We start from the raw sequence: 87,770 nt of genomic DNA on the forward strand, positions 1-87,770 counted from the left end.
GTTATCTTATGCTATACGAGGATTTGGAGACATTATTTCAAACAGCTCCGAAAGAAGATAGAGGCGGATGGAAATATATAATCCAAGAACAAAATGATACATATAAAATTGTTGATGAAATACTGAAAAATCAAATGAGTGTCGAATTGTATTTTAATGAATACGATGAGGTGAAAATCACTTTATATAAAGATGGAATTCCCATTACGACTATACAAAGAATTGTGATTTCAAAAGTTGAATTAGACGAAGATGAAGAAGGTATTCAATTTGTTTTAGAGCGCATGCCTAGTCGAATGATTCGGTTGCAATTAAAGCCATATTTAGCATTAGAAATGGGGCCGTACTGGGAAGTATGTGATGATTGTGAATGAACATAAAAAAGCATCCAATAACATGGATGCTTTTTTATGTTTTTTGAAGTTGTTTAAACGCAATGATTGGAAGTATAACAATACTTACCCATCCGATGATAGGATATAGAATGTGAAGTAAGTCACTGTAACCGATGTAACTAAAGCAATAACTAATTAGTAAAATGAAGAAAATAATATTGTTATTTTTCCACCCGGTAATAGATTGCATCTGTTTTGTCATTCCGAACACATTACCAACTAAAGTTGTGAAAACTTCACCGAAAATAATGAGAACGAAGAAGAAGTGAAAAGTTGCATTAAATCTTCTTATGACTTCAGCCATTGGGATGTTATATTGATAAAATTGATCAACTGATAAGATTGCTAAATGGCTGCATAATAAAATTAAAGAAAGTCCAGCACCACCTAAAATCCCACCCCAAAAAATGGCTTTTCGATCCTTTACTTCACTGGCTAATGGGACGAGAACACTTTGGGCGAGAGAAAGATTTAAGGCGACATATGTAATAGGGCTAGTAATCCATTTCATATTCCAACTCTCTGCAGGAATAGTGTTATTAATGGAAGGTGTACCGTGAAAAAAGGTTGTAATAGCAAGTCCGATAATAAAAATCATCATAATAGGTACGACAAGTGTATTTACTTCAAAAACACCTTGTAATCCGCGGCTACTTATAATGAGACAAGCGATAACTGTAATGAGAATACCGAGTTGTCTTGGTAAGCGAAGTTGCTCTTCAAATACTGCACCAGCCCCTGATAACATAACGCTCGTTACGCCGAATAAAACGAGTAATAATAATGTGTTTACAACATTCCCAAATACATCCCCAAATAAATATTTGTTAAATTCTTGCGCTGAAAATGCCCCGATTTGTGATGAAAGTAACATCATCTTTGTGCCGAGCCAAATAAAAAAAAATCCACTTACACATATGCCAATTGTCCCGTATAATCCATTCACTGTGAAAAATTCAACAATTTCTCGTCCAGTAGCAAATCCAGCTCCAACGACAGTTCCGATATAAGTAGCAGCTACTTTCTTTGCTACTTGCCATTGTTGATTGTCCATGTTATCCCTCTTTCTACTATGATGAGCTTGATGTACTATTATGCATATGTATGAGCTTGGACAATTAGACGTATGAAGTGTTTGAAAAAATACATGAATTAAATGATATTAGGGAAGTATTAAAGGTGTTAAAACTTTGTTACATATAAGCCGATTGTTCGAAAGGAAAGGGAATGTATGGTAAAATGTAATTAGGTTATTAAAAGATAAACATTACAAAATGATAAGAGGAGTGGATTGTATGAGTACGAAAACAAATGTTGTTGAAGTATTAAACAAGCAGGTAGCAAACTGGAATGTGTTATATGTGAAACTACATAATTATCACTGGTATGTGACAGGGCCACACTTCTTTACATTACATGAGAAATTTGAAGAGTTTTATAATGAAGCTGGAACGTATATTGATGAGTTAGCAGAACGTATTTTAGCTTTAGAAGGTAAACCGTTAGCGACAATGAAAGAATATCTTGCAACATCTAGTGTCAGCGAAGGGACAAGCAAAGAATCTGCAGAAGAAATGGTGCAAACATTAGTGAATGATTATTCTGCACTTATTCAAGAATTAAAAGAAGGTATGGAAGTTGCGGGTGAAGCTGGCGATGAAACATCAGCTGACATGCTGTTAGCAATTCATACAACATTAGAACAACATGTATGGATGCTAAGTGCATTCTTAAAATAACGATAAAAAATATAAAACCCATTGAAAAATTATTTCAATGGTTTTTTTTATGATTTTTCAGTTTTCTTTTATGCTATAATATAGTAAAAAGGAGGCGATGCGATGTTTCGCTTTTTCAGAACTGGAAAAGAAGAGCGGGAAATTACGAAAGATGAATTAGAACAAGCGATGGCTCAGTTTTTAGAAACGAATGCTAATATCGTTTATACAGTATTAGTAAATGAAGATTATACAGTAAATTATGATTTGTTAAAACCGTATTTACCTGCATTTCCAACAAATGATTTTCTCATAACGAAGGAAACGCTTGAGGTATTTGAACATACAGCAGAAAATTTAAACCTAGTGAAAGAAATTGATGTCGTACAAAAGGCAGTAGATCAATACGTAACAGAAAAAGAAATGTTCCCAATTGTTGAAGGTAGCGAAGATCGCCTCATATGCGGAATGAAACTAGGACCTTACTTAAATCGTAGCTTAAAAAGAGACTTATATATTTCAGAAAAACATTATTTAGTTTCAAGTAAACCAGATAGAAAAAAACAAAAGAGCGGGTAGACGTAATGAAAACAACAATACATATATTGTTGTCTTTTTTTGTTTGTTAAAATATTGATTTTTCAGTTTATTCTTATTTATACTAAATATATTGGAAAGGGAAGAGTAACTATTAAGCAACATTCTGAGAATAAGGTATTGTTAGCGTGGGCTATACAAAATGGTATAAAGATTTGAAAAATAAATATTATAATAGGTTTCGGGGGAATTGGTATATGAAAAATAGTATGACTTACATTCAATTATTAAATGAAACGTTACGCTGTTATGCAAATAAAGGAAGTTTTGAAGCGTACAATTATATAATGGAAAATGCTACAGGTGTAATAGGGAATGAGGCGCAAATATATAATTTTAAGTATGCGCTCGCAAGTGCATCGGGACTTGAAAAAGAAGCATTACATTTAATGAGAGAGGCCATTATAGAAAAGGGGTTCTGGTATGGAAATGAGTATTTAATTTCGGACGATGATTTAAAATCACTACATAAATTTGAAGAATTTCATACAATGGTTCAATTATGTAAAGAAAGAGAAGAATTAGCACATAAATCGGAAAGACCAGACGTGAAATATATATACAGCAAGAAAGAGGGAAATCTACTACTTACATTACACGGTGACCAAGAAAATATTCAAATAGTAGAGCCATATTGGAAATCAGTTTTGACACAAGATTACACGTTAGCTTTACCACAGTCTTCACAAATTCAGTTTTCAGATGGATTTGTTTGGGATGATCTTGAGAGAGGGAAAGGGGAATTAAAAGAGCATTACAATAAGTTTATAGAAAATCATACAGTAGAAAATGCAATCATTGGTGGTTTTTCTGCAGGGGCAAGAGTAGCTTTATATACGATTTTACAAAAAGATATAGATGTGGATGGTTTTATTTTTATGGCACCATGGCTTCCTGAGATTGAAGAATGGGATGAGTTGCTAAGAGTGCTGCAGGATAAACATATAAAAGGATATATAGTATGCGGGGATCAAGATGAAGATTGTTTCGAGTCCACGCAGCAATTTGTACGATTATTAAAAGATAAGAATATAAAACATAAGTATAAAGTTGTGCCTAACTTAGATCATGATTATCCTATTAACTTTGATGAACTATTAAAAGAAGCTATTGAATATATAGGAAATAAAAACAATAAGTAGTAAGAAAAAGAGATGCATCGTATGTGATGCATCTCTTTTTAGAGTTATAAATTAAAAGCATTTGCTAGTAGGCGATAAGACTTTAATTTATGTTCAAATTGATGGGTAATCGTGACAATCATAAATTCGTCAGTATTGTATGCTTTGCTTAAATTTATTATTTTTTCTTTTACAGAAGACGGATCACCAACAATCATACGTTGACGATTTTCTTTTATACGGAATAAATCATAAGCACTGTATGAATAATTTTGAGCAGTTTCGATAGAAGGTGTACCAGTAGTTCGTTTTCCTTGCTCTAATAATAAGATTGATAAATCCAAACTAGAAGCAATTTTTTCCGCTTCTTCATTTGTTTCTCCGCATATAACAAAAATAGAAACGATTGACTTTGGTTTATCTCCTAAAAATGAAGGCTGATATTGTTCTTGGTAAGCCCTCATAACTTCAGGGCCTCCGAAGCCATTAATAAATTGTGCAAATGCGAAAGAAGCTCCGTTGTTTGCAGCAATTTTAGCGCTCTCTCCGCTAGAACCGAGCATCCACATTTCAGGAGATGTTGGGATAACTGGAGTGGCTTTTAAGTTTGCATAGTGATGGTTTTCTGGTACTTGATCATGTATGTACATTGCAACGTCTGCAATTTGTTCTGGATATTGATCAAGTGAGACCATTTTCCCTTCTTGAAGTGCGCGAGTTGCTATTGGCATACCACCAGGAGCTCTACCAACACCGAGATCGATTCGATTTGGATACAGTGCTTCTAAAACGCGGAAATTCTCAGCGACTTTATATGGGCTATAATGCGGTAACATAACACCACCTGAACCGACTCTAATACGGTCCGTTTTCGCGGCAATATGAGAAATAAGTATTTCTGGACTTGAACCAGCTAAGCTTACGGAATTATGATGTTCGGATACCCAAAAACGTGTGAATCCGAGTTTTTCAACTTCTTGTGCAAGCGTAACTGTATGTGAAAAAGCTTGGGCTGCTGTGCTACCATCTGAAATAGGTGATTGGTCTAATACACTTAACTTGATCATAGAATATACCTCTCAATCTTAATGTACATCCTATTATATATTTACTTATGAAAAATGCGTAGTGAAATGCTCAAAATGAAAAGCGGATAATTCTATTTCCGTTTTTAACGAGAAAATCCGCGTTCATAATGATTCATTTCGACCAGATTTAAAATATATTCATAGTTGTCAATTTCACATTTTAGCTGTTCACGTTCTTTTTCAGATAGTGTCATATTGCTAAGTTTTTTACATAAGTTTTGTTTCTTTAATTCTAAATGCTTTTTTGTAGCGTGGTAATCATAAGTATGTTTCATTTTTTAGTCACTCCTTCGTTGCGGTTGTTATATTATACGAGGCATAAAGAAATATGAAATCTGTCTCTTATGTACTTTTAGTGAATATTCAAATTGCAATAGTGTTATGTTTATGGGGATCTATGAATAAAATGCACTAAACCACTAACGTCTATTTGATGAAGTAAGGGGTGGAATTGTGCAGAAAGATATAATGTATAACACTGAAATGGATGAAGCGTTAAAAGTTATAGATAAAGGATTGAGGAAGACGATAAGTCCAAAACAAATTATTGTAGTGGGAGCTGGTATGGCTGGATTAGTTTCAGCATCTTTATTAAAGGCTGCAGGACATGATGTGAAAATTTTTGAAGCAAACAACCGGGTAGGTGGCCGTATAGAGACAGTTAGAATGGAAGATACCGGATTATATTTAGATGTCGGAGCAATGAGAATTCCGTATACACATACATTAACGATGGCATATATAAGAAAGTTTGGGCTACAGGTGAGTCCTTTTATTAATAGGAATGAGACGGATATTATCTATGTAAATGGACGGAAAACGACGTTGAAACAATATGAAAAGGATCCGAGTATTTTAAGGTATCCCGTGGAAATGAACGAAGTGGGAAAAACGTCTGAAGAACTATTGTTACTAGCAGTACAGCCGATAATAAATTTTATTAAAAGAAATCCAGAGAAAAATTGGGATGTTGTAGTGAAGGATTTTGGGAGATATTCCACAGGACAATTTTTGAAGTATCATCCTTATCAGTATAATACTTACTTTTCGCCAGTAACAATTGAGATGATCGGTGTTCTATTAGATCTAGAAGGTTTTTTAGAACGGTCGTTTGTAGAGACTTTACGCTTTCTATACATTATGCAAGAGGAGAGCGGATTTTGTGAAATTGTGGGCGGGAATGATAGATTACCAAAGTCATTTTTACCGCAATTAGAAGAAAATATTATATATAATCAAAAATTAATGAAGTTACATCAACACGATAATGGTGTGACAGCTTTCTATCGGAACGAGGAAACTTTTGAATATAGTAGTATTACAGGAGATTTAGTTATTGTTACTATCCCGTTTTCGACAATGCGTTTTGTAGAAGTAGATCCGTTTGATTCTATATCTCATGAAAAATGGAAAGCAATTCGTGAATTGCATTACATGCCTGCGACGAAAATAGGAATTCAATTTAAAAGCCGATTTTGGGAAGAACAAGGACAATTAGGTGGCAGAATTATAACAGATTTGCCAATTCGTTATGCCTATTATCCAAGTTATGGAATTGGAGAAAAAGGACCTGCTATGATGTTAGGTAGCTATACATGGTCTTATGACGCATTGTTATGGGATGGTTTATCAAAAGGCGATCGTATTTATTACGCCTTACACAACTTAGCAACAATATTAGGTGGTCAAGTGTATGATGAGTTCATATCTGGAATATCAAAAAGCTGGACATTGGATCCGTATGCGCTTGGAGGATTTGCGCTTTTTCAAGCAGGTCAAGAATCTGAGCTACAACCAGTGATTGTCAAACCAGAGGGGAGAATATTCTTCGCTGGAGATCATACAACGCTATATCACGGATGGATTCAAGGTGCGATTGAATCTGGAATTCGTGTAGCGATGGAAGTGAATGAGTAAAATGTGTTTAATTCAGAAAATTCTTTACTATATAACTTGAGATGGATATTATTATATATAAAAGAATTATAGGGAGTGTTTACAGTGAATCCGTTATTATTCGATTTTCCTTCTGAATTTTATACTGACAGGCTTTTTATTCGAATGCCGAAACCAGGAGATGGTAAAGTTGTATATGATGCAATTCAAGCTTCAATACAAGAACTAAAACCTTGGATGGTTTTTGCACAAAAAGAGCAAACAGAGGAAGAAATAGAAGAGAGTATTAGAAAATCGCATATTCAATTTTTGCAACGTGAGGATTTAAGATTACTAGTATTTTCGAAAGAAACAGGTGAATTTATTGCTTCAGCCGGATTACATCGTATTAATTGGGATATACCTCAATTTGAAATCGGATATTGGATTGATACAAGGTTTAGCGGAAAAGGCTATATGGTAGAGGCTGCGAAAGGTATAACGGATTACGCTTTTTCTGAATTGAAAGCAAACCGTGTAGAAATTCGTTGTGATTCTTTAAATAAGAAGAGTAGAGCGATACCTGAGAAATTAGGCTTTAAGTTAGAAGGTACGTTAGAAAGTGCGAGTGTTGCGGTAGATGGAAATGGATTAAGGGATATGTGTGTATTTGCAATGACGAGAAATACATATAAAAAAGAAGAGCTGTAAAGAAACAGCTCTTCTTTTTGTGTATTATGGTACAGGATGTCCATTAGAGCTTTCGAAAATTGTAAACCATTGTTGACGATCTAAGTTAACGTTTGTAGCAAGAGCGGCCGTTTTTACGCGATCTAATTTACCAGAGCCAACGATTGGCATCATATTAGCTGGATGAGCAAGTAACCAAGCATACATAACCGTATCGATACTAGAAACACCTAGCTCAGTAGCAACTTTTTGCATAGTTTCGCGTACACGTACGGCACGTTCGGATTGACCAGTAAAAATTTCCCCACCAGCAAGAGGTGACCAAATCATTGGATTGATTCGTTTTTCTTGGCATAAATCAATTGTCCCTTTTTCAAAATGCTCAAGCTGCAATGCAGAAACTTCAATTTGGTTCGTAATAAGCGGGAAATCTAAGTACGAACTTAACATATTAAATTGTGAAGGTAAGAAGTTAGATACACCGAAGTGACGAACTTTTCCTTCTTGTTTTAATTGTGAAAATGCCTTTGCCACTTCATTTGGATCCATAAAAGGATCGGGACGATGAATAAGTAATACGTCAATATAATCTGTATGTAAATTTTTTAGTGATGCTTCTGCACTTTGAATAATGTGCTCTGCACTAGTATTGTAGTGAGCAACATATCGCTCTGGAAATTTCGGTGATGGGGGAGCGATTCCACACTTTGTAATAATTTGCATGTTGTCTCGTAAGGAAGGCTTTAATTGTAAAGCTTCTCCAAACAATCCTTCACACGTATATCCGCCGTAAATGTCAGCGTGATCAAAAGTAGTAATTCCCATATCCATACAATCTTCAATGAAAGAAAGTAATTCTTGTTTCGTCATATTCCATTCTGCTAAACGCCAAAATCCTTGAATAATACGAGAGAATTCTAGCGTTTCATTCATTTGAACTCGTTCCATTATAAGTACCCCCTTGATGAATAATTATTATTTTGAAAAGGCTTTCTTACTACGTATTATTATATAGTTTTGGGGGTGTACATACAATAAATATGTTTTGCTATAAAAACGATTTTTTCTATCATGCCTTTCGAGAGGACTCCCACCTCTAAACGTAAATGAAGGTGGTGAGGTGAATCGAAAGAAATATTTTATTTTCAAGCAAAAACAGAAACGTATGTTCCGTTTTTGCTGTAATATCCTTAACAGGAGGTGAATAAAATGACAAAGGAAAATCCATCAAACTATAAAACTCTTCAAATTTGGATTAAAAAAGGGCATCGTATGTATTCTTATTTTCAAGAATGTTGTCATAACGCTAAGAACATGTACAACACCACAAACTTTTATATACGCCAGGTGTACACTGGATTAACGCAAGAAAAAGAGTTGCAGCCTTTGCAAAAAGAAGTTCTGGATCATATTCATAAAAATATTGGTAAGATGAATGACACACAACGTCTTGCCTATCAGAAGAAATTGGAAAAAGAGAAATTAAAGCCTAAAGAAGAACAGAAAGAGATTACATGTAATTTGTTTTCAGAACCTAATTTTGAAAAACCTTATGTAGATTACAACTTTCTAGATGCACTATTTAAGGCTATGATTCAAAATGATTATCGAGCTTTGCCTACGCAATGTAGCCAGTCAATCATGAAAGGTTTGTTCCAAAATTGGAAATCTTTTTTTGCTAGTTTAAAAGACTATAAAAAGAATCCAAACAAATATGCTGGACCGCCTAGAATTCCAAAGTATATTCGTTCTTCTGAAAAAGAGATTCTGTATACAAACCAAGATTGCATCATTAAAAACGATAGATTTTTAAAGTTTCCAAAGACGAAATTGCAATTAAATATTGGGAAACTAGGTTTCACTGAGGGTAAACTGAAACAAGTTCGTGTGATTCCAAAATACAATGAATATGTAGTGGAATTGGTAATTGATGTTCCTTCTGAACAACAAATGATTGAAGAGAATGCTCGTTATATGAGTATTGATTTAGGGATTGATAACCTTGCAACCATCGTAACAAACACAGGTATGAAACCTGTCCTTGTTAAGGGCAAACATGTCAAAAGCATAAATCAATATTACAACAAAATGAAGAGTCATTTTACAAGCGTTCTTAGAAATGGAAAACAAACGAATGAAGGGCCTTTTACTTCTAAAAGGATAGAAAAACTTCATCAAAAACGTTACTTGAAAATAAAAGACGTCTTCCATAAAGTTAGTCACCATATCGTAAAACTAGCTCAAGAAGAAGTTTGTAAAATTGTTATTGGTCAAAACAAAAGTTGGAAACAAGAAACGAATATGGGAAAAAGAAATAACCAAACGTTTTGTCATATCCCACATAGTTTATTGATTCAAATGATTACATACAAAGCAAATGCTGTAGGCATTCAAGTTGTTGTAACTGAAGAATCATATACATCGAAAGCAAGTTTTCTGGATAACGACTTCATTCCAACGTATGGAGAAAATGACCAAAATACAACTTTTTCAGGAAAACGAATAGAGCGCGGCATATATCGTTCAGCAAATAAAACTTTAATTAATGCAGATGTAAATGCTGCGGCTAACATTTTACGAAAGGTAATCCCAAATGCATGGACAAATGGGATAGAGGGGTTAGGCGTGAAACAGCTCGCTAATGTGTTAACTCCCCTGACGTTAATCGTCCGTTAGGTCGAAACGTTAGAAACCCCCACTTCAAGATTTGCTAAGTGGGGGAGTGTTCATATGCTATAATGTAGAAACATATAGCTAGAAGGAGATGTACGAAATGATTCCAGTAACAATATTAACTGGTTTTCTTGGATCAGGGAAAACGACTTTATTAAATCGTATTTTATCAGAAAATCACGGTAAGAAATTAGCGGTGATTGTAAATGAAATAGGGCAAATTGGCATTGATAATCAGTTGATTATGAATGTAGAAGAAGAAATTATGGAAATGACAAATGGCTGTTTATGCTGTACTGTACGTGAAGATTTACTCGTTGCTTTAAAACAGTTACTGGACGTAAAAGCGGAAGGGAAAATGGATTTTGATGGTTTAGTAATTGAAACGACTGGCCTTGCAAATCCAGGGCCGATTATTCAAACATTCTTTTTAGATCCAGTCATTCAATCTGCATACCAAATTAATGGTGTTGTAACGGTGGTAGATAGTTATCATATACATAAACATTTTGAAAAAGGATTAGAAGCAAAAGAGCAAATTGCGTTTGCTGATGTCGTTTTAGTAAATAAATTAGACTTAATTGAAGAGAGTGAGAAAGAAAATCTCTTGCATGAAATTCAAGGAATTAACCCGACTGCAAAGTTAATTGAGGCGACTAACTGTGAGGTAGATATACCATTTTTATTACAAATCCAAACGTTTAAAACGAAAGATACGTTGCAAATTTACCCTCATAAAGAACATAACCACTTAGAAGGTGTGAAATCATTTGTATTACGTGAAGAACGTCCGCTGGATTTACAAAAGCTTAATGAGTGGATGGCAGCTGTCGTTCAAGAGCTAGGAGAATATTTATATCGTTACAAAGGAATTTTATCGATAGACGGAGTAGATAAACGTATCGTTTTCCAAGGTGTACATACGTTATTTGCCGCTTCGTACGATAGAGAGTGGCAAGAGGGCGAAAAGCGTATAAGTGAAGTAGTTTTCATCGGAAGAGATATTAATAAAGAGTGGTTCCAAGAACATTTTGAAGAGTGTGTGAAATAAGTCTGCGTAAATTGCAGGCTTATTTTTTATGAGCATTCTATTAGATTACAAAACAGAATTAAATAAGGGAAAGAAACTAAAAATTGATACATGTATAATAAAAAGCCTGTTTTCACAGGCTTGTATTTTCGTCTATTAGTAACTCCATTACAACACCTACAACTGGACCTTCATCATCAATATCACCATTTAATCGGAAACCAAATGATTCATAAAGTCCCATTGCAAGTTTGTTGTCTGGATGTAAACTTAAGTAAATTATTTTGCATTCAAATTTTTCTTGTAAGAATTGAATGAGTAAGTGAAGGAAACGTTTTGCGTATCCTTTCCCTTGATATTGTTGGTCAATCATAAAGCGATCGAGCCATACGCTTTTATGTTTTATTGAATACCATCCATACATTGCATAACCTACAAGTGTTTCTCCATCATATAAACCTACTGACGTTCCGTTTCCTTCATATAATGATTCTGCTAAAGAAAACGCATTACTTTCAATAAATTGTTGCTGATCTTTTGCGACGTCTAAGGCAACTACTGAACGCCAATTTTTTGCTGTTACTTCACAAATGTGAAGATTCATAATTCCAACTCACCTTCTAAATTAATATAGCTTTAAAGCTAATATGGATAATTTTACTTGTTATTTTGGTCAAGTCAAGGATAAATACATAAAAAGGCAGCTGAATACTAGATTCAGCTGCCTAGAAAATATAATGGATTAGTTTGTTGCTTCTTTCAATGTGTTTACGTTTTCTTCCATTAAAGTGAAGTAATCTTTATTATTTTTTGCATCATCTTCAGAAACAGTAGCTAAGTGATTTAAGCGTAAAACTTTTGTACCAGTTTCTTTTTGAATAACAGATGCTACTTTTGGAGTAGAGAAAGTTTCGAATAAAATATATTTTAGATTATGTTCTTTTACTGTTTTTGTAATATCAGCAAGCTGTTTTTGAGATGGTTCATCAGAAGCTGAAATTCCAGCGATAGGAATTTGTTTTAGGCCGTATCGTTGTTCCCAGTAACCATAGGCAGCATGAGAAACTAAAATTTCTTTCGTTTTTGCGTTCGCTACAGCTGCCTTAAATTGATCGTCTAAATCAGTAAATTTAGTTTGAAGTGCTGCGAAGTTTTTTTCGAATTCTTGTTTATGTTCAGGTTGTAATTCTACAAGTGCATTTTTAATTTTTTCTGCCTGTTTCATTGCTAGAGTAGGGTCTAACCAAATATGCGGGTCTTTATCGTGATGGTGTTCATCTTCTTTATGGCCATCTCCATGATCATGATGCTCTTCTTCAGTAGAAGCACGAAGCTCAATACCTTGAGATGCATTTACAATTTTAACATTTTCTTTTTGTAATGTTTTTTCCATTTTTTCAGCAAATGGTTCTAATTCAGCGCCGTTATAAACGAATAAATCGGCTTTTGCAACTTGTACTGTTTGTTTTTGACTTGGTTCAAATGTATGTGAATCTGCACCAGGTGGGTAAATTGCTTCAACATTTACATAGTCGCCACCGATTTTCTTTGCGAAATCAGCAAGTGGGAAAATTGTTGTATAAACTGTTAGCTTTCCATCTTTCTTGGCATTACTTTCTTTTTTATTTGAGCAGCCAGCGAAAATTAAGGTAAAAATAAGTAAGAATGAAAATATAGTCAATCTTTTAGGCATGAAGTTCTCCTCTTTTCTTTTTTACGGATATATTTTCCCCAATTATAGAAGAAAAATATCATTTTAATACAAAACGGAATAATTACGTTTTAGTTTGCGAACTTAGTATAATACATCTTTAATAAAGTTGCAATAAATAATAATCATTCCGATTTGTTTTTGTTATAAAGTTGTCAAATATAAGTGTATTATTTTTGCAAATGCATGCATATGTGACAACGCTGTTTTCATATATTGAAAAGGAGGTTAAAGAGGGGGATGAGCGCTTGGGTTACTTAATGGAAGCTATTTTATTAATATTAGCGGTAGTATTGCCATTATCTTTCGTATTAATTTTTTTAAGAAGATTAATAAGTAATTTAGGGGACGCTACAACAATAACGAAATTACAAGAGAGAGATGAGAAAAAAGAGTGAGTAAAACACTATGCGTACGCATAGTGTTTTACTTGTGGTAAAATAAGAGCAGGAAACTCCTAAAGGTTGTATTTTACTGAAGGAGAGAAAAGTAAAATAAGAGGTATATGCATATATGAATAAGCGAACAGCGTTAATACTTGGTGCAAGTGGTTTAGTTGGACAAGAGATAACGCGTCTATTACTTGAATCAGATTACTACGATTCGGTTACTATTTTTGTAAGAGAGCCAATGCAATTGCAACATGAGAAGTTACAGCAGAAACAAGTTGATTTTTCGGTATTAGAGGAATATAAAGAGTTCTTTGCTGTGGATGATGTTTTTAGTTGCTTAGGAACAACAATAAAAAAAGCAAAAACAAAAGCAAATTTTAAAAAAGTAGATTATGAATATACGTTACGAGCTGCTTGTTTAGCTGAAAAACAAGGGGTGCAAAATTTCCTTGTTGTGTCTTCTATGGGAGCGAATCCTAAATCATTTTTCTTTTATTCACAAGTGAAAGGAAAAATGGAAGAAGAATTGCAAAAGTTAGTGATCGGTGGTATTCACATTTTTAGACCATCATTATTAGTAGGAAACCGACAAGAATTTCGTTTCGGCGAACGAATGGCTGAAAAGTTATCTCGTATTATTCCTTTTATTTTTAAAGGGGCTTTCAAAAAGTATAAACCAATTTCAGCTAAAGATGTGGCGAAAGGGATGTATATAACCGCGCTGCGAGAAGAATCGGGTATCCATACTTATAATTCAAATGAAATTACAACGATAGAATAAATAAAACCGAGAAGAATGACTTCTCGGTTTTATTTATTCGTATGAATTTTTCCTGGTGCTCGCTTATATTGGTGAGGTTCTTGCAATTCAAAGCCAAGTTCATTGGCCGCTATTCTTGGGAAGTACGGATTGCGAAGTAATTCACGTCCGATGAAAATTAAATCTGCTTCGTTATTATTTAAAATTTGCTCTGCTTGTGACCCAGTCGTAATCAATCCGACTGCACCAGTTGCAATCTTAGTATGCTCTTTAATATGTTTGGCGTATTGTACTTGGTAACCAGGATACACATCAATATGTGCTGGTACAACTGCACCAGAACTACAATCGATTAAATCTATTCCCTGTTCTTTCATCCACTTTGTATACTGAACATAATCTTGAACTGTAAGCCCGTCAGGATGATAATCATTTGCTGAAATACGAACGAATATTGGTCCGTCCCAAACTTCATTTACAGAGTCGATGATTTCGCGTAAGAAACGATATCGGTTTTCAGGTGAGCCGCCGTATTCATCCGTTCGTTTATTAGTAAGTGGTGATAGGAATTCATTAATAAGGTAACCGTGAGCACCATGTAGTTCGATAACATCAAATCCGGCTTGTTTTGAACGTAACGCGGCCTTCTGAAAAGCTAATATAGTCTCTTTGATTTGCTGTATATTCATTTCTACTGGTATTTTCATCGTATCATTAAAAGGAATTGCAGAAGGAGCGAAAGCATTCGTATCTAATTCAGCTTTTCTTCCGGCGTGAGCGAGTTGAATGGCAACTTTCGCACCGTTATCATGTATAAAAGTAGTCGTTTTATGTAAGCCTTCAATTAGGTTGTCATCCCAAATGCCTAAGTCTTTGTTAGAAATTCGTCCTTCAGCTAACACCGCAGTTGCTTCAACCATAACTAAACCTACTTGGCCAGCAGCGCGAGTTCCATAATGAATGAGATGAAAATTCGTAACGCTACCATCCTCATTCCCCGATGAATACATACACATAGGTGACATAACGATACGATTTTTTAGTGTAACGTTCTTAATTGTATAAGGTGAAAAAAGCTTGGAATTCATCAAATAGCCTCCTTGATTGAATTTTCTTATATTTTACCATTCTCTTTTTTGTTTCTCTAATAAAACGCTTATACGAAAAATTTTGTTTATTCGTGTTACAATGACTAATATGAACCGAATTGGAGGATGACATATGTACCAGGCTTATTATGAAAGCGAAGTAGGTTTGCTTGAAATTACAGCGAATCAAGAAGGAATTACGTCTGTTATATTTGTTGATGAACGACAAGAAGAAAATAAAAATGAAATGATAGAACAATGTATAAATGAGTTAGATGAATATTTTAAAGGGAAAAGAAAAGAGTTTACGGTTTCGCTGTCTGCTGAGGGGACAGCATTTCAAAAAAATGTATGGGATGCACTTTATACTATTCCATACGGCGTAAGTGCTTCATATTTGGATATTGCAGAGAAGGTTGGAAATACAAAAGCTGTACGGGCAATAGGAGGGGCAAATAGTCGGAATCCAATTTCAATAATCGTTCCATGTCATCGTGTAATAGGAAAGAGTGGAAAGCTTGTTGGATATGCCGGTGGTTTATGGAGGAAAGAGTGGTTATTAAAACACGAAGGTATTTTGAAATGACGAATGGATGGGAAGAGGGATTGTTTTGAAATGTATAAATTGTGGGCAACCTTGCGAGGAGGAACAGTTAAATTGTGCAAGTTGTCAGCGAAACTTGGATAATGAACAAGATGAAGGTAGCTCGTTAATAGATAAAGAACTAGAAGTATATGTAGGGAGACAATATCCGTATTACAAAAGGAAATGGGAGCTTGAGAATAAGCGGATTGCTAGGTGGAGCTGGAATGGTTGGGCTACTATTTTCAATATAGGCTGGCTAGGATATCGTAAGTATTATGTACCAGCTGCTTTATTTATGTTGTTATTAATAGCGTGTGATGCATTTTCGTATTATATGGGATTTAATGTAGCATTGCCAATCGTTAATATGGTGCCTCTTACGTTTTTATTACTCATTTTTATTCTGTTTGGAATGGGGATTTTTTCAAATGGATTATACTATCAATTTGCGGAAAGACGTATATACCGAATAAAAGCAAGAGAAATAAAAGATAAATCAGTTGAAAACTATCTCATTCATGATAGTGGCGGAACGAGCAAAATGGGAGCGACAATTGTTACTATTTTAGCAGTTGCTAGCATATTTTTTAGTCATTTCTTTTTTCCGACTGATCGAGACGTTATTCAAAAGGTTCGTACAAGCTCGCTTTATGAATATCCTTTCTTTTCAATAGGTGAATCTTTCGAAAATTATTTTCAAAATTCAGGTTGGATATATTATCGTGGAACGGAAGGGTTAGAATTAGTAGAATTCCAAGGATATAACGCCGAGGTGCCAGGGCAAAAGGTGGCGATTCAATTTGTTGTCGATTATAAATTGGGTGAAGTGGAACCATACTCACTTACGGTTAATGGTGAATCTAAAACTGAAGAAGAGTTTTTGAAGATGATGGGCGAAATATTTAAGGTTCAAAATCCATTTGATATAGAGGATGGATTACAAGTAAATGCTATTCAAAAAAGCGGTTGGAAGGAAATTTCTAACCGCTTTTTTTATGTTTGTCAAAATAAATATTTAAAATAATCAGAATCTTTTGTATAATAAAATATATTATATAGGATTTAACTTATACATATAGATTGGGGGAAGGAAGAATGAAGAGAAAGACAACAACAATTGCTGCACTTGCATTAACGACGAGTGTATTGGTTGCAGGATGTGGGAATGGTGAGAAGGCTTCGACAACGAAGAAAGAATCGAATAAGGGAATGGCAGATAAACAAGTTTTAAATTTACTAGAAACAGCTGAAATTCCTTCAATGGATACATCTAAATCAACGGATTCTGTATCTTTCCGTGTATTTGTAAATGCAATGGAAGGTTTATATCGTCTAGATAAAGATAATAAACCAACACCAGGCATGGCAAAAGATGTGAAGATTAGTGAAGATAAAAAGACATATACATTTGAATTGCGTGATGCGAAATGGTCAAATGGTGATCCAGTTCGAGCACAAGATTTTGTATATGCATGGCAACGTACATTAGATAAAGCAACAGCGGCAGAATATGCATTCATTTTATTTGATGTGAAAAATGCACAGAAAGTAAATAAAGGAGAATTACCATCAGATCAATTGGGTGTTAAAGCGAAGGATGATAAAACGTTGGTAGTAGAATTAGAGCAACCAGCACCTTATTTTCTTGAGCTTACATCATTCCCTACATTTTTCCCATTAAATGAAAAATATGTGAAAGAGCAAGGAGATAAATACGGATTAGAAGCAGATAAATTAGTATATAATGGGCCATTTACAATGAGTCAATGGAAACATGAACAAAATTATCAATTGAAGAAAAACCCTAATTATTGGGATAAAGATACTGTAAAGTTAGACGAAATTAATGTAAGTATTGTGAAGGAAACAAGCACGGGAGTAAATTTATATGATAGTGATCAAGCAGATCGAGTTATTTTAACTTCTGAATTTGTTGATAAATATAAAAAGAATAAGCCAGATGAATTTAAAACGAAGTTAGATCCACGTATGTATTTCTTGCGTTTTAACCAAAAAAATGCAACATTTAAAAACCAAAAAGTACGTGAAGCAATTGATCTAGCATATGATAAAAAAGGAATTGCTGATGTTATTTTAAATGATGGTTCATTGCCAGCATATTTCTTAGTACCTGAAAAATTCACGACAGGTCCGGATGGAAAAGATTTCCGTACTGTAAATAAAAATTTCCGTGATAGTAAAGATAATGCAGAGAAAGCAAAAAAATTATGGGAAGAAGCTAAGAAAGAGCTTGGTCAAGATACAATTACGGTTGAATTACTAAACGATGATAACGGTAGCCGTAAAAAAGTGGGCGACTTTATTAAGGAAGAACTAGAGAAAAACTTGCCTGGTATTAAAGTGAATTTGAAACAGCAACCATACAAGCAGAAGCTAGATTTAGAAAAGAAATTCCAATATGAATTCTCATTATCTGCATGGAGCCCTGATTATCCGGATCCAATGACTTATATTGATATGTTTGTTACTGGAAGCTCATTTAATGAAATGGATTATTCTAATCCGAAGTATGATGATTTAGTAGCGAAATCAAAAGGAGAGCTATTAAAAGATGATAAAGCACGCTGGAATGCACTTGCGGAAGCTGAAAAAATCTTAATTGGTCAAGACGCAGCAATTTCTCCTACGTACCAACAAAGTACAGCTTATTTAGAGAAGCCATTTGTAAAAGGTATTGCTAATCATACGTTTGGTGGGGACTTCAGTTATAAATGGGCATATATTACAAAAAAATAGTATAATAAAAGATGAGTGAATTTTCGCTCATCTTTTATTTGTATAAGGAGGAATTATAGTTGTTAAGGGGAATCAATCATATTTGTTTTTCGGTATCTAATTTAGAAAACTCTATTATGTTTTATGAAAAAGTATTAGAAGGAGAATTATTAGTTAAAGGAAGCAAATTAGCTTATTTTAACATATGTGGAGTATGGATAGCGCTTAATGAAGAGGCGCATATTCCGAGAAATGAGATTCATCAATCCTATACGCACATAGCATTTTCTATTGAACGAGAAGACTTTGAATGTTTAATACAGCGATTAGAAGAAAATGATGTTCATATTTTACAAGGAAGAGAACGTGATATCAGAGATTGTGAATCTATATACTTTGTTGATCCTGACGGTCATAAATTTGAGTTTCACTCAGGGACACTGCAAGACCGTTTAAATTATTATAGAGATGAGAAACCTCATATGACATTTTATTCCGCATTAACGGGCAGTAAGCCCCCGATTGGTGAGGGCTAATAATCAGTGGGGGATGAACACCCCCCCCTCCCCGCTGATTAAAGTTTCATTTTACTAGGGAGGGATAGTATTTGCATGCACTTGTAATTGGTGGAACAGGAATGCTAAAGAAAGTTTCTATGTGGCTTTGTGAGAAAGGATTTTATGTTTCTATTATCGGGCGAGATGAAGTGAAATTAGAAAATGTTAAGCGAATGAGTTCTGCACCAGAAAATATTACATGCCTTTCGTTAGATTATCATAATGATGAAGATGTAAAGCTAGCTATTAAAAGTACAATTGAGAAAAATGGTCCGATCACATTAGTTGTTGCATGGGTACACACAAGTGCAAAGCATGCACTATCAAATATTTGTAAAGAAGTAGATTTGTCGTCTAAAACATATAGTTTATTTCATATTTTAGGTAGTAAAGCATCACGTATGCCTGCACAAAAAATAGGGAGTACGCGATGTAGTTATCGTAGAATTATTCTAGGTTTTATTTTAGAAGATACATATGGAAGATGGCTTACTCATGAAGAGATAGCTGATGGAGTTATAAAAGGGATTGAAAGTAAACGAGCGGAGTGGATTGTAGGGAGAATTGAACCGTGGGAATTACGACCAAAATGGTGAGGGGGAGTAAGAAATGAAAACAACTATATATGTAACAAGGCATGGTGAAACAGAGTGGAATGTAGCGAAACGAATGCAAGGACGGAAAAATTCTGCTTTAACTGAAAATGGTATAGTTCAGGCGAAACAATTAGGGAATCGAATGAAAGATTTACCAATCCATGCGATCTATAGTAGTCCGAGCGAAAGAACACTTCATACGGCAGAGTTAATAAAGGGGGAACGTGATATACCCATTATAGCGGATGAGCATTTCTATGAAATCAACATGGGTATATGGGAAGGACAAACAATCGCGGATATAGAAAAGCAATTTCCAGAAGAAGTACATCTATTTTGGAATGAGCCACATCTTTTTCAGTCAACATCAGGAGAAAATTTTGAGGCGGTTTATGAAAGAGTAATTGAAGGGATAAGGCTTCTTTTAGAAAAGCATAAAGGACAAAATATATTGATTGTTTCTCATGCGGCAGCAGCAAAATTACTTGTAGGGTATTTTGCGGGAATTGAAATAGAAAATGTATGGAATGATCCATTTATGCATAGTGCCAGTTTGAGCATAATAGAATTTGAAGATGGTAAAGGTAAAGTGAAACAATTTGCAGACATAAGTCACTTTCAATGAATGTAAAAAAGGCCGCTTGGCGGCCTTTTTTGGTGGCATAAAAACTAGCAGTTACGTTTTTTATACCAGAAGTGATCGAATTTCTTATTTTTGCAAGATGGGAATTTATGTCCGCCTTTGCAATCGTCCCATTTGTGTCCGCCATCGTGACAGTCTTTACCATGATCCCATGAATCATCGCAAGAGTGACCGTGTCTGTTAGGGAAGAATTCGCATTTTTTACAGAAACTTCGTTTTGTCCAGAAAAATTTCTTTTCAAAGCGTATGCATTTTGTAACGAAAGTGCAATGTTTTCTGCGAGTACGTTTTGTAACTAAAACGCATTCTTTTCTACGTGTCACTTTCGTAACAAACGTCCATTTTTGAACACGTACACGAGTACATTTCGTAACAAATGTCCATTTTTTTACATGCGTACATTTTGTAACGAAAGTACAATGTTTCACGCGAGTACATCTTGTTCTTGGACATTTACGCCCTGTAGTACATTTACAGTCTGTAGTACATTTATGATGAGAGAATTTATCATCATCGCATTCAAAAGTACTTGGATCTTGGTGTAAGAAATCCTCCATCCCAGCACTTTTGATTTCTTCAACAGCTTTTCTAATATCACGTTTCATAGAAATCCTCCTTATCATGTATTAAGTTGAAAAGGTATTCTTTTTCCTTAACATGATATGAGAGATGAAGTCTTTCTGAACAGGACAAGAGTGTAATTTTCTATAAATAGATGATAGCGGATGTATGGACAAGACAAGGCGCATACATTGAAGGAAGAGAACTGAGAAGGGATGAGAAAACATGCTGCCTTCATATGATTTTTTTGTTCATCCAATGTACTTAGTGGAATTGAAAAAAGACATTTGGTCAGATAGTCCAGTGCCAGCAAAATTAACTTATGGAAAAAAGAAGTATGACATTGATATCGTATACCGTGGGGCTCATATTCGTGAATTTGAGAAAAAGTCTTATCATGTTATGTTTTATAAACCAAAAAAATTTCAAGGCGCGAAAGAGTTTCATTTGAATTCTGAGTTTATGGATCCGTCTCTCATACGAAATAAATTATCGCTAGACTTTTTTCATGACATTGGTGTACTTTCACCAAAGTCACAACATGTATTTATAAAAATTAATGGTCAAATTCAAGGTGTATATTTACAGTTGGAATCGGTTGATGAAAACTTTTTGAAAAATAGAGGATTACCGAGTGGTTCTATTTATTATGCGATAGATGATGATGCAAATTTTTCATTAATGAGTGAGCGAGATAAAGATGTTAAGACAGAGCTCTTTGCGGGTTATGAATTTAAATATTCGAATAAAAATAGTGAAGAACAACTGAGTGAATTTGTATTTCAAGCGAATACTTTGACGAGGGAAGCCTATGAAAAAGAGATTGGGAAGTTTCTACATGTCGATAAATATTTACGATGGTTAGCAGGAGTTATTTTTACGCAAAACTTTGATGGTTTCGTTCATAACTATGCACTATATCATAATGATGAAACAAATTTATTTGAAGTTATACCGTGGGATTATGATGCGACTTGGGGGCGAGATGTACAAGGGAGATCACTTAATCATGAATATATTCGTATTCAAGGGTATAACACGTTAAGTGCAAGATTGTTAGACATACCTGTATTTAGAAAGCAGTATCGAAGTATTTTAGAAGAAATATTAGAAGACCAATTTACAGTTTCGTTTATGAGACCGAAAGTAGAAGGGTTGTGTGAATTGATTCGTCCATATTTACTACAAGATCCATATATGAAAGAAAAATTAGAAACATTTGATCAAGAGGCTGATATGATTTATGAATATATAAATAAAAGAAGAAAGTATATACAAGACCACTTACATGAATTGGATTAATTTTGAAAGAGATTGAAACGTTATCAATCTCTTTTTTTTGTATAATAAAGATGTATCAATAAAAATGAAATAATATCTTTGATAGAGAATGGGGATGCGGATATATGACGATTAAATGGATTGATTGGGTAAAACAAATACAATCTATAGCTCAAGCGGGTTTAACGTATTCTAAGGATGTGTATGATATTGAGCGTTTCCAGCAATTACGAGATATTTCTATTTCAATGATGTCACATTACACGAAAACAGATTGGGAAGTCGTAGAGAAATTATTTGCAAGTGAGACAGGCTATCAAACACCTAAAGTTGATATAAGAGCAGTTGTTTTTCAAAATGAAAAGCTATTATTCGTGAAAGAAAAAAGTGATGGGAAATGGGCATTGCCAGGTGGATGGGCTGATGTCGGTTATACGCCAACCGAAGTTGCAGCGAAAGAAGTTTTAGAAGAGACAGGATATGAAGTAGATCGTTTTAAGTTATTATCTATATTTGATAAAGAAAAACATCAACCATCTCCATCGGCGACGCATGTATATAAGATTTTCATTGGATGCGAGATTATTGGTGGAGAAAAGAAAACTAGCATCGAAACAGAAGAGGTGGAGTTTTTTTGTGAAAATGAATTGCCTAATTTATCAATTGCTAGAAATACAGAAGACCAAATTAAAGAGATGTTTGCCTACATGAAAGACCCGCAGAAAGAGAAATTAATAGATTGATCCTGCTTGAATTGTACATATTGTTAAAATGAAGATATTGGCAGATTGCAGCCTTTATGTAATAATGGGATGGTATGTGAAGAAAAAAGGAGATAAAAAAGAACATGTTAGCAAACATAATAGATCAGTTATTGCAATTTTTTGCAAGCTTAGGGTACTTTGGAGTAGCTCTTGCTTTAATGATTGAAGTAATCCCAAGTGAAATTGTACTTTCTTATGCTGGGTTTTTAGTAGCGGATGGTAAAATTAGTTTTGTTGGTGCAGTTATCGCCGGAACTATTGGTGGTACTTTAGCGCAAATCTTTTTATACTGGCTTGGATACTACGGAGGGCGTCCGGTTGTAGAGAAATATGGGAAATATCTACTTATTAATAAACACCATTTAGACATAGCGGAAGGTTGGTTTAAGCGTTATGGAGCAGGCGTAATATTTTCTGCGCGCTTTATCCCAGTAGTACGTCATGCGATCTCTATTCCAGCAGGACTAGCTAAGATGCCATTAAAACTATTTACACTTTATACGGTTGTAGCGATCATTCCATGGTCAATTCTATTTATATACTTAGGTGAAAAACTTGGTGGGAATTGGCGACAAATTAAAGAGTATGCATCTGATTACACACATTACATAATTATAGGAGCGGTTCTTTTTATTGCTCTATACTTCGGTTTAAAATATTTGAAAAAGAAAAAAACAACACGCTAAAGTCAATGATAGTTCATTGGCTTTTTTTGTTTGTTTCGGTTCTAAAGAAAAGGAGTTGTCCATAATGTGTAATAATAAAGCGTAGCGGAGGAATGTGATGAAAGGGTCACCGTTTATACGTGGAACGATATTTTTAACGATGGCAACGATGATATCAAAAATGTTAGGGTTTATATATGTTATACCATTTACAGCGATGGTCGGTACGAGTGGTTACGTTCTATACACATATGCATATCGCCCTTATACCATCATGCTCAGCATAGCAACGATGGGATTACCGCTAGCTGTTTCAAAGATGGTATCAAAATATGATCAACTGAATGACTATCATACGGTTAAGAGAGTATTGAAAAGTGGAATTGTGTTTATGTTTATAATGGGAGTAATTTCGTGTTTTGCTTTATATATGCTAGCTCCACATTTAGCTAAACTTGTAATCGATGGAAATGATCAAACGGGAAATAGTGTAGTAGCGGTCACAAATAATATTCAAATTGTAAGTTTTGCGTTGATACTTGTACCGGTAATGAGTTTATTAAGGGGCTTCTTTCAAGGGTTCCAGTCGATGGGACCTTCTGCATTAAGTGTCGTTGTAGAGCAATTTTTTCGAGTCTTAACTATTCTAATAGGAAGCTTTGTCGTTTTATATGTTTTAAAAGCTTCTGTCTCGCTAGCGGTTGGTATTTCAACGTTTGGGGCATTTATGGGTGCTATAGGTGGATTAACCGTTCTAAGTGCGTATTATATAAGAAGGAGAAGGCACTTAAAGAAAAAAGAGATCGAAAGTATACCACAAACAACAAAATCTTTTTTCTCATTGTATAAGGAGCTCTTTACATATTCTATTCCCTTTGTTGTGGTGGGCTTAGCAATTCCGTTGTATCAGACGATTGATACATTTACAATTAATAAGCTACTTATACAAATAGGGTATATGCAAGGAGAAGCGGAAAAAATTAATGCGATAATTGGTCTTGTTCAAATGGTTGTGCTCATCCCGGTATCCGTTGCGACAGCTTTTAGTATGTCTCTTGTACCAGAGATGACAAAAGCTTACACAGCAGGAAATACGAAACTATTGTACAAACATTTTACGAGAACAAATGTATTAGTAGTAGCGATTACGGTACCGGCGGCAATTGGAATGATGGTGTTAGCCAAGCCTGTATATACTCTTTTATTCGGTGCTGGAAATGATCCAGAGATGGGGAGAATCATTTTACAGTATTATGCTCCTGCTTGCATACTATTTTCTCTTTTTACAGTAACGGCTGCTATGCTACAAGGAATCAATCAACAGCAGAAGACGGTACTAGGATTAGTGATTGGAATTATTGTGAAGATAGTTTTAAATATTGTATTGCTTCCGTATTTCGATTATGTAAGTTTTATCATTTCAACATACGCGGGCTATACGATTTCAGTCGGGTTTAACTTGTGGATGCTTTCTAAATATGTTATAAAGGCAACATAAGCTTTTAAGGCAGAGAGCACTCTGTCTTTTTCTATGTTTATCTCGCTATTTTCCGCGCAGTAAGATCCCGACTTCAAAATTCAGCGAAAGCAAATAAGTTAGGTCGGGGTCGGGCAGCTCGTAAAAGCCCAATTGATGAGGGCTGATAATCAGTGGGGGATGAAGCCCCCACTGATTAAAGTTTCACTTTATAATTTTTTTCTTATAAAAACGTTTTCAAAATAATTTTTCTATTGAAATTTAAACGTATGTTTCATATGCTGAGAATGGCGGTTTAAAAACTGTTATTTAAGAGAGGTAGATTCCTACATGTAAAAAGAATCGGGGTGATAGTATGTTAAATATATATTTAACAGACCGAAACGGAAAACTACAAGAGATTGAGGAAATGCAAAAGGGGTGCTGGATTAATGTACTTCATCCAACAGAAGAAGAAATTCAATATCTAGTACAAACTTTAAATGTAGACTTAGATTTCATTAAAGACCCTTTGGATGATGAAGAACGCTCTCGTATTGAAAAGGAAGACAATAATACTTTAATTATCGTGGATATTCCGACAGTTAGACATGACGAAGAAGGAAATTCGATTTATGACACGATCCCAATAGGTATGATTGTGATGCCGGATTGTTTTGTTACAATCTGCTTAGAAGAAAATCCAATTTTTGAACGTTTTATTAATCAACGTATTAAAGAATTTTATACGTTTAAGAAGACACGCTTTGCACTTCAGCTCTTATATACGATTTCTACTTATTATTTAAGATACTTAAAGCAAATAAATCGAAAAACAATTGATTTAGAGCATCAATTAAATCAGTCAATGAAAAATAAAGAGATTTTCACATTATTGGGCCTTGAGAAAAGTTTAGTATACTTTACAACGTCATTAAAGGCTAATAAAATTGTAATTCAAAAGTTAATGCGTAATAGTACATTTTTAAAAATGTATGAAGACGATCAAGATTTATTAGAAGATGTATTAATTGAAAATAAACAGGCTATTGAAATGGCGGAAATATATAGTCACATTTTAAGCGGAATGATGAATACTTTTAGCTCCGTTATATCAAATAATTTAAATAGTGTTATGAAATTGTTAACGTCAATTACGATCATTTTATCTTTACCGACGATGGTTTCTAGTTTCTTTGGAATGAACGTAAAGGTTCCGTTTGAAGGGGAAGCCCATGGTTTTGTAATTGTACTCATCATATGTGTAACACTATCTTTCACGTTAGCTTTTGTTTTTTGGAAGAAACGTTACTTTTAACGATAAGAAAGCTGCTCTAGCATAGTTATATAACTACGCTAGAGCAGCTTTTTTGCTATGAAATCTCAAATTTTGAATAGAATATAACTTGTACAATGTAATGTATATAAAGGGTATGTATGCCATATAATCCTTGTCCAATTAATGAAATGGGGTTAAAATTACATATTGTTAATGAAAAGTTGGAGGAAATACATCATGGAATTGTTTCAATTACCGAAAGCATTCCTGCAAATGAATACAATTTTTATCTCCATATTGATCGAAGCACTTCCGTTTGTGCTAATTGGTGTATTTATTTCAGGATTCATTCAAATGTTCGTGACAGAAGATATGGTGGCTAAATGGATGCCGAAGAACCGATTTCTGTCTGTTTTATTAGCTACTTTTTTAGGCATGTTGTTTCCAGGTTGTGAATGTGGAATTGTTCCGATTGTAAGACGATTAATCGGAAAAGGGGTTCCGCCATATGCGGGTATTGCATTTATGTTAACTGGGCCAATCATTAATCCAGTTGTTTTATTTGCAACATACGTTGCCTTTGGGAGTAGTATGCACATGGTATGGTATCGTTCTATTGTAGCGATTATCGTAGCAATTATCGTTGGAATTATATTATCCTTTATGTTTAAAGAACATCAATTAAGAGATAATCACTTCCCAGAAGTGAATAATAAGCGTCCGTTACGTAAAAAAATGTGGGATGTATGTACACACGCTGTTGAGGAATTTTTCTCGATGGGAAAATATTTAGTACTAGGTGCGTTAATTGCAGCAGCGGTACAAACGTTTGTACAAACTTCAACACTTCTTGCTATTGGACAAGGTCCGTTTTCTTCATCAGCTGTTATGATGGGACTTGCTTATATATTATCACTTTGTTCAGAGGCAGATGCATTTATCGCTTCTTCGTTCCAAAGTACGTTTTCAACAGCTTCACTTGTCGCGTTCCTCGTTTACGGACCGATGGTGGATATTAAAAATATGTTTATGATGCTTGCGACATTTAAAACGAAATTTGTAATTGTTGTTACAGTTACAGTTACTCTTGTTGTTTATGCAAGCTCACTACTCATTTATGCGATGGGGTGGTAGGTTATGTTTCGAGCATATATATTATTAGGTTTTACAATATTAATTGCGCAGCTTCATATTTCCGGTAACATTACGAAGTATATCAATATGAAGTATGCCTATTTATCAACAACAGCAGCAATTATTTTAGGTTTCTTAACGATTGTACAAATTATCGTCGTTTTCCAAAAAGAGCACCAAAAGGAAAAAGAGAAAAATGATTGTAGTTGTGACCATAGCCATTGTGGGCATGATCATTCAAAAGATGAGAATACATGGTGGAAAAAAGCATTTTCGTACTCATTGTTTTGTTTTCCAATTATCTCAGGGTTATTTTTCCCAATTGCGACGTTAGATTCGGATATTGTTAAAGCGAAAGGATTTCACTTTCCTGTTGCACAAGCAGAAAGTAAGGATCCATTTATGACAAGACAATTCCTAAGACCTGATACGAGCATTTATTACGGGAAAGAAGGATACCGCGGTGTAATGGAAAAAGGGAAGAAAGAGTTTGTTACGAAGGATAATATTAATTTGAAAGACGAAGACTTCCTAAAGGGTATGGAAACAATTTATAATTATCCTGGCGAGTTTACTGGGAAAAAATTATCTTTTAAAGGGTTTGTTTTTAGAGATGATTCTTCTAAAAAAGAACAATACTTCTTATTCCGTTTCGGTATTATACATTGCGTAGCAGATTCTGGTGTGTATGGTATGTTAGTGAAAAAACCAGAAGGTGTAGAGTGGAATAATGATGACTGGATTCAAGTAGAAGGAGAGATAACTACTGAGTTTTATCAGCCGTTTCATGCGAATATTCCTGTATTAGAAGTAACAAAATGGAATAAAGTTGAACAGCCGAAAGAACAATATGTATTTAGAGGAGCCGATTGATAAAATCGGTTCTTTTTTGTGGACTAAAAGTTCTGAATGTTGTTAATATTAAACGTGTAGTTCATTTAGTATAGTGATTATTGAAGTATTAGGGATAAATCATTAAAGGGGTGATAACAATGACAGAAGTAAAGGGGAAAACAGCCAATGAGTCAAGGGTGTTCAAAACGAGCCGAGTCTTCCCAACAGATTTAAATGATCATAACACGCTATTTGGTGGGAAGATATTAGCGGAGATGGATATGGTTGCTTCTATTTCAGCATCCAGACATTCGAGAAAGGAATGTGTCACAGCATCTATGGACTGGGTCGATTTCTTACATCCTGTTCGTTCTTCAGATTGTGTAAGTTATGAATCTTTCGTAATTTGGACGGGAAGAACTTCGATGGAAGTGTTTGTGAAGGTAGTGGCTGAAGATTTAATTTCAGGTGAGAAGCGTATAGCGGCAACGTCATTCGTTACTTTTGTGGCACTTAGTAAGGAAAATAATCCAGTTCCTGTACCGCGTGTTATCCCTGAAACAGAAGAAGAGAAAGAATTACATCGTATTGCTGTGTTACGTGCAGAACAGCGTCATATACCTAAGGCAGAGAGTAAGAAAGTAGCTACATTGTTAACCTTTTGAGATGAATGTTTAGCCATTTAAGTTACAATAGCAGGCGGAAATGGTTTTAAAATGAAAAGCGGACACCTAAAAATAGGTGTCCGCTTTTATAGTTTTTTCATCCACATATCATATGACAGTAGCTACTTAGCAGAAGCAAGCAGCACCGACGATGATTAAGAGGATAAATAATACGACTAATAGCGCAAATCCATTACCATGTGCGAAGCCCATTGTTATTTCCTCCTTTTATTTTAAGATACAACATACAATATGCAAATGAGCTATTGTTTGATATGGACATATATCATGCAATGACATATTTTCTTGAATGATAATGTAATAAAAAAGGGAAGATATAGAAATAACAGTAAGTGGAGAAAGGAATTTATCCATGAAGCACTTTTTCGCTATAATCCTTTGTTTAATAGGTGTATTCATTTGGATGAACATCGATGTGGAAATGGGGAAGGAAATGGCTAGTGAATATGAATTAGGACAAGTTCGATTAGGTGAATTTCAACTATATACGAACGGTGAAGAGTTATATAGAAAATTATTTGAGGATATAAACGAAGCAGAAAAGTATATATATATCCATTTTTATATTGTAGGAAAAGATGAAATAAGCCAAGAGTTTTTACAGTTATTAGAGAAAAAAGCATCTAGTGGAGTAGAAGTGAAATTGTCAGTCGATCGGATAGGTGGATATAAGCTGAAGAAAAAGGTAATTAGTCGATTAAAGGAAAACGGTGTGAAGTTTACATTTAGTAAAAAACCGAAACTGAAAAATGTTTTCTATTCTTTGCATCAACGAAATCATAGACGTATTGTTACAATAGATGGAAAGGTATCATACGTCGGTGGTTTTAATATCGGGAAGGAGTACCTTGGACAAGATCCGAAGTTTGGGCCATGGCGTGATTATCACGTGCGCATCCATGGTGAGGGTGCAGCGGATATGGAAAGAAAGTTCGCCGAAGATTGGAAAGAAGATACAGGAGAAAAAATGCCTATACATGAAAGTATACCGACATTAGGGAATGTAAAATATCAATATTTATTTTCAAATGGAAAAGGCTTATGGGAAAAGTATGGGGCACTTTTAAAAAAGGCTAAAAAGTCTTTAATTATTGCTACACCATATTTTGTACCAAGTAAAGAAATGGTGAAAGAGTTAAAAGCTGCATTAAATCGTGGTGTTAATGTGAAAATTCTCGTGCCATTTAAAAGTGATGCCATATTGTTAAAACAAGCTGCCTATCCATATTTGAAAGATATGTTACATGCTGGAGCGGAGATTTATCAATATCGAAATGGATTTTTTCATGGGAAAGTAACAATCATTGATGGAGAAATTGTTGATATTGGGACAGCGAATTTTGATAATAGAAGTTTTTATTTAAATTGTGAGTCTAACTGTATCATATATGATAAAACAGTTGTTGATGAAGTATGGAGTCGATTAAAGGTAGACTTTCATAAATCAAAACGATTTTCTGAAGAAGATTTTGAGAAAATTAGTAGATGGGATTGGTTTTTAGCAAGAATAGCGAATGTTTTAGCATCATATTTATAACATATAGACCCTAGAGAAGGGAGTCACTTTCATGGATTGTATGAAAGAATTAATGAGATATAGTTATATGCTAATATACAAGGTTGGAGAGTATGCTGGAAAGGTCAGAGACGAAGAATTAAAAAATCTATTACAGCACCATTTACCATATATGTTACAAGCATATAATGAACAAGTAAATTTTCAAGAAGGAGAGAATGTGCAGCATATAACCTGTGAAACAACGGAGTTTGGTTTGCGTGAAATGGAAAAGGAAACAGTTAGTAAATATACAGGGGATATTCATATTGCAACATGTTATATTGCGCACTTAAAACGATTAGCTCTAAAGTTTGCTCAAGTTGCAGTGGAAGTTGCTAATCCGGAGTTCCGCTCATTTTTGGAAAATTGTTTCCTGAAAATGAACCGTTACGCTTATAGTGTGTGGCAATATGTTATGAAGAAGGAATATAAGATTACACATCTATATGAAAATGAAAATGAAAAGTTTGCATGAGAAACTAAGGCGGAATGGTATGCGCCTTAGTTTTTTTATGTCCATTTAGAGAAAAAAACTAGTTTTATTGTGTATCGATTGGAAATGAAATATATAAATTTAAATTAGGTTTTGTTATCAGAAAATTTACAAAAATTTACCGTATATTTACTGTTTTTCAATCTCTCCTTTAAAAATAGAGAGTAATATGAGGTTGTACATATTCTATCACAGGGAGGAAACGCAAATGAACAAATGGGTTAAATCATTAACTGCTATGGCACTTGCAAGTTCTTTATTAATGGTAGGTTGTAGTAAAGGTGAGGACAAGAAGAAAGAAGACGACACAACAACACAACAAGAGGACAAAAAGGATAAAGAAACAAGCGGAACCGAGAAGTCTACTGATTCTAAAGAGAAGAAATAAAGTAATAATAAAGCTTCCTCTCATATATGAGGAAGCTTTTTTGTTGTAAATTGATTGATAATATTGAAAAATAGAAAGAGAATGAAAGAGGGGGAAAACAAATGAAAGTATGTATATTGGGAGCAACAGGACGAGTAGGTTCAAACATAATTAATTTAGCATTAAAGGATTCAGCTGAAGTGACTGCATTAGCGCGTGATTTAAATAGAATAGAAATACAACATGAAAGGTTACGAGTGATAGAAGGTAATGTACTGAACGAAAATGATATAAAAAAAGCGATAGAAGGAAGCGATATAGTAATTAGTGCACTTGGAACGGATCGAAATGGAACATTAGCGAAGAGTATGCCACAAATTATTAACCAAATGGAAGAAGAAGGGATTCATAAGATCATAACAATAGGAACAGCTGGTATTTTACAAGCAAGAACGGATCTAAATTTATATCGTTTTCAATCAACGGAATCAAAAAGGAAAACGACAACAGCAGCAGAAGATCATTTGGCTGCATATAAGGTACTAAGTAATAGTAATAATTTATGTTGGACAGTTGTTTGTCCGACACATTTAATAGACGGTGAGGCGACAGAGGTATATCGAACTGAAAAAGATATATTGCCAGAAGGTGGATCAAAAATTACAGTGGGTGATACAGCACACTTTGCATGGGATCTATGTAAGAAAAACATATATGAAAATAGTCGAGTAGGTATTGCATATTAAAAAACCATCCCGAAGTCGGGATGGTTAAAAGATGATATAACACAAGAAGATGACAATCATAATGATTTGGAGAATTGCTTTCGCTACTGTACTGCTTAAAAAACCAACTACAGTAGCGACTCCAACTAGAAAGGCATCTTTTGGCGCTTTTTTATGCACTAGTTCTGTTATAAATACTGACAAGAACGGTATGATAATAAGTCCGAATGGTGGGAAGAAGAACGATCCGACAATGATAGAAATCATTCCGACACGTTCGCCCCATTTAGAACTACCGTATTTTTTTAAGAAATATCCATTTGCAATAAAATCAGCAACGAAAATGAAAAGAGTGAAAATGCCTTGAATAATCCAAAAAGAAGTTGTTAATTCTCCTCCATTTATACCGAAATGGTAAATTAAATATCCAGCCCAGACAGCTAGTATGCCAGGGATAATGGGATAAATAAAGGCGAGAAATGAAACAACGAAACAGGCAATGATACAAATTGTTAATAAAACAGTCACTTTATAGCTCCTTTTTAATATCTAGTTTATGTACAGCAACTTTTTTGACTTGATGTCCATCAAGTTCTAATACTTTAAATTGAAAACCAGCATATTCAATGGAATAACCAGCTTCAATATTTAAGTCAACTGCTTGAGAGAGAAGCCATCCTCCAATTGTATCTAAATCACTATCATCAATATGTAGGCCAAACATATCATTTACTTCAGAAATGAGCACCTTTCCATCTAAAACAGTAAGCTTAGGTGTACGCTTTTCAATCATAGGTGATTCATCCGCATCGAATTCATCTTGAATTTCTCCAATGATTTCTTCAAGAATATCTTCCATCGTTAAAAGTCCGGCAGTGCCACCATATTCATCCATAACGATTGCCATCTGAACGCGATTTTTTTGAAGATGGACTAACGTTTTACGAATTGGAACTGTTTCAAATACTGTTAAAACAGGATGTATATAAGATTCAAGTGGTTTATAAATACCTTTCGTTTGATCATGGAATACTTCTTTCGTATTGATCATCCCGATGATATCATCTTTATCTTTTTCAATGATTGGATAGCGTGTATATTTTTCAGTTGCGACGATATCCATATTTTCTTCTAACGTATTTTCAGTAGATAAGCAAATCATTTCGGTACGAGGAACCATAATTTCTTTCGCAACTCGATCATCAAATTCAAAAATGTTATTTACATATTTATATTCGGTTTGGTTTATTTCACCGCTTTTAAAACTTTCACCTAAAATGAGTCGCAATTCCTCTTCAGAATGAGCAAGTTCATTTTCTTTGGCAGGTTCTAATCCGAGTAGTTTTGTGAAAAATATAGCTGCACTATTGAGTAACCAAATAAATGGATACATAATTTTATCAAATAAAATAAGTGGTTTTGCAAATTTGAGTGTGATTGCTTCTGCTTTTTGAATTGCGAAAGACTTTGGAACTAACTCACCTAATACAACGTGGAAAAATGTAATAACACTAAAAGCAATAACAAAAGATAAAGTGTTAGCCATTGTTCCAGTAATATTAATTTTTTCAAAGAGCGGTCGTAGTATATGTTCCACAGTCGGTTCACCAAGCCAACCAAGCCCTAAAGAAGTGATCGTAATCCCGAGCTGACAAGCTGATAAATAAACATCTAAATTAGATAGGACGCTTCTTGCAGCTAAAGCTTGTTTATTACCTTCATTTGCAAGTTGGTCAATTCGACTTTTTCGTACTTTTACAACAGCGAATTCTGATGCAACGAAAAAGCCAGAAATAAGAATAAGTACAAAGATGAGAAAAATATTTAATATGTCCAAGTGTGTTCTCCATTCCAAGGTTTGGAATAAAGATGTCACCTCCTGCAATTATGTTATACTTTTATAATAAATCTAAATGAAAAGAATAGTCAAAGGAAAAGGGCAAATATTGGTATGTTTCTGTAATAGTTTTTGAATTTGCTGTTATTTTGTCCGCTATACAAAAGGAATAACCCCCTACTTTTAGATTATAGAGGGTTATTTCAATTAAGGTTTTGGAACGCTTCTCGTTAAAGTGTATGACTGTTGTTTGGAGTAGTTTGTGGTCCATAGTGTTTGAAGGAAAGAAAGTATGCTATATGGGATATAGAGTAGTAATAAGCCGATTGTAACAATTATGGGTGAATTTCCGCCAAATTGAACGATAAATTGTAACAGTCCACTTGCATGAAAAACGCATTCCATAAAAACGAATGAAAGAATGATGGAACCTAAAATTGATTTATGGTTCGAAGTAAGCGCCAAAAACAATGTATCCACAAGAAAAGAATCATGTTTTATTTCATATTCATTTGTGTTTTTCAAGAAAGGAATCCATTTTTTTACTGCTTGCATAACGATAATCATGGAAGTACTACATACGATGATAAAAGATGAGTAGTAAGGAAGGTTTATAAATTGTGCGACGTATAGAAGTAGTAATAAGACTGAACATTGTAATACTACAGTGCAAAAAGAGTAAGGTATCCAATTCAATACAGTAGTCAACTTTTTAAACGAGTTAGGTACTTTGAAAAATAATTGGCCGATACCCAAACTTATGAAAAATCCGATCGCAAGGGTAAAAGTAAAACGAACAATCGATATAAAATATATTTCCCATATGTAAGGGAATAATGGTGTTGAATGATTAGAAGTATGTATCATTTGATTTGCTGAGAAAAAGATAGATTCATGCATCCAATCAACCTTTGGAATTGATATAGAAGAAAGCTGTGCGAAGTTTTGAAAAATGCTAATAAATCCATTTTGATAAGAGTAATTGTGTGTAATAAAAAGAGCTGGAATAGGACTTATGGCAAAAATAACAATAACACCAATTATAAATTTACATATATGTGAGCGTAATAAGGACATATAAACCACCTACTCTTGTAATATTCAGAAAATTCTTATTCTTATTTTAGCCGTTTTTGGAGCAAGTTACAATATATTTTTCTTCATGTATTGGCATATGGATAATTTAAAATTGTATTTAGAAATCTATTTTATGTGTGGAATATAAAGCAGAAACTGGTATGTAACAGTACAAATACAAAAAGCGTGAACAGTTTTGTATTTTCAAGCTTTTTGTATGGAATGAAGAGAATGTAGGGAAATGTCGAAAGGATTAAATAGATTTTTAAAATTGGAAAGTGATACCATAAAATTAAACGATGTTTAAATCGTTGTTTAACTGATAAATTCTAGAGGGGGAGATAAATTGGGGGGGAATGAAAACGTATCAACGAAAGAAAAGATTTTAAATACAACATTGGAATTAATTAAAAAAGAAGGTTTTGAAAAGATAACGATAAGAAAAATTGCAGCATTGTCAGATGTAAATATAGCGCTAGTAAATTACCATTTTGGTTCAAAAGAAAAGTTAATTAGTGAGGCGATTAGAGTTTTATTAATTAGCTTTCAAGGCACTTTTTCTATTTTAGATAATATTACAGTGCCAGCAAAAGAAAGATTAAAAATATTTTTATTGGATTATGTACTAGTAATTCGGCAATATCCGGAGTTAGTTAGGAAGATTATTGCAATGGGAACTACGGTATTTATATCTCAATACGAATATGGGGATTTTTTGAAGAGGCTAGGGTTCAGTAAAGTGAAGAATATTTTGAGCGAGATAACAAATGAAACGGATCAGGAAATTTTAATGATGATGACGGTGCAAATATTTGGATCCGTTTTTCTTCCTACATTAATGATGCCAATTCTCGAATCAGGGGCAGATATAAAAGTACCATCTGTAGAAAAACAGATTGATTTCCTATTTGAACGCTATTTTTATAAAAATTGAGATAGTGGGTGATAGAGGTGGCTAGTTTCTTTAGAAAGCATTGGTGTGATATAGGGTTAGTTGTTGCTATTGTTGTCGTTGTTTGTTTAGTCGCGAATTTGGGAGAAATGAGTGAAATAAAAGTACTGTTAGGGTTAAGTTTTGTGGCCATTTTAGTGCATCAATTTGAAGAGTATCGTTGGCCAGGTTATTTTGCTGGTCTGTTTAATGTAGTTATATTTAAAAGTGATATACCAGATCGCTATCCATTAAATACGCAATCTGCTATGGTAATAAATATTTTGATTGCGTATGTTTTTTATTTACTCCCGGTTTTCTTTCAAAATATAATATGGCTTGGGTTGGCACCTATTTTAATGGGATTTTTTCAATTCATATGGCATGGTATTTTTGCGAATATAAAAGCTAAAACAATATATAATCCGGGATTAGGTGCGGTTGTATTACTACATGTTCCAATTGGTTATGTATATATGAGATATATTCTTTTACACAATCTGGCTACAAATTTGGATTGGTTATTTGGGGGGATCTACTTTCTAATAGCTACCTATTTTTTAATTATAAAAGGAAATATGTTAATGAAAAGTAAGGAGACAAATCATTACTTTTCTAAAAAACAATTAGGTCCGTACAATGATACATTGAAGTGATTCAGAATTCAAAAGGAGGGTTTTGGATGCTGAAGAAAGTGCAAGTGAAGGATTCATGAATAAATTATGACAAGAAAATGAATAATTTTCAGAAAAATAAAATAAATCATTTATTTTTTTCTGAAAATATAATATAGTTATGGCACAGAAAGTATTTTAACATAAGGAGGCTTTTTATGAGGATTAAAGGGAATTACGTGCCGAAAAGGGAAGTTTTACTGTGCTCAAGTTCGATTACGATAGGGGAAGCGTTAGAGCATTTAAATAAAACGGGGTATCGTTGTGTACCAGTTTTAGATGAAAAAAAAGAGAAATTTTTAGGAAATATATATAAAGTAGATATTTTAGAATATAAAGGATCACTTGACGAGAGTGTAATGCAATTATTAAACGATAAAGAAGGGTTTGTGAGAGAAGATTCTTCTTTCTTTAAAGTATTTTTTACAATAAAAAAACTGCCTTATTTATCAGTAGTTGACGAAAAAGGGGTTTTCCTTGGAATTTTAACGCATAAAAAAGTTTTTGAGTTATTAGAGGATGCATGGGGCGTTCACTCTAGTAAATACTCTGTCATGATTGGAACGCAAGACTATAATGGAGCAATCCAAAAGTTATCGACAGTTTTAAAGAAATACACTGGTATTCAAAGTTTGATGACTTTTGATAATGATGCCTTATTAGTTCGTAGAATTATGTTTACATTAGGAGAAGAGTTTAACGACGGTGAATTAGAGACATTATTGAAAGATTTAGAAGATCACGGATTTAGAGTTGTATATGTGGAAGAGATGAAAAATCCACGTGAAGTTGAAACGATAGAGTAACATAACAAAAGCCATCTAATTATCTTAGATGGCTTTTGTTATGTTACGTGTATAAAGTTATTTTAAAATAACGACAGGGTAATAGGTGAGATTATAACAATATTTGTGTAAGAGAATAAAAAATGTAGATAATTTCGATTTTCAAAAAAATCAATTTGAAAATATGTTTTTATTTTGCAACTAAATATGTTACTATATGTGTGATAAAAACAAAGAGGTCTGACAACTATACTCCACGTAATAACACTCTAATGATTTAAAAATTCAAAAAACTCAAAATTCAAAAATAACAATTGTATTAATGATTAGAGTAAAAATAAGGGGAATGGAGAAATTATGGAGAAAGACACTGCTTTGTAAGGGGCATATTTTATCATCTTGAGCAGAGAGGAGGATGCATAGCATATTGTAAAATATAGAGATAAACAATGAAAAAGTGCTATGCAAATGAAGAGCATGAAGGGACGTTTAAGGCCAGGTGATACGGTAGCAATTGGTTTAATGCTATTTGCATTATTTTTAGGAGCAGGAAATTTAATTTTCCCGCCAGTTTTAGGTCAACAAGCAGGAGAGAATGTTTGGATTGCTACAATAGGATTCCTTGTAACGGGAGTCGGATTACCCCTACTAGCTGTAACAGCTGTCGCGTTTGTAGAGGGGGACTTGAAAGCGCTATCTTCTAGAGTCCACCCTATATTTGCGTTTATTTTCCCATTGATTAGTTATTTAGCAATTGGACCATTTTTCGCGATTCCGCGTACTGGAGCTGTTTCGTTTGAAATGGGTATGAAGCCGTTTTTATCAGACGCAATGGTTTCAGAGTGGTACATGCTATTTCTTTTCACGATAGTTTTCTTCGGAATAACGTGGTATTTATCATTAAATCCATCTAAATTAGTGGATTGGTTTGGGAAGTTTCTTACTCCATTATTAGTATTAATTGTTGCTGTTATTGTCGGAAAGGCAATTATTGATCCAATTGGAGAGCCGGCTGCGCCGTTAGCTGCTTACCAAGAGAATGCTTTCTTTGGTGGATTTATTCAAGGGTATTTAACGATGGATGCAATTAGTGCTCTCGTATTTGGAATTGTCGTTGTACAAGTTATTCGCTCTAAAGGGATAAAAGAGAGTAGCCAAATTGCAAAAATAACAGTAGTATCAGGTATTATTGCTGTACTTGGTTTAACGTTAATCTATTTATCACTTGCTTATCTTGGTTCAACAAGTACATCACTTGGTGTCTCAGAAAACGGTGGTCTTATTTTAACGAATGTTGTAAATGAGCTATATGGGACGAGTGGTAAAATTTTATTAGGGCTTGTTATTATACTCGCTTGTTTAACCACTTCTGTTGGGTTAACATCTGCGTGTGCGGGTTTCTTTACAAACTTATTCCCAAAACTTTCGCATAAAACGATTGTAACAATGGTATGTGTATTTAGTTTAATTGTATCTAACCTAGGTTTAACACAATTAATCGCAGTAACATTACCTGTGTTAATGATCATTTATCCAGTTGCAATTGTATTAATTGTACTTTCGTATTTCCATAAGTGGATTGGGAAGCGTAATACAATTTATATTGGAGCTATTTTAGGTGCATTGTTAATTAGTTTCTTTAACGGTTTAGAAAGTGCGAAAATTAAAATTGACGCGATTTCTAATGTACTACAAATGTTACCGTTATATAACGAAGGAATTGGATGGTTAATTCCATCATGTATTGGTGGGATTCTCGGTTTCTTCTTCTATAAATCAAATGAATCAAGTGAATTACAAAAGAAAGGTGCTTAGGCGCCTTTCTTTTTTTGAAGGGGATTTTTGTATTTTGTCTAAGTAATAATTGGGAGGAATGATAAAATGGCTAATTTTGAAGATTTTTTAAACTTGGATTTGCGAATTGGAACTGTAATACATGCAGAGGAATTTAAAGAAGCGAGAGTTCCAGCGATTAAACTAGCAATTGATTTTGGGGAAATTGGAATAAAGCAGTCAAGTGCTCAAATTACGAAAAGGTATAGTCTAGAAGATATAGTCGGTCAACAAATTGTTGCTGTTGTAAACTTTCCACCGAAGCGTGTAGCTGGATTCAAATCAGAAGTGCTTGTGCTTGGCGGCGTTCCTGAAGCTGGTGATGTTGTGTTACTTCAGCCTGATATGGAATTGCCAAATGGAACAAAAATTAGCTAGGGTGAAGGTAGGGGCTAATATGGATATCGGACGAGAATATTTACAATGTGCGATTTCGAACTTTAAAGCAACAAAGAAGCAAGGGGAACGGGCACTTTCTCAATTATCATATGAACAAATACAATGGTCTTCTCATGAAGAAACAAATAGTATAGCGATTATTATAAAGCATCTGCACGGTAATATGCGTTCTAGATGGACGGATTTTTTAACGTCTGATGGTGAAAAAACCGATCGTAATCGAGATGGTGAATTTGAGGGATGCTATCATTCAAAAGAAGAAGCCCTTATAGCTTGGCAAGAAGGATGGAAATGTGTTTTTAATACGATGAATACTTTAGCGCCGGAGCACTTAATGAAGACGGTATACATTCGCGGTGAAGCACATACTGTCATGCAATCAATTGAAAGGCAAATTTCTCATTATGCATTGCATATTGGTCAGATTATTTACATTGGGAAGATGTTAAAAGAAAATGAGTGGGAATGTTTAAGTATTCCGAGAGGTCAGTCTGCACGATATGTAGAGAAAAAACGTTCAATATAATAATAAGAAAGAAACCGATAAAAAATGGGAAATAAGAAAATCAGCCAAATAATAGATGGTTCTGTAATCATAAGAATGCTGCCAAAAATAAGTCCATACATAATAAGAAAGAAATTGAAAAGTGTATTCACAGGGATAAATCGTGAGATGAACACTTGCTGTCGTTTAAAACAATCACTGTGAAATAAATAAAAGCGGAAGTACCATGTGGCGGTAATAAGATCTTTCTTTCTCACAATTCTTTTTTTGCATGTATGACAGATAAATGGTGGTTGCATTTCATTACGCTCCATTTTTTATTTTTATAATAATGTGAGACATAAGTAGGTACAACGTGTATGTTCCTATATACGCTCCTGCAATAAGGAAAAGTGGATTCAGTAAAATCCCATGAATGCTCGTCATGAAAACTAAATCTTGTATTAAAACATCGTATATATTAATGGAAATAATTGTACCGAGTACATACAGTGCCAAGTACGCAGAAATATGTAGCACAATAGAGACTTTTGGATGCTTAGCGGACAAATAAAAAATGAATGATAGAGCGATTGGTAATATTCCTATTAATAGCTTCAATTCATTTCACCTCATTAACAATATAGCCGAAATTTTAACGGTCTATTCTCTAGGGCTTGTACATAACTTGAAATAGAGAGGTGATAGTATGAATCGGGGCTTTTTTTTTATGAAGTTTACAAGTATGCGTAAGTTAGTTTTATTTGTTATTACTACAGTGCTAGCGACTTTTTTTCTTATTAGTATGATGGTAACCTCTATGAAAGAGACGAAGTCAACGTATTTATATAATTGGTTAAATGAGTTATCGATGAATGGTTATATGTACGTACTTGGAAAAGAGAATCATTATTTTACACAGGAGTATCGAAATTTGAATCAAGATTTTTCAATTTCTTCTTTTCTCTTTTCTATGGCTACAAATATTCGCTTTAATGATGTACGCAGTTTTGTCGGGAAAGAGCTTCCCGGGTTTGGTAAGTACGATACAGAAATTGTTATTGCGGGTGAGGGGACAAACTATTCTAACTTACCGATAGAATCGAGTGTACCTCTTGAAGAAGTAGTGAAAGAACGGACTAGTGGAACTGGACAAGCACCTAAACAAGATACGAATAAAGAGAAAAAACAGCCGTCCCAAACGACCGGGAAAAGACAAGTTGCGTTTATTTATCATACACATAGCTGGGAATCTTATTTACCTTTACTTAACTTAACGAATGACCCAGATCCGAATAAAGCAACAAGTTCTGTATCGAATATTTCTATATTAGGAGATCGTTTCCGTGAACAACTAGAAGGTGAAGGAATTGGAGCTACTAACGATAAGAGTGATGTTGGTCAAAAGTTAATAAGTAAAGGTTTAAACAGTAATAGTTCGTATAAGATGTCTCGAGAAATTGTGCAGCAAGCTATGGCTGGCAATAAAGATCTTCAATACTTTTTTGATTTGCATCGTGATAGTGCTCGGAAGAATGTCACGACAAAAACAATTGGAGATAAATCATATGCGAAGCTTGCATTTGTAGTAGGGAAAGGCAACAAAAACTATGAAAAAAACTTACAATTAGCAACCGCCTTACATGAGGCGATTAATAAGAAATATCCAGGAGTAAGTCGTGGTGTCATTCAAAAAGGGTTCCAAACAGGAAATGGAATATATAATCAAGATTTATCAGGACAAGCGATATTAATTGAAGCTGGCGGTGTAGATAATACAGAGGAAGAACTAAATCGATCAATTGATGCACTTGCTAAAGCATTTGGTGAATATTTTTGGCAGGCAGAAAAAGTGAATGGATAAAGTGAAACTTGAATTAGCCAGGGTATCTATCGATAATTATTAGCTCACTTCAATCTTGGAAAAGCGTAAGTGTAATACTTACGTTTTTTGTGTTGGTTTGAAATGTGGATAGCAAGATGTCACAAAATGGACATGATTAATAATTATTATAGCAATATCGAAATTTGTCTAATTATAATAGGAGAATTAGAAAGGGATTTTTGAAATGGCAGAGAAAATCTTTTTACAAGGAAAATTTTTATAATATGAAATTGATAGGGTGATTTAGGTGATTAGGGAGATCAAAGTAGAAGATGCAGCATCATTTTTGCAATTAAGTAAGCAATTAGATGAAGAAACGAAGTTTATGTTATATGAACCAGGAGAAAGGAAAACTACAGCTGAGCAACAAGAAAAAATGATCCAGCGATTTATAGAAAATGAATATGCAACAATATTTGTAGCAGTTGAAGATGAGAGGATAGTAGGTTTTATATTAGTGAATGGAAATAACATTCAAAGAAAGAGGCATGTGGCAACCATTGTAATTGGTATTTTGCAAGAGTATAACGGGCGAGGTATTGGGACGAGATTGTTTAAAGAGGTTGAGAAGTGGGCAAAATTACATGATGTATGGCGTTTAGAATTAACAGTAATGGCCCACAATACAAGAGCTCAGGCACTATATAAAAAAGCTGGATTTGAGAAAGAAGGTGTCAAAAAAGCTGCTCTTATTATCGATGGAAAGGGCATCGATGAGTATGAAATGGCCAAATTATTAAAATAAGAGGTCGTTATATGAAAAAAAGATGGGCACTACTTGGTATCGTAGCGGTGATACTTATTGTTGGAGTAGCAGGAATTAATTATAAAATGTATAAGGATAAGCAGGCGCGAGAAGTAAGTGTAAATAACATATTTCCGAAAGCGAAAGAAACGATTGCTAATATGGATGGGGATATTGCGGTAATTAATAATCCGAATTCAATGCTTGTACTTGTGAATAAAAGTAGGCGTTTACCAGATGGGTATAGACCGCCAGATTTAGTTATTCCGAAAGTGCGCTACTCTAGTGAAGGTGATCAAGAAAAGAAAAAGATGAGAAAAGAGGCAGCGAGGGCGCTTGAGGATATGTTTCAGCAGGCTGACAACGAGCGTATTTTCCTTTTTGCAGTTTCTGGATTTAGATCTTTTGATCGACAAAAAGCATTAAATACGATGTATAAAAAACAAGACGGGGAAGCAAAAACAGCAATGTCTAGTGCGGTTCCTGGCACAAGTGAGCATCAAACTGGACTAGCTATGGATATTACGTCTCAATCTGCTAAATTTCAGTTAGAGACGGTTTTTGGGGAGATGAAAGAAGGTCAGTGGCTTTCTGAAAATGCCCATAAATTTGGTTTTGTGATTCGATACACAAAAGCGAAAGAAACGATTACGGGCTATCGGTATGAACCGTGGCACGTAAGGTATGTGGGAAATCCACAAGCTACATATTTGTATGATAATCAACTGACGCTTGAAGAAGTAACAGATTGAACAATTGAGGGGAGAGACGTACAATGACGATGTTATATAAGAAAAAAGTATATGCATATATTACAAGAGAAAAAGAGGGGGTTATGCAATTACTTGTTTTTAAACATCGTGATATACATGAAGCTGGTATTCAAGTGCCAGGGGGAACGGTTGATGAAGGTGAAACGCTAGAAGCTGCTATATTGCGTGAAGTACAGGAAGAATCCGGATTGCGCCATTTATGCATAGAGCGTTTCCTAGCAGATTACATTATACATGTGAAGGAAAAACAGGAATATGAAAAACGTCACTTTTTTCATGTAACTTTACTAACTGATGTAAAAGATACATGGGAGCATATAGTAAGTGCTGGTGAGAAAGATCAAGGTTTAGCGTTTAGCTACGAATGGGTTAATATTGCAAAATGCCCTGAATTAGCAGGGAAACAAGGAGAGTTTTTACACTTATTAGATGAGATATATGTAAAGTAATAAAAGAGTCTGAAGCGAAAGTTCACTCGTTTCAGACTCTTTTTATTTTTCGGGAAATTAAAGGCTTTTTGAATAGATAAATTGAATTTCTTTAAAGGAATATTAGTTTGGAATAGTTGGGGGTGAAAAGATGAAAAAGTAAGGGGTATACGCAAAAAAGTTGCTATAAGGGAGAATATAAATGGAGATTCAGTTTAATCCAGTATTAAAAAAAGAATTAACAATTCATGATATACAAACCGAAATGGAATCTGGGCAGTTAACTTCAAAGGAATTAGTGATGTATTATCTTCATAGAATCGCAAAGTATGACCAAGACGGACCGGAAATTAATTCTATTTTAGAAATCAATCCAGATGCTATTTTTATTGCAGAAGCGTTAGATTATGAAAGAAAGACAAAAGGTATAAGGGGTCCATTACATGGTATACCTGTTTTGCTTAAAGACAATATTGAAACGAATGACTCCATGCATACAAGTGCAGGTACGATTGCTCTAGAACAAAATATAAGTAGTGAAGATGCATTTCTCGTTACAAAATTACGAGAAGCCGGAGCAGTAATAATAGGAAAAACAAATATGACAGAATTAGCAAATGCAATGTCTTTTGAAATGTGGGCTGGATATAGTGCAAGAGGTGGTCAAACAATCAATCCATACGGAACAGGTAAGGATGACATGTTTGTTGGTGGCTCAAGCACAGGCTCTGCGATAGCAGTTGCTGCTAACTTTACAGTAGTATCTATTGGGACAGAAACAGACGCTTCTATTTTGAGTCCGGCTGTTCAAAACTCTGTAGTTGGCATTAAACCGACTGTCGGTTTAATTAGTCGTAGAGGAATTATTCCATTCACTTATTCGCAAGATACAGCTGGACCATTTGCTAGAACAGTAACAGATGCCACTATTTTACTAGGGAGCTTAACTGGAGTGGATGAGAAAGATGTAGCAACTCATAAAAGTGAAGGTAGGGCATATCAGGATTATACATCTTACCTGGCTGCTAATGGTTTAAATGGAGCGAAAATTGGTGTGTTTAACGATGCACCAAAAGATTATTACGAAAATGGTGAGTACGATGAAAAATTATTTAAAGAAACGATCCAAGTATTACGTAATGAAGGAGCGACAGTAGTAGAAAATATTGATATTCCTTCTTTTCATAGAGAATGGAGTTGGGGAGTTCCGCTTTATGAACTGAAGCATAGTTTAGATAACTATCTTTCTAAATTACGTTCTATTATTCCGGTACATTCTATTTCGGAGTTAATGGAGATTAATAAAAACATGGCAGAAAGAGCTTTAAAATATGGACAAACTAAGTTAGAGGGAAGAAAAGATTTTCCTAATACGTTACGAAATCCAGAATATTTAAATGCGAGATTAGAAGATATATATTTTTCTCAAGAACAAGGCATTGATTTTGCATTGGAAAAATATAATCTTGATGCGATACTGTTTCCTTCCTATATAGGTTCTACTATATGTGCGAAAGCGGGTTATCCGTCTATAGCAATACCAGCTGGGTATATGGAAAGCGGGAGACCTTTTGGAATTACGATTACAAGTACTGCCTTTAGTGAAGGGATATTAATTAAGCTAGCTTACGCTTTTGAACAGGCGACAAAACATAGAAAAATCCCAAACTTGTCATGAATAGAATAAACAAAAAGGACAGGGAATGCCTGTCCTTTTTGTTTTAGTGATTAAAGTGAAATATCGTTCTGCTCTGTTTTATGATATTTTAATAAACTAAAAGATAAACAAGCGGAACATAAAATAAGAATAGAAGCGATGATATAAATTGTACGAACACCGAACATATCAGTAATAATGCCAACGCTAAGCATAGAAAGACCAGAAGCTGTTGAAAGAAGGGCACCATGTGCTGTATACATTTTTGATAATAAAGAAGGGGCGACACTTGATTGTAAAACTGTCGTTTGAGAAATATCTCTAATTTGATAACATGGTCCCATTAGAACACATAGGAAAAGCGCAATAAATCCGCTGCTCGTCATACCATATAAAAATGTAAGAATGCTAAACATAAGAGAGCCTATCGACATGGAGCGTATTAAATTGTTTTGAATATAGGAACTCATTTTCCATGCCAATAGACCACCGATTAACGTGCCAACATAATAACTTGTATTAATATATCCCCACCATTCCTCGCCTTTATGAAGGATAGTCGTAACATATGCCATCGTAATAGCACCAATCCATATTGTCCCTGCGAAAGTTTCAATTAAGTCCATATATGTAACGGTACGGAGAGAAGGATTTTGAAATAAGAGTTTCCAACCTTCCAATAAAATAGTACTTTTGGAAGAGGGGGGATCTGCTATTCGTTCAGTATGTATGGTACGTAATGAAAAATGTAATGCAATGCATCCGAAAATCATCAAAATGTTATTAATCATGAGTGTAGAAGTAGCGCCAATGAGAAGAACGATAACACCCGTAAATGAATAAGCAACGGTTTGCACAATTTGTGTTGAAAAGGAAAAGATACTATTTACTTTTACTAATTTTTCTTTCGGTGTAAGGCGCGGAAGAATGCCGTATAATAATGGAGCACTCCACCCACTACATAATGAAATGAAAAAAATAAAAGTTAATAGAGCTATAATGTTTGTGGATAAGACCGGGAACAAAATCATTAATAATAGTAAAAAGACTGTTTTTAGCCATTGTAGCGTATATAACAACGTATAAGGTGGAAAACGATTTATCATAAGCGGTGCAGAGATGTTAGCAATTAGATTTGTGATAACTTGTAATAATGGAAAAAGAGCAGTAATAGTAGCTGATTTAGTTGCTATATAAATATGAGTTGTAATAATCATTACATATACGATGTCAGCGAGAGTAATGCATATTTTGCAACCTAAATAGTAGGTTAGTGACAGGTTTTTCAATAAGAATACCACCTCTATAAAAAAATAGTATTTAGTAATTAGAATAATTGTAATTTAAAAATTAAAATTTTAAAAGAATTTAATTTTTTGTCACTTTTTGAAAGGAATTTTCATGTATAATGAAGAATATATTGATATAGTATTATATTAATAATCATTGTAACAGTGAATATGTACAATAGCTTGTAGCAAACGCCCAAGTGTAAGAAAGGGCGGATAAACCATTCTTTTCTTCATATACATATAGAAAATGAGAAAGAAAGTGAGGGTTGCATATGGCTGCTTGGGTAATTTGGTTTATAATAGCTGGTATTTTATTTATTGCAGAAATGTTGTCGATTACATTTTACATGCTTTGGCTTGGAATTGGAGCTGTTGTCGGAGGTCTTATTGCTTTGTTTGCTCCTGATGCACTACTGTTACAAGTTACTGTTGGGGCAATTGTAAGTTTAACTTTGACATTCTTTACGAAAAGAATTTCAAAAAACTTTCGAGAAGCAAAAGGTTTTACTGATACAGTAGATATGCTTGTTGGTAAAAAAGGGATTGTTATGCAAGCGATTACAAATGAAGCGAATGGTATTGTGAAGGTGGATGGAGATACTTGGACAGCTATTGCAGATTCTTCAATTGATGCTGGAGAAAGAGTCGTTGTTATAAAGAGGCATAGTACTATATTACAAGTGAAAAAGGAGAGTGAATAAATATGGTAGCATTAACGTTAACGATTATATTCGCGCTAATTGTAGTTACATTTATCGCATTAACAATTAAAATTATTCCTCAGCAAAAAGTTGGGGTTGTTGAAAGATTTGGTAAGTTTCAACGTATAATGCACCCAGGATTAAATATTTTAATCCCGATTGTGGATCGCGTTCGTGTATATCACGATTTACGTATTCAACAAACGAATGTACCACCGCAAAAGGTAATTACGAAAGATAATGTTCAAGTAGAAATAGATACAATTATTTTCTATCAAATTGTTGAACCAGAACTTGCGACATATGGTATTTCAAACTATGAATATGGTGTGCGTAATATTACTTCAGCAACGATGCGTCAAATCATCGGTAAAATGGAACTGGATGAAACGTTATCTGGTCGTGAAAAAATTTCAACAGAAATCCGCTTAGCGCTTGATGAAGCAACAGAAAAATGGGGCGTACGTATTGAACGTGTCGAAGTTGTTGATATTAACCCGCCAAAAGATGTGCAAGCATCAATGGAAAAACAAATGAAGGCTGAGCGTAATAAACGTGCAATTATTTTAGAAGCTGAAGCAGCAAAACAAGATAAAGTTCTTCGTGCTGAAGGGGAAAAGCAAAGTAAAATCTTGATGGCTGAAGGGGATAAAGAAGCGCGTATTCGCGAAGCCGAAGGTATAAGAGAAGCAAAAGAATTAGAGGCACAAGGGGAAGCTCGAGCAATTGAAGAAATCGCAAAAGCAGAACAAAACCGTATTGAATTGCTTCGTGAAGCGAATTTGGATGAGCGCATACTTGCTTACAAATCATTCGAATCATTAGCTGAAGTTGCAAAAGGACCAGCAAATAAAGTCTTTATTCCGTCTAATGCAATTGAAACACTTGGTACTCTTGGGGCAATTGGAGAAATATTTAAAGAAAAACAAGCGAAGAAACTACCTTCAAATGATACAGAAAAAGAACAATAAAAGTGAGGAAGAGAAATGGGATACCATTTCTCTTTTTTGTGCGTATATTCCGAAAAGCTTGTACATATCCATGTATAAAGAAGGTGATGCAGTGAAAAAGTATGCAACTCGAATACATGGGAAGAAACTAATTTCGTTACTCCTTTTATATGCGCTAATAGTAATTATAATAGCGTCGATTTTGACGTCACTTTTACATACAATGAAATCGAATTATGCAAATCAATGGTTTGGAAAAGTATCGATGCAAGGTTTTGTTCAAATGATAGAAAGTGAGAATCGCTATTACGGATTTGATTATTTTAAGCAGAATAAAAGAGAGTCAGTTGGGAATTTAATGTTCTCTATTGCGACAGATTTGAAAATTAAAGATTTAAGAACATTCGTCGGTAAAGAAGTACCTGGTATGTCAAAGTATTATTCTAATATTATCGTAGCTGGGGAAGGGACAAACTTGACGAATATCCCAAATGAATCTAGTGTACCGATTGAAGAAGTAACGAAAGAACGGGAAGTAGCAAAAGATAAAGTTACAGAAGCGGAAAAGAATAATCCGGTTCAGAAAAAGAACGGAGCGAAAAAAGGTGAAAGTGCAGTATATATTTATCATACACATAGCTGGGAATCCTTCTTTCCATTATTACCAGGGGCAACTGATCCATCTAGCCCAGATGTAAATGTGTCCTTACTAGGAAAACGTATGAAGGAACAACTTGAGGGGCAAGGAATTCCAGTAATTCACGATAAAACGAATATGGGTGATTTATTAGCGAGTAAAAAGTGGGTATGGTATCAGTCATATAAAGCATCTCATGAATATGTAAAAGGGGCATTAGCACAAAATAATAAAATTGCGTTTCCGATTGATATACATCGTGATGATCAGCGTAAGAAGGTAACAACAAAAGTAATTAACGGGAAATCGTATGCAAGATTATATTTTATTATTGGGATGGAAAATGAAGGCCGTGCTGAAAATGAAAAAATTGCAAGAGCCATCAATAGTTATTTAGATGAAAACTATTACGGTTTAAGTAGAGGGATTTTTCCAAAGTATAAAAAAGATGGAAATGGCGTTTATAACCAAGATTTATCGAAAAATGCGATGTTAATTGAAGTTGGTGGTGTTGATAATACGTTAGATGAATTATATAACACAATTGATGTGTTAACAGAAGCGTTTAGTAAATATTATTGGAATGATGCGGAAAAAGTGAATGGATGAGGGACGGGAGACCGTTCCTTTTTTATTTTGAAATCTTAAAATGTGATATAATGGAATTTTATGAATGTTAAATAAAGGGAGAGAGAAACATGCAAATACTACTAATACGCCACGGAGAATCAGAAGCTGATATTTTACATGTACATGAAGGCCGTGCTGATTTTGAGTTGACTGACAAAGGGAGACAACAAGTACAAAGACTTGTACAGAAAGTGAAAAAAGATTTTTCACCAGATTTCATTTGGGCAAGTACATTAAAACGCGCTCGTGAAACGGGTGAAACATTAGCAGAAGCAATTGGTTGTCCAATTCAATTAGAAGAGGAATTAATGGAGTTTAATAATGGAATACAAGCTGGCTTATCATTTGAAGAAGCAAAGAAATATCCAGAGCCAAAATTTCTTCATGACCGTTTTGAAAACGGAGAGTCATTTATTGAGTTTCGAATGAGAATAGAAGGGATTTTTTCTAAAATTGTGACAGAGAATACATATAATCGAATTGCGATTGTTGCCCATGGAGGCGTAATTAATAGTCTATTACGTGCATTTTTCAATATGCCAATTTCAATGGACTACTATTTCAAAATGGGAGATACGGGAATAAGTTTAATTGAAATTGAGGGTGAACAAAAAACGGTACATTTCATTAATGATACGAATCATTTGGACGGGATGTAAAGACTTATGTACAAAGTTGCATTTTTTGATGTTGACGGTACGCTTTTAAGCGAGATTGATAGAAGTATGCACGAAAGTACAAAAGAAGCGGTACAAAGATTAATAGATAAGGGGATTCACGTAGTTGTTACAACTGGAAGACCATATAGTTTATGCTCACAATTTAAGGAACTAGGCATAAATACGTTTATTTCAGCAAATGGTGCACATATAAAATGTAGGGAAGAAGTTATACATAAATCAGTACTTTCAAGCGAAATCGTTCATGATATTTCAAATTTTGCTGAATTACATGGTCACAGTGTTTCTTAATGTGATTATAACAGGGTTTTTAAACCCTGTGGCAACATTTTGGTACCTTTTTTACTAAATCTTCTTCTATAAATGCAATTACTTCTGCTTGTTTTGAAGGGTATAGGTGGCTATACGTATTTAGGGTTGTAGCCACATCTGAATGACCAAGACGTTGTGCTACTATAAGTGGACTTACACCCTTGTTAATTAGATATGATGCATGGGAATGCCTAAATTCATGTAACAAAATTCTTTTAACACCAGCGTTAAGTACATAGTTTGTATACTTTCTATCGAGAGTGCTTGCTGATATGCTAGTATAAAATTCGCCAAACACAACGTAATTAATTTTGATAGGTGATTTTACTGTAGCATGCTCTTTTAAATTTTTCAATAAATCGATTACAAGAGATGGTAACATAATAATTCTATTTGAGGATTTTGTTTTTGGTTTTGTAATTTTTCTGTTAAACTCTGTTTTATTTATATTTATTGTTTTTTCTTCAAAATTGATATCTTCCCAAGTTAAAGCTAGTAGCTCCCCTTTTCTAGCACCGCTATAATAAAGTGTCGAGAAAAAAGTTTTATATAATAAATCGTCTACACTATCAATAAATTGATGAAATTCATCAAACTCCCAAAAATTCATTCGTTTATTCGATTCCTTTTCGAAATTTCCAGCAATGCGTGCAGGATTGTTTGTTAATCCATGAAATTTAATTGCGAAGTTGAATATGGAAGAGAGTACAGTATGAATTTTTTTTAAATGGTCTGCGGAATAGTTGTTAATAATTTTATTTTGATAATGCATAATGTGTTTGGCCGTAATCTGGTCAATTTTGATTTTGTTAAATTCTTGTATTAAATGATTGTATATTATATTTCTTATAACGTTTATTGATGTGTGCTTTCGTCTTTGGCAATACCAATCAAAATAACTATCTGCAACTTGAGCAAATGTTAAGTTTGAATTTGTTTCTTTTTCAACTAACATTTTAGCTTCAGCTTCACGAGCTTCCTTTTTTGTTTTAAACCCACGACGTTTCACTTGTTTTTGAGTGCCATCAAACTGACGGACTCTGACGACGAAGAAATATGTTCCTCGTTCTTTATCTTTGTAAATCACCATAAGAATCCCTCCTGTATAAATAAAGATCTATAATTCAATTTATTGAGTAGATTATAACTTGTTTGTTACCAAAAGAAAAGACGCTCAAAATGAATTGAGCGTCTTACTTTGACTTGAACCACTTTAATTTTAATAACATATAACTTAAAAACTCCCCACTAATAATAGTGGAGAAGATTGGTAGGGAAACCAATCAGGATGATACAAGTAAGGATAAAATCATAGTAACATAATAATGTCTTGACGCATATTGAGAAATTCAAACATTTACTTCTTGTCATATTATAATATATTTTCAAATTGGTGGGGTGAAATTGTTAAAAAATGGCTGGTTTCTACATGGGTTTTAGCAGAATATATTGAAAAATGAACTAATGCTCATTACGAATATAAAACATATGAAACTGCATTCAAATATTTTCAACATTTTTCTCAGAAGTTATATTGAGAAATAAATTTTAGTGTGGAATAGAATATGAGCCCATGCTAAAATTAGCTCTGTATACAGTAAATAGGTTTCTGTAGAATTAATAGACAGAATAATCGTAAAAAACAAAATAAATAAAAGCATAAAAACTCGCAGAGCGTGTGTAAGAGGTACAACTAACAAAGCCTTTCACACTGTTCATCCTAGCTACCTTAGGACAAACATTTGCATCATACGAGTTCTTCGTCAGTGTAACACACACCTAGTAATTTTAAAATGTGTTCTGAGTTGAGAAAATTAAGGGGGCTTTTTATGTTACCGGATGGGGGGAAGAATACTTTGAAGCCGCTACACGTTGAAATTTGTGAATTAATTGACAATAGCCCAGAGCTAACATATGGGGGTGTTGCTGAGGCTATTGGAGTAAGTCCTCAATATATGTCTAAGTTCAAAAAAAGTGGGACAATTAGTTTTTGTAGTCTCTTGAAATTGTCGCAAGTATTAACGTTGCCGGATGAAAACTACAAAACTATAATGCGTGATTTCTGCTTGAAAGTTGATACAACAGAACTAATCAAACAAAGCTTTGAGTACGCTTCGATTACTAGGGATATTGAATTGTTAAAACGTTTGATAGGAAAATATCGAAAAGATAAAGGAAGTATTCAGGAGTTTGTGGATGTTTACGAAATACTGTATCAATACATGCTAAGGCAGATTGATGGGGAATCACTGATTGAAGAAATAAATAACTTACGACAACCTACAGATTGTTGTTTGCGAATATTAATTAGCATTATGAAATGCTATGGTTACTATTTTTCTAAAGAGTTTCCAATGATGATTGGGCTTGGCAAAGAAATAGAGCAGAGACTCAAACAGTTAAGTGGTGGACGTAAGGATTTTCTCCAGCATTGCTATTTTTATAAGGTATACGAAGTCTTAGCACCTGTACATCTACGATCAAATAATAGAGATATGGCAAGAAAATATGCTTCTATTATTAAAAATGCAAACGTTGGTATCAAAGCTATTTCAGATGCATCATATATAATTGGCATGTCTTATTTACTTGAAAATAAACAGAAATGTTTATCAATGGTAAAAGAATCATATAATTTATCTAAACGGATTGGTGATCAGGGCTACGAGAATGAGGCGTTTTATAATATGAAAATGGTAGAAATGTATTATGCTGCGGAAACAGACGGGACGGCTAGTGTATTGGCTGACGTCGACAAATATGCTCAAGTTTTTTATCAAAAAGAAAAGGAAGACTTTATTGTGTTATTTAAGGCAATGCAAGATATGTCTAATGAAAGCTTACATAAATGTCTTCAGCAATTCTTTACTCAAGGCAATTACTTTTTTTCCAGTCTAAGCGCAAGAGAATTATATAAGAGAGGGGAAGATTCTGCTATAATTAAGTGGATGATGGATTATAAACAAGAAGTGGGAGGGAATGAAGTTGAAGAAGAGAATATTGATATTTTCAGTGATGTTAACTTTAATGATGATGCCATTTGTCCCTAATAAGGGATTAGAAGGAAAGGTTTTGGATAAATACACTAATTATATGGATGTTAGACCAGGCGGTTGAATTATATGGACCCACTTAGTGAAGTTGAAAAAGTGGGTCTTTTTTATTTGTCAATATATTTTGCTAAAAAAAAGCATTTTGTTTTTTGGCTAGTCTTGAGACATCTATAAAAATTAGTAATAAAATTATAAAAAAGGTGCTAATTTACAATGGGTGATGAGATTATTACTTATAGGAGAGATTAGACAAATGAACAAGATAAATGTTAAAAAAATTAAACAGGAAAACACTGAAGATAAAATTAAAAAGATGTTAATGTTAGAACAAATTTTTAGTGAGGATGAAGAATACATACTTGCAGTTAGTAAAATTAAAGCCATGATTAATAATAATTAATCATGGCTTTTTTCGTGTATTTTAATTAAATCATCAATTAATTTTATAATGTTTTGTTTTGTTTCTTGCGGCATATTGTCTAGACGTTTCATGAGATGAGCAGTTTCCGAATTTATTTTTTCTGTTTCAAGTGAAAAGTCGGTTTGCATACCCAATAAATAGTCGATAGAGACGCCTAAGACATTAGCTATTTTATAAGTGTTCTCTCGTGAAGGGCTCTTTCTATTGGTTTCGTATAAGGAAATCGCAGACCTATTTACATTTAAAGCTTCCGCTAGTTCTTTTTGTGATATGTTCTTTTTCGTACGAATAGACTTTATACGCTCTCCTAACGTTACCATTACTAACACCCTCCGGTTAACTGAATTAAACTTTTCTATTGATTATGATAACTAAAAAAGTATAACAAAGCAATGTTTTTTAAAGAACAAGATATTAAAAAAAGATAAAAAGGGTTTACAAAGAAAATATATTTAGTGTATGATGTTAACACAGGTAACAGATGGAGGGCGAAAATGAAAAAATTTAATGGGAAGAAACTGTCTTTATTAAGAAAAAATAAGGGGTTTTCACAGAGGGAATTGGCTCAATTATTAAACTGTAGTCATTCTTTAGTTAATTTAATGGAAAACGGAAAAATCCAGCCAACAACCTCAAAATTATTAGGGATATCGGAAGTTTTTAAAATTCCAATGGATGATTTATTCATCGATTTTTTTTAACTGACATGTTAACAGTGTTAACTTTATGTTGGATTATGATTGAAAACTAATTTAATTAGAAAAGGAATGATATCCATGCACAAAAACTTATTTATTGCTCGAAAAGAGCGACGTATGACGCAAGAAACAATTGCAAATTTAATCCATATTTCACCGAGAACATATTTTGCTAAGGAACACGGTAAAAGTGATTTCACCCTAAAAGAAGCTCAGAAACTAGCAAAATACTTCAAAACAACAGTGGACGAGCTGTTTGAAAAATAAACAGAAAAGGTGGGAGGAGCATTTATGAAAAATGGTAAAAGACCAACCAAGAGAGAAAAGATACATATCAATTCATATAATTTAAATCCTGATAATTGGCTAATCTTTAAGAAAGTAGATGATGAATTACATTTAGTACATCGTCATACGAACTCAATACGAATCATTCCAAGTGCATAGGGTGGTGGACTGGACAAGCATTATTAAAATTTAGGAGGGCTTTACATGGATGGATTAACAGTAGCAAACGAACTGGTATTTGAAAGTAATGGTGAGGTAGTAACGGATAGTTTGACAATTGCTGAGATTTTCGGTAAACGACACGATAATGTTATATCAGATATTAAACTTCAAATGGATTATGCAGGAGCAGAATTCTCACTCCTAAATTTTGAGGAGTCAACTTACACAAATGAACGTGGTCGAATATATCCCAAGTACAATTTAACAGAAGAAGCATTTACATTAGTTGTTTTTGGGTACAACACGAAAGAAGCAGTGCAAACAAAAATTCGATTTATACAAGAATTTAAACGTATGAAGGAATACATCAAAAAACAGCAACATGTACCTACAGATCCCATGAGTATTTTAAAGCTTACTTTTGAAGCGCTAGAAGGGCAAAAGCAAGAACTCCAGCACATCAAATCAGATGTCAAAGACTTACGAGAAAATGCGCCGTTATTTGCTGTAGAATGCGATGAAATATCAAATGCAGTCAAGCGTCATGGCGTTGCGCTATTAGGTGGTAAACAGTCTAATGCGTACCAACATGCGGGGATTAGAGGTAAGGTCTACCGTGATATCTATAATCAGTTATATCGTGAATTTGGAGTAACAAGCCATAAAGCAATTAAACGTGGTCATTTGGCACTCGCAACAAAGATTGTTGGAGAGTATACGTTACCTATTGTGCTGAGTGAGAAAATTAATATAGTAAACTCTCAAATTAAGTTCTCTGAGATGTAAAAAAGTTGGAAGGAGGAAATAACTATGATGGAAGAAAGTGTTTTTTCAGTATGTATCACTGGGTTTCTGATCTGTGGGCTTTTGCTTGTTGTTTATGCACTCGATAAACCAATTAAAGAATTTACAAAAGATGTGGAATGAATTTGAGAGGAGAAAGCGCTATGACGTTATCAGTTTTAAAGAAAGATGTACAGAAAAAACAAATACTAGATGAATTCTTGCAGCATTGTGAAAAGAAACAAATAGAGGCGATTCAAAAGAATGATCCATTGTTACTTTGCATTTGGATTAAAGAAGCACGATTGGCTCGACGGGAGCTTATAGCGCTATACCGTGAGAAAGAAAAATATGATAACCAACTTGAACAGGATCGTAAAAGCATTTTAGGGATTGTGGAACATTTAAGAAGTAGAGGCATCAATGCTTCAGCCGTGGAGAGGGTACATTGTATAGCAAACTATTATATTTAAAAACAAGAAGGGATGGTAAAAGAAAATGACAGCAGAAGAATTATTTGAAGAAAAGAAATATTTAGTGATTGCAGCGATCAAGCAACAATTTGGAAGTATCGCAAGAGCTGGGCAGATTGCAGAAATAAACAATATGGATTTGGATGATTTAATACAAGTTGGCCATCTGTATTTATGGGAGCATTGTATGAATTATGATCCAGAGAGAGTAGATACATTCAGTGCATACGTGATGAAAGGCATGAAATGGGCAATGAGTGATGAGCTTCACTTGAAAGGGACGCCTTTTAAGATAAGCAGACGAGTTGGTCATGAGGAACGGAATAAAATGAATATTCATTCGATTGATTTGCATCGAGATGAGGAAACAGTAAAAGAATTTTATGCAGTATCTCCTATTGATGTGGAAAAAGAAGCGATATTATCCATTGAATTTGAAGAAGTGACGAGTGTACTTGAAGAACAAGAAAAGTCAATTATTCTGCACGTCGGTGAAGGGTATACCACAGAAGAAATAGCTAGAAAATTAGAGATGAAAAAATCTACTGTTCAAACAAGAAAGACACGGGCATTTTTAAAGATGAATCCAGCTTATAAGCCAATCAAACAAAAATCCTTTTTCTTGGGGAAAAGAATGATAAAGAGAAACCACCAGTTGGGGCTGGTGATCTAATAGAAACACATGTGATGTCATCATAACACATGTTGCGTACGAGATGCAAAAAAAGACCTGTTATAGCAGGTCAAAAGTCAGGGTATTTCGTGAAAGAATATAACTTATTCATCATTCTAACAGGAAAAAGTGAAAAATAAAAGATTGAAAATAAAAAAAATAAATCTTTTTGTTGAGAAATATCAAATACCCTAGCAGTAAAGATATATTGAAAAAATGTTAGATAGAGAAGGGTGACTGGAATGAATACCAATGTAATAAAAGTCGCAAGAATAAACCTGCAAGGTAACACTTTAGACCAGGGCTGGTTTAAGTACCTTACTTTAGAAAATGGCAAGCCCTATATGGTTGCAATTACAATACTTAGCGAAATTTTTTATTGGTATAAACCAACTGAAATAAAGGATGAAAGAACAAATGAAATCCAATATAAACAAAAATTTAAAGCAGACAAACTTCAAAAAAGTTATCAACAATTGGCTGATTCATTTGGTTTTACCAAAAGACAAGTACAAGAAGCATGCAAATACTTAGTAAAAAGAGAATTAATTGCAATTGAATTTCGTACGATCATAGTTAACGGAACTAGGCATAACAACGTTATGTATGTGGAACCAATTGTGAAGAACATCGAAAAAGTTTCTATCTTATATCAAGACCCTATCACGCTAGAAAGTGACACCCTCCCACATTCTAATGAGAGAGGCTCCCACACTAAAACGGAGGAGGCTCCTACATTGAAACGTGGGACAAATACAAAGATTACTACAGAGAATACTACAGAGATTACTACAAATAAAAAGACTTCTTGTCACAAGTTTGAAACTTGCGACATGGAGCATGCCAAATTGTTATTCCAGTTAATTTTAGAAACCAATCCAGAACATAAAGAGCCGAACTTCGAGAAGTGGGCCAATGAATTCCGCTTAATTCGCGAAAGAGACAAGAAAACAAATCAACAAATTGTGTATCTCTTGGAATGGTCTCAGGATCATTCCTTCTGGAAAAAGAATATATTGTCACCTAGTAAGTTGAGAAAGCAATGGGACAGGCTAGTGATTGAAGCCAAAGAAGAACACGAGGTGAAGAAAAATGAGCAGATTCGCAAGCATAGCGGAAGTCATGGCAGATTTGCAAAAGAGGGCTATGAAAAATTGCCAGAACCAACAAAAAAGTGGAGAGAACTTACAGACAAGGAACGAGAGGAATCACAACAAGAATATGAAAATAACATTGAATGGCTCGGAGAAGACGCTTAATGATACCTGTCCGTTATGCAGTGGAACGGGAATGATCTTAAATGGATGGACAGGTAGAATGTGTGATTGCCAAAAGAAACAATCTGAAATAGCAAGGTTGAAAAATGCAATGATACCAGAAGAATTTGAAGAAGCACGTTTTAAAAATTATATTCGTCATACCGATATGCAAAAGAAAATGTTTAACAGCATGATGGAATACTTAAAAAAGTTTAATGAAATCAGGGATACGAAGCGCAATAGCTTTGGATATATCGCTACATATGGCGAGGGAAGGTTAAAAGCCTTATCCATCAATGAACGGGTTGAGAAAATGAAACTTCACAACAATTACGGATTAGGTAAAACGCATCTACAAATAGCAGCTGCTAGATGGATTATACAAAATGTTCAAACTGTAAATAAAGACATTGTAAATGCACAACCGAGAGGGTGCAGAGTAGTTTGTATAAGTGATGTCACTTTTATGACAGAGATTATGTCGGCAAAGCGTGATGATAAAAAGGAGTACTTTGAAAAGCTCCATACAGTCGTAGAGTATGCGGATGTGCTGGTTTGGGATGATCTAGGTAAGAGCAAACATACAGAATCTCGTGAAGAAATGTACTACGAAATCATTAATGAGCGATATAAGCGTAAAGCGCCCATCATTTTTAGCTCAAATGAAGATGAATATACCTTACCTGAAAAAATTGGGTTTGCAGCTGCTGATAGATTGCTAGGGATGGCAAATGACTATTTGATTGAAGTCGAGGGAGAAAGTTATAGACGGTAAAGGGGAGAAATCAATCATTTTGTGGGAATGGAGTTGAGTGTATGGAACAATTAACCTTTGAAGATATCGTAGGAAACATGGATTATACAGCGCATAGTACGGCTGAGAAATTCCTCTCTAATCATTCAGTAACACCTACCTATGCAGTAGAATTTTTTGACCGAGATGAAAAACAGAAGTTACGTTGGTTTGAAGTGAATACAGAGGCTGAAGCAAAAGAAAAAGCAGTAGAAACATACGGGAGAATTCAAATCATTAAAGTATATGTGTCCAATCGAACATTGAAAGAAATTATGGAGCTGGACTAAGGGCATTTTTATCAAGAGAGCACAGGAATTTCCTAAAATGGACAAGCCAATGCAAAGGAGAACAGACATAGATGAAAAGAGAAATAGACATGAAAATAAACGGGATCTACATTGTGGTGGATGGAAAAATCAACTTCGAAGAACCCCCAAAGAGCGGCTACGGACAGCAAGTCTTATATTGGGTAAAGGGAAAAGTGTCTCATACACAAACAACGATTACGAATAAGTTCAAATAAAATTATGCTATTCAAAGGTAATCCTGTAATTAAAGACTCTACTCTCAAAAGGGTGAGAGTAGAGTCAGTGGATGCAGTTACTGAGTGCACGGGATGGTGAACATCAGCAACTACATAATAGCATGAGTATTCAGAAAAAACATCGAGTAAATATTTCCGATTTTTCAAATGATAGTCAACCGGAATGAAATAAAATTTGAAATTTATAGAAAAAGGAATAAGAGATATAATACACAATTGTTAAATATGATGTGCAACTATGGTGTAGTGAAAGTGAAAAAGCATGAATACATGGGAGTGATTTAATTGAGATTGAAAGATATAAGTGCAAATTTAAATGGAACAAAAGTAGAAGGGAATATTGAAGAAGGGAAAGTGCTGATAATAATTCTAGATGGAAATCAAGGGAAAGTTAAGGTTTGTGAAGCAGTAGAGCATGGATTAACTATAATTGAAACGGTAAAAGGGCATGCTAAAAAAGTAAAATTTGAAGAGAGTGAATTAATTTAATTTTTTATATTAAAAAACAATATACTTGACAAATAACCTCTAAAAAGGCAATAATTTTACGTACAAACAATATGGAGGTTAAAAAATGGATGTATTGGATACAATAAATTTTAGTGATGAGGTTAAATCGGGACTTGTTGAGTCTATAGTAAAAGGTCTAGATAAGTTTAGAGAACATGCTATTAAAGTTCAGGGAAATGCAACGAACAATCATTTTCCAGATTTAAGAGGAGATGAAATTAACGAATGTATTAAAAATTTTGTTTTGAGTAATCCACATTTGTCTCTGAAGCAAGAAGTTGTGAGGTCTGGGCGAAATTGGAGAAAACATATTAAAGTTATTGTGAATGATACGTTAGTAATCTTTAAAAAAGTAGGTAAGGTTGATAAAGAGAAGTTACCATGGAAAGCAAAAGAAATTTTTGATGAAGAAGAGGTATCTGAATATATCCAACCGTATGCATCTGTCAATAAAAAATACAGAGAAAACGATTTAACACAATTAAAATTCAATTTAGATGACGATAAGCCTCCACATTTAGAAGTAGATCCAATTGTTCAAAATGAATACTCAACATTTGCTGTTGTTACATATGAGCTAGCTGAAGATAATGAATTAGTGAATATAGCCATAGGAGTACCTAGTGACAATGTAAATTCTTGGCTTGAATATGAGTTATGGAGTGAATTTATTACTGTGTCGCATAAGCATGCTACACAAGCCCCTGACAGTGATGATGATGCAGAAACTCCTAACTATGACTTGACGCTTAGAGAAGACATTAAGGAAGATGAAAAATAACAGGAACTAGTTACTCTGTGGAGATAAAGGAGTAATTATAATGATAGTGGGAAGACGGTCTAAGCAAATTAATCCTCAAAGAATAAAAGCAGCAAGAACATTTTCCGGTTTAACGATTGCAGAGTTAGCTGAAAAAATTGGTGTAAGTAGACAAGCTATCTCACAATATGAACAAGGGAAAAATCCACCTAGCTTAGAAGTTTTAATGAAGATAATTAATGTGCTCCAGTTTCCAAGAGAATTTTTTTATAGTGAAGAGCCTAATCTTGAAAATAAGGGATGTACTTTTTTTCGTTCCTCTAGTTCAACTTTAAAAAAGGAAAAAGAAGCACAAAAACAGCGTGTTAATTTAATATTTCATATTCAACAGTATCTGGGGAAGTATGTAAATTTCCCTAAATTAAATTTGCCTAATTTAAAAGAGTTTTATGATTTAGAATGGACTGTTAAAAATATTGAAAAGCTAGCCAAAATGGTAAGAGAGTATTGGGGGCTAGGAGAAGAGCCTATAAAAAACATGGTGTATCTTTTAGAGAAAAATGGGATTTTCCTTACTACTGTGACTACTGGTGAACAAAAAATCGATGCTTTTTGTCAAAAACGAATTGTTATGAATAACGATTATTATTTTATCGTACTTGGAAATGATAAGGTATCTGCTGTTAGAAGGCAATTCGATGCGGCCCATGAATTAGGACATATATTGATGCATTCCTGGATAACTGATGAGGCAGAATTAAGTAACGATGAGTGGAGAGAAATAGAACGACAGGCAGATTATTTTGCTGCAGCATTTTTGTTACCTAAAGAAGCGTTCACTAAGTCTCTTTATACAAATAAACTCGATGAATTCATTCAATTAAAAAAGTATTGGATGACATCAATTGGAGCAATGGTAGTAAGAAGTTATCATTTGGGAATAATTAATCATAATCAATATAGTTATCTGCAAAAACAGATGTCGAGAAAAGGGATGCGAAAGCAAGAGCCTTTAGATGACGTATTGAAAAGAGTTACACCATCTTTATTTAAGCAAACAATTCAACTGTTGATAGAAAATAGAATTTTAACAGCAGAAAAAATAACATCCGATTTAAAGATGTTTCCGCATAAAATTGAAGAACTCGTTAATCTACCATCAGGTATATTAGCCTTAAATAATGAAAAAAAAGAAGATATTGTTATTACCTTGCGTTCGAATAATGTCCAAGATAGGAAAGCCTGAGGACACTAAATAAGTGCATAAAGCACTCATTTAGTGTCTTTTTTATTTGAGAAAAATGTAAAAGGACGCTTTAATTGTGTTTGATTTATAGAAGTGAATCATTATTATTAATTGGCTAAAAGACTATCGGAAATTAGAAAAAGACATTGGTTATTTGGAGTACAATTCGGAAATAACAAAACGCAACAAAATAGTTATTTGGGAAGAATGGGGAAGGTAATGAATACACAGGGACGTTTGAACTAAAGAGCGACTTGAAAAGTGCTCCTGATACCTAATCATAATGAAAATAACGAGCTCATATAGGAAGGGAAGCATTTATAGAAATCATGAATCATCATGTTCCAGCTTAGATTTCTCGGCTGGAGGAATAAAATGATCACGGAAAAAATTTTGATAAATCATACAGCTTATAAATGTAATATAAAACACTGCACAAAAGAAGATTAGAATGTATTTAAATGCCTTTTTCATATTATTACCGCCCTAAAAGAGAATTACTTGGATTTTAATATGATATGTAAAAAAGTTACGGTTATACAACGGAAGAATAGATCGCGAAATTAAAACAAAATCGTTATTTGAAAAGGAGAATGAAAAATGAATGCAATTACTATTAAATTTGGACAAGGTACAGCAGCTTGGAAGGATACGCAAGAAGTATTGAAAATTCTACAAGAAAAAGGTTACAAAGTACAACCCTATGAAGAAATCGGAACGGTTAATTTGACTAAGGAAATTAAAATGGAAGAAATATTAGTACAAGGCAATATTACAGAAGATCTAAAAAGATTAGGTGTAGAAGCTACATGTACTTATGGTTATGAAGAAACATTGTATCAAGTATACGAGGTTTCAGATGAAGATTTCAAAAAGATGAGTGATGATGCAAGTACAAGAAGTATGGACGACGGTAACTGGAAAGATGGTGGATGGCGCTGGTGTGAAGGGAGTAATCAAGGAGAGCCAAATGCGACACTAGTCGTTAAGGGTAAGGAATTACGTTGCTGGGCAGAACCAGTTGAAGAGGAAGAACCTTATTACAGCGACTATATAGATTTACTGGAATATCTCGAAATGGAAAAAGGTTGTTCTTCTTTCAAAAATGTGTGTGCGTTAGCTAAAGACTTAGCAAAATACAACAATATGACAATGTCTGAATTATTCAGAAAGTATCAAGGGTGGGATAAAGAAAACTAAACCAAAACCAAAACGCTATTTGATCCATTATTTTATAAATAAAAAGAGCACATTAATATATGTGCTCTAGGTAAAGATCTTTAAAAGAGGAGTTTTAAAGAATTTAAATTGTCAATATACTATATGCTTGTCTTTAAAAAGTGTGACTGAAATAAAACCCTCATTTTAGAAAAAAGGGGAGTTGGAACGTGAGCCCAAAAGTGTACGCCGTTTATAAAGGTGAATCACTAATATGTATTGGAACTGTAAAGGAGTGCGCTCAACATTTGGGAGTACTTCCTAAGACAGTATATTATTACAAATCATCATCTTATAAAAAAAGAGTGGCTATTAGAAAGAACGCTCGTAATTATTTAACTGTTATAGCGTTAGAAGAAGATTAACATAAAATTTAATTTTGTAGAAAATTAACAAAATAAAACGAGCACTTGTGCCAGAGTGCTCGTTTCATAAGATGACGTCATTCATTATGTTATGTTTGTGAGTCATGAACAATTAAATGAGTCGAAAAGTAAGGTTCGAAATAGTTTATGTACTGTTAGTAAATAGGTGCCTGTATTAAAAAAAGCAGCTAGCAAAAAGCTAACTGCTCTCTAAAAACTTGTTGAAAAGGTACTACCTTTGGGTAAGGTAGGTTGCAATTAGTATTGACGGATTATTGAGCTTTATTCAGAAGGGAATGAAATGTTGTGAGTAATTTTAATGGAGAAAAGTTAACAGAACTTCGGCATTTATTCGGAATGACTCAAGGACAAGCTGCTGAATTGTTAGAGGTTGATACCCAGGGATTGATTGAAATAGAACGTTCAAGAATTAATCCAACATTTAATCAAATACAAGTACTATGCAGAACATTTCATGTTAAACCAAAGTATTTTTATAGCGAGTCATTTGTAACTAATAGGGTGAATCCAAATTATATTTCTTTTCGAAATTAATAAAAGTGGGAGGTAGAAGGAAATGATTAAAGGCGAATTAGTTTTAATGCAAAGAGAAGACGGTGGCTTACAGTACAGGGATGATCTAAGCAAGATGTGGTGCGCTTGTGGTAAACCAGCAAACAATCACTTTCCAGAAGAAGAAGGACATTGGAAGTTCCAGTGTGAGAAATGCGCTCATGGAGGAGAAAAGGAATGATGGAAATTAAACTTGGTATAGATAAAGAAGCTTGGGGCGTTATGTTTGGCTTTTACATCCCGGAAAGAACTGTAGGGCTACATGTATTGTGTTTCTATTGCAACGTCAAGTTTTGAACAAAATAATCCTTTGATGGAGAAAAGAGCTTAAAAAACAGGGACAATTCACGTTTAGATTATTTTTGAATGTAATGGGTATTAAAAGTGTTAAAATGCTTCAGAATGGAAAAGAGAGGCATTTAAATGAAGGGGTGAGAGAATTGGCGAGTATAAAGAAAAGGAAAGTGAAAAAAGCAATTGCGCGTCGTTCGAAAATTATAGAAGGTGCTGAGAAAGAAAGGGTTAAAAAAGCTTGGAGAAATATTTTTTTGCAGGCTGGTATTTTGAAGTGAAAAGAAATTGAATAGGGTCCGGCTAGAAAACTAGAGGACACCAATTTTTAGAGCAGCAATTAAGCTGTTTTAAGAAATGGTGTCCTCTTTCTTATTTTGTGAGGGGGGTGGAAAAAATGAAAGCACTAAGAGATCAATTACGTGAATGGGAAAAACAAACGAAACAAACAAAAAAGAAAAAAACAAAAGAGAATTTTAGCACTCGTGAAATTGAGGATTTAATGGGGATGCATAGACCTTGTTATGAGCGTAGACGTGGAGCGTTAAGACAAAAGTAATAAAAAATAAAAGGAGTGGTCTGGAATGACTAAGCAATTATCTTTCTTACCAAAAATCGATAGAGCAGCAACACAAGAGAAATTAGAGGGTATTTTGGAAAGTGTACGTATATATAAGCAATTTGGAATGATGCGTAAGGAAATGAAAGTCACTCCTTCTTATGAAAGGAGAGAGCATGGTCCTACACATGCAGTTGGCAAACCATTAGAAGATGTAGCAATCTCTAATATTCAACAAAGCAAGCGTGAAGAATGGTTAGAGAAAATGGCATTTCGAGTTGAACAAGCATTAAGTCGATTCGGAAACAGTACAGCTGGAAAAAATCAGAGGGACATTATAGTTAAACGATATTTAGAAGATGAAGATGTATGCGATTATATGGTGTATAACGAAATCGGCATGAGTGAACGTACGTATCGACGTGTGAAAGCTAGAGCGTTTTATAAACTAGCTTTTGCTCTTAGATTAGAAGTTTATGAGATAGAGAATCAATACGGGGGTGATGACCTATGAATTTTGTCCAGCCCATACGGGATCCAGAGCAAATACAACAAATCAAAGAATATTTAAAAGAAAAGAATGAGCGTAACTATATTCTGTTTGTAATGGGAATCAATACAGGGTTACGCATAAGCGACATTCTAAAACTGAAGGTAGGAGATGTACAAGGAAGTCACATTTCAATGCGTGAAATGAAGACAGGGAAGCAAAAACGTATTCAAATTACCTCATCTTTAAAAAGAGAGCTGAGGTGGTTTAACGAAGGAAGAGACGTTGGAGAATATTTATTGAAGAGTAGGAAAGGGAAAAATCGTCCGATTGGCCGTAGTATGGCATATAAAATATTAAAAAGTACAGCGGCGGAGTTTGGATTGGATGAAATCGGTACACATACACTCAGAAAGACCTATGGGTATCATATGTACATGCAGACGAAGAATATAGCTTTGTTAATGGAGATTTTTAACCATTCAAGTGAAAAAGTAACGTTACGGTATATCGGAGTAAACCAAGATGCAATGGATAAAGCAATGAGCAGATTTAAAATCTAATCATTGTTTTTTCTTTTTATATTTCTACTAATTACCCATAAATATCGTACTGTGTAATTGAGAAAAGGAAGTCTTATCAAAACAGTGATAACAAGGGATGCAGCGTTTTGGTGAATGACACACAATTAAACATATGGGTAATTGACAATCATAGAATGATAAGATGCTGTATATCAATTAAATATATTGGATATGAGGTGATGATAGATTGGTATGCGAAGAGCTACTGTGTGAATTGGTCGAATATAAAATGTTGCAAGGTGAAAAACCGAATCTATTAAGGATAAATCCAAATTATTATAGAATGATATTAGAGGACTTGGCTTATCCAGAGTGGCTAATTAGAAAAAAGCAAAAAGCAAAAGATCATGAGTTATTAGGGATTAAAGTAGAACTTACAGATCAAATTGAAAAATTTGAAATGAGAATAGTGAAAAAATTGGCAGAGTCGTGACCGCTTTTTGGCAGGAAATATGCCGGTTGTTTTGGAATTATCGTGTTATATTTGTATTGTGAGAAGTGGCGGAAAACACAACTCACTATGTTTTTCTTGAATTCTAAACGGTTCATAATGACGGCACATAAAATCCGAAACCAGCAGATGGTACTGATTGAATGATACCGTTATTAAGGAGAGCTTTTGCTCTTCTTTGAGCTAACAACATCCTAGGTAGACGGAATGAGGAGAACCTAATAAGTTTTCCAAAAGTGCTTGTTAGTTGAGAGAAGAATAAAACTTCACATACCGTAATTAAAAATGAATAGTAAATGATGATAAAGCATCCATTCGGGGCTTTTTTTATTTTGGAGGAGGATAAAGATGGAAGGACAGGAGTTAACTTTGAAAAAGAAAGACAGTATTTATCTTAGACCAAGATACCCTCATAAGATTGACGCAAGTAAAATCAAATCATTAGAAGATGTGATTAAGATTTTAGGATTGATGGATATTCGTTTGGACGACAAGGGGATCATTGGTCTAGAACACTTGATTGAAAAGGAGGCAGAATAAAATGGCTAATAACAAATTAATTATTGAGGTCAGCGCTGATACAACCGAAGCACTGGAAGGAATTAAAGAAGTGACTGAAGCTGCAAATGAATGTGTGGAAGCATTAGAGAAGTTGGAAAAGGTTATGGGTAAGTTTACTAATAAGAAAGATTCAATTGAAATAGAAGTTCCTGTTCTTATAAAAGGAAAGCAAATAAATGAAGTAATGGCTGAGGCAGCACAGTTAGCAGGATGTCGAATAGGGAAGAATATTTAGTTAAGGAGGATGAAGAATGGATAATCAAATAATTAAACCAGCCTCAATAAACACCGAGGCTGGCATGTATGAACTTAGAGAAAAAACTAAAATTAAATTTAAGCATACTAATTCAGATGGACATGTATGTATAAGAGAATTACATGATTTAAATCATCTTTACTGTAGCATGTGTGGAACACCAATCAAGTTCAAGAAATCAGAAATGAAGATTTAGTTTTTTGTTTTAATTAATAGGACGTCATACCATGATGGTTTGTAGGTAGGGTCCTTGTCGTAGTTTTCTAAAATAGAATTGAATAACTCTAAAACTTTCATACCTTCTTCTAGAGCCTCAAAGACTAGTTGAGTGTTTTCGTTTCTTTGCATTTCTCTATAAGCATTTCCAATTATTACAGATTGAACGTTAGACTTATGTCGAGTGTAGTCTAGTTCAATCTGTTTTTTTCTAGCTTCAATCCATTTCTGTGAATCAGAAGCTTCTAAAGATACTAGATCTTGATATTCTAATTCAAAATCAATTAATCTAAGTGCAAATCCTTGTACAGAAGGGAAATTGAAATGGTTCTCGATATCAAATAGTGAAAGTAATTCTTCTCTTTCTCTATGCATAGTAACACCTCCTTTCTGCATACTTAATTCGACACAAAATAAGAATATCCTACAAAAACATTAATTAAGGAGTGAGAGTCAATGGAACTAACTAAACAAGAACAAGCTATTGCAATTGGTACATTCATTTCAATGTTAGGACAAGACCTTGTAAATGAGCGTATTGATAAACAGAAATTAGAAAGTGCAATTCCAATCTTTAACGAGTTGGAAGATAACACAACGCCAAAGCAAAAGAGAGAAGCAATGATTAGTTTGCTTGGTAAAGCGGTGGATAAATTCTTAGAAAAATAGCCATAAAAAAAGGAAAAGAAACTCGCTTGGGGGGCGAATTACTTTTCCTGATGGCAATGTTAACTCTATTATAACAATTTGTATTTATTTGTAAATATATAATCGGAATATTCTTTTAAAAGAGGTGAGGATAGATGCAAGTCTACTGTTCCAACTGTAATAAAGATTATAATATGCAACCACAAGTAGCACAGCTTTCTAATCGCATTGAGAAGTGTTACTTCACATGTCCTCATTGCGAACATGAGTGTGTCGCTGCATATGTGAACGATAAGATTCGTAAGCATCAAGCGGACATAGCCAAGTGTCATGAACGGATTAATAAAAAGAATCTGGCCATCGAGGATGAAATGAAACGATTGAGGAAGAAGCTGGGAGGTAGTTAATTATGATGTGGATATTAGCCTATCTTATTGTGGGTATGATTTATGTTTCTTTTGGTATGCAACCATTTTTACGTAAGTCCTTGAAAGATATTGAGGGGGAATCAGAGGAAGAGATCATTACGATTGTCGTAACACTATTTCTTATTTGTATCTTCACACCTGTTTGGCCAGCGTTGGTAACATTGAAGATTGTTACCAAGTTTAATAAGTATGTAAGTAAGGAGTGAAACGCAATGGTAAGTGAAAGAGCTGAACTTATACAAAAGAAAATAGAAGAAGGGAAGCTAAGTGTCAACGAAGCGAGACTGCTATTAGGCTTGGAACCTATTAAGATTTTAATGAAAGTTGCATGTGAACAAAGCACGATCGCTATGCTAGAGGGTTGTAAACAAATGAATGTTGTAAAAGATGAGAACGAACCTTTATTACAAATTGTACTCTCAGATATAGATTCAGTGCCAATAGTTCATTACAAAGGTGAAGAGATTAAAGGGAAAGTAAGGATTAGCTTTGATTGGAAGACAGATGGTCAGTATCATAAGTCAGGTCCTTACATTCATATTGAACATGTACTTACTGATAATAAGCGCTTCAATACTGAAATCATTCAACATAATCATCCTATTGTGGGGTGATATGAATGCCGAGTAAACCATTCAAGCCGTGCAAGTCATTAGGTTGCAATGAATTAACACGGGATAAGTATTGTGCTAAACATACCGAAAAAGAAAAAGAAACTGTAAGATATTACGACAAACATATTCGAAACAAAAGCTCACGTTCATTCTACAACTCAAGACTGTGGAAGGATATGCGTGAGCTTATTTATCGTAGAGATCATGGCTTATGTGTTCAATGTAGAAGCAAGGACATCATTAAGGTAGGAGATGTAGTCGATCATATCATTCCTATTCGTGTTGATTGGTCTAAACGATTAGAACCGACTAATTTACAAACGCTTTGCCATGCTTGTCACAATAAGAAAACAAAAGAAGACGAGAAGAAAAACAGAAAATGATTTGAAAGAAAAAATTCATAAACACCCCCCACTATAAAAAAGCAAAAGGCGACTTTCTGGAGACCGCCGCCTAGCTTTCCGTGCAAAAAGTTCGTTTTATTCCATAAAAGGGGGGGTCAGCCGAGGGAGGTGGTTCACATAGGAAGGAAAGCGAAACCGATTCATTTGCATTTATTAGAAGGTAATACAAATCGATTGACAAAAGATGAAATTGAGCAGCGATTAAAAGCCGAAAAACAGTTACAAGCAAAAAAGGACAAGGTAAAACCACCAACGTGGTTAGATTCAATTGCTAAGAAAGAATTTAGACGGATTGCCGGTGAATTACTAGAGTTAGATGTTATTACAAACATAGATGTGAATGCATTAGCAACATATTGCGATGCTTACTCTGACTATGTTGAATGCACCAAAATTATCCGAGAAGAAGGACTTCTTGTTGAATATACAAATAAGGCAGCTGAAACGAATAAAGTTCCCCATCCACTACTTACAAAGAAGAAACAGTTACATGAACAAATGAAGGCTTTGGCTGTTGAGTTTGGTCTTACACCGAGTGCAAGAGCGAAAATTGTCATTCCAAATAGTAAACAAGGTCCGAAAACAAATGTAGAAAAGGAGTTTGACGTATAACATGATCAGACAATGGATGATGGACTACTGTGATGATGTATTACATGGTGAAGTTGTTGCTTGTCAGAAGCATAAACAAGCGTGTAAACGATTTTTAAGAGATATTGAGCGTGAAGGTTCTGAAGATTTTCCATATGTTTTTAAGGAAGAAAAAGCGCTTCGTTTCTTAAAGTGGATGTCTCTTTTTAAACATACAAAAGGAAAATTAGCGGGTCAGAGAATTGAACCACATTCCATACAAATTTTCGTGTTTAGCAATATTTATGGATGGGTGCACCGAAATACAGGGTTACGTCGATTTAAAAAGGCATATTGGCAAGTAGGGCGTAAAAATGCAAAGTCACAATCTTTAGCGTGCGTGGGCTCATATGAAGCAATGGCCTTTGGTGAGAATATGTCGGAAGTATATGTTGGTGCCACAAAAACAGAGCAAAGTAAAATTGTTTGGAACGAAATTAAAGCGCAAATGAATGGGTGCGAAGACCTAAAAGAAAAATTCAATATTGCGTATGGGAAAATTGAGCATCTCAAAACAGATTCTTTTATTTCCGCGCTCTCAAAAGATGCGGGAAAATCTGGGGATGGACTAAATGTTCAGTGCGGGATTATTGATGAGTATCATGCCCATCCTACCTCTGAAATTTATGATGTTCTGGTGTCAGGTTCAGGTGCTCGTCCGAATCCACTCATGATGATTATTACAACAGCTGGTTTCAACTTGAGCCATCCTTGCTATCGTGTGGAGTATCAATATGTTTCTAAGATTTTAGACCCGAACATTGATATTGAAAATGAAGAATATTTTGTGATGGTCAATGAATTAGATAAGGATGATGAAATTACGAATCCTGAAGTCTGGGAGAAAGCGAATCCTATTTTATGTAGTTATGAAGAAGGACAATCTTTTTTAAAAGGAGAACTTCAATCAGCATTAGATGTCCCAGAAAAAATGCGGAATTTCCTGACTAAAAACATGAATCGTTGGGTGGACATGAAAGAAAATGGGTACATGGACATGCAAAAATGGAAAAATTGTAAAGAAACTGTGGAATTATCCGAATTAAAAGGATTGGAATGTACAGTGGGTGTCGATTTATCAGCAAAAATTGATTTAACAAGTATTTCATTCGAGTTTAAAAAGGATGATAAGTATATCGTGTTAAGTCATAGCTTTATGCCGGAAGATACGTTAGTTGAAAAGAGACAAACGGATAAAGTGCCTTATGATTTGTGGGTACAACAAAAATGGATTACCACAACACCTGGTGCGGTAGTTGATTATGAATTTATCAAAACACATATTAGAAATATGGAAAAAGACCATAAATTTAAGATTAAAGAAATATGTGCGGATCCTTGGAATGCAACGCAATTCATGCAAGACATGGAAGCGGAAGGGTATACGATGATAGAAATACGCCAAGGGATGGCAACTTTATCAGGTCCTACAAAAGATTTTAGAGAACAAGTGTATTTAAAGAAAGTCATCCACAATAACAATCCTGTATTAAATTGGGCAACGAGTAACGCTATAACAAAACAGGATGCGAACGAAAATATTATGTTGGACAAGTCAAAAGCAACAGAAAGAATCGATCCGATTGCGGCTGTCATTAACTCACATGTTCGTTGTATGCTGGGTTCTGGTGAGGTAGACTTAAATTCCTATATTTTAAGTCAAGATTTCTCATTCTAGGAGGAATGACATGCGGTTTTTATTATTTTTCATCAGTATTTTAGAAGATATTCTATTGATTACGGGGTTGTCCATTATTGTTGGGACGACTTTTTTTATGAATCCGATTTACGGCTGGTATCTGTTAGGGGTTATTCTCACAATGTTGGGGGTGGTAATGATAAGAAGATAGAAGGGAGGTGAAATTTTTGATTTTTCGGCAATTATTTAGAAATCAGGATACGACAGATTTAAAAAATCCTTCTCCCTGGTTTAAAAGTTTATTTGGCTATCAAGCCGCAAGCGGTGAAAAGGTAACGGTTGAGTCCTCTTTAGGTGTTCCGACGGTTTATCGGTGTATTAACATCCTTGCAAATAGTGTTGCGATGCTTCCGTTTCAAACATTTAAAAAGACAGCGAAGGGAAGAGAACGGGATAAGGCACATCAAGTATCGTTTGTTCTAGAAAGAAGACCAAATCCTTATCAAAGCCCATTTAAATTTAAACATTTAATTGAAACACATCGTAATACATGGGGAAACGCCTATATTAATATTCATTGGGGTGTGGATGGAAGACCAAAAGAATTATGGGTATTAAATCCGGCTGTTACAACGCCCACTGTGGACTTAAAGACCAATAAACTATGGTATTTTACGAGTTTGCCAGACGGTACACCTATAAAAATACCTGATGATGACATAATCCATCTTACTACATTGTCTACTGATGGTTTAAGGGGGAAACCTCCTATTCAAATTGCAAGAGAGTCTATAGGGAGCTCACAAGCAGCTCAAAAGTTTAAAGGTAAGTTCTTCACAAACGGGGCAGCGCATAGCGGGATATTAAAAACAGAACAACCGTTAAATAAAGAGGCTAAAAATAAACTTCGTGATGCCTGGGAAGAAGCAAATACAGGTCTAAATAATGCGCAAAGGATAGCCATTTTAGATGCTGGTTTAGAGTTTGAGAAGGTTGGAATGCCTTTAAAAGATGCCCAATTTATTGAAGGTATGAAATTTGATAAGGGCGAGATTGCAAATATCTTTAATATTCCTTTGCACATGATTAATGAGTTAGATCGTGCTACTTTCTCCAATATTGAGCAACAAGCGTTGGATTTTATTCAAAATACATTGAGTCCAATTCTTATTCAATATGAAGAAGAGTTTTCTTATAAATTATTTTCGTTTCATGAGCAAAAACGATATTACTTGAAGTTTAACCTAACAAGCTTATTACGTGCTGATTCTAAATCACGAGCAGAATTCTACAAAATTATGTTAGATGCTGGTGCATTTTCAATTAATCAGGTGCTGGAACTGGAGGATATGGACGGGATTGGGGAATACGGTGATAAACACCGTGTTGACTTAAACCATGTATCTATTGAAATCGCAGACGAATATCAATTGGCAAAAGCTAATGGAGGAGTTTTACAGAAGGGAGATGAGGACGATTAAAGACGTATTTACAATTAAAAATCAAACAGATTCTTCAGCTGATCTATTCATTTATGGTGACATTATAAACAATACCGGATGGAAATGGGACGATTCCGATGTGATGCCGGATGATGTGAAAAATATTTTAGGGCAGTTGGATGATAAAAGTAATTTAAATATCTATGTAAATAGTGGTGGTGGTTCTGTATTCGCTGGTTTAGCTATTTATAACATGTTGAAACGTAATAAAGCGCAAAAAACTGTTTATGTGGATGGTGTTGCAGCTTCTATCGCTTCCGTAATCGCCTTGGCTGGTGATCGTGTTGTTGTCCCTTCTAATGCTTTTTTAATGGTCCATAAACCATGGACTGTAAGTAGAGGAAATGCAAATGTACTTCGTAAAATGGCAGAGGACTTGGATAATCTTGAGGCTGGAATTATGAATGTATACAAAGAAAACTTGAAAGAAGGCATCGAAATTGAAGTAATTCAGCAATTAGTAGATGCTGAGACCTGGTTAAGTGGTGAAGAAGCTGAAAAATACTTCAATATTGAAGTTGTGGAAGCAAAAGAAGTCGCAGCTTGTAGCAGTGATTACTTTGATAAATATCAAAAAACACCAAATAAGATTGTAGCAAAGGCTCCTTCTATTTCAAAGAAGGATAATAACGAACAATTAAAAATACAAAATGCACTAGACCTGTTAGAGCTATAGGTCTATTTTTTGTGCCAAAACAAGGAGGAAATACGGAATGGATAAACGTGAACAAGAGTTACGCCAAAAAGTTGCAGATTTGAAAGCGAAAGCGGAAGAGTTTAATAACAGCGGTAAATATGAAGATGCAAAAGCGAAAATTGAAGAAGCGAAAAACGCGAAAAATGAATTAGATAACTATCTAGCAATGATGCAAATTCAAGTTTCTGACCCTGTAAATTCACAAGCAAGGGTTTTGCCTCCATCATCAGTTAAAAATGAAGATTCATCGTATAAAGAAGTGTTTATGAAAGCTATACGTGGTCAAAATTTAAGTCATGAAGAAGCAAGCGTTATGCAGGAATACAAAGCAGCATTATCTGAGAATACAGGTAAAGACGGCGGTTATATTGTTCCAGAAGATATTACGACAACGATTAATCAATTAAAACAAACGGTTGATAACTTAGAGCAATATGTAAATGTGCAACCTGTTTCAACGAATAAGGGCGCTCGCACATTAGAAAAACGTGCAGCATCTACACCTTTCGCTCCATTATCTGAGTATGGAAACCCAAATGCAATGCAAGAAATTGCTTCGCCACAATTTGATCGTTTACCGTATGTTATTGAGGATTATGCAGGATTTCTACCTGTACCAAATGATTTATTAAATGATACGGATCAAGCGCTAGAAGCTTATTTACGTCAGTGGATTGCGAAGAAATCTATTGCAACTCGTAATTATTTAATTTTACAAGAAATCAACAAATTAACAAAAGTTGATTTAAAGGATTATAAAGGCATTAAAACCGCATTAAATGTCACATTAGATCCAGCTTTCTCAGCAGTAGCAAACATTATTACAAACCAAGATGGATTCAATTACTTAGATCAATTAGAAGATAAAGATGGCCGTCCACTTCTTCAACCAGATCCAACAAATCCAACACGTAAGCTATTATCAGGAAAGCCAGTTATTGTTTTATCCAATAAGACAATTGCTACAGATAAAGATGGTAAAGCACCATTTATTGTTGGGGACCTAAAAGAAGCAGTTGTGTTATGGGATAGACAGCAGTTATCGCTTGATATGACAAAAGAGGGTGGAAGTGCTTGGAGAGGTAATACAACAGAATTCCGAGCAATTGAACGTGAAGACGTTACGTTATGGGATACAGAAGCGGTTGTATATGGCCAAATTACAGTTACAGCTAAAGCTTAATGATGTAGGAGGGGTTCTTCTTGGTACTAACATTAGAAGAAGCAAAAAAGTATCTTCGTGTGGATGGTGATGAAGAGGACGATCTCATTACATCTTTCGTAATCGCAGCTGAAATATATATTAAAAATGCTACAAGTAAAAATGTGGATTTAAAAAGCGAGCTTGCTAAATTAGCAGCTCGTATTTTAATTGCTCATTGGCATGAAAACCGTGAAGCGGTTGGAAAAGCTGAACAATTGGCATTTAGTTTGCAGTCGATATTAGTTCAGTTGCAATATTGTGGTGGTGATTCAAGTGAATCCAGGTAAATTAGATAAACGTCTTACATTTCAAGTGAAAGACGAGGAAGCAAAGAGCCCGGACGGTGATCCAATAGAAGGTTACAAGGATTCATTTACTGTATGGGGCTCTTTTATTTTTTTAAAGGGAAGAAAATACTTTGAAGCCGCGGCAGCTAATAGCGAAATTCAAGGTGAAACAGAAATCCGATATCGTTCTGATGTGAATGCTGATATGAAGATTAAATATAAGAACGTAATTTATGACATTGTTTCAGTTATTCCAACTGAAAAACACACTTTATCAATCATGTGGAAGCGTGGTGGAATGAATGGCTGATGGTGTTGATTTTTTAGGTTTTGATCGCCTGATATCTGAATTAGAGCAAATGGGTTTACGTGGAGAAAAGATTGAAGATAAAGCCCTTGCAGCAGGTGGCGAGCCTATTCGAAAAGCTATTTCTGAAATAGCCCCAAGGAGTGATAGCCCTAAAAAAGCAACAAAAAGCGAGCCGTGGCGAACAGGACAACATTTGGCTGATAATATACGGGTTACAAAAGCAAAAATGGAGGGCGGCATAAAAACGATCAAAATTGGTATAGATAAAGCGGATCGTTCCCCTTATTTCTACGGAAAGTTCTTAGAATGGGGAACGTCTAAAATGCCAGCAGAGCCATTTATAGAACCTGGATTTAATTCTTCAAAAGAAGCGGCAATTCGTGCTATGACAGACATCTTGAAGAATGAAATGAGGTTGAATATATGATGAATTTACGCCCCGAAATTGTGCAAGCTCTTGAAAATAATCAGGAGCTTGTTTCTTTATTGGGTGGAAAACGTGTTTATTATCGTAAAGCTAAAAATGCTGAAGAGTTTCCGCGTATTACGTTTTTCGAACTAGACAATAGACCAGATCGTTTTGCAGATAACGAGGAAAGCGAAAGCGAAATTACATTTCAAATCGATATTTGGTCAAAAGGCAGTACAACAGCAATCCATAAAAAAGTGAATGAAATCATGAAAAGTATTGGTTTTTCACGCTATGCGGTTGCTGATTTATATGAAGATGATACACAAATTTTTCATTACGCGATGCGATTCGCAAAAGGAGTGGAGTTATAGATGGCCGGAGAAGTGATTAAAATTAGTTCAACTGTCGGTGTAGATAGCCTTGTTTACGCAAAGTTATTAAAAGATGATGCAACAGGTGTTGACTATAGTGCAGTGAAAGAAATGGAAGGCGCTGTAAAGATTAAAACTTCTAAAAAGGTAGCTTCGGAGATTATGTGGAGCGATAACAAAAAATCGGAAATTGCTGAGTCTGATGGGGAAGTAGAAGTAGAGATTGAACTTCGTAGTATTTCATTATCAACAAAAGCAGATATTGAAGGGTATCCAGAAGTGAAAGACGGTGTGCTAGATGAGAGACGCGAAGGTGAAAAGCCTTATTTAGCAATCGGCTGGCGTTTCTTAAAGGCTAATGGGAAATATCGATATGTTTGGTTATTAAAAGGGAAGCTTTCACAAGAGGAAGAAGAAGGCGAAACGAAGAAGGATAAGCCTAACTTCCAAACAACGAAACTCAAAGGTTCATTTATTGAGCGTGATTTTGACGATAGGCCTAAATTTACAGCTGATGCTGATGAACCTACATTTACAAAAGCTGTGGGGGATAATTGGTTTAAAAAGGTGTATGAGAAGCCTGTAGTACAACCACCAGCAGGAAAGTAAGGGGGGAGCAAAAGCTCTCTCTCTTTTTTATTAACGAGGAGGAAAAGCCATGAAATTAACACTAATAATCAAGGAAGAAAAGAAAAATTTTCATTTACCGGAGTTTATTCCAGCACGTTTAATTCGTCAAGCACCTGAACTTGCTGATATTCCAAATAATCCAGGTCCTGAGGATATGGATAAAATGGTTCAATATGTAGTAAAAGTTTACGGGGAACAATTTACATTAGATCAATATTGGGACGGTGTGGATGCTCGTAAATTTTTATCCACAACTTCCGATGTAATTAATGCGATCATCAATGAAACTGTGGGAGCGGCTGGTGGCACACCAGGAACTGGAGAAGAAACAAACCCAAACGCGTAGAGGGAGGGGGGCTAACGTTCAGTGAGTTTATGGACGAGCTCTACCTCTCTTTATTACGTCAGGGGTATAAACACCATCATATCGATAACGAAATGGATATCTGGCATTATTTAAGGCTAAACCAAAAATATCGTGAACAAGATCCTTCAAATAGTGGAAATCAGAATTCAAATGAAATTGAAGTTCCAGCAGAAAACATTATCTAATAAGGGGGAAGATGATGGCGAATGAAATGAATAATTTAGTCGTTAGGCTGTCCCTTGATAATGTGAATTTTCGTCAAGGTATAGCAAACTCAGGACGTGCGGTTAGAACATTACAGAATGAGCTGAAATCTGTAAGTACAGGAATGGGTGGCTTCGCAAATGCTAGTCAACAAACGCAAGCGAAAATGAATACACTCAGCAGGCTTATTGAAGCACAAAAAGAAAAAGTTAGAGCTTTGCGACAAGCCTACGATCAAAATAAGGCTAAATTAGGTGAAAATGATGCAGCAACCCAGCGATATGCTTCGCAAGTGAATAAAGCAGTAGCGGATTTAAATAGATTTGAAAATGAATTAAAGCAAGTAAACCGTCAAGCTGAACAAAAAGGGATGGATAAGTTAAATAACTCTTTGAAATCCTTACAGGCTGAATTTCAGTCTATTACAACTGGTATGGGCGGTTTTTCTAATGCAACAGAGCAAACACGGGCAAAAATTGATGTTCTCACTCGCATGGTGGATAAGCAGAAAGAAAAGATTAGGGAACTTCAACAAGCCTATAATCGCGCAAAAGCTGAAGAAGGCGAAGCGAGTCAATCGGCACAACATTATGCTGAACAAATTCATCGTGCTACAGCTGAACTTAATAGATTTGAAACTGGGTTACAGCAGTCAAATCGTGAATTAGAGCAGCAAGGTAATCGTTTATTGAATTTTGGTAATCGTATGGAGACATTAGGTAATCATTTGCAAAATGCAGGAATGCAAATCGGTATGGTGTTTGGCGGAATGACTTATGCAATAGGTCGGGGTTTAAAATCAGCTGTAGAAGAATCCATGAATTTTGAGCAACAAATGGCCAATGTGAAAGCTGTATCTGGCTCTACTGGAGAAGAAATGAAGAAATTAAGCGAATTAGCTGTCAACATGGGAGAAACAACAAAATACTCTAGTGTTCAAGCAGGACAAGGTATAGAGGAATTAATAAAAGCTGGAGTTAGTTTAACAGATATTATAAATGGTGGTTTAGAAGGTGCTCTTAACTTAGCTACAGCAGGAGAACTAGAATTAGGTGAAGCAGCAGAGATTGCATCCACAGCCTTAAATGCATTTAAAGCAGATCACCTTTCTGTTGCGGATGCAGCAAACATTTTATCTGGAGCCGCTAATGCTTCAGCTACAGATGTACGTGAGCTGAAATATGGTTTAGCGGCATCATCAGCAGTAGCAGCAGGAGCAGGGATGACGTTTAAAGATACAGCTACAACTCTAGCTGTATTTGCGCAGAATGGTTTAAAAGGTTCAGATGCAGGTACATCTTTAAAAACGATGCTGATGAGGTTGAACCCCACTACTAAAGAAGCATATAACCAAATGAAAGATCTGGGGCTCATCACTTATAATGCGCAAGCAGGATTTGATTTCTTGGTTAAAAATGGAGTTACACCAGCGTCTAGAAGTGTGGGAGACATTGAAACGGCTCTTGAAGGATATGTAATGAAGACAGAAGGAGCGAAGAAATGGAATAAAAAATGTGAAACAACATTCCGTGAATTAGCAACAAGCTCCGCTTTCTTATCTTCAAAATTCTATGATCAACAGGGGCATATTCAAAGTTTAGAAAATATTTCAGGAACCCTTCATGAATCGATGAAAGATTTAACAGACCAGCAACGAAGTATGGCATTGGAAACGTTATTCGGATCGGATGCTGTACGTGGTGCAACTATTCTTTTCAAAGAAGGTGCGAATGGGGTAAACAGCATGTGGGATGCCATGTCAAAAGTGACAGCAGCTGAGGTTGCAGCCACTAAGATTGATACATTAAAGGGACGTCTTACATTACTAGATTCAGCGTTTTCGACAATGAAAAAGACAATTGGTGATGCGCTTGCCCCTGTGGTTAGTGTTTTTGTTGCTGGATTGCAGAAGCTTGTAGATGGATTTAACTCATTACCAGGGCCAGTACAAAAGGCCATTGCAATTACAGGTGGTATTGTTCTTGCGCTAACAGCGGTTGCTACTGTTATTGGAGTAATAATGGGGGCGATCGGTATGGTTGTTTCTGGTATTGGTTCTTTAGCAATAGCAATGGGTGTAGCTACAGCGGCTACTAGTGTAACGGGCGCAGTTTTAGGAATATTAACCGTAGCTTTAGGACCAGTAGCAATTGCTTTAGGGGTGGTAGCGGCCGCTGTTGGTGTTGGTGTATTAGCATATAAAGGGTATCAAAAAGCAACTGAAGACAGTATTGCTTCTGTAGATCGCTTTGCTACAAATACAGAAGGGAAAGTAAGTTCTTCTACAAAGAAAGTTCTTGGTGAGTATTTCAAGCTGTCTGATGGTATTAGACAAAAGTTGACTGAAATTAGATTGAACCATGAAGTAATAACAGAAGAACAGTCGCAGAAGTTAATTGGCCAATATGACAAGTTAGGTAACACGATTATAGAAAAAACAAATGCAAGACAACAAAAAGAAGTTGAGGGACTTAAAAAGTTCTTTGCGGATTCTTATGTGTTAACCGCGGAAGAAGAAAATAAGCGGATTGAACAAATGAATCAACATTACGAACAAGAAAAGTTAAAAACACAAGAAAAAGAAAATAAAATCAAAGAAATCATTCAAACAGCAGCAAATGAAAAGCGTGAATTTACTACATCTGAAAGGATTTCTTTACAAGCTTTACAAGACGAAATGGATAGGACAGCTATCCAACATATGTCTAAAAATCAAATGGAACAAAAGGTTATTTATGAGAATATGCGAGTACAAGCTAGTGAAATTACAGCTAGACAAGCAGCAGAAGTTGTTGAAAATAGTGCCAAAGCAAGAGATAAGGTTATTGAAGATGCGAAAAAGACTCGGGATGATAAAATCGCATATGCGATACGTCTACGAGATGAGTCAGGAACACTTAATAAAGAAGAAGCGGATGCAGCTATTGCAGAAGCAAATCGTCAATATAATAGCACGGTTTCTACAGCAAGAGATAAGCATAAGGAAATTGTAAGTGAAGCAAAAGCGCAAGCAGGAGAACATGCAAATCAAGTTGATTGGGAAACTGGTCAGATAAAATCCAAATACCAAGTAATGAAAGATGATGTCGTTCAAAAGATGAAAGAAACTTGGTCAGGTATAACGAAATGGTGGGAAGAAACCAAAACTTCAGCCGACAACAAGGTGGAAGAAATAAAAAATACAGTTTCAAGAAAATTTGAAGAGCAGAAAAAAGCTGTTAATGATAAAATGCGGGAGATAAAGAGCGATATTGAAGATAAATGGAATACAGTTGAAAAATTCTTCAGCACTATAAATCTACGTTCCGTCGGTAAATCAATTATAGAAGGTCTTGAAAAAGGTTTGGATGATGCGACAGGTGGGTTATATAGTAAGGCGAAAAGCATTGCTGGAGAGATTAAAAAGACTATTTCTGGAGCGTTAGAAATTAACAGTCCATCTAAAGTGATGATTCCAGTCGGTAGCGCAGTTCCAGAGGGTGTTGGAGTTGGTATGGATAAAGGGAAACGATTTGTTGTCGATGCAGCAAAAAATGTAGTCGGAACCGTTAAGAAGCAGATGGGGAATATGCCATCTGTTTTTGATTTTGGATTCCAAACTTCGCATTATAGTATCCCGCATAATACACTTGCTGATTTCAATGGGGATACGCAACTACAATCACCTTATAACAACGCACCTACAGCAAAAACTATGTTCTCGGATAGATCAGGTAGAGAACAAGAATTAAATTTAACTGTAAATATGACCAACGTTTTAGATGGAAAAGAATTAGCGAACGGAAGTTACACATATACGACAAAACTTCAAGATCGTGAACAAAAAAGAAGAGCGGAATTTTAAGGGTGGTGAGCACATTGGGGAAACTTAGTTTTACTTTTAATAATATTAGAAAAGATTATATTCAAATGCTAGCCGGAAGAAAACGTCCTTCATGGGCTCCAGTTAAAAGAAAATTAGTAAGAGTCCCTCATCGTGCAGGGGCTCTTTTTATTAATACAGAAACGGAGGAACGTCGTATTGATGTTCCTCTTGTCATTAAAGCAAAAAAAGATATGGCGGATTTACAAAAGATAAAAGAGGATTTAGCAGATTGGCTATATACAGAGCAACCAGCTGAACTTATTTTTGATGATGAGTTAGACAGGACTTATTTAGCATTAATTGATGGTTCTGTCGATTTGGATGAAATAGTCAATAGAGGTAGAGGTGTTATTACTTTTGTTTGTCCAATGCCGTATAAATTAGGTAAACAAAATACTCATACGTTTACTCAAAACTGGTCCACTGAAATCACTACTTCTTTCGTCAATCAAGGTAATGTAGAAGCGCCTCCAATTATTGAGATTGAGGCCAAGAAACCGAGTACATTTTTAGATGTATGGTTTGGTGAGTATCCGTATAATCGTGATTATTTTAGGATCGGTTATCCGTTGAAAACAGAGCAACTACCTGTTGAAAGAAATCAAAGGCTTATATGGGATGAAATGGCTAACACTGTAGGTTGGAGTAAAGTCAGTTCGATGGAAGATGGCGAACCGATTGGCGAAATGAAATCAGATAAATATCAATTTTATTGTTCTGATTTTGGTACTAGTGCAGGGAAAGGGTGGCATGGTGCAGCTGTTAAAAAAAATATCCCCGGTGGCCCAGTACAAGATTTTATTATGCAAGCTTACGTTACATGTAAGAGTAAAAGAATCAATGAAATGGGACGGGTTGAGATAGCGATACTCGATGAAAATAGCAAGGTGCTTTCAAAAATTGCTATGTCTGATGTGTTTTGGCAAGCTGAACAAAATTTCGGAACAATGGTAATTGGATATGATAATAAGCCGGGAAAAATAGGTTTGATTTATGAGAGTGGTGATTATCCGAATACATGGAATCAATATTACGGAAGATTGTGGATAGCTAGAACGGGAAATGTGTGGGAGGCTTATATCTCGAAATTCCTTCCGGGGACAGAAAAGGATGATTCAGAACGATTTGCAAGGTGGACGGATGAAAATAATTATCATATGGAAAAAGCAGCACAAATCCAGATTAGTATTATGCAATGGCAAGATGTACCGCCAGTAGAAGCAATGACCGTTTCAGATTTGAAATTCTGGAAAGTGAATTTAAATACTCAAAATAATCCACCTTACATTTTTGATACGGGAGACAAGATTATAATTGATACAGAAAAAAGTCTTGTAACCATTAACGGTAAAAATGCGATTAATTTAAAAGACATTTTCAGTAATTTTCCAACTGTAATACGTGGTGAGAATCGTATCGATATAATGCCGCCAGATGTTAAAGCAACTGTTAGTTATAGGGAGAGATACAGATGAGAACACCAAGCGGGATTTTGCATGTTGTGGATTTCAAAACAGATCAAATCGTTGCAGCTATCCAGTCAAATGACTATTGGGATGACAAAAGGCATTGGGAACTGAAAAACAATGTTGATATGTTGGATTTTGCTGTCTTTGATGGAACAACTCATTCGGCTACGTTACAACAACAAAATCTTGTTCTAAAAGAAGTTCGCGATGGAAGAGTTGTACCATATGTCATTACAGAAACAGAGAAGAATTCAGATAAACGATCCATTACCACATATGCTTCAGGAGCTTGGGTTCAAATTGCTAAATCAGGCATTATAAAACCACAAAGGATAGAAGGTAAAACAGTAAACGAATTTATCGATATGGCTCTTGTAGGCATGAAATGGAAACGTGGAAAAACAGATTATGCAGGATTCCATACGATGACCATTGATGAATTTATGGATCCGTTAACCTTTTTGAAGAAAATAGCTTCTTTGTTCAAATTAGAAATTCAATATCGTGTTGAGGTTCAAGGGTCACAAATAGTTGGATGGTATGTCGATATGATTCAAAGGCGTGGCCGAGACACTGGCAAAGAAATAGAGTTAGGTAAAGATTTGATAGGTGTTACACGTATTGAACATTCAAGAGATATTTGTACAGCGTTAGTCGGATTTGTAAAAGGTGAAGACGATAGTGTAATCACTATTGAAAGTATTAACAGGGGACTTCCGTATATTGTCGATAATGATGCATTTCAACGATGGAACGAACGTGGCAAGCATAAGTTTGGTTTTTATACGCCAGAAACAGAAGAGTTAAATATGACGCCACAACGTTTAATGACGTTAATGGAAATAGAACTGAAAAAACGTATTAATTCTTCAGTTTCGTATGAAGTAGAGGCACAATCAATCGGTCGAATTTTCGGACTAGCGCATGAACTAATCAATGAAGGAGATACAATCCGAATCAAAGATACAGGCTTCACACCTAAGTTATACCTGGAAGCACGTGTAATTGCCGGTGATGAATCTTTTACGGATCCTGAACAAGATAAATACGAATTTGGGGATTATAGAGAGATAGTAGACCAAAACGAGGAATTACGGAAGATTTACAACCGAATCCTTAGTAAATTCGGTGAGAAACAAGAAATGCTGGATCAGCTAGATAAATTGGTGAAAGAAGCGAATGAAACAGCAAGTAACGCTAAGAAAGAATCAGAAGCAGCGAAAACACTTGCCGAAAAGGTACAAGAGAATATTAAAAATAATACTGTTGAAATTATAGAAGCTAAGAATCCACCGACAACAGGTCTTAAAACTAATAAAACGCTTTGGCGTGATATTAGTAACGGAAAGCCCGGCATTTTAAAAATATGGACAGGTACAGCTTGGGAATCGGTTGTACCAGATGTTGAATCAGTTAAGAAAGAAACACTTGAGCAGGTTAATAAAAATATTGAGGTCACAAAAACAGAATTAAACCAAAAGGTACAAGAAGCACAGAATCAAGCTACAGGACAATTTAATAAAGTACAGGAAGGTTTACAAGGTGTCAGTCGTACAATTTCTAATATCGAAAATAAACAAGGTGAAATCGATAAGAAAGTAACTCAGTTTGAACAGGATTCTAATGGATTTAAAACTTCTATTGAATCGTTAACGAAAAAAGATACTGACATTAGCAATAAATTAAATACAGTTGAAACAACTGTAGAAGGTACAAAGAAGAGTATTTCTGATGTGCAACAAACAACAAGTGAACTAAAGAAAACAACTACTGAAATAGAAGAAAAAGCTGGGAAAATCAGTGAGAAGTTGACGAGTGTAGAAACAAAGGTTAATAGTGATAAAGCTGGTGGACGTAACCTTTTATTAAAATCAAATGTTAAATATGAAAAAACAGACTATCTAATCAATCAATATACTCTAACTGAAAATTTCTTTGCGGGTGAAGAATATACCTTTGTAATTAAAGGGAGTGTCCCACAAGGACAGAAATTTGGAATTTGGCAGAATGGTGGGTCTAGCAATGTTGGATATGCAACAAGTGTTTACGCGAATGGAATAACGTATGTAACCTTCAAAGCAGTTGCAGCTACAAGTGGAAATGAACGAAAGTTAAGCTTATATAACTATCCGAGTAGCACTACGAAATCTATTGTGGAATGGGTTGCCTTGTATAAAGGGAATAAGCCGCAAGATTGGACAGCGCCGCCTGAAGAACAGGTAACAACGGATGAATTCACCCAGAAAACAACTGAAATTACAAAAAGTGTGGATGGAATTAAAGAAACAATCACAAAAGTGGAAAATAATCAAAATGGTTTTGATAAACGTGTTGCTACCGTAGAAAAAGATGCAACTACCATTAAACAAAATGTCTCATTAATACAAAATACGCAGACAGAACAAGGAAGACAATTACAAGAGGCGAAAGCTGGTTGGGAAAATACTGCGAAAGCACTGCAAGGTAAAGTTGAGCTGAAACAAGTAGAGGATTATGTTGCTGGGTTTAAGATACCTGAGTTGAAGCAAACAGTTGATAAAAATAAACAAGACTTATTGGGCGAATTAGCTAATAAACTTGCAACGGAACAATTTAATCAGAAAATGACTATGATCGACAACCGTTTCACTATAAATGAAGAGGGTATCAATGCCGCAGCAAAAAAGAAAGAAGTATACACAATAGAGCAAGCAAATGGACAATTTGCAAAAGATTCTTATGTAAGAGATATGGAAACCCGTCTTCAGTTAACTGAAAAGGGCGTTAGTCTATCTGTAAAAGAGAACGATGTAATTGCAGCATTTAATATGAGCAAAGAAAACATTACGTTGAATGCGAACAGAATTAACTTAGTAGGTTTCATTACAGCAAATCATATTAAAGGAAAAGTTTTAGAAGGGGTAACACTTAAAACAAGTGGAAACAGATTTGTTGAAATAAATAAGCAAGACATGAAGATTTTCGATGCAGATAGGCCGCGTGGTTATATAGGATTTATGGAAGCAAATGATGGAAGTATTCAACCTTCATTAGTCCTTGGTTCTGATAATAGAAAATACGCTGGTACAGGATCGTTTTATATTTATCAAGTCATGCCACGAATTAATGGAGTCGATCAACCTTCTAAAGCGTATGCGAAATTTGGGATTTCTAAAGGAGAAAATGCAGAAGGCACCAATATATGGTCATCATATATTCAAATGCAGAATGACGGTGGACATCTGTATGCATATGCAGCCGGAAGATTATACTTTGATAATTTGAATGACATTGTTTTTAACTCAGTGGGATGGGCTCCAGGATACGGAAAGTTTATAGTGACAACCACAGAGCCACATTATTTTAAAAATGACTATGGTGAGTTTCATTTTGATAGAAAAAGTACTGGTAACAGTATATACTTTGCCAATGGCGTTAATGATCATGATTTAAACATGGGAAGATTAATGCTAAGAGCGAGTCTTGTATCAGGCTATGATATGAATTTACAAATTAAAGATGTGTATGGTAATGGATGGCGAGATATAGAGTTAAGAACACTGCGAGCTAAAGAAAATATATCTGCTACAGGACGTATGTGGGCGCAAGAATTTATCCCTAATTCTTCTCGTACGCTTAAAACGGACATAGAAGACCTTCCATTCTCTGCTTTAGATAAAATCAACTCTGTAAACATCAAACAGTATCACTTTATAAGAGATGTTGAACGCTTCGAGTCAGGGGAGTCTATTACACTTCCAATTAATTACGGCATGATTGCGGAGGAATCTGACGATGTATTCACCACACCACAGAAAGACGCTGTAACACTTTATAGCTCGGTTGCAATTTCTATTCAATCAATACAAGAAGTTGACTTTAAAGTTAAAAATCTTCAATTTGACCACGGTATGTTGAAGCAGGAAGTTGATACTCTTAAAGAACAACTTGAAGCAGAAAAACTTGAGAAAGTTTCAATGAAAGCTGAAATTTATGAATTAAAGGTATTAGTACAACAATTAATAAATGAGGAACCAAAGCAGCCATAAGCTGTTTTTACTTTGTACAAAATAGGGCTTTTGTAAAAAAGTTAACTCATGTATTCACTCAG

107 protein-coding genes and 1 pseudogene are annotated in these 87,770 nt (G+C 34.7%); 90 read left to right on the forward strand and 18 right to left on the reverse strand.

The features are described from left to right. The first annotated feature begins 8 nt into the window (after positions 1–8). Positions 9–374: a DUF3979 family protein gene (locus tag RT27_RS00565; RefSeq protein WP_000965063.1), complete on the forward strand. Its 366-nt coding sequence runs from the start codon at positions 9–11 to the stop codon at positions 372–374. Between the two features lie 34 nt (positions 375–408). Here the strand turns inward: RT27_RS00565 and RT27_RS00570 are convergent, their stop codons facing one another. Beyond that, positions 409–1,449: a GerAB/ArcD/ProY family transporter gene (locus RT27_RS00570; RefSeq protein ID WP_000370209.1), complete on the reverse strand. Its 1,041-nt coding sequence runs from the start codon at positions 1,447–1,449 to the stop codon at positions 409–411. A 241-nt stretch (positions 1,450–1,690) separates the two neighbouring features. Here RT27_RS00570 and RT27_RS00575 point away from each other — a divergent pair, with 241 nt between their 5' ends. The 3 genes from RT27_RS00575 (at position 1,691) to RT27_RS00585 (ending at position 3,852) form a co-directional block, all read left to right on the forward strand. Next, a complete protein-coding gene (locus tag RT27_RS00575; protein WP_000105199.1) occupies positions 1,691–2,134 on the forward strand; it encodes a Dps family protein in 444 nt (147 codons plus the stop codon). A gap of 102 nt (positions 2,135–2,236) precedes the next feature. After that, a complete protein-coding gene (locus RT27_RS00580; RefSeq protein WP_000488209.1) occupies positions 2,237–2,692 on the forward strand; it encodes a DUF3939 domain-containing protein in 456 nt (151 codons plus the stop codon). A 215-nt stretch (positions 2,693–2,907) separates the two neighbouring features. Continuing rightward, positions 2,908–3,852, forward strand: a complete 945-nt coding sequence (locus tag RT27_RS00585) for a hypothetical protein (protein ID WP_043935048.1) — start codon at positions 2,908–2,910, stop codon at positions 3,850–3,852. A 44-nt stretch (positions 3,853–3,896) separates the two neighbouring features. Here RT27_RS00585 and RT27_RS00590 read toward each other — a convergent pair whose 3' ends face one another. Further along, positions 3,897–4,898 carry an LLM class flavin-dependent oxidoreductase gene (locus tag RT27_RS00590; protein WP_016081972.1) on the reverse strand — a complete coding sequence of 334 codons (1,002 nt, stop codon included), beginning with the start codon at positions 4,896–4,898 and terminating at the stop codon, positions 3,897–3,899. Between the two features lie 104 nt (positions 4,899–5,002). Then, positions 5,003–5,194, reverse strand: a complete 192-nt coding sequence (locus RT27_RS00595) for a DUF3896 domain-containing protein (protein ID WP_000683366.1) — start codon at positions 5,192–5,194, stop codon at positions 5,003–5,005. Positions 5,195–5,372: 178 nt separating this feature from the next. Between RT27_RS00595 and RT27_RS00600 the strand changes: the two genes are divergently transcribed. Together RT27_RS00600 and RT27_RS00605 are read left to right on the forward strand one after the other, a co-directional pair. Next, entirely contained in the window at positions 5,373–6,836 is a 1,464-nt protein-coding gene (locus RT27_RS00600; protein WP_016081971.1) for a flavin monoamine oxidase family protein, read from the forward strand. An 84-nt stretch (positions 6,837–6,920) separates the two neighbouring features. Continuing rightward, the gene (locus RT27_RS00605; RefSeq protein ID WP_016081970.1) at positions 6,921–7,505 is read left to right on the forward strand and encodes a GNAT family N-acetyltransferase; all 585 of its coding nucleotides are present in this window, start codon (positions 6,921–6,923) and stop codon (positions 7,503–7,505) included. A 24-nt stretch (positions 7,506–7,529) separates the two neighbouring features. Here RT27_RS00605 and RT27_RS00610 read toward each other — a convergent pair whose 3' ends face one another. Beyond that, positions 7,530–8,432: an aldo/keto reductase gene (locus RT27_RS00610; RefSeq protein ID WP_016081969.1), complete on the reverse strand. Its 903-nt coding sequence runs from the start codon at positions 8,430–8,432 to the stop codon at positions 7,530–7,532. Between the two features lie 261 nt (positions 8,433–8,693). Here RT27_RS00610 and RT27_RS00615 point away from each other — a divergent pair, with 261 nt between their 5' ends. Together RT27_RS00615 and RT27_RS00620 are read left to right on the forward strand one after the other, a co-directional pair. Continuing rightward, complete coding sequence (locus RT27_RS00615; protein WP_043935049.1) at positions 8,694–10,160, forward strand: RNA-guided endonuclease TnpB family protein; 1,467 nt, start codon at positions 8,694–8,696, stop codon at positions 10,158–10,160. Positions 10,161–10,257: 97 nt separating this feature from the next. Further along, a complete protein-coding gene (locus RT27_RS00620) occupies positions 10,258–11,208 on the forward strand; it encodes a GTP-binding protein (protein ID WP_043935050.1) in 951 nt (316 codons plus the stop codon). Positions 11,209–11,320: 112 nt separating this feature from the next. Here RT27_RS00620 and RT27_RS00625 read toward each other — a convergent pair whose 3' ends face one another. Continuing rightward, entirely contained in the window at positions 11,321–11,791 is a 471-nt protein-coding gene (locus RT27_RS00625) for a GNAT family N-acetyltransferase (protein ID WP_016081967.1), read from the reverse strand. A gap of 138 nt (positions 11,792–11,929) precedes the next feature. Next, entirely contained in the window at positions 11,930–12,880 is a 951-nt protein-coding gene (locus RT27_RS00630; RefSeq protein WP_016081966.1) for a metal ABC transporter substrate-binding protein, read from the reverse strand. A gap of 266 nt (positions 12,881–13,146) precedes the next feature. Here RT27_RS00630 and RT27_RS35055 point away from each other — a divergent pair, with 266 nt between their 5' ends. Then, positions 13,147–13,296, forward strand: a complete 150-nt coding sequence (locus RT27_RS35055; protein WP_000540932.1) for a hypothetical protein — start codon at positions 13,147–13,149, stop codon at positions 13,294–13,296. 115 nt (positions 13,297–13,411) lie between these two features. Further along, positions 13,412–14,071, forward strand: coding sequence for an oxidoreductase (locus RT27_RS00640; protein ID WP_001042736.1), 660 nt, complete (start codon positions 13,412–13,414; stop codon positions 14,069–14,071). A gap of 29 nt (positions 14,072–14,100) precedes the next feature. On the opposite strand, the gene namA is transcribed toward RT27_RS00640, so the two are convergent. Further along, positions 14,101–15,138, reverse strand: a complete 1,038-nt coding sequence (gene namA, locus RT27_RS00645) for an NADPH dehydrogenase NamA (protein ID WP_016081965.1) — start codon at positions 15,136–15,138, stop codon at positions 14,101–14,103. Between the two features lie 133 nt (positions 15,139–15,271). On the opposite strand from namA, the gene RT27_RS00650 reads away from it, so the two are divergent. From RT27_RS00650 to RT27_RS00675, 6 genes are all read left to right on the forward strand, one after another. Further along, entirely contained in the window at positions 15,272–15,724 is a 453-nt protein-coding gene (locus RT27_RS00650) for a methylated-DNA--[protein]-cysteine S-methyltransferase (protein WP_016081964.1), read from the forward strand. 25 nt (positions 15,725–15,749) lie between these two features. After that, positions 15,750–16,748: a DUF2628 domain-containing protein gene (locus tag RT27_RS00655; protein ID WP_043935051.1), complete on the forward strand. Its 999-nt coding sequence runs from the start codon at positions 15,750–15,752 to the stop codon at positions 16,746–16,748. A gap of 71 nt (positions 16,749–16,819) precedes the next feature. Next, on the forward strand, positions 16,820–18,481 hold the full coding sequence (locus RT27_RS00660; RefSeq protein ID WP_016081962.1) for a peptide ABC transporter substrate-binding protein: 1,662 nt from the start codon (positions 16,820–16,822) through the stop codon (positions 18,479–18,481). Positions 18,482–18,540: 59 nt separating this feature from the next. After that, the gene (gene fosB, locus RT27_RS00665; RefSeq protein ID WP_016081961.1) at positions 18,541–18,996 is read left to right on the forward strand and encodes a FosBx1 family fosfomycin resistance bacillithiol transferase; all 456 of its coding nucleotides are present in this window, start codon (positions 18,541–18,543) and stop codon (positions 18,994–18,996) included. Positions 18,997–19,067: 71 nt separating this feature from the next. Further along, positions 19,068–19,613, forward strand: a complete 546-nt coding sequence (locus RT27_RS00670) for a short-chain dehydrogenase (RefSeq protein WP_016081960.1) — start codon at positions 19,068–19,070, stop codon at positions 19,611–19,613. 13 nt (positions 19,614–19,626) lie between these two features. Continuing rightward, complete coding sequence (locus RT27_RS00675) at positions 19,627–20,238, forward strand: phosphoserine phosphatase 1 (RefSeq protein ID WP_016081959.1); 612 nt, start codon at positions 19,627–19,629, stop codon at positions 20,236–20,238. A 44-nt stretch (positions 20,239–20,282) separates the two neighbouring features. Here RT27_RS00675 and exsB read toward each other — a convergent pair whose 3' ends face one another. Then, complete coding sequence (exsB, locus tag RT27_RS00680) at positions 20,283–20,861, reverse strand: exosporium protein ExsB (RefSeq protein ID WP_016081958.1); 579 nt, start codon at positions 20,859–20,861, stop codon at positions 20,283–20,285. A gap of 181 nt (positions 20,862–21,042) precedes the next feature. Here exsB and cotH point away from each other — a divergent pair, with 181 nt between their 5' ends. From cotH to RT27_RS00720, 8 genes are all read left to right on the forward strand, one after another. Beyond that, positions 21,043–22,119, forward strand: coding sequence for a spore coat protein CotH (gene cotH / locus RT27_RS00685; protein WP_043935052.1), 1,077 nt, complete (start codon positions 21,043–21,045; stop codon positions 22,117–22,119). Between the two features lie 104 nt (positions 22,120–22,223). Continuing rightward, positions 22,224–22,841 (forward strand): NUDIX hydrolase, encoded by a 618-nt coding sequence (locus RT27_RS00690; RefSeq protein ID WP_016081957.1) that lies wholly within the window; start codon positions 22,224–22,226, stop codon positions 22,839–22,841. Between the two features lie 104 nt (positions 22,842–22,945). Continuing rightward, positions 22,946–23,548, forward strand: coding sequence for a DedA family protein (locus RT27_RS00695; RefSeq protein WP_000880690.1), 603 nt, complete (start codon positions 22,946–22,948; stop codon positions 23,546–23,548). 97 nt (positions 23,549–23,645) lie between these two features. Continuing rightward, positions 23,646–25,025 (forward strand): polysaccharide biosynthesis protein, encoded by a 1,380-nt coding sequence (locus RT27_RS00700; RefSeq protein WP_043935053.1) that lies wholly within the window; start codon positions 23,646–23,648, stop codon positions 25,023–25,025. A 334-nt stretch (positions 25,026–25,359) separates the two neighbouring features. Next, positions 25,360–26,301, forward strand: a complete 942-nt coding sequence (locus RT27_RS00705; protein ID WP_000932389.1) for a magnesium transporter CorA family protein — start codon at positions 25,360–25,362, stop codon at positions 26,299–26,301. Between the two features lie 198 nt (positions 26,302–26,499). Beyond that, positions 26,500–27,396 (forward strand): permease, encoded by an 897-nt coding sequence (locus tag RT27_RS00710; protein WP_016081955.1) that lies wholly within the window; start codon positions 26,500–26,502, stop codon positions 27,394–27,396. A gap of 3 nt (positions 27,397–27,399) precedes the next feature. Next, entirely contained in the window at positions 27,400–28,269 is an 870-nt protein-coding gene (locus RT27_RS00715) for a TIGR03943 family protein (protein WP_000488059.1), read from the forward strand. 119 nt (positions 28,270–28,388) lie between these two features. After that, positions 28,389–28,895, forward strand: coding sequence for an acyl-CoA thioesterase (locus tag RT27_RS00720; RefSeq protein WP_043935054.1), 507 nt, complete (start codon positions 28,389–28,391; stop codon positions 28,893–28,895). 126 nt (positions 28,896–29,021) lie between these two features. Here the strand turns inward: RT27_RS00720 and RT27_RS32605 are convergent, their stop codons facing one another. Then, the gene (locus RT27_RS32605) at positions 29,022–29,108 is read right to left on the reverse strand and encodes a YjcZ family sporulation protein (protein WP_000505094.1); all 87 of its coding nucleotides are present in this window, start codon (positions 29,106–29,108) and stop codon (positions 29,022–29,024) included. A 160-nt stretch (positions 29,109–29,268) separates the two neighbouring features. On the opposite strand from RT27_RS32605, the gene cls reads away from it, so the two are divergent. From cls to RT27_RS00740, 4 genes are all read left to right on the forward strand, one after another. Beyond that, positions 29,269–30,453 carry a cardiolipin synthase gene (gene cls / locus RT27_RS00725; protein WP_043935055.1) on the forward strand — a complete coding sequence of 395 codons (1,185 nt, stop codon included), beginning with the start codon at positions 29,269–29,271 and terminating at the stop codon, positions 30,451–30,453. Between the two features lie 31 nt (positions 30,454–30,484). Further along, complete coding sequence (locus tag RT27_RS00730) at positions 30,485–30,949, forward strand: spore coat protein (protein ID WP_043935056.1); 465 nt, start codon at positions 30,485–30,487, stop codon at positions 30,947–30,949. Positions 30,950–31,175: 226 nt separating this feature from the next. Beyond that, positions 31,176–31,355: a hypothetical protein gene (locus tag RT27_RS00735; RefSeq protein ID WP_001045960.1), complete on the forward strand. Its 180-nt coding sequence runs from the start codon at positions 31,176–31,178 to the stop codon at positions 31,353–31,355. A 101-nt stretch (positions 31,356–31,456) separates the two neighbouring features. Further along, positions 31,457–32,080 carry an SDR family oxidoreductase gene (locus RT27_RS00740; RefSeq protein WP_043935057.1) on the forward strand — a complete coding sequence of 208 codons (624 nt, stop codon included), beginning with the start codon at positions 31,457–31,459 and terminating at the stop codon, positions 32,078–32,080. Positions 32,081–32,104: 24 nt separating this feature from the next. On the opposite strand, the gene RT27_RS00745 is transcribed toward RT27_RS00740, so the two are convergent. The 3 genes from RT27_RS00745 to RT27_RS00755 all read right to left on the reverse strand — a co-directional run bounded on the left by RT27_RS00745 (position 32,105) and on the right by RT27_RS00755 (position 34,973). Then, entirely contained in the window at positions 32,105–32,587 is a 483-nt protein-coding gene (locus RT27_RS00745) for a DUF456 domain-containing protein (RefSeq protein WP_016081951.1), read from the reverse strand. A 1-nt stretch (position 32,588) separates the two neighbouring features. After that, entirely contained in the window at positions 32,589–33,896 is a 1,308-nt protein-coding gene (locus RT27_RS00750; RefSeq protein WP_016081950.1) for a hemolysin family protein, read from the reverse strand. Between the two features lie 207 nt (positions 33,897–34,103). Further along, a complete protein-coding gene (locus RT27_RS00755) occupies positions 34,104–34,973 on the reverse strand; it encodes a hypothetical protein (protein ID WP_043935058.1) in 870 nt (289 codons plus the stop codon). A 346-nt stretch (positions 34,974–35,319) separates the two neighbouring features. Between RT27_RS00755 and RT27_RS00760 the strand changes: the two genes are divergently transcribed. The 6 genes from RT27_RS00760 (at position 35,320) to RT27_RS00785 (ending at position 40,121) form a co-directional block, all read left to right on the forward strand. After that, complete coding sequence (locus RT27_RS00760; protein ID WP_043935059.1) at positions 35,320–35,907, forward strand: TetR/AcrR family transcriptional regulator; 588 nt, start codon at positions 35,320–35,322, stop codon at positions 35,905–35,907. An 8-nt stretch (positions 35,908–35,915) separates the two neighbouring features. Then, positions 35,916–36,560: an HXXEE domain-containing protein gene (locus RT27_RS00765; protein WP_016081948.1), complete on the forward strand. Its 645-nt coding sequence runs from the start codon at positions 35,916–35,918 to the stop codon at positions 36,558–36,560. A 176-nt stretch (positions 36,561–36,736) separates the two neighbouring features. Beyond that, positions 36,737–37,384, forward strand: coding sequence for a cyclic di-AMP binding protein CbpA (gene cbpA, locus RT27_RS00770; protein ID WP_001220528.1), 648 nt, complete (start codon positions 36,737–36,739; stop codon positions 37,382–37,384). A 441-nt stretch (positions 37,385–37,825) separates the two neighbouring features. Next, positions 37,826–39,178 (forward strand): branched-chain amino acid transport system II carrier protein, encoded by a 1,353-nt coding sequence (gene brnQ, locus RT27_RS00775; RefSeq protein WP_172452177.1) that lies wholly within the window; start codon positions 37,826–37,828, stop codon positions 39,176–39,178. A 66-nt stretch (positions 39,179–39,244) separates the two neighbouring features. Then, positions 39,245–39,574 (forward strand): chaperone CsaA, encoded by a 330-nt coding sequence (csaA, locus tag RT27_RS00780; protein WP_043935061.1) that lies wholly within the window; start codon positions 39,245–39,247, stop codon positions 39,572–39,574. Continuing rightward, positions 39,555–40,121: a DUF1572 domain-containing protein gene (locus RT27_RS00785; RefSeq protein ID WP_043935062.1), complete on the forward strand. Its 567-nt coding sequence runs from the start codon at positions 39,555–39,557 to the stop codon at positions 40,119–40,121. The genes csaA and RT27_RS00785 overlap by 20 nt, the downstream gene beginning before the upstream one ends. On the opposite strand, the gene RT27_RS32610 is transcribed toward RT27_RS00785, so the two are convergent. Together RT27_RS32610 and RT27_RS00790 are read right to left on the reverse strand one after the other, a co-directional pair. Further along, positions 40,082–40,399 (reverse strand): hypothetical protein, encoded by a 318-nt coding sequence (locus tag RT27_RS32610; RefSeq protein WP_048565052.1) that lies wholly within the window; start codon positions 40,397–40,399, stop codon positions 40,082–40,084. The genes RT27_RS00785 and RT27_RS32610 overlap by 40 nt on opposite strands. Positions 40,400–40,403: 4 nt before the next feature. After that, the gene (locus RT27_RS00790) at positions 40,404–40,700 is read right to left on the reverse strand and encodes a hypothetical protein (protein WP_043935063.1); all 297 of its coding nucleotides are present in this window, start codon (positions 40,698–40,700) and stop codon (positions 40,404–40,406) included. Positions 40,701–40,788: 88 nt separating this feature from the next. On the opposite strand from RT27_RS00790, the gene RT27_RS00795 reads away from it, so the two are divergent. The 5 genes from RT27_RS00795 to RT27_RS00815 all read left to right on the forward strand — a co-directional run bounded on the left by RT27_RS00795 (position 40,789) and on the right by RT27_RS00815 (position 45,588). Then, a complete protein-coding gene (locus RT27_RS00795; protein WP_016081942.1) occupies positions 40,789–41,943 on the forward strand; it encodes a stage II sporulation protein P in 1,155 nt (384 codons plus the stop codon). Between the two features lie 268 nt (positions 41,944–42,211). Further along, on the forward strand, positions 42,212–42,709 hold the full coding sequence (locus tag RT27_RS00800) for a GNAT family N-acetyltransferase (protein WP_016081941.1): 498 nt from the start codon (positions 42,212–42,214) through the stop codon (positions 42,707–42,709). An 11-nt stretch (positions 42,710–42,720) separates the two neighbouring features. After that, entirely contained in the window at positions 42,721–43,461 is a 741-nt protein-coding gene (locus tag RT27_RS00805; RefSeq protein ID WP_043935064.1) for a M15 family metallopeptidase, read from the forward strand. 23 nt (positions 43,462–43,484) lie between these two features. Next, entirely contained in the window at positions 43,485–43,931 is a 447-nt protein-coding gene (locus tag RT27_RS00810; RefSeq protein ID WP_043935065.1) for an NUDIX domain-containing protein, read from the forward strand. A 181-nt stretch (positions 43,932–44,112) separates the two neighbouring features. After that, entirely contained in the window at positions 44,113–45,588 is a 1,476-nt protein-coding gene (locus tag RT27_RS00815) for an amidase family protein (protein WP_043935066.1), read from the forward strand. Between the two features lie 50 nt (positions 45,589–45,638). On the opposite strand, the gene RT27_RS00820 is transcribed toward RT27_RS00815, so the two are convergent. Next, positions 45,639–46,856 (reverse strand): MFS transporter, encoded by a 1,218-nt coding sequence (locus RT27_RS00820; RefSeq protein ID WP_043935067.1) that lies wholly within the window; start codon positions 46,854–46,856, stop codon positions 45,639–45,641. Between the two features lie 275 nt (positions 46,857–47,131). Between RT27_RS00820 and RT27_RS00825 the strand changes: the two genes are divergently transcribed. The 5 genes and pseudogenes from RT27_RS00825 to RT27_RS00845 form a co-directional block, all read left to right on the forward strand. Further along, positions 47,132–47,560, forward strand: coding sequence for an NfeD family protein (locus tag RT27_RS00825; RefSeq protein WP_016081936.1), 429 nt, complete (start codon positions 47,132–47,134; stop codon positions 47,558–47,560). 2 nt (positions 47,561–47,562) lie between these two features. Continuing rightward, complete coding sequence (locus tag RT27_RS00830) at positions 47,563–48,531, forward strand: SPFH domain-containing protein (RefSeq protein WP_016081935.1); 969 nt, start codon at positions 47,563–47,565, stop codon at positions 48,529–48,531. Beyond that, positions 48,509–49,756: a stage II sporulation protein P gene (locus RT27_RS00835; protein WP_016081934.1), complete on the forward strand. Its 1,248-nt coding sequence runs from the start codon at positions 48,509–48,511 to the stop codon at positions 49,754–49,756. The genes RT27_RS00830 and RT27_RS00835 overlap by 23 nt, the downstream gene beginning before the upstream one ends. A gap of 89 nt (positions 49,757–49,845) precedes the next feature. Next, positions 49,846–50,436: a histidine phosphatase family protein gene (locus RT27_RS00840; RefSeq protein WP_016081933.1), complete on the forward strand. Its 591-nt coding sequence runs from the start codon at positions 49,846–49,848 to the stop codon at positions 50,434–50,436. Positions 50,437–50,442: 6 nt separating this feature from the next. Beyond that, positions 50,443–50,745, forward strand: a pseudogene (locus RT27_RS00845) (HAD hydrolase family protein); the annotation flags it as partial. A gap of 22 nt (positions 50,746–50,767) precedes the next feature. Here the strand turns inward: RT27_RS00845 and RT27_RS00850 are convergent. Further along, the gene (locus RT27_RS00850) at positions 50,768–51,859 is read right to left on the reverse strand and encodes a site-specific integrase (RefSeq protein ID WP_000237493.1); all 1,092 of its coding nucleotides are present in this window, start codon (positions 51,857–51,859) and stop codon (positions 50,768–50,770) included. 739 nt (positions 51,860–52,598) lie between these two features. Between RT27_RS00850 and RT27_RS00855 the strand changes: the two genes are divergently transcribed. Both RT27_RS00855 and RT27_RS35060 read left to right on the forward strand, forming a co-directional pair. Next, on the forward strand, positions 52,599–53,819 hold the full coding sequence (locus tag RT27_RS00855) for an AimR family lysis-lysogeny pheromone receptor (RefSeq protein WP_043935068.1): 1,221 nt from the start codon (positions 52,599–52,601) through the stop codon (positions 53,817–53,819). Positions 53,820–54,075: 256 nt separating this feature from the next. Beyond that, positions 54,076–54,222 (forward strand): hypothetical protein, encoded by a 147-nt coding sequence (locus RT27_RS35060; protein WP_001033792.1) that lies wholly within the window; start codon positions 54,076–54,078, stop codon positions 54,220–54,222. On the opposite strand, the gene RT27_RS00860 is transcribed toward RT27_RS35060, so the two are convergent. After that, complete coding sequence (locus RT27_RS00860; RefSeq protein WP_043935069.1) at positions 54,219–54,563, reverse strand: helix-turn-helix domain-containing protein; 345 nt, start codon at positions 54,561–54,563, stop codon at positions 54,219–54,221. The two genes, RT27_RS35060 and RT27_RS00860, sit on opposite strands and share 4 nt — an antisense overlap. Before the next feature lie 174 nt (positions 54,564–54,737). On the opposite strand from RT27_RS00860, the gene RT27_RS00865 reads away from it, so the two are divergent. From RT27_RS00865 to RT27_RS00975, 25 genes are all read left to right on the forward strand, one after another. Next, positions 54,738–54,944 (forward strand): helix-turn-helix transcriptional regulator, encoded by a 207-nt coding sequence (locus RT27_RS00865; RefSeq protein ID WP_030027086.1) that lies wholly within the window; start codon positions 54,738–54,740, stop codon positions 54,942–54,944. A 75-nt stretch (positions 54,945–55,019) separates the two neighbouring features. Beyond that, positions 55,020–55,208: a helix-turn-helix transcriptional regulator gene (locus RT27_RS00870; RefSeq protein ID WP_043935070.1), complete on the forward strand. Its 189-nt coding sequence runs from the start codon at positions 55,020–55,022 to the stop codon at positions 55,206–55,208. 24 nt (positions 55,209–55,232) lie between these two features. After that, positions 55,233–55,388, forward strand: coding sequence for a hypothetical protein (locus tag RT27_RS35065; protein WP_000788398.1), 156 nt, complete (start codon positions 55,233–55,235; stop codon positions 55,386–55,388). A gap of 45 nt (positions 55,389–55,433) precedes the next feature. Beyond that, on the forward strand, positions 55,434–56,177 hold the full coding sequence (locus tag RT27_RS00875; protein WP_015382272.1) for a phage regulatory protein: 744 nt from the start codon (positions 55,434–55,436) through the stop codon (positions 56,175–56,177). 161 nt (positions 56,178–56,338) lie between these two features. Beyond that, positions 56,339–56,647, forward strand: coding sequence for a hypothetical protein (locus tag RT27_RS00880; RefSeq protein ID WP_000176230.1), 309 nt, complete (start codon positions 56,339–56,341; stop codon positions 56,645–56,647). Between the two features lie 25 nt (positions 56,648–56,672). Next, a complete protein-coding gene (locus tag RT27_RS00885) occupies positions 56,673–57,320 on the forward strand; it encodes a sigma-70 family RNA polymerase sigma factor (protein WP_043935071.1) in 648 nt (215 codons plus the stop codon). A 242-nt stretch (positions 57,321–57,562) separates the two neighbouring features. Then, positions 57,563–58,579, forward strand: a complete 1,017-nt coding sequence (locus RT27_RS00890; protein WP_043935072.1) for a hypothetical protein — start codon at positions 57,563–57,565, stop codon at positions 58,577–58,579. Then, positions 58,542–59,354: an ATP-binding protein gene (locus RT27_RS00895; protein WP_016098382.1), complete on the forward strand. Its 813-nt coding sequence runs from the start codon at positions 58,542–58,544 to the stop codon at positions 59,352–59,354. The genes RT27_RS00890 and RT27_RS00895 overlap by 38 nt, the downstream gene beginning before the upstream one ends. Positions 59,355–59,395: 41 nt before the next feature. Beyond that, positions 59,396–59,662: a hypothetical protein gene (locus RT27_RS00900; RefSeq protein ID WP_000436951.1), complete on the forward strand. Its 267-nt coding sequence runs from the start codon at positions 59,396–59,398 to the stop codon at positions 59,660–59,662. Between the two features lie 71 nt (positions 59,663–59,733). After that, positions 59,734–59,898, forward strand: coding sequence for a DUF3954 domain-containing protein (locus RT27_RS32615; protein WP_043935073.1), 165 nt, complete (start codon positions 59,734–59,736; stop codon positions 59,896–59,898). Positions 59,899–60,219: 321 nt separating this feature from the next. Then, positions 60,220–60,408, forward strand: a complete 189-nt coding sequence (locus RT27_RS00910) for an XtrA/YqaO family protein (protein ID WP_231577686.1) — start codon at positions 60,220–60,222, stop codon at positions 60,406–60,408. An 85-nt stretch (positions 60,409–60,493) separates the two neighbouring features. Further along, positions 60,494–61,210, forward strand: a complete 717-nt coding sequence (locus RT27_RS00915; protein WP_043935075.1) for a hypothetical protein — start codon at positions 60,494–60,496, stop codon at positions 61,208–61,210. 40 nt (positions 61,211–61,250) lie between these two features. Further along, positions 61,251–62,435 carry an XRE family transcriptional regulator gene (locus tag RT27_RS00920; protein WP_043935076.1) on the forward strand — a complete coding sequence of 395 codons (1,185 nt, stop codon included), beginning with the start codon at positions 61,251–61,253 and terminating at the stop codon, positions 62,433–62,435. Between the two features lie 744 nt (positions 62,436–63,179). After that, entirely contained in the window at positions 63,180–63,635 is a 456-nt protein-coding gene (locus RT27_RS00925) for a hypothetical protein (protein WP_043935098.1), read from the forward strand. A 188-nt stretch (positions 63,636–63,823) separates the two neighbouring features. Then, complete coding sequence (locus RT27_RS00930; protein WP_042597116.1) at positions 63,824–64,018, forward strand: hypothetical protein; 195 nt, start codon at positions 63,824–63,826, stop codon at positions 64,016–64,018. A 306-nt stretch (positions 64,019–64,324) separates the two neighbouring features. After that, positions 64,325–64,573: a helix-turn-helix transcriptional regulator gene (locus RT27_RS00935; RefSeq protein ID WP_043935077.1), complete on the forward strand. Its 249-nt coding sequence runs from the start codon at positions 64,325–64,327 to the stop codon at positions 64,571–64,573. A 22-nt stretch (positions 64,574–64,595) separates the two neighbouring features. Further along, a complete protein-coding gene (locus RT27_RS35070) occupies positions 64,596–64,772 on the forward strand; it encodes a hypothetical protein (RefSeq protein ID WP_197078004.1) in 177 nt (58 codons plus the stop codon). Positions 64,773–65,031: 259 nt separating this feature from the next. Beyond that, positions 65,032–65,163, forward strand: a complete 132-nt coding sequence (locus tag RT27_RS00940) for a DUF3983 domain-containing protein (protein WP_033691069.1) — start codon at positions 65,032–65,034, stop codon at positions 65,161–65,163. 116 nt (positions 65,164–65,279) lie between these two features. Next, entirely contained in the window at positions 65,280–65,441 is a 162-nt protein-coding gene (locus RT27_RS35075) for a hypothetical protein (protein ID WP_000645943.1), read from the forward strand. A gap of 25 nt (positions 65,442–65,466) precedes the next feature. Continuing rightward, complete coding sequence (locus RT27_RS00950) at positions 65,467–65,955, forward strand: ArpU family phage packaging/lysis transcriptional regulator (RefSeq protein ID WP_006926941.1); 489 nt, start codon at positions 65,467–65,469, stop codon at positions 65,953–65,955. After that, positions 65,952–66,494, forward strand: coding sequence for a site-specific integrase (locus tag RT27_RS00955; RefSeq protein ID WP_043935078.1), 543 nt, complete (start codon positions 65,952–65,954; stop codon positions 66,492–66,494). Before RT27_RS00950 ends, RT27_RS00955 begins: the two co-directional genes overlap by 4 nt. A gap of 208 nt (positions 66,495–66,702) precedes the next feature. Further along, positions 66,703–66,948 (forward strand): phage protein, encoded by a 246-nt coding sequence (locus tag RT27_RS00960; RefSeq protein WP_043935079.1) that lies wholly within the window; start codon positions 66,703–66,705, stop codon positions 66,946–66,948. Positions 66,949–67,314: 366 nt separating this feature from the next. After that, the gene (locus RT27_RS00965; RefSeq protein ID WP_043935080.1) at positions 67,315–67,506 is read left to right on the forward strand and encodes a hypothetical protein; all 192 of its coding nucleotides are present in this window, start codon (positions 67,315–67,317) and stop codon (positions 67,504–67,506) included. A 1-nt stretch (position 67,507) separates the two neighbouring features. Further along, positions 67,508–67,762 carry a hypothetical protein gene (locus RT27_RS00970; RefSeq protein WP_043935081.1) on the forward strand — a complete coding sequence of 85 codons (255 nt, stop codon included), beginning with the start codon at positions 67,508–67,510 and terminating at the stop codon, positions 67,760–67,762. A 16-nt stretch (positions 67,763–67,778) separates the two neighbouring features. Further along, positions 67,779–67,979 carry a hypothetical protein gene (locus RT27_RS00975; protein WP_043935082.1) on the forward strand — a complete coding sequence of 67 codons (201 nt, stop codon included), beginning with the start codon at positions 67,779–67,781 and terminating at the stop codon, positions 67,977–67,979. Here RT27_RS00975 and RT27_RS00980 read toward each other — a convergent pair. Next, positions 67,976–68,374, reverse strand: coding sequence for a hypothetical protein (locus tag RT27_RS00980; protein ID WP_043935083.1), 399 nt, complete (start codon positions 68,372–68,374; stop codon positions 67,976–67,978). The two genes, RT27_RS00975 and RT27_RS00980, sit on opposite strands and share 4 nt — an antisense overlap. A gap of 81 nt (positions 68,375–68,455) precedes the next feature. Between RT27_RS00980 and RT27_RS00985 the strand changes: the two genes are divergently transcribed. The 19 genes from RT27_RS00985 (at position 68,456) to RT27_RS01075 (ending at position 87,708) form a co-directional block, all read left to right on the forward strand. After that, on the forward strand, positions 68,456–68,668 hold the full coding sequence (locus RT27_RS00985; RefSeq protein ID WP_043935084.1) for a hypothetical protein: 213 nt from the start codon (positions 68,456–68,458) through the stop codon (positions 68,666–68,668). Between the two features lie 134 nt (positions 68,669–68,802). After that, positions 68,803–69,054 (forward strand): hypothetical protein, encoded by a 252-nt coding sequence (locus RT27_RS35675; protein ID WP_043935085.1) that lies wholly within the window; start codon positions 68,803–68,805, stop codon positions 69,052–69,054. A 2-nt stretch (positions 69,055–69,056) separates the two neighbouring features. After that, entirely contained in the window at positions 69,057–69,281 is a 225-nt protein-coding gene (locus tag RT27_RS00995) for a hypothetical protein (RefSeq protein ID WP_043935086.1), read from the forward strand. Between the two features lie 6 nt (positions 69,282–69,287). Then, positions 69,288–69,689 (forward strand): hypothetical protein, encoded by a 402-nt coding sequence (locus tag RT27_RS01000; protein ID WP_043935087.1) that lies wholly within the window; start codon positions 69,288–69,290, stop codon positions 69,687–69,689. A gap of 5 nt (positions 69,690–69,694) precedes the next feature. Further along, a complete protein-coding gene (locus tag RT27_RS01005) occupies positions 69,695–70,072 on the forward strand; it encodes an HNH endonuclease (RefSeq protein ID WP_043935088.1) in 378 nt (125 codons plus the stop codon). A gap of 129 nt (positions 70,073–70,201) precedes the next feature. Further along, positions 70,202–70,705, forward strand: a complete 504-nt coding sequence (locus tag RT27_RS01010) for a phage terminase small subunit P27 family (RefSeq protein ID WP_000233388.1) — start codon at positions 70,202–70,204, stop codon at positions 70,703–70,705. A gap of 1 nt (position 70,706) precedes the next feature. Continuing rightward, positions 70,707–72,401, forward strand: a complete 1,695-nt coding sequence (locus RT27_RS01015) for a terminase TerL endonuclease subunit (RefSeq protein ID WP_043935089.1) — start codon at positions 70,707–70,709, stop codon at positions 72,399–72,401. Positions 72,402–72,589: 188 nt separating this feature from the next. Beyond that, entirely contained in the window at positions 72,590–73,843 is a 1,254-nt protein-coding gene (locus RT27_RS01020; RefSeq protein WP_043935090.1) for a phage portal protein, read from the forward strand. After that, positions 73,830–74,540: a head maturation protease, ClpP-related gene (locus RT27_RS01025; protein WP_015382181.1), complete on the forward strand. Its 711-nt coding sequence runs from the start codon at positions 73,830–73,832 to the stop codon at positions 74,538–74,540. Before RT27_RS01020 ends, RT27_RS01025 begins: the two co-directional genes overlap by 14 nt. A 37-nt stretch (positions 74,541–74,577) precedes the next feature. After that, entirely contained in the window at positions 74,578–75,744 is a 1,167-nt protein-coding gene (locus tag RT27_RS01030) for a phage major capsid protein (protein WP_003263053.1), read from the forward strand. Positions 75,745–75,764: 20 nt separating this feature from the next. Beyond that, on the forward strand, positions 75,765–76,052 hold the full coding sequence (locus RT27_RS01035) for a head-tail connector protein (protein WP_016077615.1): 288 nt from the start codon (positions 75,765–75,767) through the stop codon (positions 76,050–76,052). Next, a complete protein-coding gene (locus RT27_RS01040) occupies positions 76,039–76,362 on the forward strand; it encodes a phage head closure protein (protein ID WP_043935091.1) in 324 nt (107 codons plus the stop codon). The genes RT27_RS01035 and RT27_RS01040 overlap by 14 nt, the downstream gene beginning before the upstream one ends. Next, complete coding sequence (locus RT27_RS01045) at positions 76,355–76,789, forward strand: HK97-gp10 family putative phage morphogenesis protein (protein WP_015382184.1); 435 nt, start codon at positions 76,355–76,357, stop codon at positions 76,787–76,789. The genes RT27_RS01040 and RT27_RS01045 overlap by 8 nt, the downstream gene beginning before the upstream one ends. Next, complete coding sequence (locus tag RT27_RS01050; RefSeq protein ID WP_043935092.1) at positions 76,786–77,145, forward strand: DUF3168 domain-containing protein; 360 nt, start codon at positions 76,786–76,788, stop codon at positions 77,143–77,145. Before RT27_RS01045 ends, RT27_RS01050 begins: the two co-directional genes overlap by 4 nt. Further along, positions 77,146–77,754, forward strand: coding sequence for a major tail protein (locus RT27_RS01055; RefSeq protein WP_000896770.1), 609 nt, complete (start codon positions 77,146–77,148; stop codon positions 77,752–77,754). It abuts the gene before it with no gap. 49 nt (positions 77,755–77,803) lie between these two features. Continuing rightward, positions 77,804–78,121: a hypothetical protein gene (locus RT27_RS01060; protein WP_015382186.1), complete on the forward strand. Its 318-nt coding sequence runs from the start codon at positions 77,804–77,806 to the stop codon at positions 78,119–78,121. Positions 78,122–78,341: 220 nt separating this feature from the next. Beyond that, the gene (locus tag RT27_RS01065) at positions 78,342–82,190 is read left to right on the forward strand and encodes a phage tail tape measure protein (protein WP_043935093.1); all 3,849 of its coding nucleotides are present in this window, start codon (positions 78,342–78,344) and stop codon (positions 82,188–82,190) included. 14 nt (positions 82,191–82,204) lie between these two features. Further along, positions 82,205–83,686 (forward strand): distal tail protein Dit, encoded by a 1,482-nt coding sequence (locus RT27_RS01070; RefSeq protein ID WP_082044892.1) that lies wholly within the window; start codon positions 82,205–82,207, stop codon positions 83,684–83,686. Next, positions 83,683–87,708, forward strand: a complete 4,026-nt coding sequence (locus tag RT27_RS01075) for a phage tail spike protein (RefSeq protein WP_043935094.1) — start codon at positions 83,683–83,685, stop codon at positions 87,706–87,708. Before RT27_RS01070 ends, RT27_RS01075 begins: the two co-directional genes overlap by 4 nt. Positions 87,709–87,770 lie beyond the last annotated feature (62 nt).

This window comes from Bacillus sp. L_1B0_5, assembly GCF_000836715.1.
Taxonomy (GTDB): Bacteria; Bacillota; Bacilli; order Bacillales; family Bacillaceae_G; genus Bacillus_A; species Bacillus_A thuringiensis_S.

What these genes read in the sequence shown, in the direction of transcription:
- RT27_RS00565 (WP_000965063.1), top strand. Translation starts at nt 9, where the DNA reads ATGCTATACGAGGATTTGGAGACATTATTTCAAACAGCTCCGAAAGAA.
- RT27_RS00570 (WP_000370209.1), bottom strand. Translation starts at nt 1,449, where the DNA reads ATGGACAATCAACAATGGCAAGTAGCAAAGAAAGTAGCTGCTACTTAT.
- RT27_RS00575 (WP_000105199.1), top strand. Translation starts at nt 1,691, where the DNA reads ATGAGTACGAAAACAAATGTTGTTGAAGTATTAAACAAGCAGGTAGCA.
- RT27_RS00580 (WP_000488209.1), top strand. Translation starts at nt 2,237, where the DNA reads ATGTTTCGCTTTTTCAGAACTGGAAAAGAAGAGCGGGAAATTACGAAA.
- RT27_RS00585 (WP_043935048.1), top strand. Translation starts at nt 2,908, where the DNA reads ATGAAAAATAGTATGACTTACATTCAATTATTAAATGAAACGTTACGC.
- RT27_RS00590 (WP_016081972.1), bottom strand. Translation starts at nt 4,898, where the DNA reads ATGATCAAGTTAAGTGTATTAGACCAATCACCTATTTCAGATGGTAGC.
- RT27_RS00595 (WP_000683366.1), bottom strand. Translation starts at nt 5,194, where the DNA reads ATGAAACATACTTATGATTACCACGCTACAAAAAAGCATTTAGAATTA.
- RT27_RS00610 (WP_016081969.1), bottom strand. Translation starts at nt 8,432, where the DNA reads ATGGAACGAGTTCAAATGAATGAAACGCTAGAATTCTCTCGTATTATT.
- RT27_RS00615 (WP_043935049.1), top strand. Translation starts at nt 8,694, where the DNA reads ATGACAAAGGAAAATCCATCAAACTATAAAACTCTTCAAATTTGGATT.
- RT27_RS00620 (WP_043935050.1), top strand. Translation starts at nt 10,258, where the DNA reads ATGATTCCAGTAACAATATTAACTGGTTTTCTTGGATCAGGGAAAACG.
- RT27_RS00625 (WP_016081967.1), bottom strand. Translation starts at nt 11,791, where the DNA reads ATGAATCTTCACATTTGTGAAGTAACAGCAAAAAATTGGCGTTCAGTA.
- RT27_RS00630 (WP_016081966.1), bottom strand. Translation starts at nt 12,880, where the DNA reads ATGCCTAAAAGATTGACTATATTTTCATTCTTACTTATTTTTACCTTA.
- RT27_RS00640 (WP_001042736.1), top strand. Translation starts at nt 13,412, where the DNA reads ATGAATAAGCGAACAGCGTTAATACTTGGTGCAAGTGGTTTAGTTGGA.
- namA (WP_016081965.1), bottom strand. Translation starts at nt 15,138, where the DNA reads ATGAATTCCAAGCTTTTTTCACCTTATACAATTAAGAACGTTACACTA.
- RT27_RS00650 (WP_016081964.1), top strand. Translation starts at nt 15,272, where the DNA reads ATGTACCAGGCTTATTATGAAAGCGAAGTAGGTTTGCTTGAAATTACA.
- RT27_RS00660 (WP_016081962.1), top strand. Translation starts at nt 16,820, where the DNA reads ATGAAGAGAAAGACAACAACAATTGCTGCACTTGCATTAACGACGAGT.
- RT27_RS00675 (WP_016081959.1), top strand. Translation starts at nt 19,627, where the DNA reads ATGAAAACAACTATATATGTAACAAGGCATGGTGAAACAGAGTGGAAT.
- exsB (WP_016081958.1), bottom strand. Translation starts at nt 20,861, where the DNA reads ATGAAACGTGATATTAGAAAAGCTGTTGAAGAAATCAAAAGTGCTGGG.
- cotH (WP_043935052.1), top strand. Translation starts at nt 21,043, where the DNA reads ATGCTGCCTTCATATGATTTTTTTGTTCATCCAATGTACTTAGTGGAA.
- RT27_RS00690 (WP_016081957.1), top strand. Translation starts at nt 22,224, where the DNA reads ATGACGATTAAATGGATTGATTGGGTAAAACAAATACAATCTATAGCT.
- RT27_RS00695 (WP_000880690.1), top strand. Translation starts at nt 22,946, where the DNA reads ATGTTAGCAAACATAATAGATCAGTTATTGCAATTTTTTGCAAGCTTA.
- RT27_RS00700 (WP_043935053.1), top strand. Translation starts at nt 23,646, where the DNA reads ATGAAAGGGTCACCGTTTATACGTGGAACGATATTTTTAACGATGGCA.
- RT27_RS00705 (WP_000932389.1), top strand. Translation starts at nt 25,360, where the DNA reads ATGTTAAATATATATTTAACAGACCGAAACGGAAAACTACAAGAGATT.
- RT27_RS00710 (WP_016081955.1), top strand. Translation starts at nt 26,500, where the DNA reads ATGGAATTGTTTCAATTACCGAAAGCATTCCTGCAAATGAATACAATT.
- RT27_RS00715 (WP_000488059.1), top strand. Translation starts at nt 27,400, where the DNA reads ATGTTTCGAGCATATATATTATTAGGTTTTACAATATTAATTGCGCAG.
- RT27_RS00720 (WP_043935054.1), top strand. Translation starts at nt 28,389, where the DNA reads ATGACAGAAGTAAAGGGGAAAACAGCCAATGAGTCAAGGGTGTTCAAA.
- RT27_RS32605 (WP_000505094.1), bottom strand. Translation starts at nt 29,108, where the DNA reads ATGGGCTTCGCACATGGTAATGGATTTGCGCTATTAGTCGTATTATTT.
- cls (WP_043935055.1), top strand. Translation starts at nt 29,269, where the DNA reads ATGAAGCACTTTTTCGCTATAATCCTTTGTTTAATAGGTGTATTCATT.
- RT27_RS00730 (WP_043935056.1), top strand. Translation starts at nt 30,485, where the DNA reads ATGGATTGTATGAAAGAATTAATGAGATATAGTTATATGCTAATATAC.
- RT27_RS00735 (WP_001045960.1), top strand. Translation starts at nt 31,176, where the DNA reads ATGAACAAATGGGTTAAATCATTAACTGCTATGGCACTTGCAAGTTCT.
- RT27_RS00740 (WP_043935057.1), top strand. Translation starts at nt 31,457, where the DNA reads ATGAAAGTATGTATATTGGGAGCAACAGGACGAGTAGGTTCAAACATA.
- RT27_RS00755 (WP_043935058.1), bottom strand. Translation starts at nt 34,973, where the DNA reads ATGTCCTTATTACGCTCACATATATGTAAATTTATAATTGGTGTTATT.
- cbpA (WP_001220528.1), top strand. Translation starts at nt 36,737, where the DNA reads ATGAGGATTAAAGGGAATTACGTGCCGAAAAGGGAAGTTTTACTGTGC.
- brnQ (WP_172452177.1), top strand. Translation starts at nt 37,826, where the DNA reads ATGCAAATGAAGAGCATGAAGGGACGTTTAAGGCCAGGTGATACGGTA.
- csaA (WP_043935061.1), top strand. Translation starts at nt 39,245, where the DNA reads ATGGCTAATTTTGAAGATTTTTTAAACTTGGATTTGCGAATTGGAACT.
- RT27_RS00785 (WP_043935062.1), top strand. Translation starts at nt 39,555, where the DNA reads ATGGAACAAAAATTAGCTAGGGTGAAGGTAGGGGCTAATATGGATATC.
- RT27_RS32610 (WP_048565052.1), bottom strand. Translation starts at nt 40,399, where the DNA reads ATGCAACCACCATTTATCTGTCATACATGCAAAAAAAGAATTGTGAGA.
- RT27_RS00795 (WP_016081942.1), top strand. Translation starts at nt 40,789, where the DNA reads ATGAATCGGGGCTTTTTTTTTATGAAGTTTACAAGTATGCGTAAGTTA.
- RT27_RS00805 (WP_043935064.1), top strand. Translation starts at nt 42,721, where the DNA reads ATGAAAAAAAGATGGGCACTACTTGGTATCGTAGCGGTGATACTTATT.
- RT27_RS00810 (WP_043935065.1), top strand. Translation starts at nt 43,485, where the DNA reads ATGACGATGTTATATAAGAAAAAAGTATATGCATATATTACAAGAGAA.
- RT27_RS00815 (WP_043935066.1), top strand. Translation starts at nt 44,113, where the DNA reads ATGGAGATTCAGTTTAATCCAGTATTAAAAAAAGAATTAACAATTCAT.
- RT27_RS00825 (WP_016081936.1), top strand. Translation starts at nt 47,132, where the DNA reads ATGGCTGCTTGGGTAATTTGGTTTATAATAGCTGGTATTTTATTTATT.
- RT27_RS00830 (WP_016081935.1), top strand. Translation starts at nt 47,563, where the DNA reads ATGGTAGCATTAACGTTAACGATTATATTCGCGCTAATTGTAGTTACA.
- RT27_RS00835 (WP_016081934.1), top strand. Translation starts at nt 48,509, where the DNA reads ATGATACAGAAAAAGAACAATAAAAGTGAGGAAGAGAAATGGGATACC.
- RT27_RS00840 (WP_016081933.1), top strand. Translation starts at nt 49,846, where the DNA reads ATGCAAATACTACTAATACGCCACGGAGAATCAGAAGCTGATATTTTA.
- RT27_RS00850 (WP_000237493.1), bottom strand. Translation starts at nt 51,859, where the DNA reads ATGGTGATTTACAAAGATAAAGAACGAGGAACATATTTCTTCGTCGTC.
- RT27_RS00855 (WP_043935068.1), top strand. Translation starts at nt 52,599, where the DNA reads ATGTTACCGGATGGGGGGAAGAATACTTTGAAGCCGCTACACGTTGAA.
- RT27_RS35060 (WP_001033792.1), top strand. Translation starts at nt 54,076, where the DNA reads ATGAACAAGATAAATGTTAAAAAAATTAAACAGGAAAACACTGAAGAT.
- RT27_RS00860 (WP_043935069.1), bottom strand. Translation starts at nt 54,563, where the DNA reads ATGGTAACGTTAGGAGAGCGTATAAAGTCTATTCGTACGAAAAAGAAC.
- RT27_RS00865 (WP_030027086.1), top strand. Translation starts at nt 54,738, where the DNA reads ATGAAAAAATTTAATGGGAAGAAACTGTCTTTATTAAGAAAAAATAAG.
- RT27_RS00870 (WP_043935070.1), top strand. Translation starts at nt 55,020, where the DNA reads ATGCACAAAAACTTATTTATTGCTCGAAAAGAGCGACGTATGACGCAA.
- RT27_RS35065 (WP_000788398.1), top strand. Translation starts at nt 55,233, where the DNA reads ATGAAAAATGGTAAAAGACCAACCAAGAGAGAAAAGATACATATCAAT.
- RT27_RS00875 (WP_015382272.1), top strand. Translation starts at nt 55,434, where the DNA reads ATGGATGGATTAACAGTAGCAAACGAACTGGTATTTGAAAGTAATGGT.
- RT27_RS00880 (WP_000176230.1), top strand. Translation starts at nt 56,339, where the DNA reads ATGACGTTATCAGTTTTAAAGAAAGATGTACAGAAAAAACAAATACTA.
- RT27_RS00885 (WP_043935071.1), top strand. Translation starts at nt 56,673, where the DNA reads ATGACAGCAGAAGAATTATTTGAAGAAAAGAAATATTTAGTGATTGCA.
- RT27_RS00890 (WP_043935072.1), top strand. Translation starts at nt 57,563, where the DNA reads ATGAATACCAATGTAATAAAAGTCGCAAGAATAAACCTGCAAGGTAAC.
- RT27_RS00895 (WP_016098382.1), top strand. Translation starts at nt 58,542, where the DNA reads ATGAAAATAACATTGAATGGCTCGGAGAAGACGCTTAATGATACCTGT.
- RT27_RS00900 (WP_000436951.1), top strand. Translation starts at nt 59,396, where the DNA reads ATGGAACAATTAACCTTTGAAGATATCGTAGGAAACATGGATTATACA.
- RT27_RS32615 (WP_043935073.1), top strand. Translation starts at nt 59,734, where the DNA reads ATGAAAAGAGAAATAGACATGAAAATAAACGGGATCTACATTGTGGTG.
- RT27_RS00915 (WP_043935075.1), top strand. Translation starts at nt 60,494, where the DNA reads ATGGATGTATTGGATACAATAAATTTTAGTGATGAGGTTAAATCGGGA.
- RT27_RS00920 (WP_043935076.1), top strand. Translation starts at nt 61,251, where the DNA reads ATGATAGTGGGAAGACGGTCTAAGCAAATTAATCCTCAAAGAATAAAA.
- RT27_RS00925 (WP_043935098.1), top strand. Translation starts at nt 63,180, where the DNA reads ATGGAAGAAATATTAGTACAAGGCAATATTACAGAAGATCTAAAAAGA.
- RT27_RS35070 (WP_197078004.1), top strand. Translation starts at nt 64,596, where the DNA reads ATGATTAAAGGCGAATTAGTTTTAATGCAAAGAGAAGACGGTGGCTTA.
- RT27_RS35075 (WP_000645943.1), top strand. Translation starts at nt 65,280, where the DNA reads ATGAAAGCACTAAGAGATCAATTACGTGAATGGGAAAAACAAACGAAA.
- RT27_RS00950 (WP_006926941.1), top strand. Translation starts at nt 65,467, where the DNA reads ATGACTAAGCAATTATCTTTCTTACCAAAAATCGATAGAGCAGCAACA.
- RT27_RS00955 (WP_043935078.1), top strand. Translation starts at nt 65,952, where the DNA reads ATGAATTTTGTCCAGCCCATACGGGATCCAGAGCAAATACAACAAATC.
- RT27_RS00965 (WP_043935080.1), top strand. Translation starts at nt 67,315, where the DNA reads ATGGAAGGACAGGAGTTAACTTTGAAAAAGAAAGACAGTATTTATCTT.
- RT27_RS00970 (WP_043935081.1), top strand. Translation starts at nt 67,508, where the DNA reads ATGGCTAATAACAAATTAATTATTGAGGTCAGCGCTGATACAACCGAA.
- RT27_RS00975 (WP_043935082.1), top strand. Translation starts at nt 67,779, where the DNA reads ATGGATAATCAAATAATTAAACCAGCCTCAATAAACACCGAGGCTGGC.
- RT27_RS00980 (WP_043935083.1), bottom strand. Translation starts at nt 68,374, where the DNA reads ATGCATAGAGAAAGAGAAGAATTACTTTCACTATTTGATATCGAGAAC.
- RT27_RS00985 (WP_043935084.1), top strand. Translation starts at nt 68,456, where the DNA reads ATGGAACTAACTAAACAAGAACAAGCTATTGCAATTGGTACATTCATT.
- RT27_RS35675 (WP_043935085.1), top strand. Translation starts at nt 68,803, where the DNA reads ATGCAAGTCTACTGTTCCAACTGTAATAAAGATTATAATATGCAACCA.
- RT27_RS00995 (WP_043935086.1), top strand. Translation starts at nt 69,057, where the DNA reads ATGATGTGGATATTAGCCTATCTTATTGTGGGTATGATTTATGTTTCT.
- RT27_RS01000 (WP_043935087.1), top strand. Translation starts at nt 69,288, where the DNA reads ATGGTAAGTGAAAGAGCTGAACTTATACAAAAGAAAATAGAAGAAGGG.
- RT27_RS01005 (WP_043935088.1), top strand. Translation starts at nt 69,695, where the DNA reads ATGCCGAGTAAACCATTCAAGCCGTGCAAGTCATTAGGTTGCAATGAA.
- RT27_RS01015 (WP_043935089.1), top strand. Translation starts at nt 70,707, where the DNA reads ATGATCAGACAATGGATGATGGACTACTGTGATGATGTATTACATGGT.
- RT27_RS01025 (WP_015382181.1), top strand. Translation starts at nt 73,830, where the DNA reads ATGAGGACGATTAAAGACGTATTTACAATTAAAAATCAAACAGATTCT.
- RT27_RS01030 (WP_003263053.1), top strand. Translation starts at nt 74,578, where the DNA reads ATGGATAAACGTGAACAAGAGTTACGCCAAAAAGTTGCAGATTTGAAA.
- RT27_RS01045 (WP_015382184.1), top strand. Translation starts at nt 76,355, where the DNA reads ATGGCTGATGGTGTTGATTTTTTAGGTTTTGATCGCCTGATATCTGAA.
- RT27_RS01050 (WP_043935092.1), top strand. Translation starts at nt 76,786, where the DNA reads ATGATGAATTTACGCCCCGAAATTGTGCAAGCTCTTGAAAATAATCAG.
- RT27_RS01055 (WP_000896770.1), top strand. Translation starts at nt 77,146, where the DNA reads ATGGCCGGAGAAGTGATTAAAATTAGTTCAACTGTCGGTGTAGATAGC.
- RT27_RS01060 (WP_015382186.1), top strand. Translation starts at nt 77,804, where the DNA reads ATGAAATTAACACTAATAATCAAGGAAGAAAAGAAAAATTTTCATTTA.
- RT27_RS01065 (WP_043935093.1), top strand. Translation starts at nt 78,342, where the DNA reads ATGGCGAATGAAATGAATAATTTAGTCGTTAGGCTGTCCCTTGATAAT.
- RT27_RS01075 (WP_043935094.1), top strand. Translation starts at nt 83,683, where the DNA reads ATGAGAACACCAAGCGGGATTTTGCATGTTGTGGATTTCAAAACAGAT.